The organism is Leptospira ryugenii (assembly GCF_003114855.1).
GTDB lineage: Bacteria > Spirochaetota > Leptospiria > Leptospirales > Leptospiraceae > Leptospira_A > Leptospira_A ryugenii.
The window spans coordinates 127,077-242,419 of sequence record NZ_BFBB01000003.1 but is presented as its reverse complement, the minus strand read 5'-3'; the positions used below and the strand labels follow the sequence as shown (position 1 = coordinate 242,419).

110 protein-coding genes, 2 tRNA genes and 1 pseudogene (1 of these 113 only partly in view) are annotated in these 115,343 nt (G+C 40.8%); 70 read left to right on the top strand and 43 right to left on the bottom strand.

Annotated features, from left to right (window positions below; genetic code table 11):
• From DI060_RS05495 to DI060_RS05465, 7 genes are all read left to right on the top strand, one after another.
• Nucleotides 1-700, top strand: partial view of a M16 family metallopeptidase gene (locus DI060_RS05495; protein ID WP_108974567.1) — the 3' portion only. It extends 848 nt beyond the left edge of the window; 700 of the gene's 1,548 nt are visible here — the last part of the coding sequence; its start codon lies off the left edge, out of view; it ends in the stop codon at nucleotides 698-700.
• Between the two features lies 1 nt (nucleotide 701).
• On the top strand, nucleotides 702-2,114 hold the full coding sequence (locus DI060_RS05490; RefSeq protein WP_108974565.1) for a M16 family metallopeptidase: 1,413 nt from the start codon (nucleotides 702-704) through the stop codon (nucleotides 2,112-2,114).
• A complete protein-coding gene (locus tag DI060_RS05485; RefSeq protein ID WP_108974563.1) occupies nucleotides 2,114-2,959 on the top strand; it encodes an MBL fold metallo-hydrolase in 846 nt (281 codons plus the stop codon). The genes DI060_RS05490 and DI060_RS05485 overlap by 1 nt, the downstream gene beginning before the upstream one ends.
• Nucleotides 2,956-3,609: an O-methyltransferase gene (locus DI060_RS05480; RefSeq protein ID WP_108974561.1), complete on the top strand. Its 654-nt coding sequence runs from the start codon at nucleotides 2,956-2,958 to the stop codon at nucleotides 3,607-3,609. Before DI060_RS05485 ends, DI060_RS05480 begins: the two co-directional genes overlap by 4 nt.
• A gap of 63 nt (nucleotides 3,610-3,672) precedes the next feature.
• The gene (locus DI060_RS05475) at nucleotides 3,673-4,431 is read left to right on the top strand and encodes a hypothetical protein (RefSeq protein ID WP_108974559.1); all 759 of its coding nucleotides are present in this window, start codon (nucleotides 3,673-3,675) and stop codon (nucleotides 4,429-4,431) included.
• A 35-nt stretch (nucleotides 4,432-4,466) separates the two neighbouring features.
• Nucleotides 4,467-5,792: an N-acetylmuramoyl-L-alanine amidase gene (locus DI060_RS05470; protein WP_108974557.1), complete on the top strand. Its 1,326-nt coding sequence runs from the start codon at nucleotides 4,467-4,469 to the stop codon at nucleotides 5,790-5,792.
• The gene (locus tag DI060_RS05465) at nucleotides 5,789-6,544 is read left to right on the top strand and encodes a hypothetical protein (protein ID WP_108974555.1); all 756 of its coding nucleotides are present in this window, start codon (nucleotides 5,789-5,791) and stop codon (nucleotides 6,542-6,544) included. Before DI060_RS05470 ends, DI060_RS05465 begins: the two co-directional genes overlap by 4 nt.
• A gap of 9 nt (nucleotides 6,545-6,553) precedes the next feature.
• Here DI060_RS05465 and DI060_RS05460 read toward each other — a convergent pair.
• Nucleotides 6,554-6,640, bottom strand: a tRNA-Leu gene (locus DI060_RS05460).
• An 8-nt stretch (nucleotides 6,641-6,648) separates the two neighbouring features.
• The gene (locus tag DI060_RS05455) at nucleotides 6,649-7,053 is read right to left on the bottom strand and encodes a PaaI family thioesterase (protein WP_108975650.1); all 405 of its coding nucleotides are present in this window, start codon (nucleotides 7,051-7,053) and stop codon (nucleotides 6,649-6,651) included.
• Between the two features lie 153 nt (nucleotides 7,054-7,206).
• On the opposite strand from DI060_RS05455, the gene DI060_RS05450 reads away from it, so the two are divergent.
• The 4 genes from DI060_RS05450 to sufB all read left to right on the top strand — a co-directional run bounded on the left by DI060_RS05450 (nucleotide 7,207) and on the right by sufB (nucleotide 13,006).
• A complete protein-coding gene (locus DI060_RS05450; RefSeq protein WP_108974553.1) occupies nucleotides 7,207-9,594 on the top strand; it encodes a hypothetical protein in 2,388 nt (795 codons plus the stop codon).
• Between the two features lie 29 nt (nucleotides 9,595-9,623).
• The gene (locus DI060_RS05445) at nucleotides 9,624-10,838 is read left to right on the top strand and encodes a Crp/Fnr family transcriptional regulator (RefSeq protein WP_108974551.1); all 1,215 of its coding nucleotides are present in this window, start codon (nucleotides 9,624-9,626) and stop codon (nucleotides 10,836-10,838) included.
• A gap of 149 nt (nucleotides 10,839-10,987) precedes the next feature.
• Nucleotides 10,988-11,581 (top strand): peroxiredoxin, encoded by a 594-nt coding sequence (locus DI060_RS05440; protein ID WP_108974549.1) that lies wholly within the window; start codon nucleotides 10,988-10,990, stop codon nucleotides 11,579-11,581.
• A gap of 18 nt (nucleotides 11,582-11,599) precedes the next feature.
• Nucleotides 11,600-13,006: a Fe-S cluster assembly protein SufB gene (gene sufB / locus DI060_RS05435; RefSeq protein ID WP_108974547.1), complete on the top strand. Its 1,407-nt coding sequence runs from the start codon at nucleotides 11,600-11,602 to the stop codon at nucleotides 13,004-13,006.
• Here sufB and DI060_RS05430 read toward each other — a convergent pair.
• Nucleotides 12,997-13,305, bottom strand: coding sequence for a transmembrane 220 family protein (locus DI060_RS05430; RefSeq protein WP_108974545.1), 309 nt, complete (start codon nucleotides 13,303-13,305; stop codon nucleotides 12,997-12,999). The genes sufB and DI060_RS05430 overlap by 10 nt on opposite strands.
• Nucleotides 13,306-13,442: 137 nt before the next feature.
• On the opposite strand from DI060_RS05430, the gene DI060_RS05425 reads away from it, so the two are divergent.
• Both DI060_RS05425 and DI060_RS05420 read left to right on the top strand, forming a co-directional pair.
• A complete protein-coding gene (locus DI060_RS05425) occupies nucleotides 13,443-14,693 on the top strand; it encodes a PQQ-dependent sugar dehydrogenase (RefSeq protein ID WP_108974543.1) in 1,251 nt (416 codons plus the stop codon).
• 1 nt (nucleotide 14,694) lies between these two features.
• Complete coding sequence (locus DI060_RS05420) at nucleotides 14,695-16,689, top strand: LTA synthase family protein (RefSeq protein WP_244594293.1); 1,995 nt, start codon at nucleotides 14,695-14,697, stop codon at nucleotides 16,687-16,689.
• Here the strand turns inward: DI060_RS05420 and DI060_RS05415 are convergent.
• Entirely contained in the window at nucleotides 16,686-17,990 is a 1,305-nt protein-coding gene (locus DI060_RS05415) for a sterol desaturase family protein (protein ID WP_108974541.1), read from the bottom strand. The genes DI060_RS05420 and DI060_RS05415 overlap by 4 nt on opposite strands.
• Before the next feature lie 194 nt (nucleotides 17,991-18,184).
• Here DI060_RS05415 and rlmN point away from each other — a divergent pair, with 194 nt between their 5' ends.
• From rlmN to DI060_RS05360, 11 genes and pseudogenes are all read left to right on the top strand, one after another.
• Nucleotides 18,185-19,243: a dual-specificity RNA methyltransferase RlmN gene (gene rlmN / locus DI060_RS05410; protein ID WP_108975646.1), complete on the top strand. Its 1,059-nt coding sequence runs from the start codon at nucleotides 18,185-18,187 to the stop codon at nucleotides 19,241-19,243.
• A complete protein-coding gene (locus DI060_RS05405) occupies nucleotides 19,227-19,511 on the top strand; it encodes a Cys-rich protein (RefSeq protein WP_108974539.1) in 285 nt (94 codons plus the stop codon). Before rlmN ends, DI060_RS05405 begins: the two co-directional genes overlap by 17 nt.
• Nucleotides 19,508-21,193 (top strand): ArnT family glycosyltransferase, encoded by a 1,686-nt coding sequence (locus DI060_RS05400; protein ID WP_108974537.1) that lies wholly within the window; start codon nucleotides 19,508-19,510, stop codon nucleotides 21,191-21,193. Before DI060_RS05405 ends, DI060_RS05400 begins: the two co-directional genes overlap by 4 nt.
• Nucleotides 21,194-21,331: 138 nt before the next feature.
• A complete protein-coding gene (locus DI060_RS05395) occupies nucleotides 21,332-23,329 on the top strand; it encodes a methyl-accepting chemotaxis protein (protein ID WP_108974535.1) in 1,998 nt (665 codons plus the stop codon).
• Nucleotides 23,330-23,552: 223 nt separating this feature from the next.
• Nucleotides 23,553-24,068: a cytochrome c3 family protein gene (locus DI060_RS05390; RefSeq protein WP_108974533.1), complete on the top strand. Its 516-nt coding sequence runs from the start codon at nucleotides 23,553-23,555 to the stop codon at nucleotides 24,066-24,068.
• A gap of 24 nt (nucleotides 24,069-24,092) precedes the next feature.
• Nucleotides 24,093-27,215 (top strand): Fe-S-cluster-containing hydrogenase, encoded by a 3,123-nt coding sequence (locus tag DI060_RS05385; protein ID WP_209452003.1) that lies wholly within the window; start codon nucleotides 24,093-24,095, stop codon nucleotides 27,213-27,215.
• A 16-nt stretch (nucleotides 27,216-27,231) separates the two neighbouring features.
• Nucleotides 27,232-28,605, top strand: coding sequence for an NrfD/PsrC family molybdoenzyme membrane anchor subunit (gene nrfD / locus DI060_RS05380; RefSeq protein WP_108974528.1), 1,374 nt, complete (start codon nucleotides 27,232-27,234; stop codon nucleotides 28,603-28,605).
• Nucleotide 28,606: 1 nt separating this feature from the next.
• Nucleotides 28,607-29,173, top strand: a complete 567-nt coding sequence (locus DI060_RS05375) for a DUF3341 domain-containing protein (RefSeq protein ID WP_108974526.1) — start codon at nucleotides 28,607-28,609, stop codon at nucleotides 29,171-29,173.
• A pseudogene (locus DI060_RS05370) lies at nucleotides 29,170-29,824 on the top strand (c-type cytochrome). Before DI060_RS05375 ends, DI060_RS05370 begins: the two are co-directional and overlap by 4 nt.
• Nucleotides 29,775-31,025: a hypothetical protein gene (locus DI060_RS05365; RefSeq protein ID WP_108974522.1), complete on the top strand. Its 1,251-nt coding sequence runs from the start codon at nucleotides 29,775-29,777 to the stop codon at nucleotides 31,023-31,025. The pseudogene DI060_RS05370 and the gene DI060_RS05365 overlap by 50 nt, the downstream one beginning before the upstream one ends.
• A gap of 13 nt (nucleotides 31,026-31,038) precedes the next feature.
• Entirely contained in the window at nucleotides 31,039-31,554 is a 516-nt protein-coding gene (locus DI060_RS05360) for an Lsa16 family lipoprotein adhesin (protein WP_108974520.1), read from the top strand.
• 76 nt (nucleotides 31,555-31,630) lie between these two features.
• On the opposite strand, the gene DI060_RS05355 is transcribed toward DI060_RS05360, so the two are convergent.
• Complete coding sequence (locus DI060_RS05355) at nucleotides 31,631-32,029, bottom strand: hypothetical protein (RefSeq protein WP_244594292.1); 399 nt, start codon at nucleotides 32,027-32,029, stop codon at nucleotides 31,631-31,633.
• Nucleotides 32,030-32,225: 196 nt separating this feature from the next.
• Here DI060_RS05355 and DI060_RS05350 point away from each other — a divergent pair, with 196 nt between their 5' ends.
• Nucleotides 32,226-32,879: an adenylate/guanylate cyclase domain-containing protein gene (locus DI060_RS05350; RefSeq protein ID WP_108974518.1), complete on the top strand. Its 654-nt coding sequence runs from the start codon at nucleotides 32,226-32,228 to the stop codon at nucleotides 32,877-32,879.
• Here the strand turns inward: DI060_RS05350 and DI060_RS05345 are convergent, their stop codons facing one another.
• On the bottom strand, nucleotides 32,880-34,706 hold the full coding sequence (locus tag DI060_RS05345) for an AAA domain-containing protein (protein ID WP_108974516.1): 1,827 nt from the start codon (nucleotides 34,704-34,706) through the stop codon (nucleotides 32,880-32,882).
• Nucleotides 34,691-35,551, bottom strand: coding sequence for a tetratricopeptide repeat protein (locus DI060_RS05340; protein ID WP_108974514.1), 861 nt, complete (start codon nucleotides 35,549-35,551; stop codon nucleotides 34,691-34,693). The genes DI060_RS05345 and DI060_RS05340 overlap by 16 nt, the downstream gene beginning before the upstream one ends.
• A 71-nt stretch (nucleotides 35,552-35,622) precedes the next feature.
• Here DI060_RS05340 and DI060_RS18925 point away from each other — a divergent pair, with 71 nt between their 5' ends.
• On the top strand, nucleotides 35,623-35,781 hold the full coding sequence (locus tag DI060_RS18925; RefSeq protein WP_167836911.1) for a hypothetical protein: 159 nt from the start codon (nucleotides 35,623-35,625) through the stop codon (nucleotides 35,779-35,781).
• Between the two features lie 5 nt (nucleotides 35,782-35,786).
• Here the strand turns inward: DI060_RS18925 and DI060_RS05335 are convergent, their stop codons facing one another.
• The gene (locus DI060_RS05335; protein ID WP_108975642.1) at nucleotides 35,787-36,614 is read right to left on the bottom strand and encodes a crotonase/enoyl-CoA hydratase family protein; all 828 of its coding nucleotides are present in this window, start codon (nucleotides 36,612-36,614) and stop codon (nucleotides 35,787-35,789) included.
• Nucleotides 36,611-37,537: a prolipoprotein diacylglyceryl transferase gene (locus DI060_RS05330; RefSeq protein ID WP_108974512.1), complete on the bottom strand. Its 927-nt coding sequence runs from the start codon at nucleotides 37,535-37,537 to the stop codon at nucleotides 36,611-36,613. Before DI060_RS05330 ends, DI060_RS05335 begins: the two co-directional genes overlap by 4 nt.
• Before the next feature lie 148 nt (nucleotides 37,538-37,685).
• Between DI060_RS05330 and DI060_RS05325 the strand changes: the two genes are divergently transcribed.
• Both DI060_RS05325 and DI060_RS05320 read left to right on the top strand, forming a co-directional pair.
• Nucleotides 37,686-38,138: a DoxX family protein gene (locus tag DI060_RS05325; protein ID WP_108974510.1), complete on the top strand. Its 453-nt coding sequence runs from the start codon at nucleotides 37,686-37,688 to the stop codon at nucleotides 38,136-38,138.
• 89 nt (nucleotides 38,139-38,227) lie between these two features.
• Nucleotides 38,228-40,705, top strand: coding sequence for a SpoIIE family protein phosphatase (locus tag DI060_RS05320; protein WP_108974508.1), 2,478 nt, complete (start codon nucleotides 38,228-38,230; stop codon nucleotides 40,703-40,705).
• On the opposite strand, the gene DI060_RS05315 is transcribed toward DI060_RS05320, so the two are convergent.
• Nucleotides 40,692-41,696: a M23 family metallopeptidase gene (locus DI060_RS05315; RefSeq protein WP_108974506.1), complete on the bottom strand. Its 1,005-nt coding sequence runs from the start codon at nucleotides 41,694-41,696 to the stop codon at nucleotides 40,692-40,694. The genes DI060_RS05320 and DI060_RS05315 overlap by 14 nt on opposite strands.
• Nucleotides 41,697-41,760: 64 nt before the next feature.
• Between DI060_RS05315 and pcnB the strand changes: the two genes are divergently transcribed.
• On the top strand, nucleotides 41,761-43,287 hold the full coding sequence (gene pcnB / locus DI060_RS05310) for a polynucleotide adenylyltransferase PcnB (protein ID WP_108974504.1): 1,527 nt from the start codon (nucleotides 41,761-41,763) through the stop codon (nucleotides 43,285-43,287).
• Nucleotides 43,288-43,416: 129 nt separating this feature from the next.
• On the opposite strand, the gene thiL is transcribed toward pcnB, so the two are convergent.
• The gene (gene thiL, locus DI060_RS05305; protein WP_108974502.1) at nucleotides 43,417-44,334 is read right to left on the bottom strand and encodes a thiamine-phosphate kinase; all 918 of its coding nucleotides are present in this window, start codon (nucleotides 44,332-44,334) and stop codon (nucleotides 43,417-43,419) included.
• Nucleotides 44,335-44,407: 73 nt separating this feature from the next.
• Between thiL and rplM the strand changes: the two genes are divergently transcribed.
• The 17 genes from rplM to DI060_RS05220 all read left to right on the top strand — a co-directional run bounded on the left by rplM (nucleotide 44,408) and on the right by DI060_RS05220 (nucleotide 63,358).
• The gene (rplM, locus tag DI060_RS05300; RefSeq protein WP_108975640.1) at nucleotides 44,408-44,860 is read left to right on the top strand and encodes a 50S ribosomal protein L13; all 453 of its coding nucleotides are present in this window, start codon (nucleotides 44,408-44,410) and stop codon (nucleotides 44,858-44,860) included.
• Nucleotides 44,861-45,256 (top strand): 30S ribosomal protein S9, encoded by a 396-nt coding sequence (gene rpsI, locus DI060_RS05295; RefSeq protein WP_108974500.1) that lies wholly within the window; start codon nucleotides 44,861-44,863, stop codon nucleotides 45,254-45,256.
• A gap of 68 nt (nucleotides 45,257-45,324) precedes the next feature.
• Entirely contained in the window at nucleotides 45,325-46,494 is a 1,170-nt protein-coding gene (locus DI060_RS05290) for an MFS transporter (RefSeq protein WP_108974498.1), read from the top strand.
• Between the two features lie 47 nt (nucleotides 46,495-46,541).
• The gene (gene alaS / locus DI060_RS05285; protein ID WP_108974496.1) at nucleotides 46,542-49,307 is read left to right on the top strand and encodes an alanine--tRNA ligase; all 2,766 of its coding nucleotides are present in this window, start codon (nucleotides 46,542-46,544) and stop codon (nucleotides 49,305-49,307) included.
• Between the two features lies 1 nt (nucleotide 49,308).
• The gene (locus DI060_RS05280; RefSeq protein ID WP_108974494.1) at nucleotides 49,309-49,806 is read left to right on the top strand and encodes a YajQ family cyclic di-GMP-binding protein; all 498 of its coding nucleotides are present in this window, start codon (nucleotides 49,309-49,311) and stop codon (nucleotides 49,804-49,806) included.
• A 74-nt stretch (nucleotides 49,807-49,880) separates the two neighbouring features.
• Complete coding sequence (locus DI060_RS05275; protein WP_108974492.1) at nucleotides 49,881-52,688, top strand: DNA translocase FtsK; 2,808 nt, start codon at nucleotides 49,881-49,883, stop codon at nucleotides 52,686-52,688.
• Between the two features lie 41 nt (nucleotides 52,689-52,729).
• On the top strand, nucleotides 52,730-53,443 hold the full coding sequence (locus DI060_RS05270) for a LolA family protein (protein ID WP_108974490.1): 714 nt from the start codon (nucleotides 52,730-52,732) through the stop codon (nucleotides 53,441-53,443).
• Between the two features lie 20 nt (nucleotides 53,444-53,463).
• A complete protein-coding gene (locus tag DI060_RS05265) occupies nucleotides 53,464-54,555 on the top strand; it encodes a helix-turn-helix domain-containing protein (RefSeq protein WP_108974488.1) in 1,092 nt (363 codons plus the stop codon).
• A complete protein-coding gene (rimO, locus tag DI060_RS05260) occupies nucleotides 54,555-55,895 on the top strand; it encodes a 30S ribosomal protein S12 methylthiotransferase RimO (RefSeq protein ID WP_108974486.1) in 1,341 nt (446 codons plus the stop codon). The genes DI060_RS05265 and rimO overlap by 1 nt, the downstream gene beginning before the upstream one ends.
• Nucleotides 55,896-56,642, top strand: a complete 747-nt coding sequence (gene pgsA / locus DI060_RS05255; RefSeq protein WP_108974484.1) for a CDP-diacylglycerol--glycerol-3-phosphate 3-phosphatidyltransferase — start codon at nucleotides 55,896-55,898, stop codon at nucleotides 56,640-56,642.
• Nucleotides 56,623-57,645, top strand: a complete 1,023-nt coding sequence (gene trpD, locus DI060_RS05250; protein ID WP_108974482.1) for an anthranilate phosphoribosyltransferase — start codon at nucleotides 56,623-56,625, stop codon at nucleotides 57,643-57,645. Before pgsA ends, trpD begins: the two co-directional genes overlap by 20 nt.
• A 39-nt stretch (nucleotides 57,646-57,684) precedes the next feature.
• Nucleotides 57,685-58,008, top strand: coding sequence for a preprotein translocase subunit YajC (yajC, locus tag DI060_RS05245; RefSeq protein WP_209451989.1), 324 nt, complete (start codon nucleotides 57,685-57,687; stop codon nucleotides 58,006-58,008).
• 3 nt (nucleotides 58,009-58,011) lie between these two features.
• A complete protein-coding gene (locus DI060_RS05240; RefSeq protein WP_108974478.1) occupies nucleotides 58,012-58,623 on the top strand; it encodes an SRP-less Sec system protein in 612 nt (203 codons plus the stop codon).
• A 20-nt stretch (nucleotides 58,624-58,643) separates the two neighbouring features.
• The gene (gene secD, locus DI060_RS05235; RefSeq protein WP_108974476.1) at nucleotides 58,644-60,578 is read left to right on the top strand and encodes a protein translocase subunit SecD; all 1,935 of its coding nucleotides are present in this window, start codon (nucleotides 58,644-58,646) and stop codon (nucleotides 60,576-60,578) included.
• Nucleotides 60,571-61,515, top strand: a complete 945-nt coding sequence (gene secF, locus DI060_RS05230) for a protein translocase subunit SecF (RefSeq protein ID WP_108974474.1) — start codon at nucleotides 60,571-60,573, stop codon at nucleotides 61,513-61,515. Before secD ends, secF begins: the two co-directional genes overlap by 8 nt.
• Before the next feature lie 70 nt (nucleotides 61,516-61,585).
• Nucleotides 61,586-62,743, top strand: a complete 1,158-nt coding sequence (locus tag DI060_RS05225) for a bifunctional diaminohydroxyphosphoribosylaminopyrimidine deaminase/5-amino-6-(5-phosphoribosylamino)uracil reductase (RefSeq protein ID WP_167836926.1) — start codon at nucleotides 61,586-61,588, stop codon at nucleotides 62,741-62,743.
• A gap of 3 nt (nucleotides 62,744-62,746) precedes the next feature.
• Entirely contained in the window at nucleotides 62,747-63,358 is a 612-nt protein-coding gene (locus DI060_RS05220) for a riboflavin synthase (RefSeq protein WP_108974470.1), read from the top strand.
• Here the strand turns inward: DI060_RS05220 and DI060_RS05215 are convergent.
• Nucleotides 63,338-63,718 carry an STAS domain-containing protein gene (locus DI060_RS05215; protein WP_108974468.1) on the bottom strand — a complete coding sequence of 127 codons (381 nt, stop codon included), beginning with the start codon at nucleotides 63,716-63,718 and terminating at the stop codon, nucleotides 63,338-63,340. The two genes, DI060_RS05220 and DI060_RS05215, sit on opposite strands and share 21 nt — an antisense overlap.
• Nucleotides 63,719-63,835: 117 nt before the next feature.
• Here DI060_RS05215 and DI060_RS05210 point away from each other — a divergent pair, with 117 nt between their 5' ends.
• Nucleotides 63,836-65,047 (top strand): bifunctional 3,4-dihydroxy-2-butanone-4-phosphate synthase/GTP cyclohydrolase II, encoded by a 1,212-nt coding sequence (locus tag DI060_RS05210; RefSeq protein WP_108975638.1) that lies wholly within the window; start codon nucleotides 63,836-63,838, stop codon nucleotides 65,045-65,047.
• Here DI060_RS05210 and pdxH read toward each other — a convergent pair whose 3' ends face one another.
• The 3 genes from pdxH to DI060_RS05195 are packed head-to-tail and all read right to left on the bottom strand — an operon-like array spanning nucleotide 65,048 to nucleotide 67,595.
• Nucleotides 65,048-65,689, bottom strand: a complete 642-nt coding sequence (gene pdxH, locus DI060_RS05205; RefSeq protein ID WP_209451988.1) for a pyridoxamine 5'-phosphate oxidase — start codon at nucleotides 65,687-65,689, stop codon at nucleotides 65,048-65,050. It abuts the gene before it with no gap.
• Nucleotides 65,679-66,500 (bottom strand): prepilin peptidase, encoded by an 822-nt coding sequence (locus tag DI060_RS05200; RefSeq protein ID WP_108974466.1) that lies wholly within the window; start codon nucleotides 66,498-66,500, stop codon nucleotides 65,679-65,681. The genes pdxH and DI060_RS05200 overlap by 11 nt, the downstream gene beginning before the upstream one ends.
• Nucleotides 66,501-67,595, bottom strand: a complete 1,095-nt coding sequence (locus tag DI060_RS05195; protein ID WP_209451987.1) for a pyridoxal phosphate-dependent aminotransferase — start codon at nucleotides 67,593-67,595, stop codon at nucleotides 66,501-66,503.
• 81 nt (nucleotides 67,596-67,676) lie between these two features.
• Here DI060_RS05195 and DI060_RS05190 point away from each other — a divergent pair, with 81 nt between their 5' ends.
• The 5 genes from DI060_RS05190 to DI060_RS05170 are packed head-to-tail and all read left to right on the top strand — an operon-like array spanning nucleotide 67,677 to nucleotide 73,771.
• A complete protein-coding gene (locus DI060_RS05190) occupies nucleotides 67,677-70,691 on the top strand; it encodes an AAA family ATPase (RefSeq protein WP_108974462.1) in 3,015 nt (1,004 codons plus the stop codon).
• Nucleotides 70,692-70,695: 4 nt separating this feature from the next.
• Entirely contained in the window at nucleotides 70,696-71,184 is a 489-nt protein-coding gene (gene smpB / locus DI060_RS05185; RefSeq protein ID WP_108974460.1) for an SsrA-binding protein, read from the top strand.
• Nucleotides 71,181-72,527: a ribosome biogenesis GTPase Der gene (der, locus tag DI060_RS05180; RefSeq protein WP_108974458.1), complete on the top strand. Its 1,347-nt coding sequence runs from the start codon at nucleotides 71,181-71,183 to the stop codon at nucleotides 72,525-72,527. Before smpB ends, der begins: the two co-directional genes overlap by 4 nt.
• A 1-nt stretch (nucleotide 72,528) precedes the next feature.
• Nucleotides 72,529-73,152, top strand: a complete 624-nt coding sequence (plsY, locus tag DI060_RS05175) for a glycerol-3-phosphate 1-O-acyltransferase PlsY (protein WP_108974456.1) — start codon at nucleotides 72,529-72,531, stop codon at nucleotides 73,150-73,152.
• Nucleotides 73,142-73,771, top strand: coding sequence for a hypothetical protein (locus DI060_RS05170; RefSeq protein ID WP_108974454.1), 630 nt, complete (start codon nucleotides 73,142-73,144; stop codon nucleotides 73,769-73,771). Before plsY ends, DI060_RS05170 begins: the two co-directional genes overlap by 11 nt.
• Here DI060_RS05170 and DI060_RS05165 read toward each other — a convergent pair.
• Nucleotides 73,747-75,585, bottom strand: a complete 1,839-nt coding sequence (locus DI060_RS05165; protein WP_108974452.1) for a motility associated factor glycosyltransferase family protein — start codon at nucleotides 75,583-75,585, stop codon at nucleotides 73,747-73,749. The genes DI060_RS05170 and DI060_RS05165 overlap by 25 nt on opposite strands.
• Before the next feature lie 70 nt (nucleotides 75,586-75,655).
• Here DI060_RS05165 and DI060_RS05160 point away from each other — a divergent pair, with 70 nt between their 5' ends.
• Entirely contained in the window at nucleotides 75,656-78,433 is a 2,778-nt protein-coding gene (locus DI060_RS05160; protein ID WP_108974450.1) for a chromosome segregation SMC family protein, read from the top strand.
• Nucleotides 78,434-78,444: 11 nt separating this feature from the next.
• Here DI060_RS05160 and DI060_RS05155 read toward each other — a convergent pair whose 3' ends face one another.
• The 3 genes from DI060_RS05155 to glnA form a co-directional block, all read right to left on the bottom strand.
• Nucleotides 78,445-78,732: a Cys-rich protein gene (locus DI060_RS05155; protein ID WP_108974448.1), complete on the bottom strand. Its 288-nt coding sequence runs from the start codon at nucleotides 78,730-78,732 to the stop codon at nucleotides 78,445-78,447.
• 21 nt (nucleotides 78,733-78,753) lie between these two features.
• Nucleotides 78,754-78,830 (bottom strand) — tRNA-Met (locus DI060_RS05150).
• 146 nt (nucleotides 78,831-78,976) lie between these two features.
• Nucleotides 78,977-80,437 (bottom strand): type I glutamate--ammonia ligase, encoded by a 1,461-nt coding sequence (glnA, locus tag DI060_RS05145; protein WP_108974446.1) that lies wholly within the window; start codon nucleotides 80,435-80,437, stop codon nucleotides 78,977-78,979.
• Between the two features lie 319 nt (nucleotides 80,438-80,756).
• On the opposite strand from glnA, the gene DI060_RS05140 reads away from it, so the two are divergent.
• Entirely contained in the window at nucleotides 80,757-82,502 is a 1,746-nt protein-coding gene (locus tag DI060_RS05140) for a GAF domain-containing SpoIIE family protein phosphatase (RefSeq protein WP_108974444.1), read from the top strand.
• Nucleotides 82,503-82,504: 2 nt separating this feature from the next.
• On the opposite strand, the gene DI060_RS05135 is transcribed toward DI060_RS05140, so the two are convergent.
• Genes DI060_RS05135 through DI060_RS05125 form a run of 3 tightly spaced genes read right to left on the bottom strand, consistent with a single transcriptional unit; the run spans nucleotide 82,505 to nucleotide 84,808 of the window.
• A complete protein-coding gene (locus DI060_RS05135) occupies nucleotides 82,505-83,230 on the bottom strand; it encodes a hypothetical protein (RefSeq protein WP_108974442.1) in 726 nt (241 codons plus the stop codon).
• A 43-nt stretch (nucleotides 83,231-83,273) separates the two neighbouring features.
• Entirely contained in the window at nucleotides 83,274-83,954 is a 681-nt protein-coding gene (locus DI060_RS05130; protein WP_108974440.1) for a response regulator transcription factor, read from the bottom strand.
• Complete coding sequence (locus tag DI060_RS05125; RefSeq protein ID WP_108975634.1) at nucleotides 83,951-84,808, bottom strand: sensor histidine kinase; 858 nt, start codon at nucleotides 84,806-84,808, stop codon at nucleotides 83,951-83,953. The genes DI060_RS05130 and DI060_RS05125 overlap by 4 nt, the downstream gene beginning before the upstream one ends.
• A 178-nt stretch (nucleotides 84,809-84,986) precedes the next feature.
• Between DI060_RS05125 and DI060_RS05120 the strand changes: the two genes are divergently transcribed.
• From DI060_RS05120 to DI060_RS05110, 3 genes are all read left to right on the top strand, one after another.
• A complete protein-coding gene (locus DI060_RS05120) occupies nucleotides 84,987-86,051 on the top strand; it encodes a class I fructose-bisphosphate aldolase (protein WP_108975632.1) in 1,065 nt (354 codons plus the stop codon).
• Between the two features lie 8 nt (nucleotides 86,052-86,059).
• On the top strand, nucleotides 86,060-87,778 hold the full coding sequence (locus DI060_RS05115; protein ID WP_108974438.1) for a 4-alpha-glucanotransferase: 1,719 nt from the start codon (nucleotides 86,060-86,062) through the stop codon (nucleotides 87,776-87,778).
• An 82-nt stretch (nucleotides 87,779-87,860) separates the two neighbouring features.
• Nucleotides 87,861-88,409, top strand: coding sequence for an Mpo1 family 2-hydroxy fatty acid dioxygenase (locus DI060_RS05110; RefSeq protein WP_108974436.1), 549 nt, complete (start codon nucleotides 87,861-87,863; stop codon nucleotides 88,407-88,409).
• On the opposite strand, the gene DI060_RS05105 is transcribed toward DI060_RS05110, so the two are convergent.
• From DI060_RS05105 to DI060_RS05080, 6 genes are read right to left on the bottom strand one after another with little or no spacing between them, the layout of a single operon-like run.
• Nucleotides 88,410-89,189, bottom strand: coding sequence for an AraC family transcriptional regulator (locus DI060_RS05105; protein WP_244594290.1), 780 nt, complete (start codon nucleotides 89,187-89,189; stop codon nucleotides 88,410-88,412).
• Between the two features lie 28 nt (nucleotides 89,190-89,217).
• A complete protein-coding gene (locus tag DI060_RS05100) occupies nucleotides 89,218-90,300 on the bottom strand; it encodes an alpha/beta hydrolase (protein WP_108974432.1) in 1,083 nt (360 codons plus the stop codon).
• The gene (locus DI060_RS05095; RefSeq protein WP_108974430.1) at nucleotides 90,297-91,421 is read right to left on the bottom strand and encodes a M23 family metallopeptidase; all 1,125 of its coding nucleotides are present in this window, start codon (nucleotides 91,419-91,421) and stop codon (nucleotides 90,297-90,299) included. The genes DI060_RS05100 and DI060_RS05095 overlap by 4 nt, the downstream gene beginning before the upstream one ends.
• Before the next feature lie 14 nt (nucleotides 91,422-91,435).
• Nucleotides 91,436-91,840: a bactofilin family protein gene (locus DI060_RS05090; protein ID WP_108974428.1), complete on the bottom strand. Its 405-nt coding sequence runs from the start codon at nucleotides 91,838-91,840 to the stop codon at nucleotides 91,436-91,438.
• Nucleotides 91,841-91,899: 59 nt separating this feature from the next.
• Nucleotides 91,900-94,455, bottom strand: coding sequence for a penicillin-binding protein 1A (locus DI060_RS05085; RefSeq protein WP_108974426.1), 2,556 nt, complete (start codon nucleotides 94,453-94,455; stop codon nucleotides 91,900-91,902).
• A gap of 22 nt (nucleotides 94,456-94,477) precedes the next feature.
• Nucleotides 94,478-95,545: a zinc dependent phospholipase C family protein gene (locus tag DI060_RS05080; RefSeq protein ID WP_108974424.1), complete on the bottom strand. Its 1,068-nt coding sequence runs from the start codon at nucleotides 95,543-95,545 to the stop codon at nucleotides 94,478-94,480.
• 57 nt (nucleotides 95,546-95,602) lie between these two features.
• Here DI060_RS05080 and DI060_RS05075 point away from each other — a divergent pair, with 57 nt between their 5' ends.
• Together DI060_RS05075 and DI060_RS05070 are read left to right on the top strand one after the other, a co-directional pair.
• Nucleotides 95,603-96,868: a diaminopimelate decarboxylase gene (locus tag DI060_RS05075; RefSeq protein WP_108974422.1), complete on the top strand. Its 1,266-nt coding sequence runs from the start codon at nucleotides 95,603-95,605 to the stop codon at nucleotides 96,866-96,868.
• A 1-nt stretch (nucleotide 96,869) separates the two neighbouring features.
• On the top strand, nucleotides 96,870-97,568 hold the full coding sequence (locus DI060_RS05070; RefSeq protein ID WP_108974420.1) for an IspD/TarI family cytidylyltransferase: 699 nt from the start codon (nucleotides 96,870-96,872) through the stop codon (nucleotides 97,566-97,568).
• Here the strand turns inward: DI060_RS05070 and DI060_RS05065 are convergent.
• The 3 genes from DI060_RS05065 to DI060_RS05055 are packed head-to-tail and all read right to left on the bottom strand — an operon-like array spanning nucleotide 97,546 to nucleotide 99,660.
• Entirely contained in the window at nucleotides 97,546-98,640 is a 1,095-nt protein-coding gene (locus DI060_RS05065; RefSeq protein ID WP_108975630.1) for a PilZ domain-containing protein, read from the bottom strand. The two genes, DI060_RS05070 and DI060_RS05065, sit on opposite strands and share 23 nt — an antisense overlap.
• 31 nt (nucleotides 98,641-98,671) lie before the next feature.
• Nucleotides 98,672-99,244, bottom strand: coding sequence for a Crp/Fnr family transcriptional regulator (locus DI060_RS05060; protein ID WP_108974418.1), 573 nt, complete (start codon nucleotides 99,242-99,244; stop codon nucleotides 98,672-98,674).
• A 2-nt stretch (nucleotides 99,245-99,246) separates the two neighbouring features.
• Nucleotides 99,247-99,660: a cyclic nucleotide-binding domain-containing protein gene (locus tag DI060_RS05055; protein ID WP_108974416.1), complete on the bottom strand. Its 414-nt coding sequence runs from the start codon at nucleotides 99,658-99,660 to the stop codon at nucleotides 99,247-99,249.
• Nucleotides 99,661-99,774: 114 nt separating this feature from the next.
• Between DI060_RS05055 and DI060_RS05050 the strand changes: the two genes are divergently transcribed.
• The 3 genes from DI060_RS05050 (at nucleotide 99,775) to DI060_RS05045 (ending at nucleotide 101,622) form a co-directional block, all read left to right on the top strand.
• The gene (locus tag DI060_RS05050; protein WP_108974414.1) at nucleotides 99,775-100,197 is read left to right on the top strand and encodes a hypothetical protein; all 423 of its coding nucleotides are present in this window, start codon (nucleotides 99,775-99,777) and stop codon (nucleotides 100,195-100,197) included.
• Nucleotides 100,198-100,240: 43 nt separating this feature from the next.
• Nucleotides 100,241-100,408, top strand: a complete 168-nt coding sequence (locus DI060_RS18920; RefSeq protein ID WP_167836925.1) for a hypothetical protein — start codon at nucleotides 100,241-100,243, stop codon at nucleotides 100,406-100,408.
• Between the two features lie 110 nt (nucleotides 100,409-100,518).
• A complete protein-coding gene (locus DI060_RS05045) occupies nucleotides 100,519-101,622 on the top strand; it encodes a DJ-1/PfpI family protein (protein WP_209451986.1) in 1,104 nt (367 codons plus the stop codon).
• Between the two features lies 1 nt (nucleotide 101,623).
• Here DI060_RS05045 and DI060_RS05040 read toward each other — a convergent pair whose 3' ends face one another.
• From DI060_RS05040 to DI060_RS05020, 6 genes are all read right to left on the bottom strand, one after another.
• The gene (locus DI060_RS05040; protein WP_135355000.1) at nucleotides 101,624-102,010 is read right to left on the bottom strand and encodes a phosphopantetheine adenylyltransferase; all 387 of its coding nucleotides are present in this window, start codon (nucleotides 102,008-102,010) and stop codon (nucleotides 101,624-101,626) included.
• 143 nt (nucleotides 102,011-102,153) lie between these two features.
• Complete coding sequence (locus DI060_RS05035; RefSeq protein ID WP_108974408.1) at nucleotides 102,154-102,954, bottom strand: helix-turn-helix transcriptional regulator; 801 nt, start codon at nucleotides 102,952-102,954, stop codon at nucleotides 102,154-102,156.
• 63 nt (nucleotides 102,955-103,017) lie between these two features.
• Nucleotides 103,018-103,953 carry an alpha/beta hydrolase gene (locus tag DI060_RS05030; RefSeq protein WP_108974406.1) on the bottom strand — a complete coding sequence of 312 codons (936 nt, stop codon included), beginning with the start codon at nucleotides 103,951-103,953 and terminating at the stop codon, nucleotides 103,018-103,020.
• 43 nt (nucleotides 103,954-103,996) lie between these two features.
• Nucleotides 103,997-104,968 (bottom strand): FAD-dependent monooxygenase, encoded by a 972-nt coding sequence (locus tag DI060_RS05025; protein ID WP_108974404.1) that lies wholly within the window; start codon nucleotides 104,966-104,968, stop codon nucleotides 103,997-103,999.
• 66 nt (nucleotides 104,969-105,034) lie between these two features.
• The gene (locus DI060_RS19300; RefSeq protein WP_369689612.1) at nucleotides 105,035-105,124 is read right to left on the bottom strand and encodes an NAD(P)-binding protein; all 90 of its coding nucleotides are present in this window, start codon (nucleotides 105,122-105,124) and stop codon (nucleotides 105,035-105,037) included.
• Entirely contained in the window at nucleotides 105,121-105,711 is a 591-nt protein-coding gene (locus tag DI060_RS05020) for an HD domain-containing protein (RefSeq protein WP_135354999.1), read from the bottom strand. Before DI060_RS05020 ends, DI060_RS19300 begins: the two co-directional genes overlap by 4 nt.
• A 160-nt stretch (nucleotides 105,712-105,871) precedes the next feature.
• On the opposite strand from DI060_RS05020, the gene DI060_RS05015 reads away from it, so the two are divergent.
• Nucleotides 105,872-106,273: a DUF4345 family protein gene (locus DI060_RS05015; RefSeq protein WP_108974400.1), complete on the top strand. Its 402-nt coding sequence runs from the start codon at nucleotides 105,872-105,874 to the stop codon at nucleotides 106,271-106,273.
• A 5-nt stretch (nucleotides 106,274-106,278) separates the two neighbouring features.
• Here the strand turns inward: DI060_RS05015 and DI060_RS05010 are convergent, their stop codons facing one another.
• From DI060_RS05010 to DI060_RS19245, 3 genes are all read right to left on the bottom strand, one after another.
• Nucleotides 106,279-107,025: a DUF6498-containing protein gene (locus tag DI060_RS05010; RefSeq protein ID WP_108974398.1), complete on the bottom strand. Its 747-nt coding sequence runs from the start codon at nucleotides 107,023-107,025 to the stop codon at nucleotides 106,279-106,281.
• A gap of 101 nt (nucleotides 107,026-107,126) precedes the next feature.
• Nucleotides 107,127-107,798, bottom strand: coding sequence for a tudor domain-containing protein (locus tag DI060_RS05005; RefSeq protein WP_108974396.1), 672 nt, complete (start codon nucleotides 107,796-107,798; stop codon nucleotides 107,127-107,129).
• Nucleotides 107,799-108,094: 296 nt separating this feature from the next.
• Nucleotides 108,095-108,217 carry a hypothetical protein gene (locus DI060_RS19245; RefSeq protein ID WP_282097135.1) on the bottom strand — a complete coding sequence of 41 codons (123 nt, stop codon included), beginning with the start codon at nucleotides 108,215-108,217 and terminating at the stop codon, nucleotides 108,095-108,097.
• 697 nt (nucleotides 108,218-108,914) lie between these two features.
• Here DI060_RS19245 and DI060_RS04995 point away from each other — a divergent pair.
• The gene (locus DI060_RS04995) at nucleotides 108,915-109,544 is read left to right on the top strand and encodes a hypothetical protein (protein ID WP_108974392.1); all 630 of its coding nucleotides are present in this window, start codon (nucleotides 108,915-108,917) and stop codon (nucleotides 109,542-109,544) included.
• A 335-nt stretch (nucleotides 109,545-109,879) separates the two neighbouring features.
• Here the strand turns inward: DI060_RS04995 and DI060_RS04990 are convergent, their stop codons facing one another.
• A complete protein-coding gene (locus DI060_RS04990) occupies nucleotides 109,880-110,341 on the bottom strand; it encodes a VOC family protein (RefSeq protein ID WP_244594289.1) in 462 nt (153 codons plus the stop codon).
• Nucleotides 110,342-110,523: 182 nt separating this feature from the next.
• On the opposite strand from DI060_RS04990, the gene DI060_RS19295 reads away from it, so the two are divergent.
• Nucleotides 110,524-110,871, top strand: coding sequence for a MarR family transcriptional regulator (locus DI060_RS19295; protein WP_108974390.1), 348 nt, complete (start codon nucleotides 110,524-110,526; stop codon nucleotides 110,869-110,871).
• Between the two features lie 170 nt (nucleotides 110,872-111,041).
• Here the strand turns inward: DI060_RS19295 and DI060_RS04980 are convergent, their stop codons facing one another.
• Nucleotides 111,042-111,440 (bottom strand): ArsR/SmtB family transcription factor, encoded by a 399-nt coding sequence (locus DI060_RS04980; RefSeq protein ID WP_108974388.1) that lies wholly within the window; start codon nucleotides 111,438-111,440, stop codon nucleotides 111,042-111,044.
• Nucleotides 111,441-111,560: 120 nt separating this feature from the next.
• On the opposite strand from DI060_RS04980, the gene DI060_RS04975 reads away from it, so the two are divergent.
• The 3 genes from DI060_RS04975 to DI060_RS04965 all read left to right on the top strand — a co-directional run bounded on the left by DI060_RS04975 (nucleotide 111,561) and on the right by DI060_RS04965 (nucleotide 113,249).
• A complete protein-coding gene (locus DI060_RS04975; RefSeq protein ID WP_108974386.1) occupies nucleotides 111,561-112,106 on the top strand; it encodes a hypothetical protein in 546 nt (181 codons plus the stop codon).
• Between the two features lie 101 nt (nucleotides 112,107-112,207).
• Nucleotides 112,208-113,050, top strand: a complete 843-nt coding sequence (locus tag DI060_RS04970) for a sterol desaturase family protein (RefSeq protein ID WP_209451985.1) — start codon at nucleotides 112,208-112,210, stop codon at nucleotides 113,048-113,050.
• 19 nt (nucleotides 113,051-113,069) lie between these two features.
• A complete protein-coding gene (locus DI060_RS04965; protein WP_108974384.1) occupies nucleotides 113,070-113,249 on the top strand; it encodes a rubredoxin in 180 nt (59 codons plus the stop codon).
• Between the two features lie 115 nt (nucleotides 113,250-113,364).
• Here the strand turns inward: DI060_RS04965 and DI060_RS19290 are convergent, their stop codons facing one another.
• Nucleotides 113,365-113,550, bottom strand: a complete 186-nt coding sequence (locus DI060_RS19290; RefSeq protein ID WP_167836922.1) for a toxin-antitoxin system YwqK family antitoxin — start codon at nucleotides 113,548-113,550, stop codon at nucleotides 113,365-113,367.
• Between the two features lie 290 nt (nucleotides 113,551-113,840).
• Here DI060_RS19290 and DI060_RS04955 point away from each other — a divergent pair, with 290 nt between their 5' ends.
• Both DI060_RS04955 and DI060_RS18915 read left to right on the top strand, forming a co-directional pair.
• Nucleotides 113,841-114,875 carry a transposase gene (locus tag DI060_RS04955; RefSeq protein ID WP_244594288.1) on the top strand — a complete coding sequence of 345 codons (1,035 nt, stop codon included), beginning with the start codon at nucleotides 113,841-113,843 and terminating at the stop codon, nucleotides 114,873-114,875.
• Between the two features lie 137 nt (nucleotides 114,876-115,012).
• Nucleotides 115,013-115,343 (top strand): transposase (locus DI060_RS18915; RefSeq protein ID WP_439956885.1); only part of this gene is annotated, 331 nt, incomplete at its 3' end.

Below are 115,343 nucleotides of genomic sequence, written 5' to 3'. Positions count from 1 at the left end.
GGTGATTTCGATTGTCGGAGATGTAGATTTTGTGGAAACAGAATCCATCATCAAAAAATACTTTTCAGATCTTCCGAAAGGGAAAGAGAGTTCTCCTTTAAAAGTAGAAGAAAAACAATACTTAGGTGAAAAACGGTTCACAGTCATCCATCCTTCAAGTGAACAAATGATGATTGCTTGGCTGAAGCCGCCTTACCCGCATCCAGACAATGCAAGTTTTGAGGTTTTGTCTAACCTACTCAGCCAAGGTGCAGGCTCTCGCTTACAAAAGAGATTGGTTTTGGAAGAGAAGTTAGTAAACTCGATTGGGGCGGCCAATGGTTACCCAGGTGAAAGGTTTCAAAATCTTTTTGCAATTTTCATCAAACCCCAGTCAGGTGCAGACCTCACAAAAATAGAATCGATTATTTGGGAAGAATTGCGTAAGATCCAAGAGGAAGGCGCCAAGGAAGAAGAACTCAAAAAAATAAAAAATCAAATGATCTCTGATTTCATTCGAACGATGGATGACAATGGCACCATTGCTGATCTATTGTCTTATTACGAGCTATTGTATGGGAACTGGAAACATATCTTCCAACAGTATGAAGAAATCCAAAAAGTAAAATCAGCAGATCTCTCTAAGATATGTAAAGACTATTTAACGAAAGATCGAGTTACCATAGGCAGTCTGGTTGATTCCAGAAAGAAGGCAAAATAATATGAAACGATTTTTACTCATAACTCTTCTGTCCATTGTTTCGCTTTCTGCCTATTCTATGGGGGATTTTGTCAAAGATATCGAATTGAAAGCACTCCAGGTAAAGGTGCCTGAAATCCTGAAATTCTCACAAGGAGATGGCACAGAACTTTGGGCTCTCCCTGACCAAGATTTTCCCATCGTATATGCAGAAATCTACATAGACTTTGGAAAGAAAAATTTGGGCAACCGAAACCCGGAAATCATTCGCCTTTTGGAAGATAGTTGGCATTATTCTGGTTCAAAATCCTATCCCAAAGAAAAACTTTTGGAGGAGTTTGAAGCTTTAGGAGCAAATTTCGGTTTTTCCATCGACTACGAAAAAACTGTCATATCACTTTCCTATCTAAAAAAAGACCACTCTCAGGTAATGAAACTTCTCCAATCCTTTTGGAATGAACCTCTCTTAGATCCAGAGATCATCCAAACTATGAGAAATCGCATAGCAGATGAAATCCGAAGGCGCAATGACAATCCAACAAGCCTTGGGCAAAGAAAGTTAAGAGAGAGGGTCTATAAAAATACGCTTCTCGGACGCAGTATGGATATTCAAAAGCTGAATGCGGTCAGCATGGAAGATTTGCAAACCTTGCAAAAAGAGATTTTATCAACGAAAGAAAGAAAAGTCCTTCTTTCAGGGGATGTAAAGCTTGAAGAATGGAAGTCTCTCTCAAATACCTTACAGATATCCAATGCCTCTATCCAAACAGGAGAGGAGCTCAATTCGGAACTCATAGCAAAAAATATTAAGGCTACCTTAAAAACCCCTATATTGATCGAGAAGGATGTCAGCCAATCGTTTGTGGCCTTGATGGGTGTCCTCCCAAAACACAATGATAAAGATTTTTATGCAATTCAAGTCCTGAATTACATCATAGGTGGTGGTGGATTTAATTCTTATTACATGAGAGAGATTAGAAACAATAGAGGACTTGCTTATTCTGCAGGCTCTACTACCGACTTTCAAAAAAGCTTTGGAACAATCCAATTCTATGCAATGACAAAAACAGAATCTGTTCCCGAAGTACTGTCGCTTATGAAGGACTTGATCCGTAAAGAAGCAATTGAGTCTCTCCGAGAAGATGAGTTGCAAAGAGCAAAAAACGCAATTATCAACCAGTTTGTTTTCCTATTTGATGATTCAAAAAAGGTTTTGCGAAATGAGCTTAGATTTCGCGACCATGAAATGCCAACTGATTATTTACCTGAATTTCGTGACCGCATTAATGATGTCAGTTTAGCGGATATTAGACGAGTTGGTGAACTTTACTTCAATCCAGAACGATTGACAACTCTTGTCGTCGGGCCCAAGGACCTAAAAAAGTCATTGGGAGAGTCTTTCCAAACCTTCCAAGCAGAGGATATTTTGCCATAATGGCAAATAGTGTTTTTGAACATAAAAACCTGCGCTTTGAAGGGATCTCGGAAGGTGGAATCCGTACTTCGGTCTGCCTTCCCAGTTTGGACTTGCTTTTTGATTTTGGAACCCTCAATCCTGATAAGATCCATATCAGCCAAATTTTACTCACCCACGCCCATTTAGACCATTCGGCTGGAATCCCATACTATGTGTCGCAACGATCCTTACGCAATCTCCCACCGCCAAAGATTTACGTTCCCAAGGCAATCGAAGAACAGCTGTTACAAATTTTAAAACTCTATGCTCAGATGGAAGATTTTGACTACCAATACTCTGTCATTGGTTTAGAACACAATGCATCGATTCCTTTGAAACCAGGGTATTTTTTTAAAGCTCTTCCTTCTTTCCATAGAGTTTCGTCCCAAGGATATACTGTATTCGAAACCAAAAGAAAACTGAAACAAGAGTTTTCTCACATTGATTCTCAAGAAATTCGCAAGATGAAAGAACTTGGAAAGGATCCAACAGAGGAAGTAAACTTTCCCCTGGTTTCCTTTTCGGGAGATACAAAAATTGAATATGTTCTCGAGAATGAAGACGTAAGGAAAAGCCAAATTTTATTTTTAGAATGTACTTATTACTGTGAAAAGCGCGGAGTCGAACGAGCAAGGGAGTGGGGGCATACTCATCTGGATGAAATTGTGGCACATGCAGACTTATTCGAAAATGAAGCACTTGTTTTGATTCATCCCTCCAAACGATATAGTTTTAAGGAATTGAATGATTGGTTGGTAAAAAAAATGCCGCCTAAACTTCTAGAGCGAACACATTTGTTTTTACCAAAGTCAGGCAATCGATGAAGACAAGAGATTCTATCTTCATCCCTCATTTAGAAGAAAAAATACATACTGATTTTGTCCATAGACCTCATCCTATTTTTTTTGAATTAGAGGACTACGCTCGTGAAAAGAATGTGCCTATCATAAGTCCTGCTAGTGGAGCTGTTTTACAGAATCTTTTATCTTTAGTCCAACCAAAACATGTCTGGGAACTAGGGACTGGAATCGGTTATTCGACCCTTTGGATGATGTTTGGATCCATCGGATCGAAGTATACAAGTTTAGATCGAAATGAGAAACAAGCTTCCGTCTTAGATGAGAGCATTCAATCCGCTTTCGGAGAGAGCGCACCTTCTTTGCACCGTATTGATGCTTGGGCTTTGGACTATATGTATGGCAATGTCCAAACTTGGAAGGAAGCTGATTTCTTTTTCATTGATTGTGATAAGGTTACCTACCCGGAGCTATGGGATTTAATCTTCTTCCATGTCCCAAAAGGCACTCGCATTTTATTTGATAATATGCTCTGGCATGGAAGAGTTTTAGATCCAAATTCAGATAAACCTTCTGACAAGGCCGTACTTGCGACTTGGAAAAGGGTGAAAGAATCGGGAGCATCCTTTACTCTCTTTCCAGTAGGAGATGGTATTTTGTTAACGCAAAAAAACTAAAAAATAGTAGTCAACGAATTCAAATGACCCACTTATAGATCGAAAGTTCGAGGAGCATCAAACATGAGAGCATGGTACCTTTCCATTTTAATCTTGGCTATTTCCCTACCATTACTTGCGCAAGAAGCGACAAATGCGACGGCTGGCAAGGAAAACACCGAGGAGATCGAGAAGTTAGACCAAGGCACAAATCTCGAACGGAAACAATACAAAGATATTTCGGAACGATACAAGGATAGGATTGCAAACGGCATAAAGTTATTAACCATTATCTCTTCCAATTTCGGAGAAGATGTTCCGGATGCAAAGGCTGGTTTGGAGAATATCCGAAAAGAATACCAGAATGCCTTACGTTTCTACTATAGACACGCATATATCGCTTCGGGAAAGGCAATTCAGAAAGTAGATAAAGATGTGAATGGCTTGTTAGGTAAATTTGCGAAAGTATATGATACCAAAACCCAGGCACTTTTAGTGGAATGTGCCGATGCCATCACTAGCGTGGAACAATCGCAGATCATGGCAGAGTCGCAAGACAGTGCCAACAAATCCTTTCCCAATACCTATATTGACGTTTCTGAATCTACACATAAATTGAAAATCGCCTATTACCAGTTATCTCTTGCACTGTCCATGGCTAGAGAGGATCGTTACTATGAATCTATCGTGCATTACCGCATAGCAAAGGATTTTGGGATCAAAATCCTAAGCGATCTTAAAGAAGCCGAGGCTGACAAAAAAGCGATCACAGATAAGTACAGCAAGGACCTTAGCGACAACAAAAACCAGATTTTTTCAAATCCTCAGGCTACAGGTAAATAAGGAAAATAGGCTGAGAGATAACCTCAGCCTACGTTATGAAACTTTTTTTATTTTCGATTTTTCTTTCACTCAGTTCATCCGCCTTTGCAAATCCAGTGTATACAGTCGTTGTGGACGCAGGTCACGGCGGGGTCGCAAAAGAGCCTATTTCAGAACATGGAGATAAGTATGACTCCATTTCTCAAACCTATTTAGAAAAATACAAACAAGGCACAGAGAACGACAAAGAAACGGAACGTGGCATTATGTTACCACTTGCTTTGGAGTTGGACCAGATTTTACGTTTGACCGAGACAGAGGAAGGTTGGAAACAATTTGAAACCTACCTCTCCCATTTTTCTAAATCAAAAAAATGGAAACGTATCATCATCAAATCCAATCTCACTAGGAAATCCAATTATGAGGACGATCCAAATTCCTCAGATCCAAATGCCGCCTATCGTTTGTATGATTATCCTGATAAAAAGACTGGTGAAAGAAAAAAAGGAAGGATATCGCTTATCAATGAAAAAAAGCCTCATTTAGTAGTCTCCTTGCATATGAATCCCGCAAGTAAGGGACAGGAAGGTGGCATGGCGGCCGTTCTAACCCCTGGTTATAATACCTTTGTTTTGTTAAAGGAAATTTCGGAGGGAAAGAAAAAAGCATCTAAATTCAATTCTTTGCCTTGGTCGGATTGGTTGGTATTTGCTTCCGGCCATAGTAAACTGGAGAACGCAGTCATTGATGCATGGATTTACTTTCACGGTTATTGGACAGATCGTTCAGGCAAAAAAACTCTCCTCGATCAGTTTGAAGGATACCGCCAAAACATGATTAGTTGGTCCTATGCGGATGAAAAAGGATGGGAAAAAATTGCAGCCTCCAATGGCAAAGGCCCTTATGCCAAGTCACATGCACTTTTTCAACCAGAAGGAAAATTTTGGGAAAGAGAAAAAGGCAAACAGGAATCATGGCGTAGAGAAGGTGGTCGGGAAGGATTTGGTGGAGACAATCATTTCGCTTCCAAAGAATTGATGCGCTTTGTGCAATATGGTCTAAGGGAGCAGATCCAGAAACGGACTGGGGCATTCCCTGATGTAGGGCCCATCCAAAAGCCGTATATTTCTACCTACAGTTTGCCTACCTATACCAATGCGATTTGTGCCTTTCTAGAGATCGGATATATCAATCGAAAAAGAGATGTTTCCCATTTGACCAAAAACCGAAAAGAAGTAGCCATTTCTTTGGCTGTAGGCATCTATTCTTTGTTTGCTGGATTAGAGATCAAAAAAAATAAAAGTATCCCTATCCATCCCAAAGGACTTAGGATCAATTGGGAACGATACCAAAATTATTTCCAGGAAGTAGTAAAAGATTGAGCCAAAACAATACCCTTCAAAATCCAAATTTTCCTAAATTGATCGAAGTTTACCAAAAGGCACTTATCTTTCGTTATTCGGAAGATCGTTTGCAAAGATACCCACAATTCCAAAAGATCCCCCGTAAAACAATTGATTCTTTGATACAATTTTTCTTGGACTATCTCTACCCTGAATACGAAGAAAGAAAACGATTGGATGCTGCCTTTCAATCCTTAGCAAGTTTTGTACACAGCCCTAGTAAACTATGGGGAATACTTGGCAATCTAGCTTCTTCTATATTTCAGTTCGGGAAACACTTCCCAAAGGCACTGAAGGCTGGTATCTCCGCCTTACAAGCATATGTGACAGCACACCACTTTGAAGAAATTTTACTCAAGGCCACAGACGAAGAAGCAAAGTTTGGTGATCCTTTGGAATCTGAAGATGGATTCCAAAGAATTCTAAGTAGAATTCCTGAAAAAGATGCGGATGATTTTCGAGAAGACATCACAAGCTTATTTCAGATATTCACTGACCAAACATTGGTAGAGAAGATTATCTTGATAATGAAAAACGTCTTAGAACGGATGAAAGGCAAACCGCAGATATATTCCGAGGACGATTGCCAGGCCATTCGCCTGGGAATCGGCATCCTGGAAGAAGGGAAAAAACTTTTTGAGAGTTTGCGTTTGGAGGAGATGCATCTGATCATACGAGCCATAGACCAGATTGAAAAAGACTTCTTTATTGAGGCAAAGAGAAGAGTTTAGCGATTAAGTTGGTACCGATGGCCGGAATCGAACCGGCATGATGTTGCCATCGGTGGATTTTGAATCCACTGCGTCTACCAATTCCACCACATCGGCTTATTGGCTTAGTCTTCAGCTTCTATATATTTACCTTTTCCGCGAGCCACTATTTTGCCGATCTCATTTTCGATTTCAGCACGATTCTCTATGATTTTTTTGTTTTTCTTTACGAACCAACCGCGCAAGTGGAGGGGTTCATTGACCTTGGCAGGTTGTAGGAACCGAATGGTGAGCTCCCCTGTGGTGGTCTCGAAATTCATTGCTTCATTGATTTTCATCATGATCTCATCTAGGATCGTGGAAATGATCCCTGGATGGATTTGGTCCGGCAAACCTTGGTACTTGTCCGGGCAGGTGTAGTCCCCGAACGCAGTTTTTGTATCCTCGTCAAAGGTGATCTTCAACTGCAAACCATCTCCGTTGTCTGGGCTGGAGGCGAAGCTTAGATTTTTTTTGGCTACGGATTTCATGCCACCATAACAGAAAAAAAAATTGCCCCTGTCAAGCACAAAATGGACTGATGGTCAGTTCAGCCCTTTTTTCCTAAGAAAGGATTGGATTTCTCAAGAAACCAACTCAATTCTAGGGTCTAGATCCTCGAAAATAAGATAGGCCCTAATGATATGATCACAACACTAATGATGTTACTTGGCCTTTCGGGTGCAGGAGCCGGGCTCTATAATGTGATCAAAAATCCAGCATCCGAGGGTCCCGAAGAAGAGACCAGTGCTCGCTCTCGTAGACGTAACCAAAGAAAATCCGAGAGCCCAAAAAGCCCCTCAAGCCCAGAGCCTTCCCGTGGGAAAAGTCCTTTAGGGGGCAGGGGAGCGGAAGTTCCCTTCCAAACAAGTCCGGACAAAGCAAAGAAACAAGGCCTAGGAGAAGCAAAGGCCCTATCTCCTGATTCCCCATCCCTTCAAGATTGGTTGGAGGATGGTGCAAAAGAGGAAGAGGAAAGTCCATCCGCTCGTAGGCGCAGGAACCGAAAGGAAGAAAAGAGCAAACCTTCTCTCGAAGAACTCCCTTTAGGCGAGTATGGGGAAGAACCAAAAACCCAGACTAAACAGAGTCCACCCAAAGATAGCCCTGATATCTCCTTCCCTGTAGATGACATCATCTCTAAGAACTCAAAGTATTCCTTTCATAGACGTCCTTTGATGAATGCGGAGGCTCTTGCAGAAAGAAATTTCATAGACGACGCAATTGAGATCTACCAAAGAACAGGTGATCGTATCCCAGATGAGGATATTAAAAACAAAATCCAACAGAATATCTCGGATTTAGAAGACTTTCTTGATAGCCAACCAAGCCCGCCTCCTAAAAAAAAGGGAAAGGACAAAACGCCTGTTCAACGTGAAGAGGCACCGAAATCTGAATCAGGCCTCTCTGATTTTGTGGGTGCCATGCGAGAAGTGGCGGAGGTGTTTGCTGACTCCATAGCCAAAGCCATACAGTTTGCCCAGAGCTCTTCTCCAGGGCAAACACAGCAGAGTGCCGCAAACCCACCCATTTCGCTGCCAAATTCAGGAGCTGCAGGGAGTGCTACTAGCCCAGAATTTCTGCACCCAGTAATCTATCAGTTTTTAAAAGAAGCACCACCTATTTCTGATTATCCTGGTGGAGACCCGAGCCAAGAAAAGAAAAACTATGAAAGTTTGCTGAAATCATTAAACAGAGGTTTGATGAGTCCAGAAGGTGCTACCCTTCCATCGGGAGTACCGGGTGCTATGCCAGGTGTTGTTGGCCCTCTTTTTCTACCTGGGTCCCAAGCAGTACCAAACCAAAATTTGGGACTTCCTGACCTTGAAAATAAAGAAGCAGAAGAAAAGAAACGCCGTGAGGAATTAGCAAAGCAATTAGAACAAGCCAAACAAGATCTTCCGAATAAAGAAATCTCCGACTTAGAACTTCCTGAAGACACCTTCTTTTCTGATGAGTGGAAGGAATTCAGAGGACTTCCCTTAGTCGACCGAAGGATAGGAGGAGAGAGGAGAAAAAACCCTGATCGACGGGAGAACAAGGCGGGACGTAAAGACCGTCGTTCTGGTGAAGATAGACGAAAGGTAGACCTTTTCAAAAAGAGAGAAGAATATCTCAAAGAAAAAGCATTAGAAAAGTTAAATGAAAAAGCAAAGGCATTGGAGGATTTTCCAAGTCCCTCTCTCAATGATATGCTTTCTCCCTTCTTCCCACCAACTCCGCCTAAGTTGAATTTGCCGGAAAGTGCTGTTGAAGAAGAGCCAAAAAAAGAAGATGAATGGATTGAAAAAGAAGATGATTGGTTTGACAAAACCACGGAAGCACTTCGAAAAGAATTAGATTTACCAGATCCCGTACAAGCAGAAATTCCTCCCGATCCAAACGCTCCTCTGATAGGCCTTCCCGATGCCATAGATCCCAAAAAAGCGAAAGCGGAAACTGTCATTGAAACAGATGAACCCATTCAGGTTGAGTTAACAGGAAGTGGTGCCAGACCTCAAGAAGAGGCCCTCAAGATTGGTTTGCCAGAACCTGAAGAATTGTACCGCGAGAGAGGAGTTAAAAAAACAGAGGAAGCGGAAGAGGAATTTGATCCTGATGCAGAACCTCCCGAAATTGAACTCGTAGATGGTGAATTAGGTGAGATTTCCGAGCCAAAGGAATCTTCGGACGAAATGTCCAAAAAACTGGAAGAAGAGCCTGAAAAGGTCATCCATGGGGTTCTCGAATTAAAGCCGCCAGAAGCAGATGATGCACCTTTTTTGACCCTTACTTATGATTTTAGTAAGATACCCCATGCATTTAGGCTCTCAAAAAATTACTCTATCATGGAGTACTCATATTATAAATACAAACCTATGCTCATGAAGGCTCAAGAATTTGCTAGAAGGAAGATGCTGAAAAACGCACTCAATTATTATCGAGTTATCAAGTCCCAAAATATTCCACCAGAACTTAGAAAGATGATCAATCGAAACATCCGAGACATCACCGAATTTATGGAGAAGTTCTTGATGGCTAAAGGTGGTTAGAATTCTATTCAAATAGGATAGCGAAGTTCATGAACGATACAATTAAAATCAATCAGTACCCTAAGGGAGCGGCCATCGTCGTTCAGAACGCAGTGAACCCTGGTTTGTTTTTCATTGTGAAGAACGGCCGAGTTTCTGTTGATTCGGAGCATATCCAGATCGACCACGATCTCCGCTATTACGAACCTGGCGATAGTTTTGGCCTAGTTTCGGCTCTTACAGAGCATCGATACTTGGTTACCTTGTTTGCTGATACCGAAGTTGAATTATTACAAATCCCCATACGTATGTTAGGTTCTTATTTAAAAGAACACAAGGACCTTGCGCTAAAGATTTTAAAATTATATTCCCAAGAGTTAAGAGCACTACAAAAAAATCTTTCCAAAGCAAATTTACCTGCTGATCGATCCAACCATCCAGAGAAATTGATTCAAAATGCGAAAATCTATTTAGAATGGCAAAAACCAAAGCTTGCTTCGCATTCTTTATTTCGATTTTTGGATTGGGCAAAACAAAACCCCCAACCATCCTTCCAGAAGGAAGCAGAGGATTTACTGAAAACCATCCCCAATCCAGAGCGACCACTGCGATGGACTAGCCAGAAAATGGACCTTGCCCAGGGAGAGGTGATCTTCTTACAAGATGAAATGGACCAAGACATCTTTGTGGTCTTAAAAGGGAACGTGAAGTTGTTTAGCATCGTACGTGGCATCGAATACGTAATCGATTCTCTATCGGCTGGGGAAATTTTTGGCGAGATGTCTCTCATCGAGAGTGCTCCCCGTATGGCTTCCGCGATCACGGATACAGACTGTACCATCCTACGTGTCACGCCCGAAACCATTTTTGAATCCGTCGGAGAGTCGCTTCTGCAAAAGATCTTTGAAAGCATTGCTCGTAGGATTTGGTTCTCCCACCAAAGATTGATCATTTTAAGAATGGAATCTCCTACCATTCGACTCTATGCAATGGTCTTTAAAATGATCCGAGACCAAGAAATCCGTAAAGGTTTGAACTCCCTGACAAATGCAGAGGCTTCGTTTACCATTCCTCTCTCTTTGAAGGAGTTATGCAACATGTGTGGTTTATTGAAGATTAAGTCTGAAACGATTCGCGAGTTTCTTTCTGATACAAATCTAAAAATTGAAGCAAACCAAATCACGGTAAAACATAAAAAAAGAATCGAAGAGAAATTAGGCGCGCATAAATCCAGGAGTGGGAATCTAATCGCCAAAATCATTTAGTCACAAGGATTTTTGCCTGGTAGATTGGCTTTTAGCAGCCGATTTGCCTTCCCACTCTAAAAATTTTCCCAAGAAACCAAATTCCTTTGCCAAAAAACCTCTAGACAGAATCTAAATAGAGAATTTAGACTAATTCTAAGGAGAGACACATGCCACAAGTGACATCGCAAGCACCCGATTTTAAGGCGGTAGCCGTCATCGGAGATACTTTTAAGGAAATCAAACTATCTGATTATAAAGGAAAGTGGGTGGTCCTATTCTTTTATCCACTCGATTTCACATTCGTTTGCCCAACGGAAATCATTGAATACGATTCAAAATTGGAAGACTTCAAAAAACTCGGCGCAGAAGTGCTAGGAGTTTCCATTGATAGTGAATTTTCACACCTTGCTTGGAAGAAGACAGCAAGAAAAGAGGGTGGCATTGGAGAAATCAAATACCCACTCATCGCTGACAAAACCAAAGAAATCGCAAAATCATTTGGAGTATTAGTAGAATCTGGCCCTGACGCTGGCGTTGCCCTACGAGGAACCTTTCTCATTGATCCAAATGGAGTGATCCGCCAAGCTACGGTCAATGACCTTCCTGTGGGACGAAATATTGACGAAGCACTTCGTCTGATCAAAGCTTTCCAATTTGTGGAAAAACATGGTGAAGTTTGCCCTGCCAACTGGGACGAAGGTAAAAAGACCATGAAAGCGGATCCTACTGGATCAAAAGCTTATTTTGCGTCTGTGAACTAAACAGGAGAGACTGGAATCATGCCCACAACCGAAGCAATACAAGATACACAGCCAGAGTTCTACGCCGCTGATTCCTTTCCCAAAGGCCTCACCAGACGAGTGGTTGAGTCCATTTCACACATAAAAAATGAACCTGGTTGGCTCACTGAGTTTCGTCTCAATGCCTTCCAGGTATACCTAGAAAAACCAATGCCGACTTGGGGTTTCATCCCCCAATTCCATATCAACCTAGATGACTATGTACACTACGTAGGCTCCCACCAAAAAAAGAAAAAATCTTGGGATGAAGTTGACCCTGAGATATTGAGAAGTTTTGAAAAATTGGGAATCCCTGAGCATGAACGAAAGTACCTAGCGGGCATCGAAACGATGAACGACTCCGAGACGATCTATGCCAATGTAAAAAAAGAGTTAACTGATCTCGGAATCATATTCTGCGACATTGATACTGCAGTGAAAGAATACCCCGAGCTTGTGCGCCAATACCTTGGCACTGTGGTTACTATTGGTGACAATAAATTTTCTGCACTCAATTCCTGTGTTTTTAGTGGTGGTTCCTTTGCCTACATCCCCAAAGGCATAAAAACCCCTATGCCTTTACAAGCATACTTTAAAGTAACAGCTGCTAGTTCCGGACAATACGAACGAACGTTACTCATCGCAGATGAGGGTGCACATTTGGAATACAGCGAAGGATGTACATCCGTTCAAGATAAAGGTACCAATTTCCATACAGCCGTAGTTGAGTTAGTTGCCAAAAAAGAATCCAAGATTTTTTATACGACCATCCAAAATTGGAAGAAAAATATGTACAACTGGACAGTGAAACGTGGTCTCTGTGAAGAGAGAGCCCATATCACCTGGACAGATTGTAACATTGGTGCAAACACCATTAAATACCCAGGTATTATTTTAGAAGGAGATGGTTCCACAGGTGATGTTCTTTCTCTTGCATTTGCAGGGGCTGGCCAAATCCAAGATACAGGTGCACGAATCATCCACGTTGGAAAGAATACCCGATCCAATATATTAGCGAAAGGTGTTGCTCTCGACGGAGGCATCAATTCTTACAGAGGTCTTGTCAAATTTGAACCTTCTAGCAAAGGTTCGTATAGCCACATCAAATGTGACGGGCTCATGATGGACAATAAGTCGCAATCCCATGCTTACCCATACAATGATGTATCAGGTGAGGATGGAACGCTAAATTATGAGGCCACCGTTTCCAAAATAGATGAGGACCAGCTATTTTATCTACAGTCAAGAGGTTTAGGCGAAGACGATGCCAAACTCCTTATCATCAATGGTTTTTGTGAAGGCGTTACAAAACATTTGGACGTTGAATACTCTGTTGAGATGACAAAGCTGATACGCATGATTTTGGAAGATGGCCATGTAATTAGTGACCAGAACTCTCAGTCCTGAGAGCGCTTTCCCAGAACAAGTAAAACAGCAGCCGAGATCAACAATCCCAATCCCTCTCTATATTCCTCGACTTCGATGGCATAGTAGGGAGCGATGATTAGGTGGTAAATGGCAAAACCGGAATAGGCAAACACAATTGGAAAAAGAACCTTTTTAGGTATGGTTCGTTTCAGCCGATACGCTGCCATCCCGGCAACAAACAAATAGATTGGAAACCATAAATAGGGATCTGGGTCGTTTAACTGCCAATATGCAAACAAAAGAAAAATAGGAATCACTACATAAGAAAAAATCTTCACAGGTGTCGCCTCTCATAGACCATATGAGTGGCCAATCTCTTTATGACAAAGAAAAAAATCAGGAAGAGAAAAGCTTAGACTCACATTGAATTTTCATTGCATTCCGTTTCGCTACCAAAATAATTTTAGTAAATACAATGAAGCTTTCTACAATCTATCTCCGAGTCCTAGGTTTCTTTTTCTTACCCCTTCTATTGCAATGTGAAGAGATCGGTAGCAAGATGATAAAGGTTTTCGCTAAGAAATACGAGACCGAAAACCCCATCTTTAGTTCCTCTCCTGTTTTTTTAGCAGAGGACCTTAACCGAGAGAAAATTGAGATTTCCTTATCAGAAGTTACGAGCGTAAAGGAACCAACTGATATTCAATTTTATCCAACAAACTCACGTTATATGTTCTTGCTTGAAAAGAAAGGCAATTTGATCGTCTTTGATCGAGAGGAAAAAAAACAAAGAACACTTTTAAGTTTGAAAGTGGTTTCGGAAAGTGAGTTGGGCCTACTAGGATTATGCTTTCATCCAGACTTCCCTAAGGTGCCCAATGCCTACTTGAATTATACAAAAGATGAAAATGGAAAGGACACAAGCATCATTTCAGAATGGACAATCCGTAACCCTGATGAATTCGAAAAGATGTCATGGGATAAGGAAAGAATACTCCTCAAAGTGAGCCAACCATATCCAAATCACAATGCGGGTCAGATTGCCTTCGGAAGAGATAAAATGCTCTACATTGGTTGGGGAGATGGTGGATTGCGTGGCGACCCACAAGGCAACGGACAAAATACGAAAACGATGCTAGGATCTATCTTGAGAATCAATCCGAAAGCCGATACAGCAAAAAACACTGCGTATACAATCCCTTCTGATAATCCCTTCGTAGGCAAAGCAGATGTGTTACCCGAGATCTATGCATATGGACTTAGAAACCCATGGAGATATTCCTTTTCCTCCGCAGGATCATTGGTTTTAGCAGATGTGGGGCAGGATGCTTATGAAGAGATAGATATCATTGAATCTGGAAAAAACTACGGATGGTCACAAACAGAGGGGAATCATTGTTACCAATCCAATTGTAACCAAAGCGAGTTTGCAAGCCCCATCTATGAATACGGAAGAGGGGATGGTCAATCCATTACGGGAGGTTACGAATACCTAGCCAAAGACATAGCTAACTTACGAGGCAAGTATGTCTTTGGAGATTTTATCTCTGGAAAAATTTGGGCCTTTGATCTCCCCAAAGATGCAAAAACAAAAGTAGAAAAGGTATATACTCTAGGTAAGTGGAATGTTCTGATTTCAACCTTTGGGCAAGATCCGAACGGTGATTTATTTTTAGCTGACTACCAATCAGGTAAAATCATGAAATTCGTTCCTCTCAAGAAATAAAATGATAAAAAAAACATTCACTCGACTTCCATTTTATATTCGATTCCACTTGCTACTTGCTGCATTTGGGATGCTATCTTTGACAATATATAGATTTGCATTCTATGCTATGTATTCATATAGGATTCAGAATTGGGATTTGTTTTTAATCCTGAAAGCGTTTTTGTATGGAATACGCTTTGATATCTCGGTCATTTGCATTTTTATAGGAGTCAGTCTTTTATACTCCTCCATTCATTTTCTAAATACAAAAAAAGCGTTTCGATTCGTCTGGAGAGTCGTTCCCGTTTTTTTTCTTATCATACTCATCCTCCTTCTCGGTGCCGATTTAGTTTATTACGAAAATGGAAACAAACATCTGGGTTATGAAGCCTTTGCCTATCTAGGTTTCGAAATGTTACCATTGATCGGTTCGGCATTTTCCCAGAACCCTTTTCTATTTCTAGCTTCTCTATTGGGCATAGGACTCATCATTTATGGAATTTATCTAGTCCAACGAAGGTTTCCGTATGAACATACTCCGTTTAACTACAAGATTGCGACTCTACAGTTTCTAATCATCTTGGTATTTTTGGTTTTAGGCATTAGAGGTGGGGTGCAAACTAGTCCCTTGAGAACAAGTGATGCCATCATATCCAAAGAAACTATGGTGAATGATTTGATACTAAACCCAGGTTTCACTGCGATTACTGACCTCAAAATGACTGAAGTTGACAAACGCCACTTTATGCCATTAGAAGAATCCACTCAAATTGTTCAAAATGCAATTGCTTATCCAGATACTACATTCGTTTCAAAGGACTATCCTTTGCTTCGAAAGAAAGCCGCACTTGGGAAGGAGCCACTTCCTCACATTGTTGTCGTTGTTCTGGAAGGTTGGACGGGAAAATTTATAGATCTAATCGGAAATCCCAAAGTCAAGGGCAAAGAAGTCACTCCTTATTTTAACCAACTCATCCGCAAAGGTATGTTTTTTAACCATTTCTTTGCGAGCGGCGGGCGTACAACAAATGGACTCATGGCCTTAATAGGTGGCATACCAGATCGTCCAGGGTTAACAGCTGTCAGGACACCTCAGATATTAAATCGTTTTTCTGGCTTGGGTTCCCTATCAAAAGGCATAGGCTACCAAACTGTATTTGTCACAGGCACCGATCTTAGTTTCAATAACAAAGGGAGTATCATGTTCCACTGGGGTTTTGATGATCTCATTGGTAAAGTCCAACTAGAAAAAAATCCCAATTACAAAACGGGGCCTTGGAGTTTCTGGGATGAAGCTTCTTTAGATATGTTGCACCTGGAATTAAAAACCCGGGACCAAAACGAGAAGCCAATAATGGCAGTTATTCATACAGGAACTACACATTACCCTTATGTTGTGCCAGATGAAACATATAGACTCTTTGATAAAACAGTTGAAGATAGTGAGTATCTAAATGTACTTCACTATGCTGATTGGGCTCTCCATGAATTTGTAGAAAAAGCAAAAAAAGAGCCTTACTTTCAAAAATCAATTTTCTTCTTTGTCTCTGATCATTCTCACCATAGATATTTAAATTACTATGAAGATAGAAACGTTCCATTTTTGATCTATGCTCCTGGTAAGATAAAGCCGGAGCTAAGGACAGATATCACATCTCAATTGGATGTACTGCCGACAATATTGGGATTTATGGACCGAGAGTTGTATTTTAGCAGTATGGGTAGGGACCTACGAAAAACAAAAGGTGATTCTGCATACTTTGCCTACGGCAATATCTTTGGCTGGATACAGAATGAAATGTTGTACTTTCAATCTGTGGCAGGTGGCATTGGTGAAACCAAAACAATCAAACCACCTTATGTTGATACAAATATCTGTAAGGTGGATATCAGTCAGTGTAAAAACCACAGTGACCATACAAAGGCATTTTTAAACTTGAGTCAGGATTTGCTTAAGGCGAACAAACTCTTTCCAAGCGAGAAAGAGTTGGCCACCATCAAATCAAAAAATTAGTCATGATCGAGAGAGACATCAAAAAATGTCTTTCTCTTTATGAGCACCCAGAAAAGCGAAGCAAGTGACAACACGATCAAAGGCACAGTGAAATAGGTAATAAAAGGAACCTTTATGTAAAACAATGTCGCAACAAATAAACCCGAGAAGAGAAAGTTTCGGATGACCTCAGTTCGTTTCGACCACTTTTTCATTTCCATGATTCTATTGATCGAAAGAAGACTAAAGGTCAATAGAAATGCAACGGCAATCAAAGTCCACGCATCGCTTAAATCAAGTTTAGCTACTTTCCAAACTATCAATCCAACAGACAAAAGCACAAGCGATTGTAAGACTACATAGACCATAACACTTGTTGGTGGGTTTGGATCATACTTTTCTGTATAAGCTGGTTCTTTAAACTCATCTTCGGGAGTTCGTAGATATTCAGGTTTCCAGCCAGGTTCTTTGAAAAGAATCCCAAGAATGTCAGCGAAACTTCTGGCTTTTCGAATGTTTCTGATGATATCCACATAGACATGAATGTTTACAGTGATTGGATTGAAAGAGTTAACAGGTTTTGTTAAACCATAGATCGGTTCATCTGTCTCTTCTGCGAAACTACCGAACATTTTGTCCCAAATTATAAAGATGCCACCATGGTTTCTGTCCAGGTACTTTCTTTGCGTGCCATGGCGTACTCTATGGTTGGAAGGGGTGACCATAAAGGTTTCCAAGAAACCGAGTTTTCCGACAAATCTTGTATGTACGAGAAACTGGTAAACCTTTAAAATCCGGTGGCTTAGAAAGAACATTTCCCAAGGGATACCTAGAACAGCTAAAGGAAGAAAATACGCATACTCAAAAATCCTTTGGAATGCATTGCCCCTGAAGGCAACCGACAGGTTCATTTCTTGGGTAGAGTGGTGGGTTACATGGCAGGCCCAAAGTATCGCAATCGTATGTGTATGTCTATGGAACCAATAGTAGAGGAAGTCCACGAGTACGAGGGAAACGGTCCATGAGAGGAGGGAGTGCCAGTGGATCGCAAAAGGTGAAAGTTGGATAGGGCTTGTGAGAGGGAACCATTCGTAGCCCAAGCGACGTATGGATAGATTGGATTCTACGAGATCGTAAAAATAAAGCGCCACCACAACGATTCCTACGCCAGCGACAGCAAACAAAACTCCATTGCTGACATCGGCTAAGAAAACGTTTAGACGGTAATAGTGCTTTTTTTTGATATAAGAAACAAAGGCCTCAATTCCTATCAGGGCTAACATCACCCCGAAGGCATACTCCATAAAAACATCACTGTTCATAAAAAAATGTTTCCACTCCTCTGCCTAATAGACAAAAAGATTCAGGTTTTCCCTAAAAAAATTGGCAAAAACTGAACTCTGTTTCCAGGATTTGCCCCTTTTTTTTGCTGTCAATGTCCATTTCCCTTGGTTTGGCTCTGGGGTTTCCGCAATCTAGGCTTTCCAGACGGAGAAAGGAGCAAAACATTGGTCGTATGAAGGAAGAAAAGCCGGTTCTAAAAGGCAAATCCCTGACAGATCTCACCGAAATTTGTCGCCACCTCGGCCTGGAAGCTTACCGAGCCAAACAAATCTATGTGGGGATCTATAAATCAAGATACACAAGCATAGACCAATTTTCTAGCCTCTCCAAAGAAACTAGAGAGCTCCTAAAAGAAAAGACTGTATTTCCTGAAATTCAATTGGGTAGGGAGCTCATTTCTAAAGACGGGACAAGGAAGTTTACTTTCGACGTAGAGCCAGGCAAGGAAGTGGAAACCGTTTGGATCCCGAGCGCCGACGGAGAGCGGAAGACGATTTGTATCTCTTCGCAGATCGGCTGCACTTTAAATTGCGCATTCTGCGCCACAGGTCTACTGGAATACAAGGGCAATCTGCATTCCTGGCAGATCATAGACCAGATCCTTCAAGTGGAAAAAATAGTACAAGATCGCGCAACTAACATTGTTTTTATGGGAATGGGTGAGCCCATGCACAATTATTTTTCGGTAATGAAGGCCGCTCATATTTTACATGATAAAGAAGGTATGGGCCTAGGTGCAAGGAGGATCACCATTTCGACCGCCGGGGTTGTTCCGGGAATACATAGATTCATTGATAATAAAGAACCATTTAACTTTGCCATTTCACTCAACCATCCGAACCCCAATGCACGTTCCTCCGTTATGGATATCAATGTTAAACACCCTCTTGAAAAGTTATTGGACGCTGCCAGACGGTTTACCCAAGAACTTGATCGAATGATCACCTTTGAGTATGTGATGATACCTGATGTAAATATGGGGAAAGAGAATTTGGATCGTTTGGTAAAAATAGCAAGATCTGTGAATAAATGCAAAATCAATGTGATTCCTCTGAATACGGATTTTACAGGTTGGAGACGACCAACAGAAGATGAAGTGAGAGATTTTGTAAGTTATTTAAGGCAGAAAGCAGGAGTGCCGATTCTCAATCGACAAAGTCCTGGCCGGGATATCAATGGAGCTTGTGGAATGTTAGCCCTCAAAGGAGTTAGAAATGAAAACATTCATTAAGATCAGTATTTCAATACTTCTTTTATTCTTTTTATCATGCCAGGATATCGTTGAGCAAAAATGTACATTAGCCTGCAACCAATTTGTTTCCTGTACAGAAAAGACCTTAAAAATGGAATTATCTCCCGAAGCAAAGAGATCAGGGCACATTTCCTGTATGGACGGATGCACCACACACAATAGCGATATTTTACAATGTTACGACCAAGAGCCAACATCTTGCCAAGGGTTTGGAAATTGTGTATTACAAATTGGGACTTTAGAATGAATTCATATAGCAATGACCAAAAACTTTTTTTGAGACTGTTGGTATTATTTTCTTCTCTGGCATTGTTGTTCACATTGCCACTAGATGTCATTGATATCGACTCAAGCCAATACGCTGAAATTGCAAGGCAGATGTACCACTCTGGGGACTTTTTCACTCTTATCGACAATGGTCGTCGTTACTTAGATAAACCCATTTTCACATTTTGGACGATTGCTACCTCTTTTCAGATTTTTGGATTAAACCAAATCGCATACCGCATTCCTGCATTGTTGTTATCCTTCTTATCTGCGTATTCTTTGTTCCAGATCACCTTGCTCATCTGGAAGAATGAAAGACAAGCTTATTTAGCAACTATCTTTTATCTGATTACCCCTGGATTTTATGCCATGGTGGTCGATCCAAAGATTGATGTGTATCTGGTTTCTTATCTGATCTTTACCCATCATTTTTATTATCTGGGAAGAAAGAAAAATCCTAACTTTTTTTATTTGATGTATTTAAGTATGTCGATCGGATTTGTTACAAAGGGTCCGATATCAGTGGTCATACCATGTATCTCCATAGGAGCGGATATTTTATTTCGTAGAGATTGGAAACTGCTCTGGTCCATGAAATTGATACCAGGTTTTTTTATTTTGGCATCTCTTCCTGCTTTCTGGTGTGCCTTGTTATATAAAAGTTTTAATTCTTACGGACCTGTTTACTTTCTTTGGATACAATCGTTTGGTAGATTCTACAAAGAAATGTACAACATAAAATTTGACCCATTTTATTTTTACAAAAACTTTCTTTGGGCTTTTTTTAGTGGAGTGCTTCCGCTTATCATCTACATCTTATTTCGTGCGATTAAATATTATAAGTCCATCGGTGCAAAAGAGTTCTTTCGTAAGATTAAAAATAATGAATACGCACATCTTGATTTCGTTGTACCGTTTTGGGTATTTTTGTTTTTATTTTTGATTTCGTTTTCGCGCTACCCCCTTCCGCAGTATATCTATTGGATTTTACCTGGAGCAGCACTTTATTTTGGAAGAATCGCAGAAGAGAGTCTTTTTTCCTCTGCTGCCAAGAGAATCAGGCCTTCTTTCATGGTTGCAGGGATTGTTTATTTGGTAGGATACCTCTTGCTTCCGAGTTTGGTCGCGGATGCTGGTGTCATTTATTATGTCTTTTTCTTTGTTGCCATTCTCTTTGTGTTTTTACTCGCACAAAAGTTGCCTATCGAACTCTTACTTACGGTAGTAGGAGCCTGTCTATTTTTTGGTTCCATCAGTTTGGTTTACTATCCTCTCTTAACTTCCTACCAACCATCTCGAGAAATGGGTGCAAAGATAAAGGAACTGGAGCCAGACGAGCCCGTTTTGTATACCTATCGGCTATCCAATTCCAAACGATCCTATGCCTTTTATGCAGATCGCAATTTTAGAAATATCTATGACCCAGAAAAATTAAAGACACTTTGGTCAGATCACCCCCAGAGGCTACTTGTTCTACCTTCTGAATTTTTGGGGCAATTGAAAGAGCAGGCAGGGCCTGGTTATGAAATAGAGATCGTTATGGAGAAAGATTCTTACAAAATAGCAACTCCAACGGTTTCTTTTCTAAAAAAAGAGACAAGAGCCTTGGTTCTTAAGAAAATTTCTCTAGTTTGGCTAAGAAAAGTTTCAGGGAAATCGTAATTCTTACGAGATATAAACTAGGCTAATTGTGTAAGTCTGGTTTTTAGGGCCCGTAGATGTGTCTACCAGGGCCATTTTTTTTTCTTTTGTCATTTTTTTTCTTTTCTCCTCTTTAAATGTGCATACTGTTCTTATTGTATGAAAAGCCTTAAACAGACTTTAGGAATTTACACATTTTTATCTATATTGCTATTATCTATCTCAGTTTCCGCTCTTATCTTTCTTTTGGGATGGAATCTTTTAACAAACGTTTATAAATCAGCGATGCACAATGCAGGCAAGAGTGCAAGTTCTGACTTCGAAAATTTTTACGATTTCCAGATGAAGTATTTGAAGTTGGTCTCCGAACAAGATGAACTATTGGATGCATTTACTCCAACTAGGTCCCAATTCGCAACCCAATATCTGGAAAAAATAATGGAGGAGACCAAGGGTGATTATGAGAATATCTTTGTTTCACTTCCGATACAAAATGCGCCTGTTCTATCAGCAGGTATCCCACGCTCCATTGGTTATATTTTAAAAGAAAGTGAAGTGGGCGAACATGTCAAAATTGCTCTCCAAAAAAAAGTCCATATTGGCAAAGTAGTCGAATCACCCATTACTCACTTACCTGTAAATCTAATCTCTCTTCCCATTCTCCAACGAGAAAATCTTGTGGGGATTTTATGGGTAGCTCTCAATTTGGATTTGGTGTCTAGCCGGATGTCTGAGGGTATTCAAGTTGGAAAGACCGGTTATGTAACTGCCTTTACCACAGAGGGTCTAGTGTTTGCAGACCCAGACAAGTCCAAAATTTTAAAAATTGACCTAAGCAAAATACCTGAAGCAAAACCAGTATTAGCTGCTAGTGATGGCTCATACTTTGAATATGAAGAAGGAGGAAAAGGTTTTTCCCTACTCATCAAACGTTTGGATCGTTTGCACTCAATCATCGGAGTCATATTGCCCAAATCAGACATTACTGAGGTGTTTTTGGAAATGATTCTATGGTCCCTGTTATTGGTTGCTGTCATCACGAGCATTGTAATCTATTTGATCCTTCGTTTTCTCAACATCCGCTTGAGACCCTTAGAACAGTCGGTCGCCATATTGGATCGTATGGCAGAAGGTGATCTGCGCGAATCTTTTCCTGAAGCAGGAGATGATGAGATCGGTCGTATGAACCGAGCCTTGTCTTCCTTTGTGTTCAGTATACGCAATGCAATGAAAGATATACAATCGGTTGCAACAGAGGTCTCTCGTGCCTCTGAAGAAATGCACTCTTCCGCAGAACGTTTTTCGGAAATGGCACAAGGAACAGCTGCATCCTCGGAAGAGATTTCTGCCACGACTGAGGAAGTGGTCGCTAGCTTAGACCAAACAGTAAACTCTACTGTCAACCAACACCAAAACATTCTCCAATTCAACCAAAAGATCCAAGAATTGACAAAGCATGCGATCGAGATCGAAAAAGAGACTCAGATTGCCATGCAAAGTACAGAGCGCATTACAGACCAAGCGAGAAAGGGTGGGCAGTCTTTAGCTCAAATGAAAGACGTTATCCATGTCATATTGGAATCTTCCAAAGAAATGAGAGAAGTCATAGGTATCATCGATGAAATTTCCGACCAAACCAGTCTCCTTGCTCTAAATGCTGCCATTGAGGCTGCACGTGCAGGCGAAGCAGGGAGAGGCTTTGCCATTGTAGCGGAAGAGATTTCAAAGCTTTCTGAAAAGACGGCTCGTTCGATCCAATCGATTGAAGATATGATTGGGAACAATAGCCAAGAACTAGAAGCCGGTGCTACGGGCATACGTTCCTCTCTCGATCTTTTCAACCATATCATAGTGGAGATTACAGAAGTTGCTTCTGTTATGCAAAAATTGTCCCATGCCACAGCAAACCAGCTCACCTACAATGAGGAGGCCAACCTCCAATCAGATGCAGTGGGTAAGGAATCACTGTCCATACAAAGTGCAGTAGGGGAGCAAAAGAGGGCGGTTGAACAGATTTCCATCTCTGTACTAGGGATCAATGAAGAAACTATGAGCATAGCTCAGGGCTCCGAAACTGTGGCCAACTCTTCTCGGAGTTTAAAACATGCAGCCGAAACATTGAGGCGTGTGAGTGGAGGCTTCAAACTTACTCAGTAGGATGCCAATCTCAGAGATTTTGCTCAGAGCCACCTAATAAATCTTAAATGGAACCCATTTATAATTTTGAGACTTAGTTTCAATTAAAGGGACTGGGGGCATTTTTTGACTTATGTCACTTACTGTGATTTTTCTAAGCTAAATTCCCATACATACTTGCTTTTTTTCTGATTTTATCCTTTCTTGTCAGAAGACAGTGAAATCGGGTTCAGGAATTCAAGGAATGAATATAAAAATACTAAAAATCTCAGTGCCAATCGTTGCTGTGGCTGCTTTGGCATATCTGATTTTCTCACCCAGCCGTTATGTGGGTTATGCTCCCAACCAACCCATCCCCTTTAACCACAAGATACATGCAGGCGATAACAAAATCGATTGTAAGTATTGTCATACAACCGTGGAGACTTCAGCACACGCAACTGTGCCACCATCTTCTACCTGTATGAATTGTCACAAAGGTGGCGGAAACGTAGCCGGTAACCAAGAGCATGTTAAGTGGTTGGTGCAACAGTATGATAACAATGTTCCTGTTGCTTGGGTCAAGGTACATGACCAGCCAGATTTTGTTTATTTCAATCACTCTCGCCACGTTCAGCGAGGAGTCGATTGTTCACAGTGCCATGGCAATATGGCCGAGATGGTGAAAGTAAGACAATCTAAGTCGTTAAACATGGGATTCTGCGTGGACTGCCACCGAGAGAATAATGCTCCTAACGATTGTTCGACGTGTCACAGGTAATCCGGAGGAATCACAAATAACATGATGAAAGACGATAGCTTCCAAAAAGAAAAAAAAGCGCATTGGCAGTCTTATGAATTGAGAGGCACCTCAAAAGAAGGTGAGCTTCAAAAACAAGAGTTTTATACTTCTCCAGATCCATTGATTTCTCGGATCAAAAAAGGAGATTTTGATAGAAAGACCTTCCTAAAGTTTATGGGGGCCTCTGTGGTGATGACCACTGTTGGTTGTATCCCAAAACCCGCAGAGAAGATCATTCCTTATGTAAGCCTTACATTTAAAAACGAAAAGGACGAAGTCGAACAGTATGATTTCGTAAAACATGGACACTCTTACCACTATGCGAGTGTTTGTGGTGGTTGCTCCGTTGGTTGCGGTGTTGTTGTCAAGGCACGCGATGGTAGACCACTGAAGCTGGAAGGAAATGAAAACCACCCGCTCTCCAAAGGTGCACTCTGTGCGTCTGGACAGGCATCCATTTTTGATTTATACGATGCTGACCGTGCCAAAGAACCTCAACAAATCGTGGAAGGTAGTCCAAAAGCTAGCGACTGGTTTGTTTTAGACAAAGACGTAAAAGAGAAATTACAAGCAAACAAAGGTAAAACGGTCATTGTTACCAAACCTTTAAGTTCTCCTTCCGAGAAGGAACTTATCAATGAATTCTTAAAAGCGACGGGCGGCGGAAAACACCTAGAAATCGCATTTGGATCTTCTGATGACTCCTTAAGCCTTGCCCAAGAGAAATCTTATGGAAAGGCACTGATTCCAAACTACCACTTCGACAGAGCAAAGGTGATCCTTTCCGTTGACAGTGATTTTCTCGAAGATGTGCCATTTCACAATGCCTTTAGCAAAAGAAGGGACCTAACAGCTGGCCAAAAGACAGTGAATACCTTCATTGCTGCAGAAACCCATCCAACGATGACAGGATCCAATGCGGACCAAAGGATTCCTCTCAAACCTGGTGACCAAAGAAAATTTGTTTTAACAATCGCAAAGGCACTCTCTGATTTGGGACTCTCTGGCATTTCTGGCACTTCTGGTATCGACCTAGAAAAAACCACTGCAGAGCTCGGAATCAGCAAGGAAGTTGTCCAAAAGACAGCAAAAGCCTTGTTATCCGCCAAAGGCGAATCTCTAGTCATTGCTTCAGGTTCCCAATCGGAGACAGATGATGCAGTAGATTTACAGATTGCTGTGAACATGCTAAACAGTGCACTCGGCAATGATGGAAAGACTGTTGATGCTGGCAACCCTCGTAAAGAAGGGCGGGCTGATTACCAAAGCAATATTGTTAGTCTTGAAAAAGCACTGAAAGAAAGAACCGTTGGAGTTTTAGTTCTATACGGATTCAACCCAGTGTATGAGGCACCAAACGGACTCGAGTGGAAAAAACTTCTGCATGAAGCAGCCCAAGTTGTAACTGTTTCAGATCGAGTGGACGAGACTGCACTTGCTTCCAATTGGTTAGCTCCACTTTCACATTTCTTAGAGTCATGGGGAGATTCAGAGGCTGTATCCGGTGTTCTAAGCATACAGCAGCCTACCATTCGACCTATCTTCAGTTCTCGTTCCTTTTCGGACAGCCTCATCGCTTGGGCAGGTGGAACGCTTGCAGGTGCTAAATCGTATTACGATTATCTCAAATCAAAGTACAGCAAAAAAACAAACTGGGAAGATTTGCTTCGAACAGGTGTTCTCGTACAAGGGAACCCTTTCTCAGAAAAAGGTGCCCGTGGGTTTAAAGGTAGCATTGCTCCTTTAAAATCCAGCCCAACTGGTTTACGACTATCTCTCTACACAAATACGGGAATAGGAAACGGAGAGAGAGCCAACAACTCTCAATTACAAGAACTTCCAGATCCTGTATCTAAAGTCACTTGGGACAACTACGTTGCGATCAGCCCGCAATACTCTCGTTCGTCGGGCATCAAATTAAACGACGTTGTGACCATCAAAGTCGGCAACGAATCCTTTGATCTACCAGCTCTTGTCCAGCCAGGTTTGCATCCAGAAGCTGTGGGCATCGCTCTCGGTTATGGAAGGACGTCTGTCGGAGGCATCGGGAATGGTGTAGGAAAGAATGCAAACGTCCTCGCGGCGCTTGTGAATGGAAGATTTGTCTATTCTGGACTTCCCATATCCATAGTGCCAACAGGTAAAAAATACAAATTGGCGACCACCCAGGACCACCACATGATGAGCCCTGGTTTGATGATGGGACTTAATTGGAAAGAGAGACCTTTGATTCTTTCTGCTAAAATCCAAGAGTATGCAAAGAACCCGGGCGCAGGGATTCCTGAACCAGAAATCCCTAAGATTCTTGTGGATGGCAAATTGCAAAGAGCCCAAGGTGCGAATGCGCCAGCAGACCAACCTGGCTCGCAGTTCCAATACCCAGGTTACAAATGGGGTATGGCTGTCGATTTGACTCAATGCACCGGATGTGGTGCTTGTGTAGTCGCTTGTAATATAGAAAACAACGTGCCGATGGTAGGGCGAGATGAAGTGCGTATGGGCCGAGAGATGCATTGGCTACGCATTGACCGTTACTACATCGGAGACCCTGAAAAACCAGAGTCTTTGGAAATCGCACACCAACCTGTGATGTGCCAACATTGTGACAATGCTCCTTGTGAGACAGTTTGTCCTGTGGCCGCAACCATCCACAGTTCAGAAGGAACCAATGACATGGTCTACAACCGATGTGTTGGAACAAGGTATTGTTCCAACAACTGTCCTTACAAAGTAAGGAGGTTCAATTGGTTAGAGCATTGGAATGAACACAATCTTTTAGGTGAAGGTACATACACCTTCCGTGCAACTCCTCCAAGAAACCTCGGATTGAATCCAGATGTAACAGTTCGGTCAAGAGGGGTTATGGAGAAGTGTAACTTCTGTGCCTCTAGAGTTGCTGAGAAAAAGATCCAAGCAAAGAACGAGGGTAGAACTTTGAAAGATGGAGAGGTTGTGTCGGCTTGCCAACAAACTTGTTCTTCTGATGCCATCGTGTTTGGCAATGTGAACGATCCAGAATCAAAAGTTGCAAAACTTCTCAAAGATCCAAGGTCTTATAAACTTTTGGAATACCTGAACATTGGACCCGCAGTGAGTTACCTCACTCGCGTAAGAAACGAAGTATAGTAGGGAGAACTGAAAAATGTCATTAGCTCAAGCAGTACGCGACAAACTAGACATTCCTGACCTAGTAACAGGGGGAAGAACCTTAAAGGATATCACTGTTGATATCGCGAAACCAAATGAAGATTTCCCCACTAAACTTTGGTGGAATACATTTCTTTTGGTTCTTTCGATTACATTGATCGATGTGGCCATCATTGGGTATTTGTTCTATGAAGGCCTCTATATACTCGGAATCAACAACCCTGTGGGTTGGGGATTCTTTGTTGTAAACTTCGTTTTTTGGATTGGTATCGGACATGCGGGAACTTTGATTTCTGCGGTTCTCTTCCTCTTCCGACAAGGCTGGAGAACTGGTATCAATAGAGCGGCGGAAGCAATGACCATCTTTGCGGTATTAGTTGCTGCTTCCAACTTGATCCTCCACGTAGGTCGTCCTTGGTTGGGATTTTGGCTCTTCCCGTATCCCAATGAACGAGGTCCTCTCTGGGTGAACTTTCGGTCACCATTGATTTGGGATACTTTTGCGGTATCAACCTACCTTTCGATTTCCTTAGTTTTCTGGTATTTGGGTTTAATCCCTGACTTGGCAACACTGAGAGACAGAGCCACGGAAACTTGGAGAAAGAATCTGTACAACGTCCTAGCATTTGGCTGGGTAGGATCGGCAAGAGCATGGTCACACTTAGAGATCGTGGCGATGATCCTTGCTGCCCTTTCCACTCCACTCGTTCTTTCCGTGCATACCATTGTATCCTTTGACTTTGCTGTATCTATCCTACCAGGTTGGCATACAACGATTTTCCCACCTTACTTCGTAGCGGGTGCGATCTTTTCTGGTTTCGCAATGGTAGTTACACTCATGGTCATTGCAAGAGAGGTATTTAACCTCCAAAACTATATTACTATGAAGCATTTGGACAACATGAATAAGATCATGATGACCACTGGTTTGATCGTAGGTCTAGCCTATGCTACAGAATTTTTCATCGCTTGGTATTCTGGAAATGAGTACGAAGGCTTTGCTTTCTGGAACCGCGCCTTTGGACCTTACGGTTGGGCATATTTCATCATGATATCTTGTAACGTATTATCGCCTCAGGTTTTCTGGTTCCGAAAATTGCGTTACAATATCCCTGTAATGTTTGTAGCCTCTATCGTTGTAAACATCGGGATGTGGTTCGAGCGCTTTGTGATCATGATGACATTGAACCGTGACTTTTTGCCCTCAAGTTGGGCAATGTATACGCCCACCTTATTTGACTACGCAATGCTCATCGGTACCTTTGGTATCTTCTTCACTCTTTTCCTCTTATGGTGTCGCATCATGCCTGTCATTGCCATTGCCGAAGTAAAAACAGTTATGCCAGCAAAAGAAGGAGCTCATCACTAATATGTATCTTCCAAAACTTGAACAGTTTCATAAGTACAAAGAAGCTGATGAAGGAGTTTTTGGAGTATTTGAAACTCCAGAAGCCATCCTTCATGCGGCAGAAAAAACGAAAGAAAAGAACTATGAAGGCTTTGATTGCCTTCTTCCATACCCCGTGCATGGTATCGATGAAGCAATGGGAACTCCTAGATCAGGACTTCCTTGGGTCACATTTTTTGCGGGACTCTTTGGCTGTACAATCGGTATCCTTTTCCAATACCTCACACATGCAGTGGATTGGCCCATGAACATTGCTGGTAAATCTTTGAATGCGTGGTTTGCCTATGTGCCTATTATTTTTGAACTTACAGTCTTCAGTGCAGGCATTTACACAGTGGCTACGCTAGCCTATCTGTGTGGGATTCCTAAGGCAAGTAGACGTATCCTTCATAAGGACTTTACCTCACACAAATTTGGACTTTGGATTCCTAAAACAGCGAAAGGTTACAACGAATCAGAAGTTGTTTCTTTCATCAAAGGTTTGGGTGGACAAGAAGTAACTGTCGTTAAACCGGAGAACGCTCAATGAAACAGTTTTTTTTGAATAGTTTGGCTCTTTTCACTCTAACTTTCCTTGTGAATTGTGATTACTCTAGCCCGGTTTGGGAATACTTTCCCAATATGTATGACTCTCCTGCTAGAGAAGCACAAGAGGATGATCAATTTTCTAAAAATGGAGCAGCTGTTAGGATTCCTCCGCAAGGGGCGATTCCAGTTGGCTACTATCCATATCCGTATGCTAACATATTGACCCAAGACCAGTTGCCTGGTGCCGAGAAAGGCTTAAAAAATCCGATCGCAAAAGCAAGCTTAGGTGATTTGATGATTGGTGAGAAGCGCTACCAAACCTATTGCACTCCTTGCCATGGGGTGCGTGGTGCTGGAAACGGAACTGTAGTTGGTCCAGCGCCTAGATTTGCACAATCTCCACCAGCACTTGCCGGTAAAGGTGTCAATTCCAATGGGTATACAGACGGCCAAATCTACCACATCATTACGATGGGACGCGGTTCAATGGGAAGCTATGCTTACCAAATTGAGCCACAAGATCGTTGGCGAGTGATTGCTTACATACGTAAGTTACAAGAATTCGACGCGAAGAACCAAAACCAGACCAATTAGGAATCTATATGAGCGCGACAAAAGCAGCAAAGTTAGACCAAAATCTCCTTTCCTTTAAACTCCCAGCGAGCATCCGCAACGTGTTGTTTGCGATGGTTGGCTTGGGAATCGTCAGCCTGGCAGTTTCCTTTCTAGGCTTTGGCCACGAGTCATCCAGACATATGGATGAAGCGGGGCATTTCCACCACACAAACTTGGGTTTCCATGTTCTCCTGGTAGCATCCTACTTTGTTTTGGGCCTTTCCATTACAGGCATTTTCTTTACAGCTGTGCAGCACATCACGGGATCGCATTGGTCTGTTACGGTTCGTAGAATCTTTGAAACGTACGGATTGTTCGCTCCCGTATTGTTGCTCTTATTTGCGGGTGTATTCTTTGGAATGCATGATCTGTATGAGTGGGCTGATGAGACAGTGCGTGAAAACGATCATTTGATCCACCATAAAAGTGGATACTTAAACCCGACATTTTTTGTCGTAAGGACAGTGCTCTTCATTGTCATCTGGTCAGTCTTTGCTTATATCTTTCATTCCAAGTCTGTTTCCCAAGACAAGGACAAGGTGGTAGATACAACCAAGACACTTGCGAAGTTTGCGGGTGGTTTCATCCTTTTCTTTGCATTGTCCTGGTGTTTTGCGGCCTTTGATATTCTAATGTCTTTGTCCCCACACTGGTTCTCCACTATGTTTGGTGTGTATGCCTTTGCAGGTGCTTTCCAAACAAGCATTGCTTCTTATTTGATAGTAATCTATCTGCTAAAGAAAAATAATTTCTTGGGTGAAGCAGTGAATGAAAATCACTTTCATGATATCGCTAAGTTTTTACTGGGGATGACAACTTTCTGGGCATATGTAGGTTTCTCTCAATTTATGCTCATTTGGTATGCGAATATCCCAGAGGAGACCTTTTTCTATGAGATGAGAATGACTGGTGGTTGGGGCTATGCTACATTGGCACTTCCTTTCATTAAATTTATCATTCCATTCCTTCTCTTACTGAATCGACCAAACAAACGTAATCTTGGTTTTCTAGCGAAATTAGCAACTTGGATCCTACTCGTTCAGTTCTTTGAATTGTTCTGGCTTGTTTTCCCAGCTAGTTTTGAAAAACTTTCTATCCTTCATTTGTTACTTGCGTTAGGTGGAACGATTGGGACCTTGGGACTTTTTGGGCTGTTCGTATTCAAAAAACTTGAGAAGCATAGCCTTGTTCCTGTGGGTGACCCTAGGCTAGATGAATGTTTACACCACCACCAATAAAGGAAGATTAAGTATGAAAAAAACGATTATATTGATTTCGGTTTCCCTTTTTGGATTTGTGGGATGTGCTAAAAATGCGGAAGTTACTTGGCACAAACTCTGTGATGACAAAACAAACAAAGCAAGTTTAGATTTTACAGTGCCCCTATATTCTGAACCAAATGTTAAGTCGGCAGTTCTTGAGTATGTTCCTGTAGGCACTGTTGTCAAAGTATCAGGACATAGAAACCACAATGTTTGGGATCCAAAGTACTTCATCAAGGTACAAACCCTGACTCAAAATGGATACATGAGCCCGAAATGTTTGGTGGTCAACCAGGACCCAGAACAGAGTGTGTGGAGATATTCAAAAAATTTAGTGAAAGATTACGTATACTTCTACTCTCCTGAGGATAAAGAACACTATCCGAGGGGCTATGAGTATGGATCACTTAAATCTTTACCTAAAGATAAGATTCCTTTGTCAGAATTGAGCAAAGGATTGGAAGAGGCTCCATTTATACACAAAACACCATTGAAACAAAACTAGATTTTATCCTCATTCGGTGGCAAATCGCTACCTAAAGAGTATTCAGGAAAGCCGTCTCTAGGGACGGCTTTTTTTTTTAATTTGGACTTCGATACACCTTCCATTCCCAAACAATAATCCCTAGGATCGTAAATTTTTCAGAAATAAAATACAGCTCACCCAAAGTCGTAAGCGAATCCCATCTTGTGACTAGATAGTAAAAAGAGAGGAGACAGTAGCTCAAATTGCCAAAGACCACGACCAAGAGAAAGGCTCTCCATTGTTTTGGTTTGATAAGCAAACAGGAAGAGGAATATAAAAATAGAAGGAAGGCTAAAATCGCTAAGTGATAGAGAACTTCACTTGGCATACCAAAGAAAGTTTGGAGCGGGATAAGTATCGCAAGAAGAATTGTCAGTGATACAGAGGCACCGAAGGCATCGATCAAAAAGACAGAATGGGGTTGTTGGGATTGGTAAAGTTTTTTTAGAATCATATATCTCCTCATGAAAACAATCAAAACGATTCGTAATTTCTAAACCTCATGTCTACGAGAACCTAGATTTACTCACCGTCCCCCGAATCAGAATTCTGTAATGTTAAATTTGTGGAGTGGAAATTTTCCCTATTGATTTAGATCAGCTGCTTTTCCTTCCTTGACAAAGAAAAATCTTTACGGTAGTTTTTTTTCTATGGGACAAAAAAGATCGATCGCTACTTCGGCTTCGGAAGAAAGACTCGAAAAACTCTTAGAAGAACGGATCAAACCAGGAGCCAATCAAGAGATCATTGACCAAAGGATTTGGGATCTATTTGGTGAAACATGGTGTGTCATGTTTACCGACCTCTCTGGTTTTTCGCGTGGGGTGGCAAAATTTGGAATCATACATTTTTTACAAACTATCTTTGAATCCCATCGTATCTTGATTCCTGTTGTTGATGAATATGATGGCATTCTTTTAAAAGATGAGGGTGATAGTTTGATGGTATTATTTAGAAACACCAACAAAGCCCTGCAATGTGCAATCCATATGCAAAAAGCATGCAAAAAATATAATATTGACCGTCCGCCAGAAGAACAAATCCTTCTCTGTGTCGGATTGGGTTATGGAAAAGTGTTGAAAATTGGTGATACGGATGTGTTTGGAGCTGAGGTCAATGCAGCCTCAAAGTTAGGTGAAGATACAGCCGACGCATGGGAAATCCTCGTCACGCAAGCTGTGAAAGACCATGCGGAAGATACGACAGATTTTGATTTTGAACTTCTAAAGGAAGTGCCACCTGGTAGCGAAGGAGCCTATAAATTGGTCTACCATCTATCCGATGCCCAATGGGTTGTTTTATAGTCAAAGCGATAGATATTCATAGATTGATTTTATCTCTCCCAATTCCTTTACACTCTCATAAAGCCTTTCGAAGATAGGGTTTGTACAGAGTGTACTTGAATCGCCAATCAAAACCAGTGCAAACTTTGCCCGGGTCAGTGCGACATTAAGTCGTCTCTCATCAGCTAGAAATCCTAGGGAATTTTCATCATTGGTTCTCACAAATGAAATTACTACCATATCTGATTCCCTACCTTGGAAGGAATCAAATGTTTGAACAGGAATGGAATAGTTGGTCATCCTCTCAATGCGTTCTTTTTGTTCGGAATATGGAGTTAAAATCTGGCAAAGGTTTGGATTAAGGCCATTTTTGACGAAGTTCGTAACCAAATCGGCCTCACAAAGATTGAAGATACTACCGGTTGTTTTGTTTCTTTCTTCTTGATTGTCTGTTCCCGCCGTATCAATCCATAGGAGTGATTTATCAGAATAGAATAGTCGCAACATCTCGTTTTGGATGTTTTGATTATGTTTTACGTTAGGACTTGTTTGGACTTGATTTTCATAAAAATATTGGTTTGGAAACTTTACTATTTCAGGCAACATACGAAATTGAGTATTTAAAAATACAGTTCTCTCTCCTTGGTCCTCCAGGATTCCTTTTTCCAAAAAAGAAGGAATCTTTTGGTGTTCTGGAAGGAGGTATGTATATGGGAGTTGTTTGGGATCACCAAAATAAAAACAATGACTCCCGCACATCATTGCCATATAACATGCAACATCCGTTGCTTGTGTAGCTTCATCTACAAAGACATAGTCAAAAAGAATCCCTTTTTTAAGAAAGGGAAAATAGGAGGAGAAGGTTCCAACAATCATTTCTGCCTTGTCAAAAATTTTTTGCCGGACATTTTCTTCTTCTCTTTTGATAGTCTGCAACAGGTCTTTGGCTTCCTTTTTTAAACTTTGCCTTTCCTCTCGTTCTTCTTTTCCGAAATTTCGTTTCCAGGATCGATATTTTTTTTGGATTGATTTTAATTCATTTTGCCACTTCTGGATTTGTCTTTGGGCATGGTCTTTTTCAACCAAGGAATCTAAATGATAGGCTAAGGCGGTCTCTTTAATTTTCGTTGAATTTCCTAAGCGAATGACATTCCAATCTTTGGCAATCGCTCTTTCCACAATCATATCACAGGCATAATTATTTGGACAGAGAACAAGTAACTTTTGTTTCTTTGCGATTATAGCCTCGGCTGTATTCATCAATAAAAATGTTTTCCCCGTTCCTGGAGGACCAAATACAAATCCGTACTCATTTAAAGAAAGTAATTTCTCAATAGGGCTTACCTCTGCTTTTGGAGTGCTTGGTTTATCTCCCTTTGAATAAGAGAGTATCCATGAGAGTTTTTTTTTGGCCAATTGGAAGCGATCTTGCCCAAGTAGGTGAACGACTTCCTCATACATTTTGTATGTGGACTCTTGGAACCACGCAATAATTTCATATTCATCGGACTCCCATTCTTGTTCGCCAAGGGACTGGATTATGATTTTGGATTTATCAATGCTTACAATGTGTCCGTAGGTTGATTCAGATTCGCTTTGTATGAGAACAGATTGTCCTTTATGCCAATCATTGATCGAAGAAAAATTTGTATGAGAAAAGCTGACTTTCCAAGTATTCCCATACAAGAATTGGATCTCTTCCAATATACATTTTTTCAATTTCAATTGATTTTGATTTTTCTCTGTAAATTGTTCTCTTTCCTTTTCTCTCTCGAGTGCAAGACGTTTTGTTTGGAATTGTATTTCCTCTTCGAGCGAAGTAAATTGAGGCACTAGGATTCCTCCCATTCTACATTTTCCAATGTAGTGAAAAATCCATTGCGAAGCAATGGGGCAAAGTCATTCATCTCATGTCCTTTTAAAGTTAGGGAATCTTCATAAGAGTAGGCCTGGATTAAAAATTGTGCCGCCTCTTCAATCAAACCCAATCTACATTTTGCCCGTGCAAATAGAATGAGAATTTCAGGGTCAATTTCACCCGCATATTCTACCAAACTTTCTAAACTACGGATAGCACTTTCGGCATCTTCAAGTTCCAAATAACATAATGCCAAAAGTTCAAAGTGTAAAAAATCGGATTCCAAACCCATAGCCAGAGATTTGCGGAGGCAGACTAAGGCTGAGTTGTAATCTGCTCGGGCATAATATAATGAGCCAAGTTCAGCCCATATATCCTTTCGGTTGATTCCTTTCGCTTTGCTAAGATCCTCTCTGGAAAGAGCCTGTTTTAAGATTGCAATCGATTCTTCAGAGCGATCCATGTCTTTCAAAAGTGAGGCGAGGAGCAAATAAAACTCTAGGTAATGAGGGAAAGTAAATATCCCTTTATTCAAAATTGATTTTGCGGATTTGAATTTTTTGATTCGTATTAGAAACCTCGCATATACGTCTAAAGAGAGTGGGTGGTCTGCAAAATCGTCCATCACCTTCTGGAACTGTAGTTCCGTTTCTTTTGTATTTCCTAATACGTTCTGGCAAAGTGCCATTCGTGCCCTAATTTTGATTTTAGTTTGGGGGTTTGGGCTTAGGGATTCAGCTTCAGAGAAGATATTAAATGCTTTTGTGAATTCACGGTCTCTTTCTAGGCGGATTGCTTTCCGTAGTATGGAAAAAAAATCTCGGTTTTGCTGCATTTTCACTCAAGGAAAGAAGAGGATTTACCGAAGATCAGATTAGGGATGATAGAATCCAAAGGAGCCATACAATGATTCAATCTAGCTCAAATTTACATTCCATTTTAAACCTGCCAAAAGAAATCTTCCAGGCAAATCAAAACTTAAACCAGAAATTGATTGGGATAGCCGTGGAGGAAAAAGTAGCGGAGGCTACCTCTCCCCAGAGGCTTCTGGACGTTTATTGCTAAATCCATCATTGAGCGGTTTCTGAGTTAAAAATTGGACGCTTTTTTTCTCGGAAACCTTGTATTGCTTGTCTGAAGTCTTTCGTGTCCAACATACTCGCATTCCAAACGGCTACATAATTCAATGCATCTTTTAAATTGAAATGTGCTGATGCATTCATCACTTGCTTCACTCCTCGGATCACAATTGTTGGGTTTTCAGCAATTTCGTGAGCAGTCTTCAAACCGTAGGCGAACATTTCCTCCTCAGTATCAAAAACCTTTGTGACAAGACCCATGCGAAGCGCTTCATTTGCATCAATGTCTTTGCCCGTCAGTGCTAACTCTCTTGTATTTCCTTGGCCAATGATAGCTGGAAGTCTTTGTAAAGAGCCCATATCGGCAACGATACCGACTTTTGCTTCGCGCAAAGAGAAACTTGCATCCTTACTTGCATAGCGAACGTCACAAGCTGAGATAAGATCTAAACCACCACCAATGCAATGCCTTTGGATGAGAGCAATCGATGGTTTCTTTGAATCGTAAACTGCATTGATTCCTTTTTGCATATCCAAAATTAAGTGATATAGTTTTTCTCTATGGTCACCTAATTCACCTTGTACGATATGTTGGAATTCGGAAAAGAATTGCTCCAGATCCAATCCAGTAGAAAAAGACTTACCCCTCGCCGCGATTATGAAAGCATGAACCTTTGGATCCGCATCAATTGTCTGAATAACTTCCGGTAGGTCTCTCCAAAAGGGCCAGTTCATAGCATTTCGTTTGTCAGGTCGATTCAAGTAGAGAATGGCTACATTTCGGTCATAAACGATTTCAAAAAACGGGAACGATTTCATGCAGATGTTTCCTCCTTCTGCCATAACTTTCCTTTAAAAAACATGATCGCTCCCGCCAAAATCAAAGCAATGGAGATGTACTGGGATTGGGAAAATCCATGCCAATAGTAACCAGTTAAGAAGGCTGGGTTTCCACTTGAGTCAGGAATATTGACAAGTTGAGGAGGCTCTAAAAAAGGGATTACCGCTTTATTTACGCGTAAGAATTCGATCAGAAGTCTCGCTGTTCCATGTAACATTAGGAACTGTGCACCAAGGCTCCATTTTCTAAAATTTTGGAAGCGAGCATAGTATTGAAGGTAAGCAAAGTAGCCAAAGGCAATGATGGATTCCATAACAGGAGTATTCCATACAGGCACACCTGATGGGTGGGCACCGTGAAATTCAAATACCAGGATAGGGATTCTCGCATCTGTTGCGAATCCATAACATCCGTCTCCACTAACAAAACAACCCAATCTACCAATCGCATAACCCATACTCAATGCCGGAACTATAGCATCAAAATAACTTCCCATATCGAGTTTGTAATATTTGAAGTAAAGTGTAACAAATAACCAACCACAGAGGAGACCACCATAAAATACGAGCCCACCACCACTGAAAAGAGAGGACCACAAACCTGGTTGCCCAGGAAATCCTTCCCAATGCAAAAGAGGATAGGAATAACGACCGTCATATCCTGGCACCTGGATAAAGATCTGGTCCCAAATTTCAAAGATGAAGAACACTTTCGCACCAATGAGTGTACCCAAAATACCTAAAAAGATGAGCCAATCACTATGTGATGGTTCTAATTTTCTGCGTTCCAGTTCTTTAGGTAAGATATAAGAACCTACCAAAAATGCTAACATCATGAGCAAACTAAACGTGGATAGTCCGCCCCAGCCAAAGGGGTTCGGTATTGGAATTCGATCTAACATAAGGTGAGCCTAAATCTCTTGGTTTGGAGGGAAAGGAGTATTTTATCCAGGAATTCTTCGGATTTTTCGAGCCCAAAGGACTAAAAAAGACTTGTGTTTTTAGATTAAATAGCTTAATGTTGAACTAATTAATCTTAAGGAATTGAATATGTTAGAACTTCTTTTTTCGACCTCTGATAGCATTGTGCCCCTAGTGTTACGTCTGACCTTGGGGATTGTGATTTTCCCACATGGGGCTCAAAAACTCCTAGGTTGGTTTGGTGGTTACGGGTTTAAAGGGACTTATGGATACTTTACTGGCCAAGCGGGTCTTCCGGGTATCATAGCCTTTTTGGTCATCATCGGGGAATCATTGGGCTCAGTGGCCCTAGTTTTGGGTTTTCTCACAAAGTTTTCCGCCCTATCCATCGGTATCATTATGTTAGGTGCAGCTTTTCTTGTCCACCGTCCCAATGGTTTTTTCATCAATTGGTTTGGGGCACAAAAAGGGGAGGGCATGGAGTTTCACTTGTTAGCGATTGGTTTGTCCATTGCTCTTGTCATCACAGGCGGCGGGGCATTTTCTGTAGATTATTTTCTACAAAGTTTAATTACTAATTAATTTATGTTAGGTGAAAGGGGGCAAATTGCCCTTTTTTCACCTCTGATTTTGAATTGACAAGCCTTCACATTTCCTCCCAATCAAAGTAAGTGGATCTTGCAACTAGGTTTCTCGGTTTATTTATCTCCTTTTTCTTTTGTTCTTATCTATCCGCACAAAGTATTCTAGATCTAAGTTCCCTTCCTAACAAGTCCGAGGATAGACGTTGGTGGGCAAAAGATTCCTTTTCACTTCAGGATACAAAGCTTGCCTTTAGTCCAAATTCAAGGTATAAAGAGATCGACAAGTTTCCCATCTGGCTCGGTGAAGTATTTCCTTCCGATCGCAGCTATGCAGAATATACTTTGGCTACCTCCTTTGATCTCAGCCAAGAAATGCAGGAAAGAAATCAAAATCTTGCAATCTCTTTTGCTGAGATTGGAGAAGCGTTTGAAATCTTTGTGAATGGAAGATTGATCGCTAAGGAGGGACTCTATGATGGAAGCAATGTGCTTTTCCACCGAACTGTGCGAGGAGTTGTATATCCCATTCCAAAAGAGATCACCAAAGAAAAGGACAATCAACTCATCTTGCACATTGTGGGTGACCCAAGGTATGACCATACTGGTCTTTATCTATCTCGTGGTTATATGATTGGTGAGTATGAAAACTTACTGTACCAAAGACAAGATAGAGTATCTTTGGCTTTGATTTTAGTTTATTTGGTCGTCGGAATGTACCATTTCTTTCTTTTTTCAAAAAGACCGAAAGAGAGATACAATCTCTATTTCGGGATCTTTTCTTTTGGTGCGGGAGTTTATTTTTTTACCCGAAGCAATGAGATATTTGAGTTTGGGATTGATTCGGTCATAAGCCAAAAGCTTGAGCTCATTGTTCTTTATCTCTTTTTTTCAGCCTTTTTCCAATTCATCTCTTATTTTTATTTTGATAAGACAAGTAGATTCCAAAAGTATCTTTTCTATTTTCATCTCTTCATTGCCTTTGTTACTTTGTTTCTTCCCTTATTTCTCTGCGAGATGATCCTTCGCGTTTGGCAAGGCGTAGCATTTGCCTTCGCCTTACCAAATATCATCTTTAGCTTAGCGCTAGGCGTGCGCTTTCGAATCCACTATTCAAAAAATTTACTTTTAGGTACCATCCTACTCATTATCTCTGCAGTGTATGATATTCTAGATTCATTGGTTTTCAATTCTGGATATGCATTTTCAAAGTATACTTTCTTCATTTACATCGTTGGTATAGCCACTGTTTTGGCTGATAAATTCTCTGAGGTGCATAGGCAAACAGAATATCTAAACATTACCTTGGAAAGAAAGGTGAAAGAGCGAACCCTTGAGTTATCCAAAAGTTTAGAGAGTGTAAAGGAGTTAAAGAACCAACAAGATGGTGATTATTTTTTAACCTCTTTGTTGCTTAAACCATTGGGCTCCAATTCCTACAAAAGCCAAAATGTAAATGTTCAATTTCTTCTCAGGCAAAAGAAAAAGTTTCAATTCAAACAATGGCATGCTGAAATTGGAGGAGACTTGTGTGTGACAAATACTCTAGTTTTAAAGGGAAAAGAATACACTGTTTTTGTAAACGCAGATGCAATGGGCAAATCCATCCAAGGTGCGGGAGGTGTTTTGGTTTTAGGCTCTGTTTTTGCTGCGATTATTGAGCGTACAAAGATGAGTGAAGAGGCATCCGATATCTATCCAGAGCGTTGGCTCAAAAACTCCTTTCTTGAATTGCAAAAAGTCTTTGAAACCTTTGATGGGAGTATGCTCGTCTCGCTCGTTTTAGGGCTAGTTGAAGACAATACTGGAAATGTGTATTACATAAATGCGGAACATCCGAGTTTAGTCTTGTACCGAGATGGAATAGCCTTATTTTTAGATAGAGAGATCCAGCTTAGAAAGTTGGGGATCAAAATGCCAGAGGGAAGGCTAAGTGTACGTATCTTCCAGATGCAAAAACAGGATATCTTGATTTCGGGTTCGGATGGTCGAGATGATTTGCTTGTCCATTCACCTAACCAGGAGAAGAAGGTACTAAATGAAGATGAATCTAAATTTTTAACGTTTGTAGAGAAAGGTAGAGGAGACCTGCATCAAATAGCCGATGCCCTAGTGGATTTTGGTGATTTAACGGATGATCTCTCTCTCATGCGAATAGAGTATTTAAAAGAAGCATCGCCAAAAAAAAGCTTCGAGGAACTTTGGAAACAGGCAATCACAAGCTTCCGAAAAAGAGAATTCAAAAAAAGTTATGCGCTATGTGAATCTTTGATAGAAAACTATCCAAATCAAACAGAAAGTCATTTTTTAGCATCTATGAATAGTCGGCGATTGGAACAGTCCAAGGATGCGGCAGATATGGCTGAACGTGTCCGGTTAAGAGAAACGGACAATGTGAACGTACTTTTGAAATTGAGCTTTGCTCATATAAAGATAGGCAATTGGGAGCGAGCAGGGAATCTATTGCACGAACTCAAAGGAAAGTATCCAAATCACAAACGTGTCTTACAACTCACACGTTATCTCAAATCCATCCAAAACAAAAAAGAAAAAATCAGTCTAGGTTGATGTACTCTTCTGGGTCTAGAGGTGAGTCCAATCCAACATGGACTTCATAGTGAACGTGTGCACCTGTCGCCTTACCAGTTTGTCCTACTAGGGCAATTTTGTCTCCGCGTTTCACTCGGTCTCCAGGTGATACCAAGATCTGTGAGCAATGTCCGTATAATGTATAAAATCCGTTTTCATGATTGATGCGTACAGAACGTCCGAGTCCTCCTGCTGTTGAGTCTACGTTGGCTATCACTCCAGGTCCAGTTGCATAGATTGGCGTGCCTTCACCGGCAGCAAAATCGATGCCTGAGTGAAACTCTCCAATGGGTAAAATGCCAAAGGGATCACTTCTGTTTCCAAAGGTAGAGGTTACGACTCCAACACCCGGCTTCAAGGGCCTTCCCCTAGGCATGGAATAGAAAATGCTTTCTCTCATAGAAAGGTACTCAAAGGCATTCTGGAAGTTGGGAACCAAATTCCCGAGCCGCAATCCAAATTCGACGTAGGTATGTACGACTTGCTGGTAGAGGTTAAGGTTTGATTCCAATTCTTGGTCATCTCGGCTGTATTCTTCCTTTAGAAGGTAGTCCTGAGTGATCATCTCTTTTTCGGGGATTTGGTCCCAAGCCAATTGGTTTAGGGACTCAGTAGCCGATTCTAGGTCCTCGACCGAATCTTGCAGGTCTTGGGAAAGTAGGTCATAAAATAGGAAGGAGACTAGCTGGTTTTCAGCTCTTTTTTCCAGTGAGGTATTGCGTTCAAAAAAGAAGGAGAAGTAGATAAGAAACGAGAGGGAGAGCAGAACCAAACCCAAGGCCAGAAAAGACAAAAATAACAACATTCCGAAGGAAAGCTCTACCTGGAGGAGGGCCTTTTCGTTGTTTGGGATGAGGACAAAGCTCACTTTCCGTTTGCTTGCCTCCCATAATTGCAAAAATCGCTTCTTTTGGCGCAAATAGGCAATCCAAATGCGCTCCCAGGTTGTCGTTGCGTAAGTTTCTTCCAATGCTTTCGTATGCCAATTTTTACTTGCCCATGCCTTTTTTAGGGGGAAAGTGGACGAATCGAATATGTTTAAATTTCTCACTTCTCTTTTCCGAAAGAAAGCCGACTCTGTCGATTCCTTTTTGATGTACCCCGAGGGAAAGAGATACTACAGAGAAAGTCACTCCATCCGCCGTGCAAACATTGATGAAGATGCAATCAAGATCATCAATCGTCTGAACAAATTCCGCTACAAGGCTTACCTTGTCGGTGGTGGCGTCAGAGACCTTCTCATGGGTAAACGACCCAAAGATTTTGACATCGTTACGAGTGCAACTCCCAATCAGATCAAACGAGTTTTCAACAATTGCCGTATTATTGGCAAAAGATTTAAAATTGTACATATCATTTTTAAAGGAAAGATCATTGAAGTCTCCACATTTCGCTCATTGCCTGAGCATCGATTGGAAAAGCACAAAGCTGATAACGACTACTTAATCAAACGGGACAACTCCTTCGGAACAGCAAAAGAAGACGCAGCTAGACGCGACTTTACCATCAACTCTTTGTTCTATGACCCAAAGAACGATTCCATTCTAGATTATGTGGGTGGCTTTGATGACATCCAAAAGAAAATCGTTCGTGTCATAGGTGACCCAGATATCTCTTTTAAAGAAGATCCTGTTCGGATGCTTCGTGCCGTGAAGTTTTCAGTCTTACTAGGTTTAGACATCGAAAAGAAAACAAAACTCGCGATCAAAAAGAACCGATCCGAAATCGAAAAGTCATCTACTGCTCGTTTGTTGGAAGAATACAACAAAATCTTCCGAACTTGGAAAACATCTTTGATCTTCCAAGGTCTTGCAGAAAACCATCTGCTCGAAGTTTTGTTTAAAAATGTTGTCGATAAGATCAAAAAGAACAACGAAGAATGGCGTGAAAATTTCTTAGACACTCCTCTTGGTAAGCGATTGGCAGTTACTGACAAACTCCTCTCGGCGAGAGAAGAGATGACTCCGGCCATCTTTTATGCGCTTATTTTTTATGATTTAGTCAGTGATGTTTTGCACTCAGAGCAAGGTCATTTAGCACACAATGTCAAAGAAGCATTGAACCCAGCATTTGAAAAAATGGGCATTCCTAAACGGGAGCAGGAGAATCTCATCAAGGTTTTCATTAGCCAACCCAGGTTTCTTGTGACAGACGATGAAAAGGAAAGACAAAACTCTTTCTTTAAAAAGAAAGAATATTTCTACGATGCCTTTATGGTGTATAAGATTGTCTCCATTGCTGAGAACAATGATGCGGCTGTGCAATCTGCCTTTTTCTGGGAGATTTCACTCCGCCAAAGGCCGAAAGCGGATGCCCAAAACTTTGGACAACAGCAAACTAGAAAGAAAGAGAAAAAGCGCCCACCTCGGAAAAAACAAAGAGGCGGAAGGCAGCATTCCCAGCAGAGAGATGAGAGACAAAATGGCAACCGTTCCAGTGATGCGGAAGGCCAAGACTCGGCTCCTGAAGGCCGATCAGACGAAAGGCCAAATGAATCGCAGAGCCATCCTCGTGAAAGGCAAGAGCGAAAGCGAGATTCTGAGCCTTCTAACGAAGAGTAGGCTATGCTCTATCCCTCCACTCTGTTTGGGTGGGGGGCTTCTCTTTTCCGATTCTCATCCCTACCTTCCCAACAGAGAAAACATTTTTTATACAACTCTAAAGCAATCCAAAGACAACTAAGTTTCGGTTCAAGATGGAAAATGAGAAAAGCCGATTTGTTTGGGATGGTACACTTCACCACCTAATTGAAACTGAACCTTACCCTTGCCCAATGTATTTTTGTCGCGTACGAATCGTCCAATTTTTGTTACATTTTGTCCTGCAATTTTTTCGGGAAGATTTTCATTCGATAAAAACAATAGTTCCAATTCTTCTCCGGATCCAAGCACAGCATCCCAGCCGAGTGTTTCCAAAGCTAGCTTTGAGACCGGTAGAGCTTCTAAAAAAATCTCGAGAACACCGTGGCTTGCTTTTGCCAATCGTAAGCTATCTTGGATGAGGCCATCTGTGACATCCATACAAGCATGGATATTGAATGTTTGCAATGTGGGAACCAAGGAGGCCCGTGAGGTAGGACTTAGGTGCTTTTGGATTGCCTTTTGGAATCTATTTTGCTTTTCTTTTGTTTTTAAGCAATGTAAGCCGAGTTCAGAGTTCCCAATCTCTCCAGTAAGGTAGAGGTAATCTCCATCCTTTCCTCCGCTTCTTGACCATGGTTTCGCCGTTTTTCCCAGGATCGTTAAGGTCAAATGGGTGCTCCTGGAAAAAAAAGTATCTCCACCGGCGAGTGTGATTTTGTGTTTCTCTAAGCGTTTGCGAAATGCCTTTTGGAACTCCAGCACCCAAGGTTTTTTTTGGGAAAGAGCGGATAGACCTAGATTTAAAAAACAAAGCTCTGGCCTCCCACCGGAAGCGGCAATGTCAGAGAGGTTCACTTCAATCAATTTTTCTGCCAAATCCTTCGGGCTCGACCATTCATGCAAAAAATGGGTGCCCTCAGCCAAGGAATCTGTTGAAATGAGGAGGTCTGGGGCTAAAAAGAAGCAATCATCCTCTGGGAAGGAGTTTCGGGGGAAAAAGCCTCGGATGATCTCTGATTCGTCCAAACTAAGCCCAGTAAATTTATTTGACCTAGTAAGAAAACCGAAAATCCTGACAGAAAAGAGGAATTCTCACCCTATGGAACTATTGTCCAAACCACATAAGACTCCTTCCTTGAAAAAAGAGGAAGTTCAAAAACAGTGGTACATTGTCGATGCCAGCGATAAAACACTTGGTCGTTTGGCAAGCCAAGTGGCTTCCCGCCTGAGAGGGAAACACAAGGCAACCTTCACTGCTAACCAAGACTGTGGAGACAACATCATCATCATCAATGCTGCAAAAGTGAACGTTACCGGAAGGAAACGTGAACAGAAAATCTATTACCACCACTCTCGTTACCCAGGTGGTATGACAGCAGTTCCTTTTCATAAATTAGTATCTGAAAATCCTGAGCGTATTCTTTTAGAAGCTGTGAAGGGTATGTTACCCAAGTCCAAACTTGGAGCACAGATGTTGAGCAACTGCCGTGTGTTTGCTGGCGCAGAACACAATTTAGCTGCTCAAAAACCATTAAAGTTGGAGTTAAAGTAAATGGCGCAAAAAGCAGTTTGGGCAGTTGGCAGAAGAAAGACATCCGTAGCAAGAGCACGCATTGCTAGTGGTACAGGAAAGATTACCGTAAACCACAAAGATGTAACGGAATACATCAAAAATGGTGAGCATTTAGTGAGAAGAGCTCTTGAGCCTCTTTTCACTTTAGAAGCAAAAGACAAATATGATATTTTACTCAATGTAAGCGGTGGTGGTGTGATCGGCCAAGTAGGAGCGATCCGCCATGCCGTTGCTAGGGCTTTGGTTGCCTTCAATGATGCTTTGAAACCTACTTTGAAAAAAGAAGGATTTTTAACACGTGACAATCGTATGGTGGAACGTAAAAAATACGGTAAACACAAAGCTCGTAGAGGCACGCAGTTCTCAAAACGATAATTCGGGGAAAGAGTCCTCTGTCGAAAAGCCTCCCTTGGGAGGCTTTTTTTTTGTGGTAAGGATGGTTTATGTTTCAATTGGTATTGTACTACATCGCGTTCGCACTAGGAACATTTTCTGGGAGTTGTTTTCTTTACACGATTGTCATCTATAGCCAAAGTTTGGTGGAAAGGGAAGGATTTTCAGGCATTGTCTTTCTCTTTTTATACATTCCTTTTCCCATTTTGTTTATGTTTACCGGATTGCTTTTGGATCGTTTCTCACGAAAACTAGTACTAGCTTCCTTCCAAGGCATCGTTTTCCTCGCGAGTTTTCTCATCTTTTTTCTCTCCCATGAGCTTTTGCAAGAACCCTATCTTTTGTTAGGTCTAGCCTTTTTCCATGGAATTGGTATGACGGTGGTCCTACCTGGTAGGATGGCTTTGTTACGGGATGTGAGTGGGACTCATAAAATAGTATTCCACACCATCTTTGCCAATCTACTCCTCATTGTCTTATTTGGATTGAGCCCTCTTATGATAGGTGCCTTAAAAGAAATATTGAGTTTCGAAATGATCTTTTTGGCCATTGCTATCGGTCATTTCTTGAGCCTAAGCATCATCTTATTTTTACCAGTGGAAAGGCAGGCAAAACTCGAAAACCAGTCACAGAAATTATCGGCTGTCCTTTCCTACGTTAAGTCCGATCCCATCTTATGGCAGGTCTTAGTGGTCACCATCATCAGCATGATGTATTTGGGCCCACTGCAAGTTGTACTGCCAAAGTACATCCGCGAAGTCTTAGGATTAGGAGAATTGGGTAGGGGGACCGTACTCTTTGCGATGGGTCCTGGACTTTTGTTGGGTGGGCTATTAACCATTTTCTTTCACCATTGGAGACACCAAGGTCGATTTCTGCTATTCTTACTTTTTGTTTCTGGCCTTGCCTTTCTTACAATCATTTCGTTCCACCAAGCATCCGTTACATCAGGGGCACTCTTTTTTTTCGGCATCTTTGGAGGTATGAGTTCTAGTTTGTTACCTTCCATTTTGCAAAAAAAATCGGCAGAGGATATGAGAGGGAGACTTCTCTCCATTTATATGGTTTGTTTTCAATTTACTCCCGCCCTGTCTGGTTTTCTTTCCGCTTACTTTGCGGACCTTTGGGGCCTAGTTTTGGGGATGCAAATTCTTGGACTCTTGGCACTCTTTTTTAGTTTGGTAAGCCTTGTCTCGTTCCGTGAATTGCGTAAATTTTAAATGAATTTCCTTGCCCAGATAGGGAAATACGAAATTGCTGTAAGTGTATGAAACAGAAGACGGTCCAAGAAATCGCAAGTCTATACATTGAATACTTTCGCAAAAATGGCCATAGCATCGTGCCATCCTCTAGTTTGGTCCCAACAGGTGATCCTACTCTTTTATTTACAACTGCCGGGATGGTCCAATTCAAACCTCTTTTTACGGGAGCTGTGGAGCTTCCCTATACCCGAGCCGCCTCTGTTCAAAAATGTGTTCGAACAACAGACTTGGAAGTTGTTGGAAAGACGGAAAGGCATTGCACCTTTTTTGAAATGTTGGGCAATTTTTCTTTTGGTGATTATTTTAAGAAAGAAGCAATTGCCTATGCATTGGAATTTTCTTTACAACACCTAGAGATTCCCAAAGAGAAAATTTGGGTCACTATCTATCTTGATGATGACGAAGCAAAACAGATTTGGATGGATTTGGGAATCCCTGAAGAACGGATCGTACGCTTAGGGAAAAAGGATAACTTTTGGGGTCCTGCAGGAGATAGCGGGGCTTGCGGACCTTGTTCCGAGTTGTATCTAGACCGTGGCCCAGAGAAAGGCGGACCCAATTGCGGCAATAATCCCAATTGCAAACCTGGCTGTGATTGTGACCGCTATCTAGAATATTGGAATTTAGTTTTCAACCAGTTCAACCAAACAGTCACAGGTGAACTCCTCCCTCTCAAACAAACAGGTATTGATACAGGTTCTGGTTTGGAACGAGTGGCCATGTTACTCCAAGGTGTAGATTCTGTGTATGATACAGATGAACTCAAAAAAATCATACAAAAAATAGAATCACTTTCTGGCCAAACCTACAATGAAAGTACAAAGGTTTCCTTTCGAGTCATCACAGACCATTCGAGATCGGTTTTCTTTGCAATAGGCGACCGCATCATCCCCGACCGCACTGGCAGAGGTTATGTGATCCGAAGGCTCATACGGAGAGCTTCTTTATTTGCGCGAAAACTCGGCATCCATAAACCGTTCCTTTTCCAATTGGTGGAACCACTTGTCGCCATCTATAGTGAACGATATCCGGAGCTAAGCTCCAGAAAGGAAGAAATTAAGAATACAATTTTGAAAGAGGAAGAACTCTTCCTTAATACCTTAGAGATCGGTTTGGAAGAGTTGGAACGATTGCTCTCCGAATTAAAATCCCAAAACCAAACAGTAGTCTCAGGAAAAGAAAGTTTCCGCTTATATTCTACTTTTGGATTTCCAAAGGAGATGACTCGTGAACTTGTTTTGGAGAGAGGATTTTCTTTTCATGAAGAAGAGTTTGAAGAAGAACTAGAAAAAGACAGAGATCTATCGCGCGCTAGTTGGAAAGGGAAAAAAGTCTCGTACCTGACTGGACTCTCGAATGGAAGAGAATTAAAAACTGAATTTTTGGGTTATGAAGCTTCGAAAGCTGAAGCAAATATTTTGTATATATTCAAAGAGGGCAAACAGGTTCCTTCGGTTCGCCAAGGTGAGGAAGCCGTCATTGTCTTAGACCGAACTCCATTTTATGCTGAGGGGGGAGGCCAGTTAGGTGATACTGGCTATATCAAAGGGGGAGACTTTCAATTCCAGGTGCAGGATACACAAAAAGAGAATGATGCCTTCTTGCATATGGGACTTGTTTTAAAGGGAGAAATCAAAACAGGAGATCATGTATCCCTTGAGATTGATGGGGTACGGAGAAAGAATCTAGCAAACCACCACTCGGGCACTCACCTGCTCAATGGTGCCCTGAGGCGCATATTAGGTGACCATGTCTCGCAAAAAGGATCTGTGGTCTCACCGGATTATCTAAGGTTTGATTTTTCTCATGGAAAGGCTTTAAGCCAAGAAGAAATCACTCGGATTGAAGAAGATGTTAACCGTGCTATTGCCCAAGAGATACTTGTGAAGACAGAAGTCCTTCCCATTGAGGAGGCAAAAACTTCCGGTGCAGTTTCTATGTTTGATGAAAAATATGGAAACTTGGTGCGCGTTGTGAGTATGGGTGATGCCTCCAAGGAGTTTTGTGGTGGAACACATGTTTCGAATACTGCGGACATTTCGTACTTCGCTATCATAAAAGAAGGAAGCCCAGGAGCTGGGAATAGGCGGATAGAAGCAATTTGTGGATCAAATGTAGTTGCCTATTTCCAATCTATCTTCCAAGTTTTGGCAGAAAAAGTCCAAGAGCATAACCTTAAAGTCAAAGAGAGCTTTGGTGATCTGAAGGTTTTTGGAATCCACGAGAGAGTCCCCTCTCCAGAAGAAGTGCAAATTTCCTTTGAAAAAGATTCCACACAAGCCGTTGGAATTTTACGTTCTAAAAAGCAAACGGTTGAAAAGATTTTAGAAGAGAAATCAAATCAATATTTTAAAGAGAAGAAAAAGAAGGAAGCTATGTCCTTTCAATTGAATCCTGAGTTGGTAGAAAGTCTGTTAAAATCTGTCATTAAGATTGGGTCTCTTGTCGTCGTTAAACAAGTATTTGATGGAGTGGATTCCAAGTCTTTGAAAGATTTAGGTGATTCTCTAAAGTCGAGATCAGAGGATGTAATATGCCTCTTTGGTTCCAAAGAAGGAGAAAGTTCGACTCTGGTTTATATGTGCAACCAAAAGAATGTAGCAAAAGGAATTCATTGTGGAAACCTCTTAAAATCTGCATTAGAATTGTTAGGTGGCAAAGGAGGAGGGCGACCTGATATGGCACAAGGTGGGGGAAAAAATCCCGACTCGATCGAAAAAGCTCTCGATGTGACGATCCAAACACTGAAACAAGAATGGGAAGGAAAATGACATGGCACAAGATCCATCATTTGATATCATTTCAAAAGTCGATAGGCCAGAGCTGCAAAATGCAATCTCGCAAGCTCTAACGGAAATAAGCACTCGTTTTGACTTCAAAGGAAGCCAGTCGGACATCAAACTGAAAGATGACGAGTTGACCCTCACCTCCGAAAACGAAATCAAACTGAAGCAAGTCATCGATGTATTGACGACCAAGATGGCAAAACGAGGGATAGGGCTTCGGGCCTTTGATTTCGATTCAAAAGTGGAACCGGCAACGGGGCAGACTGTCCGACAAAAGGTAAAAATCCAAAACGGATTGGGACCCGACCAAACCAAAAAGATTACCACTCTCATCAAAGACTCCAAAATGAAAGTACAAGTGTCCATCCAAGGCGATTCCGTTCGTGTTGTTGGAAAGAAAAAGGATGATTTACAGGCGGTTATGAAGCTCATCCGCGACGCTGATTTTCCTTTCGACGCAAGCTTTACAAATTTCAAAGGATAATCCTTTCCTTTTCCTAAGTAAGAAAGACTGGTTTTTTTACCAGTCTATGTCCCGAAACGGCCGATATCTTGAGTATGGAAAAAGAAAGATCCATACCGACCTGGCACGCATTCAGACAAGATTTAAGCCCATACGCCTTTGTTTTCTTTGGTGTATTTTTACTTCTCTCCTTGTTCTCATTCACGGAGGGAGACGATGGATCCTTAGCCAATTGGTTTGGAAGGATAGGCTACTATGTGTCCTTTACCTTGCTCTATCTCTTTGGTAAGGCTGCCTTTTTCCTAGCAGGATTTGCTTTGGTTCTTGGTGTCATCTCCTTTAAGAACCCTGATTTTGATCGCCTGGGCAAGGCACTTTACTTTCCTCTGCTTCTAGTCGCAAGTTCTGTTTCTTTACAAATTTTGGAAACTCCCATGGGTAAGTTAGGCGATGGTGGCGGTATCATCGGGATGTTTTTTTCCTGGCTTTTGCAGTATCTATTTGGCGAGACAGGTAGGATCATTGTCGTATTCTTTTTGTACATCTATTCCGCAATTGTTTGGTTAGAAGATAGTGCTTGGGGCTTTACCGTTCAAAAACTCAATGGACTTTCCCAAGGATTGTTGGGAGTCTTTGGTGCAAAGCGGGACCTCTCCCATTTGCGGATTCCTAAGTTTCTTTCTGATCTCTTACCTCGGCCTTCGAATGTAGGAGTACATTCGGGACTAGAGTCTCCCCTTCGTTTCGAAACATCTTCAGAGAAAGGTTGGTTTGAAAAGAAAGTGATTGCAGAAGAGGCCCCCGAAGCCCCTGTCCTTACCCTTCCTAAGGTAGAGCGAAAAAAAAACAACATCCAATACAAAAATGCCAATCTCTATGATGGATTTTTTGAAGAAACTGGATTTGTCTATCGTATGGATGCAAATCGGAAAGAAAGAAATACCATCTCACAAACAAGTCCATTCTCGGCTCCTTTGTATCGTTTTGTAGACCTAAGGGAGGAGAGAAAAGAAGAGGTAGAGCAAAGAGTTGAAGATTCTAGCTGGAAACTTCCACTAACACCAGTTTCTGATCTTACCTCTCTCAAGAAAAAAACTCCCATTGTCGATTTTTCCGATTTAGAATTGTATGAAAGAGAGGGTGGTGATTGGGAAGAAGAGGATTTGATCCTAGATGAAGAGGAACCGATGATTTCCGAAGAGGAGTGGGAGGAGGAGGAAGAGCTTTTGGACTTGGATCTGGAAGCCAAAGAAGCCTCCGAGGCTCCGGATACGGAACATGAAGAAGACTCTGTAGAAGAGTCCGAAATAGAAGTGGATCATGCAGATGTAGAAGAACCCCTCAGTATCGAAACGATACCAGTTGCTGAAACAGAAATACTTCCGCCAAGTAACGTATATATGATGGAAGAAAAAAAGAAAAAGACAAAGGAAGTTCCACGTGAAGAGGAATTTCCTTTTGGATCCATGGTACCTTCTGTACGGTTGAAAAAGGGCAGATATTATATTTCCTCAAAGCTTCTTCTCGATCATAAACCAAGTCTTTTGCATACCTCTCGGAACGAATCAGAAGTGGAGACCGTTGTCAAAAAAATAGAAGAGATCCTTGGGCATTTTGGCATTGAGGTAAAAGTCATATCGAAAGAAAGAGGTCCCATCATCACACGCTATGAGTTAACGATACCCTATGGTGTTAAGCTGAGTAAGGTGACAACCTTAGTCGATGAAATCCGAGGCCATTTAGAAGTCACAAATGTAAGGATCGTTGCTCCAATCCCAGGAAAATCCACAATCGGAATCGAAGTACCTAACCAAATCCGAGAAGATGTGTATCTCTCTGAAATCCTAAAAGCGGAAGCATTACAAAGCAATAAAGCGAAAGGATTGAGCATTTCCATAGGAAAGGATATCTCTGGAAAAATTGTAAATATAGATTTAGCAAAATTGCCACACTTACTTGTCGCAGGGACAACTGGTTCAGGAAAATCCGTCAGTTTAAATGCAATGATCACAAGTCTGATCTGCACTCGGTCACCCGAAGAAGTACGGTTTATCATGATCGACCCTAAGATGGTGGAGATGACTTTGTATGAAGACATCCCCCACTTACTCGTGCCCGTGATCACAGATCCAAGAAAGGCAAGTAAGGCTTTGGCTTGGGCCATTGACGAAATGGAATCTAGATACCAAATTGTATCCAAACTTAAAAGTAGAGACTTTAAGAGTTACAATGAAAAGGTAGAACAGTTTGCCCATGCCCAAGGCTACCAAAAATTTCCCTATATCGTAATCTTCATCGATGAGTTAGCAGACCTCATGATGGTCTCAGGAAAGGAATTGGAAGAAAAGATCCAAAGGATTTCCCAAAAATCGAGAGCTGTGGGCATCCATTTGGTGATGGCGACCCAAAGGCCTTCCGTTGACGTCATCACTGGTCTTATCAAAGCGAACTGCCCCGCAAGAGTTGCATTTAAGGTTGCCCAAAAGACAGACTCACGTACAATCCTGGATTCCAATGGGGCAGAATCACTTCTGGGAAAAGGGGATTTTCTCTACCGTTCCCCAGAGGATAGCGATTTGATTCGTATCCAAGCTCCTTTTGTCGAAGAAAAAGAAATAGAAGCCATTGTGGAAGAGGCAAAGAAACAAGGCTCTCCTGCTTATATCGAAATCGATTGGGAGGACGAAGGAAGCGCAGAAGAAATAGAATCGGAGGACGAGGACCTTTTTCAGGAAGCTTGGAACATTGTGCTCACAGAAAAAAAAGCAAGTGCCAGTTATCTCCAGAGGCGCATGAGGATAGGCTACAACAAAGCGGCTCGCCTTATGGAACTGATGGAAGCAAGGGGCTACGTCTCGCCTCAAATTGGCGCAAAACCTCGCGAAATCTTACGGTCAGCGTAAATCATAGACAAAGTAGGCTTGGGAAAAAAAACTGTGAAACTATGAAGTTGCGCTTCCTTCTTTTGTTTTTCTTTTTTGGCTGGTCCGTTTCCATTTTTTCGCAAACGAACCCTGCCCACAACTGGCATTCGCCCTCTGAAGTTGTGAAGAAGATTAAAAACAAATTCTCCAAAATCGAAAGTTATTCGGCTGAATTTCAGATCAGAACCATTGAGAACAAAAAAGAAAAGTTCATGAAAGGGAAGTGTTTGTACAAAAGACCAGGAAAGATTCGGTATGATTTTTCAGAACCTGATGGCGACGAGATTGTCTCCGATGGGAAGACTCTTTATATTTTTATCAAACGGTTAGGGGCCGTTGGAAAACAAGACCTAACTCTCGACAAAAAGAATTCTTCTGGTCCTATTTTCAGTGCCAATAGTGCGGACGGTTTGTCCCGTTTATTTAGAAAGTACCATTATAAGTTTGATGCTATCGAGCAACCTAGGCTTGTCATTGATAAAGACCCAACCAAATACTTTGTCTTGGAACTTGACCAAAGAGAGAAGATAGGTGGTTTTGAAAAAATGAAGCTCTTTGTCGATTCCGAATCCTATTTGATACGCAGAGCCGTGGCAACCGATGGCCGTGGAAAAGAAACGACCATATCTTTTAGCAATATTAATTTTCAAGAGGACATACAGGATGGGGTGTTCAATTTTCACATGAGTGGAAATGCAAAGATTGTAAACAACCCTTTGGTGTCAGAAAACTAAGGGTTTTACGAGGGATTATTTTGAATACAAAACGAGTCGGTCAAATTTTAAAAGAATCTAGAGAGGAGAGAAAACTCTCTGTCAAGGATGTCGCAAAAGAAACCAATATCGCGGCAAAATATATCATAGCTTTAGAGACAGAGGATTACTCACAATTCCCAGCGGAAACGTTTGCCCTAGGATTTTTGAAAAATTATGCCAGTTATCTGAAACTCGACACAGCCATGTTACTCAATCTCTATCGTGGTGAGCAAATTGAAGAATCCCAAGCTCCTTTAGAAGAATTAACAAAACCGACCATGTCTAGTTTTTCCTTAGATCGCAATCGTTTTGTGACAATGCTTTCTATCGCTTTGGTAGCCGTTGCAGCATATATTTTGTACATTAGTTTTGAAGATTCTGGTGCCTCCCTTGAAGATGAGACTGCAAACGTTACAGAAACAGAAGATACATCCTCAACTGAAATCCCATCTGGTATCAATTTTGTATCCCAGAGTGTTCCTGAAAATGCTTCGGTTCCGTTTATCTTAACTGAAGACAGAGGGGTGTCCTTTAGCGTAAACAACCAACAATGTAAGATGTTTGTGCGAGGTGTGCAGAATGGCAAGGCTAACATAGGTTTTAATATCTTCCCCGAAAAGAATGTATATTTTTTTCAGACGGCTGAGGGAGAAGAGACATTACTCTCATACAGAATCCAAGAACTTTCTTCCCTGCGACGTGATATCCGTGTTGTGACCCAAGCAGTTACAGAAAAATCAGCCAAGGTTTTGGTTACCTTACGTGAAGAAAGAGAAGGTGTGGTTTCGAAACCAGTTGGTGATGTTCCCATACAAGTTACTTTATTCTTTTCCAAGCCAAGTTATGTTGAGTTTGTCATCGATGGCCAAATGGGTGAACGAGGTCTAGTTTCGGCAGGCGAGGTGAAACATTTGGAAGCACGAGACCGTCTGGAAATGAAAGTAGGAGATGGTGGTGCCGTTGAGATGGTGCAAAATGGCAAAGAGCGTGCCGTGCTGGGAAAACCAGGTAAACTTGTAAAGAAGATCTTTGTAAGAAAACAAAACCCATATGACTCCACTCAGTCCATCATTGGTGAGTTAGGTGAGTAATGCCCAAATCCGAATCAGCACCACTTCCCAAATCGTTTTATATCACTACTCTTGGTTGTCCCAAAAACACAGTGGACTCCATGAGTATGCACCAATCCCTTTTGAAGGAAGGCCTTCTCCCAGCAAACGGTCCTGAGGCGAGTGATTTTCATTTAGTAAATACCTGTACATTCATCCAAGAGGCAACGAAAGAAACCATCCAGACAATTTTGGATTCAATCGATGTCAAAAAAAAAAGAAAACAAAAGTTAGTTGTCGTTGGCTGCTTTGCAGAACGAGCAGGCAAAGAAATTTCCGAGGACCTGCCAGAGGTTGACCTTCATTTTGGCACCGGGAAATACGAGCAAGCGGGAGCCATCCTACGAAAAGCCTTCCCACTTGATTTCCAAGATGCCAAGGAGTTCAATGAGGATTTGATCGAGAGGTTACAGATCTCCACCCAAATCGAAAACTATTCCAAACCATATTCCTATGTAAAAATTTCGGATGGTTGCAACCGTGGATGTAGCTTTTGTATCATCCCGAACTTACGGGGCAGATACCGGGATGCGGAGGCATCTGACGTTATCCAAGAGACAAAAAAAGCCATACGAGCTGGTGCCAAAGAGATATGTTTGGTTTCTCAGGATACAGTTTTCTATGGAAAGGATACAGATCGTCTCCTAGACCTTGTACGTTCTGTAGCAAGTATCCAGGACCTAAGCTTGTTACGGCTATTGTATCTTTACCCCGACAAAAAAACGGAGAGACTATTGGATCTCTATGCAGAACTGCCCAATATTGCGCCGTACTTGGAATCTCCATTGCAGCATGTCTCAAGCTCAGTTTTAAAGTCTATGAACAGGTCGGGAGATTATTCCTATTTTAAACATCTATATGAAAAGGCACGTGCTCTCAAACCAGGCTTAGAGATCCGAACTTCCTTTATCTTAGGATTTCCTGGGGAAACCACTGCTGATGTCGAAGAAATCATTCGGTTCATCCAAGATGTAAAGCCTGAGAAGGTAAATTTATTTCCATACTCACCGCAAGAGGGAACAAAAGGGTTTGATTTACCTGGACAAATAAAAGACAAAGAGATCTCTAAACGTGTGAATCTCGTGCGAGAAGCTTACCTAGAAGTTTTAAAAGACATCCACCAACAGCGTATTGGTAAGGTATATGAGGCAATCGTGGATGATGTTACAGAAGAGGGGGCAACGGTTAGACGATTCCAAGATGCACCCGAGATCGATGAAGTCGTGTTTGTCGAAGACCAGTCCTTAAAAGTTGGACAGTTTGGGAAGGTGCAAATCGATAGCTTCTTTGAATTCGATATGAGCGGAACTTGGGTATCATAAATGGAGGATTGGAAAACCATTGCCAATTTTCCCAATTTCTTAACCGTACTACGCGTCCTCGCCCTCCCTTTCTTTGTGTATTCTCTCTTTCAAAAAGAAATCGAATACCAGATTTTTGCCTTTGTATTGTTTGCTCTTGCGTCTCTTACTGATTTAATTGATGGATACCTTGCACGCAAATGGAACCAACAAACAGAATTCGGAAAATTTTTAGATCCTTTAGCTGACAAATTCTTGGTCATTGGATGTTTCATTGCTTTTCTATTCATCCATGAACCGATCGAAGTTTGGATGGTCGTATTGATTGTTGGTAGAGACATGCTGATTACTTTTTTACGCTATATTGCCGTTAGATCAGGATCAAGTTTACGTACAACCATGATGGGAAAGGTGAAAACAGCCTTTCAGATGGGAGCTATTCTCTTAATTCTTGTTATCTTTATGTTAGTTTCTGGAAACAGAAAAAATCTCATCAATGAAATGTATACTCTTGGAAAAACAGCTGGTCTTTCTACATTTCAAATCGCAAGTGAGAATGCTAAAAGTTTCTTTGCCACTATCCAAAGAGATGATCTACCAGAAACAAATGATTTGATTACACTAGCGGCGGCTTTTGTTCCTTATTTTGGTATGTTGCTTACAACTATCATTACTGTCTTCTCTGGCCTTCGTTATCTTGTTACAAATTATTCCTTGCTCTCGTATCGAAACTTAAAACGGATTTTTTATGACCGCATCCAATCTTAAACCACTCCTCGAGTCAGTGATTGCTGGCAAAGATCTCTCGCGTGAAGAGGCACATAGCTTTTTAGATGAAGTGATGAAAGGCCATGTTTCCGAAATACTTCTCTCCTCTTTTCTAACAGCTTTGAAAATCAAAGGAGAAAAGGAAGATGAGATCACGGGCTTCGTCGAAGCGATGCGAAATCACGCAGTTGCCGTTAAGGAAACGTTTGACTTTGATTTCATAGATACCTGCGGTACCGGAGGTGATGGAAAAGGTTCACTAAACGTATCCACCCTTTCTGCTTTTGTATTGGCCTCCTTAGGTTTACCTGTTGCCAAACATGGAAATCGTTCGGTCTCATCTCTTTCGGGTTCCTCTGATGTATTAGAGTCTCTGGGCTATCCCCTGCAAATGAGCCATACCGACACCGTGGCCTACTTCTTAAAGCACCAATTTGTCTTTCTCTTTGCACCCAATTGGCACCCTGCAATGAAATATGCGGCTCCTGTGAGAAAGGAATTGGGGATCCGCACATTTTTTAATTTGATCGGACCTCTCTCCAATCCTTTCCGTCCGAAGATGCAGGTCATTGGTGTTTATGATGTGGGCCTCCTTCCCTTAGTCGCTGGGGTATTACACAAGCTCCAAACACGAAAGGCCATCGTTTGCCATTCGCGTGATGGTCTGGATGAATTTTCTATATTTTCTCCCACGGACTATATCCATTTGGAGGACGGGAAATGGGAGAAGGCTCTCTTTGACCCAAAAGAACTGAAAGGACTATCACCCCTTCGACCTGAGGAAGTATTCCAGAATACCAAAGAAGCCTCCCAGGCACTCTTTTTGGATGTGCTCCAAGGAAAGAACACTTCTGGTTCTGATATGGTGGCTTTGAATGCTGGTGCCGCCCTTTTTCTTGCCGGCAAGTCCAAAAGCATCTCTGAAGGCTATACTTTGGCCAAATCAACACTTTTAGAGAAAAAAGTTCTCAAATTTGTCAGGGAAACATTGAATTTAAGCTGAGCCGTTTCATCCTTGGATAAATAGATAAGTATGGTAACTATGTTAGAAGTTTCAAATCCCCTCATTCTCCTACTACAGGAAGCGGGCGCCGATGCAGGTCGCTCGTCGATTCAATCTCTTTTGATCATTCCCATTATGCTAGTGGCAATGTATTTTTTAGTCATCCTACCCAACAAAAGAGAAGACAAAAAGAGAAAGGAAATGATCGCAAACTTACAAAAGGGTGATACTGTCATTACCAATAGTGGATTGCACGGTAAGGTGGTAGAGTTCAAAGACAACAACGAAACTGTAGTTTTGAGTGTTAGCGCAAATACAAATGTTACATTTGAAACAAGCGCCATCTTAAAAAAGAAAACGTAAAAAATGAAACAAACTTGGCTCTCACTTCTCCTTATCCTTTTCTTTGTAGGGGAAGTATACTCACAGGATAATTTGGATTTTTTGGACAAAGTGAACGATAAACCAAAGACTGTCACAAAGTCCAAAGAGGAAACAATACAGACAAATCAAGTCCAATCAAAAGACAAAAAATCCGTGAGTTCTACTTCCAAAAAGAAAAAGAAGAAGAAAAACAAAGAGAACCAAACTCTTCCGAACACGGCATTAGTTGATAACGGGAGTAACCTTGTTCCAAGCGATTCCAAACCTATTCTCCCCAAGGTCGAGGAGACCAAAAAGGAAGAGGAAGTTGTGATGCAAGGCAAATGGATCAATCCGAAAATCCAAATAGAGCCCGAGGGATTGCCAGGTTTTGGTAAAGAAGTTACCTACGGAAAAGAAGCCGAGACAATCAAATCAACTGTAGATTCCTCTGCAGGAAACGCGGGTTCCCCTTCCAAGTCCTTGTTCAGTTTTAAAGATTTTTTTGATAAATATAAAAAAGCGATGTTGATCTTGGGAATCATCATTCTATTCGCATTCTACCGATTGCGAATGGCAAGGCCAAGTTCGAGCAGTCGTTCTTATAGACGATAAATAGATTCAGGAGCATTGATTTGCGTTCGTACAGTTTACTACTGATCCCTTTCTTCATCATTGGCATTGCGCTAACGATTTTGTATCCCAACTTTGCTGAGAGAACTCTGTCCTTGGCGATCCAGAAAGAAGTGTATTCACTTCCATTAGAAGAACAGAACAAAGTTGTCTCTGATTTTTTCTCTCGTTGGCAAAAAGATTACAATTCGAACGGTCAATGGAGCATTTCACCAAACCAAGGTTTACCAGGTATTGATCAGCCTTTTTATACAATCAAAGGAAGATTTATCACATCAGCTAAGATCAATCAGATTTCTCAAGAGAACCAATCATTGGTTTTAGAATCAAAAAATAAAGTTGAGCCTACGTTGATTGAAGATCTCATCCGAGGCGGAAAGTCACTCTCAATCAAATTAGGATTGGATTTACAAGGTGGTATGCGAGTCGTTTTAAAAGGTGATTTTGATGATTACACCTCAAAATTAAAAGATTTGTATGCGAAAGAGATCGCAGATCAAAATGCGATACTTGCTGACGGCAAAAAAAGTGAAGAAGACAAAAAGAAAGCATCCGATCGATTGAAAGAAATCCAATCCAATTTTGAGCTTTCTCCTATGAGAAAATTGGTAGAATTGGAAAAGGCAAAGATGATCATCGACAATCGTCTCACCAGCCAAAACCTAACAGAGCCACAAGTTCGGATCCAAAAAGAGCAGGACGCGATAGAAGTTTCTCTACCTGGAGTTACCAATTCTGCTGCAATCCTAGAAATCCTTCAAAATACCGAAACAGTAGAATACCGAATCGAAGAACCAAGTCCGTTTGCACTACGTTCTCGCATTGATGAGAATGAAAGACGGTTCATGGACCAAGGAAAGCGAGAGGAAACAGAAATTTTTAAATTCCAAGAGCTTGTCAAAAACAAAGCAAGTAAAAAGCAGCAAGATGAATTTTTGGAGTCTTTGGAAAGAAAATACAATATCCCTCCACAGTACAAATTGTTCGCATACTGGAGAAGAGGGGAATCTGCAAAATCTACCTTATTGCCTAGAAGTTTTGTCGTCCTTGAAAGAAAAATTTCTCTTTCGGGCAATGACATGACAAATGCACAGCCTTCCTATAACTCAAACAGTTATGGTTGGATGGTGAGTTTTACCTTGAGTCCGAACGGTGCTGAAAAGTTTTTTGACCTAACATCTGAAAATCGAGGGAGAAACCTAGCGATTGTTTGGGGGGATAAAGTTGTTTCCAATCCTGTGATCAATGACCCCATTGCTGGGGGCCGAGCAGAAATTTCCGGTAGCTTTACCCAAGATGAAGCCATAAGACTTGCAAATGTGATTTCAGAGGGAGCACTACCCATACCTCTTTCTGTACTAGAAATGCGTTTCATTGGTCCGACTCTTGGAATAGAATCCATAGAAGTAGGTGTCAAAGCTGTTGTGATAGGGTTCATTTTGGTCATGTTATATATGATCCTCTACTACCGCCTTGCTGGATTTTTGGCAGATATATCGCTTGTTGCCAATATCATCATCTTGGCTGCACTGCTTACCTTAATGGATTTCACATTAACATTGCCTGGATTTGCAGGGGTTATCCTGACCGTTGGTATGGCTGTTGATGCCAATGTGATCATTTATGAAAGGATCAGAGAAGAGATTGAAGCAGGAAGGCCACTGAGCATCGCCGTCACCCAAGGGTTTGAGAACGCATTTTGGACCATCATGGACTCAAACCTTACCACTTTGATTGCAGGTATATTGATGATACGTCTTGGAAATGGGCCGATCAAAGGCTTTGCAATCACTCTTTGTTGGGGGATTGTTACGACTCTATTCACTTCCTTATTTCTATCTCGATTGTTCATGGAGCTTTTGGTCAACAGAACACAAATTCGAAGCATCAACTTAAGACCTTTCTTCTTTGGAAAAACGGTGGCTAAACATGTTTAATTTAAATTATACAAAGTACAAATATTTCACCATTACACTTTCGTTCCTTCTAATCCTACTAGGATTTGTATTTACCTTTGTTCGTCATGGTGGTTTTGCACACTCTTTGGACTTCGATGGGGGTTTGCGAACAGTTGTAGAATTACCTACTGGCAAGTCTCGTTCTGATTTAGAGAGCTACTTTAAATCGTCTAACATTGAAGCGGTCATCATTCTACTTGAAAAAGAAAAGAATATGTACCAATTGGATATCGGATTAGGTTCCATCCCGATCATTGAAGATCTCTACTCAAAGATCCCCCAAGCGGAAAGAGAGTTGGGAACTTCTTCTATTGATCGTTTTGTGATATTACTTCGAAAAGAGTTTCAACTCGAGAAAAAGAATATTCTATCAGCCGACCAAGTGGGCGCTGTTGTTGGGGGTGAGTTAACCTCAACTGGGATAACCTTAATGCTGACAACTTTGGCCATTATCCTTCTGTATTTGAGCTACCGCTCCCAATTTAAATTTGCTTTGGCCTCATCCATTGCCCTCATCCATGATATTCTCTTTACTCTCGCGATGATTGGCTTTTTCCAAATCAAACCATCGGTTCCTATGATTGCCGCTCTATTAACCCTTTTAGGCTACTCAATCAATGATAAAATCGTTGTCTTTGATCGAATCCGAGAGAATTCCCACGGTAAGGACAATCTATCCCTTTCGAATATTATCAATGTTTCCATCTCACAAACATTAGGTCGGACAATCAATACTTCCTTCACGACTCTGATTTCTGTGGTAGCAATTTTAGTGGGTGGTGCTGTGGAACTTTATGACTTTGCCATTATCTTAATTTTTGGTGTGGTAGTTGGAACTTATTCCTCGATTTTCATCGCAGCGCCTATTTCAGAAATTTATGATCTGATTCGGAGAAAGAGAAAACTCGCTGCCTAAAGAAGTGGAGAGTTCTGCCCTCAAAAACATCCTCCTCCAAATTAGAAAACTTTCGTTTTTAGCCATGGGTATGAGTTCTCCAAACCCACCCGTGGCCTGTGTCCTTGCAAACCCAAATGGGGAGATTCTTTCTCAGGCACACACACAAACCACTGGCAAAAACCATGCAGAAAGAGAGGCTTATGAAAATTGGTCTCAGAATGTCGGAGATCATATAGCAATTGTTAGCTTAGAGCCTTGTACACATTTTGGGAGAACTCCTCCATGCCGAGACCTAATTTTGGAAGCTCGGCCCAAGGAGCTTTGGATTGGTTGGAAAGATCCGAATCCACTCATTGAATCGGGAAACTGGGATACATATAAAAGTCTTGGGATACAAGCCAAACTAAATCCAATATTGGCTAAAGTTTCGTATCCCTATTTGTTTGGCTTCATCCAACGCATCCAGAGGAAAAGGCCATGGATTTGGATTAAATCTGCCCTTACAACATCCTTCCACTATGCCCCAACTGATTCACGTCAGGTGGCGATAAGTTCCGAGGCAAGTCGACCGTATCTTCAAATGCTACGGGCAAAATTTGATGCCGTTCTTGTGGGTCCGAACACCGTTAGTGTGGATGAGCCTAGTTTGAACTTTAGGTTAGAAGAAAGTGTATCTGCTTATCCCGCAAAGCAGATGTTTTATGAAATAAAAGACAGTTTTTTTTCAGCCGGTCGGGGTTTACTCGATGATTTGTTTCAATTTTGTTCAGAAGAGATCTTGCAAGAGCATAGCTCCAATCATAAGAAATACCAACCATTTCGGATTTTTTGTATTTCCGAAAACCAAACACTCTCAGACTCTTTTTTGCGAAAACAAAAAAGTCTAAATGAGGAGTATACGTCCCAAAAAGTTATTTTTATATTTTTAGGGAAAGATGCAAATTTACATCCACAGTATGCTCAAATGGCAGAGTTAACTGAGTTTCCTATACCAAATTTTTCACGAAGAGAAGGCTCGGTTTGTTTAGAATGGCTTGCTGAATTAGGTATCAATACCTTGTTATGTGAGGCTGGTTCTTTCGTTTGGGAATTTTTTCATGAGAACCTCATGCCAGGAGATTGCATTTTGACCATACAAGGTAAAATAGAATTTGAAAGCGGAAAGGTTTTTGCCGGTATGGAGGCAGGTCGAGAAGTCAGTGAATACCAAGTGCAAGAGGACATTTGGAGATTAAGGGAGATATAGTTTATGTTTACGGGTCTTGTAGAAACTTTGGGAAAGGTAATTGAGATCAAACCGATCTCTTCTGGCATTCAATTTGTTATTGCGACTGAATGGGAAAATCCAGATATAAAGGAAGGAGATAGCATTTCCATAAACGGAGCTTGTATGACCGTAACTGAGTTCCAGGAAGAGGGGAATCTATTTCAATTTTATGCTTCATTTAAATCCTTAGAATTGACCAATCTCTCTCGACTCAATCTCGGAAGCACTGTAAATCTGGAGAGAGCGATGTCCATAGGGTTTCGTTTCGGCGGACATATGGTACAGGGCCATGTAGATGGTATGGGACAGATCACATCCAAAAAGATTATTGAATCCGATGAAGTGGAAGAGTATTGGATTGAGATACCCAAAGACTTAATTCAGTATTTTGTTAAAAAAGGAAGTGTGACCATTGATGGCATAAGCTTAACGGTTGTGGATGTTAAAGACAATCAAATCCAACTCATTTTGATTCCGGAAACATTACAAAAAACGAATGCTAGCTTTTGGCAAGAAAAACAATTTGTCAATATAGAGGTGGATATTTTAGCGAAGTATGTAGAAAACTTTTTGTCACTTCGTTTTCCTAAGTAGATCATCAATATCTGAGTCGTCGTCATCTCCTGAAAAACGTGTTTGGAAATCACTTGGGTTCATAATTTCAAAGAACATATCCAACTTCGCAAGCTTAAACACGTTTTGGATCATTGGTTTCATCCCAACTAAAATCAATTTCCCCTTTTTGCTCTTCAGCAGATTTAAACTCTTTATGAGAGAGCCAATGCCAGAGGAATCAATATAGTCCAAACGACTCATCTCGATGGCCACAACCGTAGGATTTGGCTCAATGACTTTGGCAAAAATAGACTCAAATTCTTCCGTAGACTCAATATCAAATTTCCCTGAGATTTCAATCGTCTTTATCTTTCCGGCAGTGTTTAACTTGAGTTCCATTTTACCTCTTGATTTTAGAAAATTAGACAGATTCCTCTCTAAAAATCAATGAATTTCTTTGAGATTCTACTTTTAATCCCATGCATGTTTCCAGTCTTAGTAGATAGAGGGAAAAAAATGATTCGTCCGATAGAAGAAGCCATCGAAGAAATCAAAAAAGGCAGGATGATCATTCTTGTCGATTCTGAGGACCGTGAGAACGAGGGTGATTTGCTCTGTGCCTCCCAATTCGCCGATGCCGAAAAAATCAATTTTATGGCAACCTATGGCCGTGGCTTGATTTGTGTTCCTATGGAAAGACAAAGGCTCTCGGAGCTTGGTCTCGGGCGTATGGTGGATGACATTAGCGTCGGAGATAAACACGGTACTGCCTTTACAGTTTCCGTTGATGCTAAGGAAGGTGCGACCACAGGGATCTCTGCACACGACCGAGCACGTACGGTGCAAGTTCTCTTAGATCCCAAGACGAGCCCGCAAGACCTGGCTCGCCCGGGACATATGTTTCCTTTGCAGGCTGTAGCAGGAGGTGTGCTCCGAAGGGCTGGACATACCGAAGCCGCTGTCGACTTAGCAAAGTTAGCAGGTTTATACCCGAGTGGGGTTATCTGTGAAATTTTAAATAATGACGGAACAATGGCGCGGCTTGGAGACTTAGAAAAATTCGCAGAAATTCATAAATTAAATATATATACCATAGAAGATTTAATCCGCTACCGACAGAAAAAAGAGCAACTGATCCGTTTGGAAGCAGAAGCAAATCTTCCTACTGAGTATGGAAATTTCAAAATCAAGGCATACTCTACTTTGATAGATGATAAGATCCACATAGCTCTCGTCAAAGGAGAAATCGCTTCCGAGAAAGCAGTGATGGTACGTGTTCACAGCGAATGTCTGACTGGTGATGTGTTTTTCTCGCAAAGATGTGATTGTGGATCACAGTTACACAGTGCACTCAAGATGATTGAAAAAGAAGGGTCCGGAATTCTCTTGTACATGCGCCAAGAAGGCCGTGGGATTGGTATCATAAATAAATTAAAGGCCTATACCTTGCAAGAATCTGGACTCGATACAGTAGAAGCCAATGAAAAGTTAGGTTTTCCTCCAGACTTAAGAGATTACGGAATTGGTGCGCAAATTTTACGTGATATAGGTGTGAAACAAATGAAACTTATCACAAATAATCCGCGTAAAATTGTTGGCTTAGAAGGGTACGATCTGCACGTAACGGAAAGGATTCCGATTGAAATCGAACCGATAGAAGGCAATGCCCGGTATCTTTTTACAAAAAAAAGTAAACTAGGCCATATGTTAAATTTAAATTTACACTGATTATGGACTTAGGCGGCATCTTTCCCAGATGCCGTTGTTTTTTGTGTATAGGAGACGGTCATGTAGCCGTCCTTGTCTACCTTGCCAAAACTCTAAACGATGCGGATAAACGATATAGGCACCCCAATCTTCTGGCATCGGTATTTCTTTACCCTCGTAAAGGGTTTCGAGTCGTTCAAACTCAGTTTCCAAAAATGTGCGGTCCGGGACAACTTCACTTTGTTTTGAACTTAATGCACCCAATTGTGAGACGCGCGGTCTTTTAGCAAAGTAATTTCTGGCATAGCTTTCGTCCTTTTTTCCAGCAGTTCCTTCAATACGGATTTGTCTCTCTTGGCTGTGCCAGAAAAAGGTAAGTGCTACCTTTTGATTGTGTTGGATGTCTTTTCCCTTCCGCGACTGGTAATTGGTAAAAAACACAAAGCCACCCTCTCGAATTTCTTTCAGTAAAACAACTCTTCCTGAGGGTTGTCCCTCTGTATCTACTGTAGCAAGAAACATAGCATTTGGCTCCTCGATGCCTTCTTCCTCGGCAAGTGCAAACCAGGCATGAAATAATTCTAACGGATCAGCACTCGCTTCTGATTCGAGTAAGCTATACTTCTCATATGATTTTCTCATATCCTTTAAATCACGATTCATCTGGCACCTCCACAAAGTTGTCCAAACCATAAATGTAGAATAGTATTTTTGCAATAAATGTAAAGAAGAGAGCTATTGAAAAATAAACTCCCATCGGAATTGGTTTTTTCTTGAGAGTTTCTCCTCGTTTCCGAGTGATAAATGTCACTGCGAGAGCTAACATATAAGCCGCGTTTAGAAAAAATAACCAGAATGGATGGCCAGCCAAAAATGCAAAGCAAGGTGCAAACAATACATCACCGAGTCCCATACCTTGCTTAACTAGGAAGTAGAGAAGGAGATAAAATACCAAAAATCCCAGAAAAACATAGAAGTCCTCCGAGGTTGGCCATGTATCAGTCATTCCGTAATTACATAAGATGCCAGCAATTGCGATGAAAGGTAAGTTCTCATAATCCAAAGAAAAAAAATTCGCATCGGTATAAATAGAGATGAGCAGATGTCCTAGTAAAATGGGAAAAAAAATCGTAAATAGTATAGAGTTTGTTAGAGCAAAAGCAAGCGGAGTTGTTAGTCCAAATAACAGTTCTGATGTGGGATAAAGCCAAGAGATTTGCTTTTTGCAGAAGGTGCACTTCCCCTTTTGGAAGATATAACCTAGGATGGGAAGTAAGGAATATGATTTTAATGTTTTGCCACAATGATTGCAATGGCTTGGTTCAGTAAAGAGCAATAAAAACCGATTTAGAGTTGAGCCTTCTTTTCTCCTCCTTCCATAAAAAAAGAGAAGAACACGTTCTGCGGTCGTGATATAAAAACTACCCAAGGACGCACCAAAGAAGAATAGAAGTAAGTAGAAAGATTCTGTCATCTATTCACTGGCTAGTTCAACAAGAGCCTTCATTCCTCTTTTTAAGTTATCCCAATCTGTAGCAAAAGAAAGCCGCATATGGTGTTTGCTAGGAGAAAAAATATAACCTGGCACAAGGATTAATTTCTTTTTGACAGCTTTTTGTAAGAACTCTTCATCTGTGTCTTTGACCTTAAAAAAGAAATAAAAAGCTCCACCAGATTTTTGGATTTCGTAATGAGCCTTTAAGGAATCATATACAAAATCTCTTTTTTCTCGGTAGTCTTGTATATAAGAACTCATATCTGTTTTTAAGGCCTCTATGCCCGCCCATTGTGTAATCGATGGTGCGCAAACTACGGTATATTGTTGTAATGTAGTCAAAGTTTTAATAACCACTTCATCTGCTAAAATGGTAGCCAATCGTAAACCAGTCATGTTGTAAGTTTTAGAAAAACCCGTTAAGGTGATTGTTTTTTCATATTCTTTTCCTATGCTATAGAATTGTTTATCATAATCAAACAACTCATAGATCTCATCGCTTATAAGATAAGCACCTGTCTTTTCTGCAAGATTGGCTAGCCCTCTTAGTTGTTCTTTTGAAAGTACTTTGCCAGTAGGGTTTGACGGATTTGAGTAGATGATGAGTTTCAATTTTTTGGAACTAAAAACAGAAAGCTCTTCTGATGTAAAAGATTCATCAACTGTGAGTAGATTTGCTCCATAAAATTTTAACATGGAGGGATACATTAAAAAGTAAGGCGAAACCACTAAACAGTCGTCACCTGGATTTACCAGAGCATTAAACAGAAGAAAGAGAGCAGAGGAAATTCCAGAGGTTACAAGGATTCTATCTGGTTTTGCATATTCGATTCCGTTTTGGATCTGGTATTTTTCAGCCATTGCCTCTTTTAACTCCGGTATGCCAGCAGTCAGTGTATATGCTGTTTTACCATCGATTGCTGCTCGGTTCATCGCCTCAATTATGTTTGGTGGGCAGGGGAAATGTGGTTGTCCAATCGACAAATTGATTGGATTTTCAATGGTTCTAGCTAATTCAAAGGCCTTTCGGATCGGAGATGAATCCATCCCATTCATTCTAGTTGCAAATTCCATACTTTGAATTGAATTTTAGAGGGAATTTGGGTCAATAGAATTTGGTTTACAGCATAGAAAAGCCCAAAAAGCTGAAGCAATATGGAATTTGTAACGATTGCTTCCGTCAAAGTTCCTGTTCTTCCGAACAAGTCCTCTTTTCCGGTGTTTCCTTCTAAGTTAGTAGAAACGGACTCAGTCCTTTCCACCTTGCAAAAGATTCTCTACCCAATGCTGGAAGGCATCCCGGTCATTCTAGTCGGGGATGCCGGTGTAGGGAAAAATGCTCTTATTTACTATATCAATTCCAAAAGAAACCATCCTACACTTCGGTTCAGTTTTAATGAAGATACCTTACCTGAAGACCTAATTGGCTCCTATCGCATTCTCTTGGACGGCAAGGGATTTACTTGGTCAAATGGGCCCCTTTCTTTGGCTCTGTCAGAGGGTTTGAGTTTTGTCGCGGATGAGATGAATCTCTGTGCACCCAATATCATCAAACGATTTTCAAGTGTTTATGAAAACCAATACCTAGATCTTTTGGAAGGCAGTGGAGAGCGTATCGCTGCAAAGACTGGCTTTTGGTTTGTGGGAACTCAAAATCCAAGCGAAGGATTTGAAGGAAGAAAGCCACTCCCTCATGACATCACCAAACACTTTGCTATTGTTTATGTAGACCCATATTCTGCGGATGAGATGTTTTTTATTCTTAAGCGTCTTTACGTAGAATTGCCTGAGGAGGCATTGAGAAAAATCATCAAAGTTACTCTTGAATCAGAAAATCGCATCAAACGTGGCGAGATTGGAAAAGGGGACTTAGAAAAATACCATTTCAATTTAAGAACTTTACAAAAATATTGCAATCGACTGCGTTTGTTTGGTGGCAATGAGCAATCAATCCAAATAAGAGAAGCAATGCACCTCTTCCAAGAACCCTTCCGTAAAAAGGAAGATAGAATCTTACAAAAAGATTTAATTGAGTCAGAGTTTGGACTCCCTTATAAAGTCTTCCCGGCTAAAGGATACGTGCAAGGATCCAAAATCTTTTGGAATGATAAAGAAATTCCAACCTGGGAAGAAAAGAAAACGATGCAACTATTTGCAGAGTATCCTAGCCCAGAGCCTATTTTGCATTTTTTAGACCAGGTGTTTACAGCGATCCAAGCAAAAGAAAACATCCTCATTGAATATAGAGAAGACCAAGACCCGCAGGAGTTCCTTCCACTCATCACAGAGATTACTGGCATTCCTGTAGAGTCTGTCATGTTGTCGAAGGGGATGCACACATCCGATGTGGTAGGTGCACTCAAACCTCTGCATGAAAACGGTGAATCAACTGTAAATTGGGTGGATGGTCCCTTAACGCGTGCTATAAGATCCGGGCGAGTGATTTTGATTTCTGGTTTGGAGTCTGCAGGAGCAGAGCTCGTAGAAAAAATGAATATGCTTACTGACGATGCGCGTTCCTTAGCTCTTCCTCCTGAGGCTGGGGAAACACTTCCGATTTCTTTACGAGATACATCCATCGTATTCGGAATGAAGACATTTCGAAATTCTAAGAGTACGACTACCATCTCGCGTGCCTTTCGAAATCGCTTTACACCAATTTTGTTTCCGGAATTGGAAGATCCTAAGGTCATTGAAGAGATTATCTCTTTTTACCTTCCCTCTGGCGTATTACCATCAGCGATTGCGAAATTTCATACAAAGATCAAAGATTTGTCGGAGAAACGTACCATTGGTTCTGCAAACTTGCAGGCTTATCGATTTGGCCTCTCAAACCTAATCAAATGGAAAAATCATATCTATCGATACAATGAAAAAGATGTAAAGTCTGTCGCTCTCCGCGGTGGAAAGATATATTATTCCAACCAGATTAGCGATCCAAAAGAGAGAGCAGAAGTAGAACGACTATTAGAAGGGATGCTCTCTGGAATCGAGTTAGTTTCAGAACTCTTCGAAGAAATCGAAGAGAAAAAAAAAACTTTTACGGTAGAAACTAGCCTAGAGAAAAAAAAATGGTGGGATCCCGAAATGCACAAAAGGGATCCACTCACCGGCGAAGCAAAAAAACTCAATTCAGGTTCTGAAGTAAAACGCGGTATTGAAATCGATACACCGGAGACAGGTGGTAGAACCAAGGAAGGACCTGACGCTTGGTATGGACAAGACACCCAAGGAAATATGGGGCAAGGGGAGCCTGGGGCCGGAGGTGGCGCTTGGGGATACCGCACGGAAGAACTCTACAAACAGTTTCTGAAGAAAAGACGCTTACTTTGGGATTATTCAATATTAGTCGGCTTGGATGAATTCAAACAAGTATTTGGAAAGGAATTAGAAGAAGTAGAACTCAATTTAGAACAGCTATTTGATCCAGAAGTGGATATACAGAGAATGTACAAGAATGAGGGCTCAAGAGTTGATGCAAGAAAATACATTTCGTACAGAAGTGGAAAAGGAGATAGTAAAATATTTGATAAGACTATCATCCAAAAAAATGAAGAGAAACTCAAAGGCGTTGAGGTTACTTTTTTACTGAGCAAGTGTAGAAGGATTTTTAATTTTGAATACTCGATTGCTATGTTAAGTGCACTTCTAGTTAGCCTTGATGTTTTAGAAGGACATGATATTTCAACCAATGTCTTTACATTTTGCGATATCAAAAATTCGAAAGATACAATTGATTTATTTAATTTGAAACGAGCAGATGAAGAATATTCTTCTGCAAAAGAAGAAGAAATCTTTAGTCTTCTTTGCAAGAATTGGCATGGAGATTCTGTTCCTGAATACCAACTTCTGTCAAATTGTGAGAATTATTTTTCTCCAGATGCCCAAACTAGGATTTTGGTTCTGCTTTCTGACTTTAGAGGACAGAGAGCAAAGGAAAAGATTGAAAATGAAATTGCTTCCTTTGAAAATCGGAAGCTAAAAGAAGCTGTACTTAAAAACCAAGAAAAAAACTATGTGATTCTAGGTGTAGGATTAGGCTCACGTTACATTGCAGAGCACCTCTTTACTGACTCTCTGCAGATTACAGCCGACAATTTTTATTCTATGCCAAATTTGATCGGAACTGAAATCGCTAGGTTGATCCAGATCCATCATAGTTTACGTTAAAAGTATGGCAAAATCAGCGAAGGACCCTAAAAAAAGTGCACCAGATGCCCTCATCAATAAAAAAGCAAAGTTTAATTTTGAGCTGAGCGAGTTCTTTGAGGCAGGCATTGTTTTAACTGGTTCAGAGGTAAAATCCTTACGCGATAAAAAGGGAAACCTGACAGATTGTTTTGCTAAGGTCAGAAATGGAGAAATTTTTTTAGAGAACTTTCAGATTCCTCCATACGTAAATGGTGGTTATGCGAACCATCCAGAGATTCGTCCTAGAAAATTACTCTTGAATCGGAAGGAAATCCAAAGGATTGACCGAGCCATCCGCGAAAAAGGTTTAGTTCTCATTGCAACCAAAAGTTATTTTAAGAACCAAAAATTGGTGAAAGTTGAAGTAGCGCTCGGAAAACCTAAAAAGTTATTTGATAAGCGGGATGATATCCAAAAACGAGAATCCAAAATTGAAGTAGAGCGTGCATTAAAGGAAAGACAAAGAAAATGAAAGGTTTTCCAGTAGTAACCATTGTTGGGCGGCAAAATGTTGGAAAATCAACTTTGTTCAATTCCATTGTAAGGGCACAAAGTGCGATTACAGAAAATATACCGGGAGTGACTCGAGATGTTCTGCAAAAGCTTGTAGAAAGAGAAGAGTTTCATTCTCCTTTTGTCCTTTGTGATACTCCTGGATTAGACATTGAAAGTCTAGATGAGATCAATACTGAAATCTTAGAAATAGCTTTTGAACATTTGCGAAGCTCCCAGTTGGTTTTACACGTAATGGACCACAAAGATCTCAGAGCCTATGACCATAAATTGATTTCTCTCTTCAAAAAAGACGAGATACTTTCCAAAATCCCAGTCTTATCGATTGTCAATAAGGTTGATTCGGAAGCCGATGAGTTTGACTTAGAACTCTTTTACCAGGCAGGACTCAATGAAGTATTGCCAATTAGTGCTCTTTCGAAGCGTAACTTTCCTCTGCTTATCCAAAAGATTAATTTTCTACTTCCTAAAACAAACAAAGGGATACAAAGCCCAGATTGTAAGATTGCCATCATCGGCAAACCTAATTCTGGTAAGTCGAGCCTATTAAATACATTTTTGGGTTTTAAAAGAGCAGTTGTGAGCGAAGTCCCAGGAACTACGCGTGATTCTGTGAGTAGCCAGTTTCAGTTCCAAGGAAAAAAGATTGAGATTATCGATACCGCCGGTATCCGAAGGCAGTCCAAATCCAGCGAAAAATTAGAATTCTACTCTTACAAACGCACTCTATTTGCCATCCAAGAAGCGGATGTTGTGATCCTTCTCATTGATGCCACCAAAGGCTTTGGCGAATTTGACAAAAAAATATTTGGTGAAATCCAAGATTTGGGTAAACCGATGGTGCTCGCAGTCAATAAATGGGACCGAATTGCGGACAAAGAAACCAATTCTTGGAAGTTGTACCAGGAGCGTCTAGAAGCACGTCTACCCATCCTCAAAGAGCGGCCTATGCTTTCCCTATCTGCGGTTGAGAAGCTTCGAACCCACAAATTACTGGAAATGACCTGGGCCCTGTATGAAAAATCCCAAAAAAAACTCAGCACGCGTATGCTAAATGACTGGTTAGGCAAATGGGGGGGAAAAAATAGGGTTCAGAAGGCTTCTGGGCGCGCTCCCAAGGTCTTTTACGCGACCCAGGTCTCCCAAGTGCCTTTTCGTGTGTTATTTTTTGTCAATGATAAAGAGCTCTTTCCGTCGAATGTTCTATCATTTTACCGAAAGAATTTAGTGAAGGAGTTTGATTTGAACGGATTGAGCGTTGAAATTGAGCTTCGGAATCGAAATGAAGGAAAGGAGGGATGAAATGGTACTTCTCCCCGTCGTTTTACTTTCTTATCTTTTAGGTGGTCTGCCTGTTGGCTTTCTCGTTGCAAAGTATGTAAAGGGCATCGACCTCCGTGAGCTTGGTAGCAAAAATATCGGAGCAACGAACGTGGGCCGAGTGATCGGATGGAAGTATGGAATTCCAGTTCTCTGTATTGACGCATTGAAAGGAGCATTGCCTGTCCTTTTGGCAGGTTACATAGACTCACCTTATTCACTCATTAGCACTCAGATCCTCCTTGGTACGGTTGCCATTTTGGGCCATACATACACTCCCTTTTTATCCTTTCGTGGCGGCAAAGGTGTTGCTACTGCGCTAGGGGTCTACCTGACTTTAATCCCGTTTGTGACACTTTGTGCGGTTGCGATTTTCTTTGTGGTCTATAAGGTGAGTGGTTTTGTTTCTCTTGGATCTATCTTAGGCACACTCTCTATGCCTCTTTGGTACTTTGGCATGCATCAATTCCTTCCGAACGTGGAGTATTCTCCTATCTTATTATCTGTTTTGGTAGCTACATTTTTTTTGATTACATTTACGCATAGGGAAAACATTAAGCGTATGTTATACGGAAAAGAATTGAGAGCTGTCAACAATGCAAATTGAACGTGAATCAATCCTTTCTCAGAAAGAAAAACTGTTTCTGATCACAAAATTTACCGAGGAACACCCTGAGGCTTCCATACAAGATTATTATAAGTGGCTGTATTTTGGAGAATTTGGCGAAGAAGAATTTAATACTCTGCTTACCGGAAAGAAACAAATCCCAGAGCTTCATGTCATCCTTTCAGAGATCAAACAAGAGGCAACCTTAGACCATTCCCAAGCTCGCCTCTGGGAACCTTTAGGGGTTGCTGCAAGGTTCGTAAAAGTTTATGTATCCCCTTATTATTTAAGAGACTGTCCTATCAAAAGACTTGTCAATTTAATTGAGCGTTCACCTGCCTTCCGTGGTTCCCGTATGACATTCAAATTGGATTGGAATACTGTCAAAGATTTGGTCTCGGAATTAAGACCCGATCTTGGCCGACGTGACTTTATCAATTTTGAAGAAAGAATCAACTTTCATCAATTGCCTGAGTTGAGTTTTACAGATAAGTTTGTGGCAAACAATCCTCTCCACTATCGAATTGTATCACAAAAATTATTCTTTGATTATTTTCCAGAATATATGGATAATTCTGTTTTTCATCCTTTTGATCATAACAATTCTTTGATTGGGTAGATGCTTCTTTTCAAATAGTGGATTTCTTTTTTTAAAGATTGGATAAGGATACTGTTCTTTCGTGCCTGGTCTAGGTCTCTATGCCTTTGTAAGTAGATTTCTGATTTGCGGACAGTCCGTCTCAAGTAGGTTTGTTCTTGTAACCAAAGCCACAATTCAGATGACTGCAAATCTATTTGGTTGAGATCAAAGCTCTCCCATTCTTTTATTTTTTTCTCTGTAAACAAAAGATCTGTTTGGATCTTGTGAAATAAGCCTTCCGATTTTTTTTGCAGGGAATTATTTTCCTTTGGCTTGGAGGTTAAGGCCTTCCATGGATCGTATTGGTGCCAAGGGTAATCATGTTTTCGTTCTTCCTTGAGAATCTCAGTTACTTCTTTGGGATTTACATTTTGAAATCCTTGTATATAGGCACCCTCTTCATTTAGATTGATGAGTGGAATGTTTACAGTTTTAGCAGATTCTTCAAACCAATGCCGATAGAGCTCCAAAACATAGTCGGTAAGTACCGTTTGTCCATTACAAGCTGGAACTTTTTTGGTCTCTCTCTTTCGAATGATGACTTCATTGATACTTTCTAAGCTTTGCTTTCGATTTACTAGTCCTAACCATTTTTCGTTATGGTGAGTACCCGTGGAATGGATCTCTCTGCCGGAGTAGGCAAGGTCTTGGCCAATGAAGAAGACTTGTTTAAATCCCATCACCCTTAACATATCAAAGGCAGTTGTCGCTACACTCCCTCCCGATTGAATATCCCCTAGGTCTTGGAATATATCTCCTGCCAATTCACCACCTGCTGTAACCTCGCGGACCAAAGTTCCTTCTGCATCCACCTGGAATTTTGCGGTCACAGAATGTACCACAGAACGAAAAATCGGTTCTCGAAGTAAAGTAGGTGAACTGACCAAATCCGCAAATAGTGGAATCTTTTCCAAACTTTCTCCCATAAAATGAAAAAAAGAGTTTGTCTGTGCATCCAAAGTCACTACTGCATCGGGAATGATGCTAGCTTTTAGCAAAACCTTTAAGGAAGTGTCACAGGAAAGGATGAAAACTTTATCTCTGATTTCTTGGATTAAGGACAAATTTTTTCGTAAGCTCGGGCCAGCTGACACAAGCAAGGCGCTTAGCCCTGAAAAACTTTCTCTCAATCCAGAGATAGGGAAACGGTAGGGAGGAGTTTGCGAAACCTGCAACAAGTTCCAAATCGAATTTTTGATCCAAAGTCTTTCAAATTCAAATTTTGTGAGAAGATCACTCATCTTAGCTGAGAACACTTGCTGTATCCTCTGTTCAGCATCTGAGAAAAAGTGTGTGCGTTGGAGATCAGCTTGGTTGCGAATGACTTTTAATCCACTTACTCGTTCGATGGGGAGAGATTCTAGGTAATTCAAACCCAAAGGAAAAAATGCCTCACCTGAAAATAGATGCCTACCTGGAACATCTAAAATTTTTGCTAAAACAGGCTCCCAAATTTTTGGTACCAAACTAGGATCATCACCTAACATTACAATGATTTGGCCAGGAGCTACCCGTTCATTGACTTGTTTCAAAAGCTCAGGATTCCCAAGTCCAAGTAGAAGTACCACATCCGTACTCTTGATGTTATGTGATTCCAAGAGCCTCTTTGCTTGGACTTCGGGTGAATATGTAGAGGCGAGTGCCTGTCCATTTAATGTGACATAATGCGCCTGACCAGACTTGGTTGAAATTATGTCCCATTTATTTTCCGAAGGAAAGCTTTGGAAATAATTTCGGAGGTAGGGCTTTCTTTCGAAAATTTTACTGGAAAGGGAATCGTTCATTTGGGACATAATACTATCTAAAGTTTTTTCTTATGTCTCTCATGGAAGTCAACTGGTAAAAGAAAGAACGGAATCATCTATGCACCTAAAAAGTTTACATATCATCGGATTCAAGACCTTTGCGGACGAAACGGAAATACCTTTCGACCCTGGGTTCACGGCAGTAGTGGGTCCCAATGGCTGCGGGAAGTCCAATATCGTCGACTCAGTGAAATGGGTCTTCGGAGAAAAGAGTGCAAAAGGCCTTCGCGGCGAAAAGATGGATGATGTCATTTTCCATGGAACAGAGAGTAGGCGAGCATCTGGATTTGCGGAAGTATCCATTTTATTCGACAACGCGGACCATTTCTTCCATATTGACTATCCCTCTGTTAAAATCACTCGTCGTTTGTACCCAGATGGTGAAAACGAATACTATTTAAATGATATTCGGTCGACAAGAAAGGACATTGAAAAAACCCTTTTAGACACGGGGATAGGTAAGTCTAGTTACTCCATTCTTGAGCAAGGGCGTGTAGACCAAATCCTAAATTCCAAACCAGAAGAAAGGCGCGCCATCTTTGAGGAGGCGGCCGGTGTATCTCGCTTCAAATTAGACCGAAAAGATGCGATGAAGAAGTTAGATGACACCAAGCAAAACCTCCTTCGGATTCAGGATATCATGGGTTCCATGTCCAAAGAAATGGAACTCAAAGAAAAACAAGCAGAGAAAGCAGAAGCATACTTTAAACTCAAACTAGAGCTGGATGAGTCCGACAAAAACCTTCGCTATTTGAAACTGAGCGACTACAAACGAAGGATGAAAAAGTCAGATGAGGAGCTCCAAGAAATCAGAGACAAGAATAAAAATCTACTCTCCATGATCCAAACAGAGACAGCCCAGATTTCTGAAAGAGAATCTCAAAAAGAGAGTAAAGAAAGAGAGATTGCTGACATAGATAAAAAATTGTTAGATCACTTGAGTCGGACCCAAATCCAAAAAGAGAAGATTGCTAAAAATAAAACCTTCATAGCGGAATATGATATCCGCATGAGTGAAATCCAAAAACTCATTGAAGAGGAATCTCTTGTCTCTTTGCGCTTTGAGCAAGATCGAAAAAATCTCGAAGCAGAAATCGAACACCTAAGGGATGTTCAAAGACAAGTTGGCAATGAAATCGAAAAACAGGTAAACCAAAAGAAAGACCTGGAATCCAAAATCAAATGGGAAGAAGAAGAAATTGCAAAAAATGAGATCAGCATCCAAGAAAATGAAAGAAGGCATATTTCACTCCGGGAATCTCAAAAGCAGGTCATACAAGATTTAATCGAGGAACTCGAAAGTAAAAAGAAAGAATTACAAGTGGATGAGGTAAGGAGGCAGTCTGAGAAGAGTTTACTCATGGACTCCTTGGCCCATATGCAAACTACAAGGGAGCGAGCTATCCTACACCTTCTTGAGGGAAGAGCCCATGAGGCGCTTCCATTGCTACAGGAAATGAATGTAAACAGCTTTAAACAGAGTTTGGAGAGTTTCCTTGTAGGCGAAGATCGTTTTCGTGATTTACTCTTTGATAAAGACGGTGTGATGGCAAAAAAAGAAGCATTAGACCAAGAGATTGAAGACTTACTTTTAACAAATGAAAACCTAACTCGTGCAGTACGAGATTCCCAAGCAAATATTGTAAAAATGCGGGGAATATGGGAAGAGACGAGAAACCAAATGGTAGAGCTAGAGAAAAGAATGCTCGAAACCCAATCCCAGGTTGAAAATTTCACACAAAGAACCACTGATCTACAAAATCGAATAGATGAAGTGAAAAAAAGAATTTCTTCCTCAAGGGACCAAGAAATTGGAATCCGCAATAAACGGGAGAACCTAGAAAGAGAAGTTTTATCCTTGGAAAAGGAAATTGAAGATTCTTACCAAGAATTTCTCTCCATGAGCAAATTATTGGAATCAGAAAAACTAAGTTTACAAAGCTTATTGGAAGAGATCCAAACCCTCAAGAGTAACATCTCGAAAAACCAAGAAGTTTTCCAAACTCTCTTACCTTTGCTCTCTGAGAAGGAACGACTTTCTTCAGGATTGAAAGTGCAGATCGATAGCGTAATTGAGGAACTATACAATGATTATTCGATCACCGATGTTGAATTGGAATCTGAAAAAAAAGAGATGACTCTCGACCAAAAAGCGGAAGAGAGAAAACTTCGAAATGCCAAAGCCGAAATACAAATGTTAGGTTCCATAAACCCTCTCGCAATTGAAGAATACCGCAACATTAAAGAAATTTTTGAACACAACCAAAAACAAAAAGAGGACATTGAAAGTTCAAAAAGAGATATCGAAGAAGTCTTAAAAAAAATCAATGAAGAGTCGGAAAAATTATTCCAAGAGACCTTTGAGAAAATCAAAGAAAACTTCCAAGAAACATTTTCAACCCTTTTCAATGGGGGCAGGGCGACTCTGGAGTTAACCGAAAAAGAGGACTCTTTAAATTCTGGCGTAGAGATTATGGCAGAACCACCTGGGAAACATGTTCAAAACCTGCGTCTTTTATCGGGTGGTGAGAAGTCACTGACTGCCATAGCCTTATTATTTGCGATTTATATGGTGAAGCCGAGTCCCTTCTGTTTTCTAGATGAAATCGACGCCGCTCTAGACGAGGCAAATAAACTTAGGTTCTGTCAAATCCTTGATCGCTTCAAGGATAAGACCCAGTTCATCGTGGTCTCGCATGCACAATCTACGATTTCACGAGCCAATGCAATTTTTGGGGTAACAAACGAAGAGGCAGGGATTTCGAAAATTGTCTCCTTAAGGCTCGACGATGCCAAGAACTTCAGCAAACAACTTCCGAAAACCGGAACAGAGTAAAGAAAAGAAACTTACTTGGCTTGCATTTCTTTTATGATGCAGGAGCTAAATGCTTTGCAGTCGCTTCCTTGGCTTAAACATCCAGCGATTTTGTTGTAGTACTTAGGACGGTTGCAGTTAAAATCGCAGCCCTTTCGAACCATGGATTTTTGTTCCTCGGTAGCATTAGGGTTTGCAGACAAAGTACAGCTGTAGTATTTATCGCATGCTTCTTTGCATTTTGGGAAATCAGCTGCAGAGAGTGGAAGAACAGATAGTGCTAGGAGGAGTCCTAGACTTGCGGTGATTGTTTGTTTCATAGTAACATCCTCTCGATCCATTGGTAGCGAAGACGGGAGTCGAACCCGTGACCTCAGGGTTATGAATCCTGTGCTCTAACCATCTGAGCTACCTCGCCCTAACCGTTAGATCGTTTGGTTCGGCTAAAACATTAGCCTTTCTGTCATTTTTTTCAAAGATAGCTGTCGGTAAAGTAAAATTAAAACAGGAGAGAAGAGGGAAAATGGGGAACCCTCGCCAGAAATTCTGACGAGGGGATAAGCCTTAGCAGGAATAAGTTGTTAAGAATTCGTATGGGTGAGGGCGACCTTCCCATGGCCAAATTTCTGTTTCAAACTTGTAGTGCTGGTATGTTTGAAGGAAAGTTTCTGTGAACACTTCGCCTTGTTTGAATATCTCTCTTTGAGAAAGCATCTCTTCCACTGCCTCACGGAGTGTGTGTGGCATTTGGCGGATTCCCTTTTCACGGATCTCATCCAAAGACAATTCAAACAAATCTTCCTCTCTAGCTGGACCTGGATCCACTTTTTCTTTAATTCCAGAAAGACCTGCCATTAGCATAGAAGCAAACGCAAGGTATGGGTTCGCAGTAGAGTCTGGGAATCGGAACTCAACTCGTTTTGCTTTTTCTCCTTGGACGTACGGGATACGGCAAGACGCAGATCGGTTCTGTGCGGAATAGGCAAGGATTGATGGTGCTTCGAAACCAGGAATCAATCGTTTGTAAGAGTTTGTGGATGCATTTGTAAAAGCAGCACAGGCTCTCGCATACTTCAACACACCACCAACGTAGTTGAGTGCTAATTCGGAAAGACCTTGGTATTTGTCTCCAGCAAAGAGGTTTTTGCCACCCTTCCAAAGAGATTGGTGAACGTGCATACCGTTTCCATTATCACCAAACAGTGGTTTTGGCATGAAGGTAGCTGTCTTTCCATGTTTGTGAGCAACCATCTTTACGATGTACTTCAATTTTTGTACATTGTCAGCAGCTTCAATCAAAGTTCCAAATTTAACTCCGATTTCCCCTTGTGCTTGTGCCACTTCGTGGTGAACAACAAATGTTTCCATTCCGATGGACTCAAGAGTTTTTACAATTTCTGCTCTGAGGTCAACTTGTGAGTCAATAGGCGCAACTGGGAAGTATCCACCTTTTGTTCCAGGTCTGTGGCCAGAGTTAAAATTGATACGACCAGTGTTGCTATTGCCTGGGATTTCTGAATGAGTGTTCCAGATCCCTTCATTTGAATCTAACTCGTAGTATTGGCAGTTGATTTCATCTCGAACTTTTAAACTATCAAAAATGAAAAATTCATTTTCAGGGCCAAAATAAGCTGTATCGGCAATGCCTGTATCAGACATGTATTTGAGGGCTTTTTTCGCGATAGATCTTGGGCATTTTTCGTAGTAGCTGTTTTTGTAAATGTCCCAAACGTCGCAGAACATAACGATTGTTTTGTCAGCGGTGAATGGATCCAAAAATGCTGTCGAAATTTCTGGGTGAAGTTGCATATCAGAGGCATTGATTGGTTGCCAACGAGCGATGGATGATCCGTCAAATGGGATCCCTTTGAAAGTGTCTTCGCTAACGGAATTCACATAATACGATACGTGGTGCCAGATTCCTTTGATGTCCGTGAAGCGGAAATCGAAGAAAACGACTCCATTTTTTTTGGCATACTCAACCACTTCTTTTCCAGAAGTAAATTTCGGGGTTGCGAACTGCATTGGTTTCTCCTTCGTTCAGAGTAGGTCTGATTGTTGTTTTCGTCTGATGCCGATTTAATTGCAAGATTTATACCAAGGCAAAACGGCGGAAATTTAAGGGTTTCGTGGAGTTTCTAAGCAAACTGCCAGAAACTAGTCGCCTAAAAAAATGCCAAATTGTCTGAAATGGGAAAAAATTGATTAAAAAATAAGCAAATATAATTCTAGTTGGCGGCTGGCTTCTTTTTCCCTCGAGGAGGTTCTTGGAAAGTGTATCATAATTTTGACATAAATACGTTTTTTTGATGTCCTGGTAGATTCCCTAGGATAGAATGCAATCATGTCTGAAAAGATTTTGCCTCTGTCTCCTAAGGAAAGTTTGGAGCGTTATCTCTCTCTTTCCCTGGACCCTGTTTGGTGCTTTGAATGTAAACCTCCGATTCCCAAATCTCTTCCGAAGGAAAAGCTGAGAGAATGCCTGTTAGGCCAAACCAGACTGTGGCAAGCCAATGAGAGTATGCTCCGCCAGTACGGATTTTCCTCACTCCAAGACATTTTAGGCAAACCTCTGCAAAACCTACCGATAGGTAGTGACCCCCATTTCCTAGAGGCCCTCATCGAATCCAAGTACCAACTCCAGGAATTTGAATCTGATTTTCAAGCAGTGGGGGAGACCAGCAAAACACGACTGTTAAACGTACAAGGAGAGGGAGACGATCGGTATCTGTACCGAATTTGGGGATTCGAAAGAGATATCACTGCCTTTAAACATTCTCGAGATAAGCTAAACCAAATGTTAGAATCAGCCCGAATCCTGAATGACATTTCCAGAGCATTTGTCTCACAGTCTCCTCAAAAATTGGATGACATTATTCAATACGCATTAGGTGAAGTTGGTAAATTTCTAGAAGTGGATGCAATTACGATTAGCGAAATATCTCATGATAAGATGTATTTATCCGTCACCTACGAATGGTTAAAAGATGGTATGCACCCTGTAAAACATTTCTACCAGAATGTGCCTTTGTCAGGGAACCAACCAATTACTTTAGCAAATTTGGTCAACCATGGCCATGTGATTATCTCTGATACCAATACCTATGATGAAGATGAGTCTGCAAAAAATTCTCTAGAAAAGGCTGGAATTCGCTCTGCAATTTTATTTGGTTTGAAAAAGAATGGTGAGTTATTTGGAATCTTTGGACCAGGGAATAAGGCAAGGTCGAGAGATTGGAACTTGGCAGAAAAGAATTTTCTATCTCTTGTTGTAGATATCATAGCACAAGGCATTGTAAAAGCACGAGATGAAATCCGCCTAAAGCAAAAGGAAACAATCTTAAAAAATTATTACGAAGACATCAAATTCGATCTGCAAATTGCAAAGCTCACCCAAGACGCATGGATTACAAAACAATTCCCTCCTTATGAAAACATCCAGTTTTCTTCTTTCTTTTTGCCTGTAGGAGATATTGGGGGAGATTTGATCTTGTACCATGTACCTGAACCCAATACCATAGATATTTTGTTTGGTGATATCTCGGGTCATGGGATTTCTTCCGCCTTGATTTCCGGCATCATCACAATGTCATTTCGCCGTTTGTCAGAAAAGTTCCTCAGTCCCAAAGAGATTCTGGTTGGAATGCAAAGTGATCTTAAGGAAGCCATCCAGAGAAATCACTTGAGTTGTTGCCTCTTCCGCTTGAACACAGCCACAAAAGAGGCTACGTTTTGTTTTGCGGGGCACCCTCCTGTTCTAAAATGGAACCGAGAGATTCCGGAATCGATCGAAACTATCCTAACTGCCAATTACCCATTATTCCTGGTACCAGATTGGACAGGAGAAGAGATATGCATTTCCTTCCAAACGGGCGATCGTTTGCTCCTTTTTTCCGACGGGATTTATGAAATTGAGAAGGAAGACATTGGTTTCTTGGGTCTGGATGCTTTTTTGTTATCCCTCCGCACCAAAATCTCTAAAGAGCCAAGAGGGGACAAACTCATAGCAAATTTGATTCAGGAAGCATTGGATGCCAGAACCGTGAAAGTCTATGATGATATTGCGGTTTTACTTTTGGAATTCTTGTAAAATTAAGGATCAGCTAAATCGAGTACAGGTTTGTCTGCTTCTGGATACTTTTTTAGGTACTCTGCGACTAACTTTTGTTTGCCTTCAAGTTTACTAAGGTGGTTTTGTATAATATATCCAAAATCAAGTTTGCCTTGGACAATTTCATATCGTTCTGTTTCGATGGTACCTAGATCAAGATCGATTGGAACTTCATTTGCTTTGTCTGCATAATCTTGGGCTTTTTTCCAGTATGGGATCGCTTCCTTATAGAATGCTTCTGCGATTTGGAAGGAATTTTTGAGCTCATGTGCATAGTCGAGATTGTAAAAGTACAGATGCCGCTTATCATATTGAGATGCAATCCTCATATAGGATCTCATGATTCCCAAATGAATTTGCATGAACATGAGATTTCGGTATTTATAGTATGCTTCCTCGGATTTGGTCTCACAGAGCGCATGTTTGGGATGGCGAAATCGTTTTGTAAGGGCAATTTTTAGAAAATATATGTTCTTTCTCAGTTCATTTTCTTGGTAGTGTTGTTTTAAATTGTAGAGCTCGTAAAAATCTTCGAGGTACTTAGGTTCCCATTTATGTAAGTGGTAAGGGACCCAATCTGAGAATTTTGTGTAGGGACCATTCTTCTCATATTCGTAATTATAATCGATATCTGTCTCCCAAGAAAAAAGAAAGGAAGGAAACAAAAGGCATATAACAATAGCCCACCTGAGAAAACAAACACCCATATTAGGAACATCGGCAGATTCAAAAAAAGGGTAAAGTGCTTGTTTAAAATCTCTCCAGAGGTGCCACCCACTGGTAACCGACTCCTCTCACGTTGCGGATCGAGCTCTCACCGAGAAGTTCGCGCAAGCGGACGATGGCATTGTCGATGGTCCTCTGGGTTGGAAACGAATCTTCGCCCACAATTTTGTCCAAAATCTCGTCTCGGCTGAATACATGGCTAGGATCAGAAAGAAGCAATGCCAAGAGCGAATTGTCGCGTTTGGAAAGGTAAACTGTCTCACCTGAATCCGTTTTGATTGCATAAGAATCCAGTAGAATTTCGGTTTTGCCCAGACGCCAGTTTTTGCCGAAGTCAGGCATACTCATTTGTATGACTCGTTTTAAGCGGATCAAAAATTCTTTTAAATGAAAAGGTTTGGGAATGAATTCATGGGCTCCTAATTCAAAACCCTTCAATCGTTCCTGGGCACCTGCTTGCGCCGTCAAAAATAAAAATGGTATCTTTCTATTTTCTTTTAGAAGAAACTCGGCTACCTTAAAACCGCTTTCATCGGGAAGCCGAAGGTCAAGGACTGCGATATCTACCAATGTATTTTGGAAAAGCTGTTTTGCCTCGCTGCTTGATTTTGCCCAATGGACTTTGTATTTTTCCTTTTCTAAAATCTCTTTTAGAGTTTCACCGAGTGCTTCATCATCTTCTACTAACAGAATATTAGGATTCATGAGAGTTTAAAACCGAGTGTTAACGAAAACCCAGGATGTGTCTCATGGATTTTCAAAAAACCGGACATTTTGTCCATAAGTTTCTTTGCAATGTACAAGCCAATACCAGTACCACTTGTAGTAGAATGTCGTTTGAAGGGAACTGTTAGGCTAGCCTTATTCCCGGAAAAGCCTATTCCATCATCTTGGATTTTTATTAACATTTCCTCTTGGTCTGTCTTTTCTATTTGGATGATGATTTGACTTGCTTTGCCATGGCGAAGGGAATTTTCAAAAAGATTTAAAAAAATAGACTCAACAGCTTTTCGATCGGCTTTAACAAGCTCGTCAATAAAAGGTTCTTGGATCTTGAGCGGAAATTCAGTTTTTAAAGAATCCAAAATGGAGAGTATTGATACAGATTCAATGAAAAGACCTTCACCTTGCATCAAACTTGCGAGATAGAACGCTTTGTCCATTCTTGATTCGATCCGTCGATTTTCCTTTAAAATTTTCTGTAACTTTTTGGAAACTTCGGGAGCTGGCTCCTCATTTAATAGACCTTCCACTTGCAACTGTAAAGTGGCGATAGGAGTTTTCATTTCATGTGTGACTGTACTAAAAAAGTCAGTAATGAGGAGAGCTCGCTTATAATCCCTATAAGAAAGTATGGCCAAGGTTACTCCACCCATTCCCAGGAGAATGAGGAAAAAGGTGCCTTCCATTTTTAGCATCCTGGAAACTCGCGTCACATCTTGCACCTGCGCATCTGAAGTTGCGAATTGGGAAATGGTTTTGGCCTGCCGCAAACCCAATATCATCCACCAACTCCCTAGGGAAACCGTGAGGCAAAGCCAGAGGATGGAAAAGAGCATTCGAAATTTTGCAGAGCCTTTCACAATAAAGTTATCTCCTAGAATGACTTAGTGAATGACAGAGTCAATCTAGGCAAATCCAATCTGACTTCCCATTGGGAAATTCAAGATTTTGCTACAGAAAAAGAGGTTGTCATCACTTCCTCGCATCATAGCCTATCGGGAAAGGAGTAATACATTGAACTTCGAACAAATTTCGAAACAACTCGGAAAGAATGCAGAATATCTTTTAGGTTTTGATAAACCAAAAATCTCCAAAGACCACCTCCACCTACCAGGTGGTGATTTTGTGGACCGTATCTTTTCTCCCACTGACAGACCTGTACCTGTGCTTAGAAGCATTGAAGCCCTTCTCAATCATGGAAGACTTGCAAAAACTGGCTACCTATCTATCCTACCAGTTGACCAAGGGATTGAACACTCAGCAGGAGCTTCCTTTGCAAAGAACCCTATCTATTTTGATGGCGAAAATATTATTAAGTTAGCCATTGAAGGTGGTTGCAACGGTGTAGCGACTACCTTGGGTGTGTTAGGTTCTGTAGCAAGAAAGTATGCACATAAAATTCCTTTTATCCTTAAAATCAATCACAACGAACTTTTGACCTACCCAAACAAAAGTGAGCAAATTTTATTTGCGACTGTGAAACAAGCATTTGACCAAGGTTGTGTCGCGATTGGTGCAACGATCTATTTTGGATCAGATGATTCTGGAAGAGAGATCGTAGAAATTTCTAAAGTTTTTGACATGGCCCACCAATTGGGTATGGCGACTATCCTCTGGTGCTACGTTCGAAATTCTGCTTTCAAAAAAGATAAAGACTACCATGTTTCTGCGGACTTAACAGGCCAAGCGAACCACCTAGGAGTAACCATCCAAGCAGATATCATCAAACAAAAGTTACCTGAAAATAATGGTGGCTACAATGTTTTAAACCAAGAGTCTAGCTACGGAAAAACCGACAAGAGGATTTATTCTGACCTCACTTCGGACCATCCTATTGACCTCACTCGATACCAAGTCGCAAATTGTTATATGGGAAGAGCTGGTCTCATCAACTCTGGTGGAGCTTCTGGTGAAAATGATTTGGTAGATGCACTGACAACTGCCGTCATCAACAAAAGAGCTGGTGGTATGGGTCTGATTTCGGGAAGAAAGGCATTCCAAAAACCAATGAAGGAGGGCGTTGAACTTTTAAATGCCATCCAAGATGTGTATTTAGCAAAAGAGATCACAGTCGCTTAACAAAGGCCTTGTCTCAAATCGATACCATATTAAAACGAAGGGCGGGAGTGTTCATCTCCCTCTCTTCGGTCCTTACCAAACATTCGTTTGAATGTGGGGATATTTCCTCTCTTATACCGATGGCCGAATGGGCTAAATCCTGTGGATTCTCTTTACTACAAATCCTACCTTTGAATGACACAGGAAATGGAAACTCTCCTTACAGTTCTATCTCTGCATATGCGATTGACCCTATTTATATTTCTCTTCACGATCTTGGATTAGAGACGAGCTCCAGGCGCGAAAGGATCGGAAGCCACAAAATCCATCCCCAAAGAATTCGCGAGATCAAACTCAAATGTCTTAGGGATTATTTTACAAAACGGGAGAGTGCTAAAGACGAAGCGAGCAAATTTTTAGATCGGTTTCCCTGGGCATATTCCTATGTTGCGTTCCGCGTTTTGTACGATTTGTACGAAGGAAAAGATTGGACTGAATGGAAAGAAGAACATCGCAATTTTCAAGCAGGTAAAGATTTTGTCTTCGCAAAGGAAAGAGAAACCGCTTTCTTTTATGCATTTGTCCAATCGCTAGCGTTTCAGCAGTTAAGCACCGTCAAGTCGAAGTTAGAGGAGATGTCTGTCTTTTTAAAAGGAGATATGCCTATCTTAACATCTCGTAATTCAGCGGATGTTTGGGAATCTCCAGAATGCTTTCAACTAGATTTAAAGGCGGGTGCACCTCCAGATGCTTTTTCCGAAGAGGGGCAAAATTGGGGATTTCCCATCCTGAACTGGGAATATCTGAGAAAGACCGATTATCTTTGGTGGAGGAACCGAGTAGAGTATTTGGAACATTTTTTCCATCTCTTTCGCATCGACCATGTGATTGGAATGTATAGAATATGGGCGATTCCCGCCGAGGAGAGTTCTGCTCGGAAGGGTTGGTTTTCTCCTCAAATGGGTGCTTCAAAAGAGGAGTTTGCAAGCGTCGGTTTAGATCCTGAAGAGTTCGTTCAGAGAGGACTCATCCGAAAGATCTTTGGAGATCGTTATATTTTTTATTGGGACTTCTGGAAAGAGGCCACCTATCAGAATTTAGATGAAAGTGTGAAGTCACGATTATTTCCTCTCAGCGAAATCCACCTAAAGGAAGATGAAGCTCATTGGAGAGAGGCGGGCGAGGACATTCTGTCCGCACTTGATCGTTTCACCCAAATGGTGCCCTGTGCAGAGGATTTGGGAGCAGTACCTGGCTTTATCCGCGATTCATTGCAAAAACGGGAAACCCTTGGCATTGATGTGGTACGGTGGACAAGGTCTTTGGAAAATGGAACGTATATCCAAGCAAAAGACTACAGGAGAAATGCGATTAGTGTCCTTTCTACACATGACACAAGCCTCTCTATGGATTGGTGGGATTCGCTAACCTTGGGAGAAAAGGAGTATGCCCATGAGTTTTTCTTTGGAAATTCTTTACCTGAGACATCCGAAGAAATCCAGCTGGGTCTTCTCAAATTTGCTCTATCCACAAATAGTCTTTTCTCTATCCAGATGCTCCAAGACCTTTTGTATCCGAGTCGGTATGGGATCCAAGAAGACCCAAAAGCCCACCGGATCAATGTGCCGGGAACGGAAAATGAAAGCAATTGGACCTATCGATTTTCTTTTCACCTCGAAGATTTACAAAGAGATTTTGAATTATCCCAAACCTTGCGAAAACTAATTTTAGAATCAGAACGTTTATAATTTTTTTTCCTAGGTAGCAGAATCATACAAGCCACATTCCTTGCCTTAGGCTACACTAATGGATAGGAGATTGAACAAGTTTATGAGATTTGCAAAAGAAATGGCCTTTTATTCAGCTTACCACCAAGAGAAACGAAATGTTTGGATTCATGTATTGGGTGTGCCTACGATTACCTTTACATTATTTTTAGTGTTAAGTCGCTTCAATTTGGGAACCTTCGGAGATGTGAGCATTTCTGCATCGGTCCCATTTGTTGTTGGCGTTTTGTTGTATTATTTTACCTTAGATGTTTTCTTTGCCTTCACTGCCTCCCTTTTATTTGGCGGGCTTTTTCTACTTGCGGAGTATCTAACTCGGTCCATGGAACCAAGTATGGCATGGACTTTGTTTGGAATTGGACAGATAGTAGGTTGGGGCTCTCAATTCTACGGACACTTTGTATTTGAAAAAGGTAGGCCCGCACTGTTTGATAATCTATTCCAAGCCTTGGTCTCTGCACCATTGTTTGTTGTTGCTGACGTGTATTTTGAATTGGGCTTTCGCAAAGAGCTAAAAGAGGCAGTCGAAAACGAATTAAAAACAAAAGGTGTTTGGAAGGATTTTACAAAACTTAAAGAAGCAACCAACTGATCATAGTTGGTCTAAACAAAAGCATACCTTAAATTGGTTCGGTTGTCCTAAAAATCTAGATGGTGGGACACCGAACATCTTACGAAACGTTTTGCTTAGATGGGATTGGTCGGAAAAGCCTGCAGCATGTGCGGCTGTTGTAAGACTCTCTCCCTGTTGCAGGTGATTAGCCGCTATATGCAATCTCCTCCAAAGCAGGTACTGGCGTAAAGGCAAACCAAATTCATCTTTAAACCAATGCATAAAGCGATCTTCTGATATACCTATTTCGTCTGATAGGGTTTTTAAGGAGATGGATTCTGGCAGAGTTTCTTGGATTCTTTCCAGTACTCGAATCATTCTTTTGTCATTTGGATTCTTCTGTTTCGGTTTCCCACCTAAGGAAAGTAAAATGCTTTCATAGAGAAAAAAGGCTTCCTTACAATTCAAACTTCCATTCAATAGATGAGCACAATTGCCAAACAAAGGAGAGATGGATTCAATGGCTATTTCCGTAGGTTGCTTTGTGTTTTTGAATTGAAGAAGACTTGCATACTCATAACTTTTGGGGTCAAACTGCAAAACGATCATCTCAGAACTTTCCGCTTGTAAAGTATGAAAAAAATTAGGTGGTATCAAAACAGCTCTATATTTTGCGGTTTCATTCCTTGCATCTACCAACTGAAATTCGCCTTTCAAGGAAAAAAGCAGAGATATTGCATAATGGGAGTGTGGGTCTGTTTGGATACCCCTTGCACCTAGGAGTAAACTTTCGCCAAAGTAATACAGACTACCAAACACTTTGATTCATCATCCAACAACGGAATCTCTATCTTCTGAGCACCCAGTTTTCTCCGTTGTTTTGGCCCGACTTCCTGATGAACAAACGTTTGTTTACGTCAACACCTAGGATCACCTGGTAAATGTCAGATAGTATGGGTCTAGAAGAATAATATCCGTGGCCTAATCCACCAATGCCAAGCACAGGACTATCCACTTCATTTACATTGATGACATCTATACCCTCGAATTTAAAACACATGCCAGCTCTATTGCCACCGTTTACTTTTTGTGATGCAATGAGTGCATTATCACCAGGTGAGCAATATAATGTGACTCTTTCCGAAACAGTACGTAACTTAGAACTGATTTTTGAAAAATCCTCTTTGTCAAAATCGGGAGCGTTTAAAATTAATTCTGCTATGATTTTTGATTTGCCTTCGTCTGCTTGTTTGGCTAAGGAAGGGAGCACAACTTGGTGTCCCATGCTATGGACGATGAGGTGGACTCTCTTTTTTATGCCCTGCAATTGATTTAAAAAGCGATTGAAATGCTCTCTATTGAGTTTTGCCTCTTGAAAATTGGACTCATAGGTAGATTTCATCATCAGGGTATTGATGACACCTGCCTCCGCCCCTGCAGGCCAAGAGTAGACCACAACTTCACCTAGGAATTTGAGATCATAGCGGATTTGGCCAGCTCGGATGACGGCTTCATCGAAATTGACATTGAATCCATGGACAAAGAGTAAAAGTTCTTCGGAAGAACTCGCTTTTAGTTGTTGGAAGAACTCATCTTCTTGTTTATCTTTTTTACCCAAAAGTTGGAAGTAAAGATTTCGGTCGGCGGTATTGTTCCAAGTTATATCTCCTACCGAATGCTTTGCGGGGATATTGATTGTACAATCTCCGTAGTGAGGGTTGATATCGGTTAAAAATCCAAAATAATTTGAATCACAAGCTGGTGCGGAATTTGCGATCACCCTTCTTGTGGTGACAAAGTTTACGATGAGATTTTTGGTATCATCGAATGGTTCTTTTGTTCTTTGGTTGATGATTTCACCTGCCGTTTGGCGGCACTGGGAAAGGATGAGGATAAAAACAAAAAGAGTGAGCCATTTGATTTGTTTCATTTGTAAGAAAATCCTTTGATGATTTTGGTAGGGTTGATATTCTTTCCATCTTTGATGATTTCGAAATGAAGGTGTGGACCAAAACAATAACCAGAGCAGCCTGATTTGGATATCACATTTCCTGCGGATACGTAGTCTCCCGCTTTGACAAAGAGACGACTATTGTGAGCATATAAGGATTGGTAGGATTCATCATGTTTTATGATGACGACGTTTCCATAGCCACCCATCCATCCCGAATACACAACTCGGCCCTTTCTTGCTGCGTAAACTGATTCGTAATTGGCTCGCAGATCGATGGCCATATGAAATTTGTATTGAGGGTAAGACCTGACACCCCAACCTGAGGTAATCACCTTTGATGCAACAGGGAAACGCCAAAGTGGACCAGCCTCAGGAATCACTGCGCCAGGTAAGAAGACTTTCTGTCCGGTTTTTAATAAGTCAAAATCATCAACACTATTTTCAGAATAGATGTCTTCCATTTTGACTTTGTAGAAGTCGGCTACTTTTGCTAGGGTATCTCCTTTTTTAAGTTTATAAACTAATCCTTGTTTGTTGGGGATATTTAGGATTTGCCCAGCTGTCAGGATTGCATCGGCTTGAATGCTTGAGGAGCCTGCAATTGATTCAACTGATACTTTAAACTTGGAAGCTATCTCACCTAATGTTTCATTTTTTTTGACTTTGTATTGTATGACTTTTAGTTTTTTTGCTTTATCATCTTTGGGAAGGTCAAGTTCAGCAGAGCGAAGGATAGCAAACTTTTTTTCCTCTGTTTCCAATAGATACTTTTCATCGGCTGATTTTGCCTCTTTGTCTTTTTGGTCATTTTCTTGGACTTCTTCCACATTGGTAAGGCCATCTGTCGCTAGGTGGAAGTCATTGTTGACTGGTCTGTCTAGAACCAGACTACACATAAAGGCAATCAAACCTGAATAGAAGAATAAAGGAAAAACTCGGTATCTCTTCCGATTGAGATCGAGTGTTCCATGTATGACTGTAGATTGAAATTGAAAGTTGTAGAAGAAATTGCCAGGGGACATCTGGATTACATTCAGATTCCCCCAACGGAACACATGTTTGCCGATCGTCGACTTTTCTGGAGATCGAAGCAACATGGATTAGGAGTAGTTTATTCCTTGGTGTCTAGTGACTTGATCCCACCAAAGGACTCTTCTACGATCTTTCGAACATCTTTTTTCTGTCCGCCCGTGATCGTGATATTGCCTTTTGCCACAACACCCTTCTGGAGTTCTAAATAAGGAGCAGTGATGTCACCTAACATTCTACCTGTTCCTTCTAACTTTACTTCATTTTCTGCTTTAATATTCCCGATGAGAGTTCCTGAGATCACAACTTCTTTGGCGCTGATATTGGTTTTTACTTTTCCTGTTTCCCCGATCACAAGGGCATCTTCCGTTTTGATATCTCCTTCGAATTTTCCGTCGATCCGAAGTGAACCGGCTATGTAAAATTTACCTTCGAAGATGGAGCCAGGTCCAATTACGCTATTTATGGAGTCTTTGTTGATCGCCATTTATGTTCCTTTTGTTCTTCTGTGAGATTCAAAAAAATTGGTCGGATTGACAAGCCTTTTTAGTAATCTATGTCCTCGTCACCACTAAAGACACTCTTCTTCTTTTTCTTTTTTTTGGGCTCAAGCTGAGTGTCGGTCTTGGCCTTTTGGATCGGGTTTTGGTCCAATTTTGGTTTGGGTTCTGGGTTTGTGCGTTTAGGCTCGTCTGGGAGGTTCCATTGGCCCCCATGTTCATTGCAGATCTCTTTTGGGACTGTGCTTGTGATGAAGGATTCTTCTTGGATTTCCCGGCACTGCGGGCCTGGAAGCTTGCCAGACATCAAACAAATCGAACGTTTGCTCAAATTGAGGTCCTTTGCCCAGGGAAAATCAGCCCTCGGTTCGCGGTCTAGGGACCTAGCCATGAACCTACCCCAAATGGGAGCGGAAACCCGACCACCCGTGACCCCTCTGCCCAAGGATATCGTTCCCACATCGTAGCCGATCCAAACAGAGGCAACGAGTTCCGGAGTGTAGCCGACAAACCAGGCGTCCCTGAAATTATTCGTGGTACCCGTCTTTCCGTAAGCCTTGCGGTTCAGTCCATAGGCCAGGGCAGATTTTCCTGTTCCCGATTGGATTACGTCAGCCATCATATCGGTAATGAGAAAAGCAGCTTCTGGTGAGATGACTTGTTTGCGGTCCGATTCCGAAAATTCAGTTCGGAAGTCTTTGAGAATGCTACCATCCTGTGACTCTACATACAATACGCTAAGGGGATTTACGGTCTTTCCTCCTGAGGCAAGCGCCGCATATGCCCTTGTCAGTTCATAGGGTGTGAGTTCAAAGCTACCCAAAGAGACACTGAAATTGTATGGGATATCCCTTCCATTCAATTGGAGAAGCCCTCTCAGAGTATCCATGATGTGGGAGAGTCCGATTTGTTCTAATACGCGAACGGCCACAGAATTTTTGGATTGTTCAAGGGCCTTCCGTAGCAAGACAAAACCAGAGTATTCGGAGCTATAATTTTCGGGGGCCCATTCATCGCCATCATCCATTAAATATTGGAGTGGCGAATCGGCAAAGAGTGTAGCGGGTGTTACATTTTTCTCTGGGTCAGGGTTTTTTCCAGAATAATCGAGAGCCGCTGCATACAAAATTGGTTTAAATGAAGAACCGGGTTGGCGGAAAGCTTGGAAGGATCTAATCTGTTGGTTGTCGGATCGAAATCCTGAACCACCAACAATGGCAGTAATATAACCGGTATTAGGTCTCATTGCTATCAGTGAACCTTCAACTGGGAGTAGGTGGTCTTGCGTTGTTTGGTTGCTGTAATTTTTGTCTATAAAGTCTGCTATTACATCATCTCCCACAAGAAGATTTAAACTAGAAAATACATCTCGTAATTCTTCTTGGTAGCTGGACTGGAAGGTCCGTTCGCTGCGTGAGATATGAAATTTGAAATCTGGTAGGTCGAATAGATCACTGATAATGGCATAACTTGAACCAAACTGGTCATCAAAGGCATCAATATTTCGAAAAGCTCTTTGGTTAGATTCTAGGGTTTGTTGTTGTAGGGCAATTTTTAGAGCTTTTTCGGCTTCCTCTTGGTGCCGGATTTGGATAGTGGAATAAATCTTCAATCCGCCATTGTACAATTTGTCCTTACCAATGTTGCGGATCAAATTCTTACGGATGTACTCGGTGACATAGGGGAAACGGTTGATTCGATCTGAGAAGGCAGAATCATTGGGAGAGCGGTTTAGATTCTGGTAGTACTCCATAAGATGGGCGTATTCTTTTTCAGCTTCTTCTACTGTTAGTCGACCGTTCTCTACAAGTTTACGGAAGACCACTCTCACTTTGCCTATGCTGCTAATGGGGTTTGTCAATGGGCTGAACTGAGTAGGCCTCGTCGTCAAACTTGCAAGGATAGCAGCCTCTCCCCAAGTGACTTCTTGGATCTCTTTGCGAAAGTAGAAACGAGAAGCAGCACCAACACCAATGGTTCCATGCCCAAGAGGGATTTCATTCAAATACACTTCCAGGATTTGGTCTTTGGTAAAGGCAAGTTCCAGTAAACCGGCAAGCCAGGCCTCTCTCGCCTTTCTCCCGATTGAGCGTTCCGTAGAAAGGTATTTCAAACGGGCAACCTGTTGTGTGATGGTTGAGGCTCCTTCCTTCACCCGCCCCGCGAGGATATTGACTACGAAGGCACGTGCAATGCCTTTTAGGTCAATCCCACTGTGGCTATAGAATTGGTTATCCTCCGTGGATAAAAAACATTGGATGACCTTGTTTTTATGGTCTTTGGCATTTGGGTTGTTTTCTTCGGGTAGGGCCGAAAGCAGGACTGGTATGCGTGAAAATTTATAATATTCAGCAATGGGTTCGTACTTTCCATCCTCTCCAATTGCATATAGGATCGAAGGGATGTCATAATTGAGAGCATTCTTCAATCGAAAGAAATCCTTAACTGAGGCTGTGAGTAGAAAGATATTTAGAAACAAAAATGCAATTACGGCAAGGGCAGTGCGCTTCAAACCATTGGGATGTTCCCAAATCCAAGAACAAAGGTTTCTAAACCAAACGATAAATAGTTTCTCAAAGATTCCAATAGCTTCTTGTTTCATTTCTTTGTCAGATCCACTGGCATCAAAGTGGCGAAAACTCCTTCATAGTGTCTATGCCCTGGTACCTAAGACCAGTGTCCAAATTGTAGCCTCCATATACATCCAAAATCTTTGCTCGGCTTTCGGGTGAAAAACTATATTCGTAGGCTCTGGTTAGAATTTCCTTACAGGCAGCACTTGCTTGGTTGAGCAGTTCAATGAAGGAATCATGAAACACTCGTTTGGGATCAGCAGGATAATTCCAAGGGCGTTTTTCTTCGTTCATAATTTTTGGGTTCACTGTCTCTAGTGTAGGCAACATTAAAACACCCGCTTGGTATCTATGAAAAGTAAGGCTATCTACCAAACTCACCAATCCGCGCATCCATGGGGAACGGGAATCAAGAGTGGATGTAAATCGATAAAAACCCATATAGGATTCATTTAAGATATCGCCTGGAATGATCTTCTTTTCCGATCCAAAGTACTTTGATAAAAATTCTCTAGGAAAGGTTTCTTTTAATGCGGCTAGCCAGAATTGCCAGAGGACAGGGTCCATTTTATTTTTGATCCCGACTGTTCTCTGACGGATGTCAATGTATTGGGGAAAGTCATATTCTCGAGCACTCATCCCCCAACGGTAGTGTAGAAGTAAGGTATCCAAACCAAACTCAACCTTCATGTGATTGATTTGAGCTTGGTAAGATACTTTTTTATCATCGCTATAATAATCACCCGAGATGTAGAAGATATAAGGATGGGTTTGGATATCCACGACACAATGGCAAATATATCCTAAAGTAAAGGCCAAAAAGCGATCCCGGTAGAGACCCATCTCTGTGTCATGCACTGCATCTAAAAAATTTAATATCAGTTCTACGACTCTATGGTGGTGAGCAAGGTCTCCCCAGTAGGCAGCCTTCTTTGTTCTTTGCGGTTGGAGAACATGGTAAAAATAAAAGATATCGGGAGCGACCGCACCTAAGTTAGCGTAGGCAGCGGTATCGGGCCGGTTGAGTAAAGTCGCAATTTTTCTTTGCGTGGCGTTTCCATGCTCTAAGTGTTTTTTCACTTGAGAAAGTGCCTCAATGTGTGTGATCTTTCCTGCCATATTTGCGATTTTTGACTTTTAAGAATGGAAGCTTTTTAAAGGATTATCTTAATTCCTATGACATCAATCGAAAAACTAAAGTTTTTAAACGAAGAACAGGTTCGGTCAATTGCAGAAACCTTCGGAACCCCCGTTTTTGTATACTCCCAAAAGGAAATCGAACGTCGTTGTGAGGAGGCTCTCTCCTTTCCAAATGCCTTTGGACTCCAGGTTCGATATGCCATGAAGGCAAATCCAAATACCAATATTTTAAAGATTATGAAACAGAAGGGCATACTGATAGATGCTTCTTCTGAATATGAAGTGAGTCGTGCTCTTGCGAGCGGATTCCCAGCAGAGTCCATAATGCTCACTTCCCAACAATTCCCAAAAGACCTAAAGAAAATTATAGAATTGGGTGTATCCTTTAATGCCTGTTCATTGAAACAATTAGAAGCCTATGGTAAATTATTTCCTGGTGGAAAGGTATCGATTCGTTTCAATCCTGGTCTAGGTTCTGGACACACAAAAAAAACAGACGTGGGAGGAGTTGCTTCCGCATTTGGGATTTGGCATGAAAAACTCTCTGAGGTGCGTTCCCTTGTCAAACAGTACAATCTGAATGTAGAAAAGGTGCATACACACATTGGTTCTGGAAGTGACCCAGAGGTGTGGAAGGCGGTGGCCAAATATACACTTGAGTATGCAGAGGCGTTTGAGACTGTAAAAGTCGTCAGTTTGGGTGGAGGATATAAAGTAGGCCGAATGGCTGATGAGAAATCCACGGACCTCCAAAAGATCGGAGAGCCCGTAAAACAGCAGTTTATTGATTTTGCAACTCAACACAACAGAAAATTGATCTTAGAGATTGAGCCTGGAACCTACTTGATAGCACTTTGTGGAGCCTTAGTCACCCGAGTGGATGATAAGGTAGATACAGGCACAAAAGGATTTACTTTCTTAAAACTTGATACAGGGATGGATGCCAATACAAGGCCTTCTCTGTATGGAGCTAGGCATCCACTTGTAACCGTTACAAAACATCCCGACACGGAAAGGCCTATCGAAGAGTATGTTGTTGTTGGGCATTGTTGTGAATCGGGTGATCTATTCACTCAGAAGGAGGGAGGGGAAGCTGTGACTCGTCCTATGGCTAGAGCCGAGATCGATGACTATGTCGTGATGGAAGCGGTTGGTGCCTATTGTTCAAGTATGTCTACAAAGAATTACAATAGCTTTCCTGAGACAGGAGAAGTCATTCTCCTATCCTCTGGCGAAACCAAATGGATCCGAAAGCCACAATCCCTAGAGGAGATTTACAAAAACGAAATTTCTGTGATTTGAGATGCGAAATCTGTACGCAATTATCCTAGCTGGGGGAGAAGGGAAGAGATTTGGGAGCCCAGTTCCCAAACAGTTTCTGTCCCTAGCTGGGGAGCCTCTCTTTCTCCATTCCTTAAAGACATTTTCATCTTGGCCATTTTTAAAATCTCTGAGCTTAGTTTGCCATAGAGATTGGATTTCGGAGCTAGAGAAGTATGCTTCGCCTTACTTAAACTCAAACGACAGGATCGTAGAAGGTGGAAATACCCGTCACGCCTCTACTTTGTTAGGTTTGCAATCCATCCCCTGGGACGAAGAAGACCTTATTTTTATACATGATGCTGCTCGTCCTTTTTTTAGCCACCAGGACTTAGATTTACTCGTTCAATCTGCGGTGAAATGGGGGGCAAGTACCATTGTGTCCGCATGCCACGAAACGGTCGTTCAACGAGGCGATAGGGAAGGCTTTATAGAAAAAACTCTAGATCGGAATCAACTTTTGTTTGTGAAAACACCACAGATAATTTCTGGCAAAACACTTAAAAAAGCCCAAACTATGGATGTGCCATTGCCAGTAGAACCCACAGATCTTTGTTCTTGGATGGAGGCCTATGGAGAAAAGACTGGCATAGTCATCACAACAGAAACCAATCTAAAAATCACAGAACCTACTGACCTTTTGGTAGCAGAGGCTCTTCTCAACGCTCGTGGAAAATCCTAAACCTGTGTTTCCATACCCAAAAGCGAAACCTTGTTGGATTTTCTACTTCTTCTATTTGTAAGCCATATCCCTTTGGTTTGCCATAGCGTCCATTCGGATTGGACCATCTAACAAGAGCTTTCAAACTAATTGGCCCAGACCGAGTGTCAATTTTGATAAAAAGACGATCGTTCAAATCGTAAACAATATCAGATTTAATGTACATACCTTCTGTGGAAATGTTGACTAACTCACCGGACGATTCGTTCGCTTCCTTTTTTCCTGCATGGATTTTGTTCTGAACAGGAAACCGAGGTGCAAAAACTCGTTTTAGAAATCGTAGAAATTCTGCTTCCTCATCTTTTTGTGCTGCTTGGAAATCAAATCGAACCCCGGCCAATTCTGTGCCTTCTTCATCCTGGTCCAAACGAACAACTTCACCTTTTACAGAAATGGGAACGATTTCTCTTTTTTCATTCTCAAGCTTTAGGTGTAAGTTGATCTCGGAACCTATTTTAAGAAAGTGGTGTTCCACCAATGGGATCAAGGCTCCTGAGCCGGAGATGTTTATTGTAAAACCATCACCCTCTCTTTCCCCATCGGAGTTGGTCCAGTGGAAAGGAACTGGGTGTGTTTCACGGTAACCCCCTCTCCAACCTCGGTTTAGGGAACTTAAATACGGTGCCGAGACCTCTCGCTTAAGAAAATAAAAGATCATGGCTAAAGCTACAAATGTCATCACTGCATTTACTATGATCTCTGGGCCTTGCAAGCGGACACCTGCCAAAAACAATTTTTTGCCGAGGCTGATCCAAGCTATCATCCAAACATTATAAGATGCTAAAATGCTTGCGAACAAAAGAAAGAGATAATATCCAAATTTCTTTTTTGCTAGCAAACCATATGCGATAACAAGGCTTAGGATAGAAAGTACGTACTGCAATGGCTGGATGCGAGAAAATACCTGCTTTGATTGTAAACTAGAAAGATCGTAAAGTGCAGCGGTAAAAAAGTAGTTTAGGAGTGGGATGACAACGAAAAGAAGAGATACAACTAAAATTGGGTAGGGGTAACGGAAGAGTCGCAAAGCCATGGGCAATCATCGTTCAGGTTGTAAGGCCAAGTCAAGATTTTTTTGTTTCATCAGCCATCAAGGAAGGATCAATAGGGATAGGTAATTCTTGGTCTTCTGAACTTTGCTGTTCGGAAGGTGATTCCGCCTCCACTGCTTCCGTGCCTGGAATAGACCCACTAACAGCTTGGGGAGGAATCTTTCCGGCATTGATAAGCTCATGCAATTCTTGTCGTCTCTCTACGACCTTATCCTCTACCTCTGTTAAACGACGGATGACACTATTGAGTAACATTGATAAAAAACCAGGGCTCTCATGACCCATGGCGAGGAAGATATCTTTAGTAATCATACCAACCTTTGTGTCTTCCGAAATGGCAATGACATTGGCAGCGCGTGGTGAGTGTTGGATCAAAGCCAGCTCTCCAAAAAATTCACCCGGACCGATTTGGCGAAGGATCAAATCATCTCCCATTCCTGAACGTTTCGTAACCATGAGTTTTCCGGAGAAAACAAAGTACATCACACCATTTGATTCCTCGCCTTCACTGAATACTTTTGTATCTTTTGGGAAATGTTGGACTTTTACAGCTGAGATATATTTTTTTAGACTTTCTGCGCTCATACTTACCCTGTTTGTAATTCTCCGATCATCTTTTCGATTTCTGTGAGCCTTGCTTCTGCTCTATGCAATTTATCCACAGAACTTTTAAGTAAATGGAATAGGAAATTTGCATTGATACGAGCAAGCTTCTCAAATTGGTCATCGCGTAAGATGCCAAGTCGTGCTTGAGCGGAAACCACACTTACGGTCATGGAACGAGGTTTTCGCGTGATTAGGGCAAGCTCCCCAAAAAAATCTCCAGGACCTAAACCTCGGATCACTTCCTGAAGACCATCAGGGGTCCGTTTGGTGACAGCAAACATCCCTTGCATGATACAATACATACTTCCATCATGAGGGTCACCTTCATTGAAAATGATATCACCCCGTTTGTATGCCTGCGTGGATATATTTTGCATGTATTCTAAAATGTTCATATTGGCCTCTTTAGAATAACACTTAGCTTAAAAACTGTCATGCTAATTTTAAAAAAACAAGATTGATTCGTGAATTCTCTTGCCAAATTAAAAATGAAATCCTAACATAACGCCATGGTTCAAAACGTATTGTATGGCATTGGCTCCGTTTTATTAGGATTGATACTAGGAAGTGTTCTCAATATCACCGTTCTCAATCTAGGAACGATCCTCATCCCAGCACCTGAAGGTGCGGATGTTTCTACTATGGAGGGATTGAGGGATTCTATGCATCTCTTTCTCCCCAAGAACTTCCTCTTCCCTTTTCTTGCGCATGCATCCGGAACATTTTTAGGGAGTTTAATCGCTGCTATGTTGCGTAAAGAACATGCATCGATTTGTGCCTATGCGATTGGGTTTTTATTTTTTCTTGGTGGGCTTATCAATGTGATCTATTTACCGAGTCCTCTCTGGTTTACACTCGTAGATCTCATTTTTGCTTACCTGCCTATGTCGTATTGCGCTTTGGTCTTGGTCTCACGCATTCGCTCTAAATGAGAAAGCACTTGACAAATACATACTAATCATATGATTAGTATGTATGGATTCTTCGTTCTACCGCAACCGCGCGTCCTTACATCCACAGGTGAAGCCCCTAAGTTTTGAGTCAAAGATCGCGAAACTCAAGGAAAGAGAGGGCTTTGAAGATTTGATCCACCAGCTCTTCGTCATCTCGGAGATAGAAGGTCGTTTGCCAAAGGTGATCTGATGGGGTATTGATAAGCTTCTTTCTTTTTTTGCTCTCCCTTTTTTACTGAGCGAATGAACCGATATACCACTTTCTTTCTGCTATGCTTTTTGGGATTTTTTCTTTGGAAGTTGAAACCCATCTTTGATTTTTCGACATGGCATACTATAGAGGGAGACCTACCAGATTTACAAAGCAGAGTAGAAGATGTAGTTGGTAGGAAAAACATTGTCTTGGTCGCGGATACCCAAGGCACAGAGATATTTGATTTGCTCGCTCCCTATTCTCTATTCCAAGAAACAAAACAGGCCAATGTGTACATTGTGGCACAGGAAAAGAAGCCTATCCCACTTTTCAAAGGTCTATCGGTGATGCCACATTATTCCGTCGCGGAATTTGACAGTTTGCGAAAGAAAGTCGATGTTCTGATTATACCCAATTTATCTGCGATGGTTCCGTCTGATCATAACCAAACATTGATTCAATGGATCCAAAAACAAAAAAGGGATGATCCGTATCTACTTTCGATCTGTGATGGCTCTCTCACCGCTGCAGAAACTGGCATGTTTGATGGTGTTCCACTTACCACTCATTCTCTGGACTTGGAACGCTTTCAAACTTACTATGATAAACCACTTTGGGTAAATGGGGTTAGTATGACAGCCAAAGGAAAGAAGGTGAGCACAGCAGGTGTCAGCAATGCAGTAGACGGTACATTATACATAATCAAAGATTTATATGGTGATGGTGTCTATGAAAAAACTAAAGCAAAGATAAAGTATCCGCATATGGATTTAGTTAGAAGAGGAGCAAATGCTTCTTTGGATTTTGATGCCTATTTCGAAATTTTTAAAAAAGTTTTTCTGAGGGATAATAAAAGAATTGGTGTTTTTTTGGAGGATGGAATCGATGAATTTATGTTAGCTGCAATATTGGATTCGAATGCTAGAACCTTTCCTGAATCAATAGATACCTTTACACAGCAAAAATCCTATGTTCTATCTAAAGGAGGGCTTGTATTTTTCCCTACAAAGCTCGACTCTTCCTTTCCGTTTGACGAGATCCATAGCCTTAATGGCAAGCCTGATTGGGCAAACAAATCTACAAATGCGAATTGGATTCTTTATACTAAGGAGGAGGCATCTTACATCTTTTCGATTTGCCTTTCCGAAATCCAAAAAAAGGAAGGAAAAGACTTCGAGAAAATAGTGCGAGCCCTCCTGGACTATCGCTAGTTCATCCTTTGAATGGGATTACAGCAAAGACGTTTCCAACAACTAAACTCAAGAGAGCCACAATGTCCATTGCAAAGACACGTTGGATTTTCTCGTTTGTCCCATTGGATTGCCATACCATCCAGAGAAAGGATAGGACACTTATATACCCAATCAAAAATCCTAAATTTCTGTAATTAGGCTCAAAAGCGGCAAGGAAACATACACAAGATACAATTCCGAATAATATGGCGCGGTGCCTAAGTAAAATCAAAAGATTAGGATCTTGGATTGGTAAGCCATAGAGTTTTTCTAGAGCCTGGTTCCCAATTGCGCCGTAGACTGGCAGTGCATGGATAATCCCTGTGATGATAAAGGAGAGGGAAATCAAAATATCTTTTGGTATCATCGTTTCATAATAATCCATTCGCTACAAAAAAAATTGTATAAATCTGCTACCGGAAACACGGATCGTGTTTTCGATACGATTTCTGTATAAAAATCAGATTCTACTCGAAATATCCTGAAGTATCTTTCCATTGGCTCGTGGACCTAAATCCAATGTACGAGAGAATTTAAGAATACATTCTTAGGATTGATTCCAAAGTATTGTTTGAAGACTCGATGCAAATGAGAGGAATCAAAAAATCCAGAGGAATGTGCAGCAAATGTAAGTTTCGGATTTTTTTTCAATGCATCTGCTAAATTCCGAATCCGTATCCAGACCCTATACGATGAAATTGGGATTCCCATTTGTTCTTTGAAGAGATGGCTCAATCGTGATTCGGAAAGCCCAACGGAGGAGGCTAGTTCCACAAGGGATATCTGTGTTTCTAAATCCTTTTGGACTAGGAGTTTTTGGACCAAAAGAATACGATCATCCAATATTGATTTTCTTTGGATAGGGATATGCAAATTATCTAATATAAAAGTAAGATTATGTTTTGCTTTATCTTTCTGTTGCATCAATTCGGTAAGTGCTTCTTTCAAGGGTAAAAGTTCTCTTTCATCGAGATTTATAATTTTAGAACCTTCGGATATCACTGGAGCGTACGGAGAGTACTTCTCGAAAAAAACAAATGCGAGATACGAGCCGTATCCTTCTATTTGGTGGTCCACTTTAGGAGGAATCAGGAAAGCTTTTTTCGTTTTGTAAGTTTCATCTTTTGATTGGTATCTAATTTCGCCTTGCAAGGGCAAACACAGTGTCCAAGTAATATGAGAGTGGACGGAAAGAGACAATATCTTTCCCATGTAGAGGAGCTCTTGTTTGCCAAGGTAGATGTATTTTTCGTTCATTGGACCATTGGAAATCATGGAATCTTTCTGTTTCATAAAAAGTAGATCTTGCATAAAAATGAATTTCCAACTTGAATTTGAATATCCCACCTGACATAGACTAGTTTTAAAAATACTTTATGTATATCGAACTAAAAAATCCTGAATGGCAGTTTGCAAGGTTTGGATTCCTGGTTCTTCTAACGGTGCATGTCCACAGTTCTCTAAATCTACAAAATATTTTGTGGAGGGTATTCTATCAAAGAGTTTAAGGCTCAGGTGGGTTGGAGTCCAGAGGTCCTTGGAAGGGTGGGCAAGTAAAATAGGTATTTTGAATCTTTCTGGCTCTAACGCAGGTTTTATGGAGAAAATACTTTGAAGGAAGGAGATATAGACAGAGTTTCCTCCGCTGAAAGGGTCCCTCATAAAGACTTTCGAAAACTCCTGATTGTTCGAAATTAGATTTACCTTAGCAAAGTTTTTGATTTTGATCTTTTTGATTCGAAGAAAGTTTTTCAAAAAAGAAAGTCCGAAGGCGCCATATTTTGCGATCCATTTATTTTTGAATCCGTACAACCTAACTTCTGGATCACTCAAGCTAATCAGAGTTGTAACGATGATTCCTCGGATTTTTGTATTTAAGGCCGCCACATCGTAGCTTACAATGCCTCCCAAGCTAAATCCAAAAAGAAATATTGGTTTTGCATTTTGTTTAGAAGCCCAATCCACAACATGATTGATGCAGCTCAACCACAAAGGATAATTAATTTCCGTGGAGGATGATATTTCAGAGAGTCCGTAGCCAGGCAAGTCAGGTGATAGAACACGATATCCCAAATCAGATAGGAATCTAGATGCATGAGAAAGGATGCGACCGTTACTGGCAACTCCATGTACAAAGATGATTGTCCCTTTGTATTCGGAAGGAGTCCGACTGTCGATATGGATTCTGTTTTCGTTCCAAGGTAGATAAAACTCTTCCGGTGGATCACGATCGTCTATCTTCATGTTATCGGGAAACATCGGGTTGAATTTTTTCCAATAGGTTAATTCAGAATAAAATCTATTTTTCATAAAACCGTCCTGTAAAGGATTCTTGTCCTTTTGATTTGTAATTTTAAATTTTTTTGAGATAACATAAATCTACAATAGACTGGTGTTGTTTTAGAAAGTAGGAATCTGGCAGGACTTGCAATACAAATTTTGTGAAGTATTCCAATAGTATGTTCTTCGGGTGTGAAAACTTTCCATACTTCCATGATTGTTTGACAATCTGGAAAACCTTAGCTTTCCGTAATTCCAAGTACAGTTCAAATGCTTCTCTTGCGATTCCCACTTTCGAAATGATCTTTGCAAGTGTATACGCATCTTCGATCGCTTGGCAACCTCCTTGCGCCAAATTGGGAGTTGTTGCATGTATGGCATCACCAAGGAAAACAATTTGACCTGAATGCCATGGAAACGTATGCGGCAATATATCATACATATCATTTCGCTGAATGTTTAGGGAGTTTTCGATAACTCTTTTGATGCTCGGATGAAAATCACCGAACAGAATACTTAAGTCTTGTTTTATAGATAATTGATTATCAACTTCTCCTTCTTTTGATTCCTTTACTGCATACCAATAATACGATTCTTCAGAGATAGGAATAGTAGCAAATCTTAGGTTGTCTCCCCAAAATTCAATATAACTGCTTTTAAATACCAGATCCAGATTTACTTTGGAAATCCCTCGCCAAATAGTTTGACCAGAATAACGTTTTTGGATTTGAGGAAAAAGTTTCGTTCGTACCTGTGAATTGATGCCATCACAGGCAATTACACATTTTGTTTTTATGGTGTTACCATTCGCAAAATAAAGGTTATAATGGTCGCGGTCCTTTTCCCAAGAATGGAGTTTCTGCTCTAAAAAGATATTTTTTGGATTTATGTTTTTGTGCAGAATATTTATTAAGTTCATTCTATGTATACATACGCCCGCATTCTCAATGGGTAAAACTCGAATCGTTTTTCCCTTCTTGTCTGTTCTTCTCGCAGTTTGAATGGAAAAGCCATTTTTTACAATATCCGTTTTTAGATTTAGCATTTCCAATATCGCTAAGGCATTTTCGCCTAGACCAATCCCTGCGCCAACATCTGTAAATGCACTTGCCTACTCATATAATTTAAAGTCTATACCGAATGATTGGAGGGCATTTGCTAAGCTAAGACCACCAATTCCTCCGCCTATAATCGATATCATGCGAGATTCTCTGCTTTTAGATAGTGGTTGTCATCACAACATTTTTCTGGAGAGAAGAGTCCAATGACACTGTTCACGCTGGTAAATGACTTTATCAAACAAAGATTAAACTCGAGGAAGAATCTTTTTTTGGGATAATGGTTTACTATGCGTTTCCGATCCACACGAGGTATGCTAGAGGAGTTACGTCCTAATACGTCCATATGAGCCGCCGTTTGTAAGAGTCCTGCAAGTTCTCCTTTTTCCCAACGAGGTTTCAGTAGAAAATGGAAATCAATGGCTTCCATCATGGCATTGATCCTTGTTATTGGCAGTTTGGTTTCGGATTTTAAATACTCCCTTAGTGTGGAAGAAGATCCGATTTGGAAAGATTTTCCTTTTTGTCTATACTGCTCATTCAATCCAATATCATGAAACAAAGAAACCAGACAGAGCTCTTCCAAATCAAAGGGGATTTGTTTTATTTTTCCATACAATAAACCAAGTTGATAAACTCTCATTGAGTGGTTATATATATTTTCATTAAGTGCGTGTTTAACGATACTGTGGGCTTCCTTGACAATTTTTGAGTCTGGTATAGTTTCCAAATAGATTCCTCTCTGTTTGAATTGGATTAAAAGATTTTAATCCCCTTGCAAAAGAATACTTGTAAAAATCTGCTATTTGAAGAATTATTTTTGCCGATGTAAAATTGACTCGTAGCAGATACATACAATTTTCTTTTGAGCCTTGGTATAAAGTGTAAGTATGGAATGGAACTCTTTAAAAATTATTATCTCTAGTCATCCTCTCGGAAGTGATACTTTTTTGCTTTTTGTGAGTTTTTTGTTCGCTGGTATGGGAATATCTGCATTTCCGAATCCAGTTTGGATCACAAAGCAGTTCGGGATTTCAGAGCTAACGGCCTCCGGAAAAAATGAAGTGCGCGCCGTGTATGGAGGATTTGGTTTGTGTATGTCGCTAGCATTGATCCTTGCCTATTGTATACCAGAGATTCGGAATGGAGTCTGCATAACTGTCGCACTCGCTTTGTTTGGAATGTCTTTGGGAAGGATGGTCAGTGCAGCGATGGATCGTTCCATCGCCAAATTACCAGCGTTTTATGGAGCTATCGAACTCATTGCGTCCATAATTCTTGTTTTTTCTTAGTTACATCATACTTGTGATTTCTCTTTGTGGAATCGATTATAAAGATAAATGAGATCAATGAATAATTTGAATAATACCCAAAGAGAGCAAAGAACAGGAGCCAAACTTTTTGGAAATAACCAAAGGGCAAAAAGTAATATGGGAAGTGAAAACAGTAAAGTGCCTTGCGCAAAGCCAATTCGGAGTACCATTTGGTCAACAAAGTGCTCATGGTTGAACGTCAGAAACTCCTTGGTTTTGAAAAAAAGAAATAAGGATTCTCCTTGAGAAATTATGGATAAAAACATATTCAATAGAAAAGAATTCAGGAAGAGAATCTCAAATGATAGACTCTGCTCAATCGGTATACTCAAGAGTTCGGTTTTAAAGAACGCATAATAACTGTCATACCCATTTCCTCCGAGAAGCGCATGAATCAATGGCAATAAAAGTGCTAGATGCGCTCCTAAAAAAGCAAACATGGCAATCCCCATGAGAGCTGTACTTTCAAATTCCTTGCTTCCAAGATTTTGTTCCCATTTCTTTTTCGGAAACTTTAGTTTTGCGGTCAAAATTTTAGGTAAACCAAAAAGGACAAGGATGATACTTTCTATTGTGTAAGCGTAGAGGATTTTGATGATCGACCATTTTAAAAAAAGTACACCTAGGAGTGGGACCGAGTTGGAAAGTAATACTAAAAGAAATGAAAGGTAAAAATTGTCTTTCGTGAAGAAGTGTGCAAAACGAAAAAGAAGCGAAACAGGGATCTTCATAGGCAAGGTCTCGTCCTTACTAAATTTGATATATTCGATGACTTGGTCGCATACTCATCGATCCCAAAAGTAAATTATGTAGTTCGGTCTAGTTATGAGTATTAGTATCCTCTGTAGGAACAGCCAGATCGGTCATTCCATGCACATGGATCTAAACTTCTCATACAATCCATCCTCGTCCGGAATTTAGAACAAGAAACCTCATACTTTGCCGCATTGGCTTCCTTGGCTCTTTGATTGGCTGCTTTTTCGGCTGCCGTCAATTCTCTGTCACCAATCAAGTCTGCCGTCAGTCCGTGTCCCTTTCTCGGCTTAACGCTATCCACCCACATCTCTCCCGAGTTATCTTCCCAGCGAACAAGGATCAGTTTGCCCTTTGTTTCTAATTCGAAAGCTTTGTAATAAAGACCATTTAGATATTTTGCATAAATTGCTTTTCCGGCTTTTAAACTCGAAATTGGCAATACTTCCCAAAGTGTAATTGCATTTGGATCTTTAGGGCCTTCATCGGTAATATCCCAATCGCCGATTTGCGATCGGTCCAAGCCATGGTTTTTCCTGGGTTTGATTTCGTTAGGTGATAGAATCGTTGGAGAAGATCCATCTTGCCATTGGACTTCGTAATTTTCTCCTTCCTTTCGGATTATCGTAGCTTTGTAATGAGCGCCACCTTGCCACTGAGCATAAACAGGATCACCCTTCTGGAAATTGGTTTGAGAAAGGAGCAAACCAAAACTGAACAGAAAAACCAAGAAGAAAATAATTTGCCTCATAGAATATCCCCCTTACTGGATCGAGAAAGTAGAAACGAAAGCTCTCATTTTTTTTTGACTTCAGATTTTGAAACGTATTAAACCTAATGATTTTTTCGTTGGTTGCAAGTTTTTTACCACAAAAATCAAAAAATTTTTAAAGTTATTTTTGTCTCACTTTAAGTGAGGATTCTACAATATTTTTGATTCAAAAAAAAGATTGCCTACGATTTTTTTGATCTTCCATTGTGGTAGATTATGCGAAGACTATCAGTCATTCTATCTTTATTTACATTTGTCTTTATTCTCATACATTTTCAGATCGGATGGTAGACGAAAGAAATCAATTCCTCTGAAGATAGACCTTTTCGTTTATCACATCCAATTTCATCAAACTCTTCTAAACCAAAGTTTTGTTTGGTTGCAAAAATGCGGTACAAAGCTCCTCGCCATAAAGTATTTAACTATCGAATAGATCCAATTCAAGAAGTTTATGAAATGGGAAAAGTAATGATTGAGGAGCCAAGTTGCATCGGGCTCGAACTTGAATTTCTTAATTTTTTACAGAGTCGTTTGAAATCAAAATACCAGATTCAACTTAAAAAAGTAATATATGATATTCCTGAATCCTTTCGGCAAAATAAAGTTTTGGATTCATTAAAATCAAATAGAAGTTTTGTGCGATCCTCGGAAATAAAAAAAAATGGAAAAACAACATAGTATTAGCGGAAGTGTTGAAAACCTATGCTGATATAATTGATAGCCAGACGGAATTTTTTTACGGCACTGATAATCCTGTCCAACATGACCTTGGAGATTGTGACGAAACATTGTATTTCGCTGAGGTTCAAAAAGAATCAAAAGACAACAGGTTCTATATTACTTTAGCGAGAATTACTTTTTAGATTTTTCCTGAATACAACCAAGAATCCCACCATTACACCTTTATTCGAAGAAATAAATTAGAGAAAAAGCAAGAACCTTTCAGTTTTCTATAGGTTACGAAAAATGAATCTCGGTTTTCTTTTTACCTACATTCAATTTATTTGCAAACGTTTCGGATTTCCATATGGAATATCGATTCTCCGAGGAATCGGAAGAAATGTTTTTAGATGCTTTGACAGGGGAGCTTTATAAATGAATACAATTCAAATGAGAATCTTAATTCATTTATGTTATATACTTTTAAATTGTCAGACGTTTGAAATTTATCGCAACGTTGATTTAGAACATGGTGATATTGAAGGTAATTTGTATGAATCACCTTTTGAAAAATTTGCTTGTTTCGTACCTATTGACGTAAGGTATGCAGTGATGGAAGATCAAAAAAATGGAGCCACTTTTTATCAAGAAGAATTTGGACTTTTTAAAATCCAAGCACTGCCAGTAAAAACAGAGTTTACTTTAAAAGTAGCCGAAAAGGGAAAGGAAAAAGCTTTATCTGATTTTGTTACCAATGATATATTAGAGAAATTGAATAAAGATTCCATGAAAGCGAATTTAATCCTTTCACAATACAGTCCTGAATTTAGAAATGGAACAGTTTATTTTCTGACAACAGTAAAAAATCCTAAAAACGATTCCCTTGTTATTCCTCCTTTTAACTCTTATGCAATGATGGTATTTCTAGTGAATGACTTCATTTATTTTCTTACAAGAAATGCCAATCTCCCAATCACTTCAGATCCACTTGAATTACAAAAAGAAATTGAATTGGCAATTGACAAGTTGATAAATTTTCATTCTCTCCCAATCGATTTAAATTGAGATCCTTTAAAATAAATTCAAATCGTTTCAAAATGAGTGGTCGAACTAAAGTAAGGGCTGGGCGATTCAAAATGAAAAGTTCTTTCAAATCTAGGCGAGTTAAGTTTTAATTATTCGATTTTAATGTTTTTCCATCCGTAATACTTTTTTCTCTGTTGCCTTTTTTAAAGAAGATGGTCTGTACGAACTTAGTTTGTCGTACATGAGAAGGTAAGAAACCAATGAGACTGTGTTAGTCTGGATGATCCAGCACCAAGTGGAGAAACAGAATTTCACAATTGATGCGGGATGTTTTGATACGTTTGATCTTCACACATCTAATTTCAATAGATGCACTATTTCATTGAATTTAATCCTATCAAATTTCCTTCAGAATCTTCTAAGATAGTCACAAATCCAAATTTGCCTATGGAAAATTTGGGACGAATCAGTTTTCCTCCAAATTGATTTACTTTCGATTCGCTTATATTGGAATCCTCGACACTAAAATAAATCAATGTTCCCCCTCTACCTGGTTTCGAGTACTTTGACTTTACCAATGCGCCAGAAGATCCGTAAGCATTCATTTCACCTACAAACACCTTCATAATCGTTTCGCCCGTGGGATCTTTTAAATCCTGTAGTTTTTGGTTACAAATCTTTTCATAAAATATGGACGCTCTGTCTATATCTTCAACATAGATATCAAACCAACCTACGGCATTCGGCTTCCTTCCGTTAGATGTACTTTCAATTTTATTTTCATTACAAAATAAAATGAAAAATAATAATATAAAGAGACAATATACTTTATTCATCAAATTTATTCTCCTAAATCAAGTATTTGATAAAATAACTCTACTTGAAAGAAGAGAACTCGTATTGTAAAAATCAGACATCCTAATCCAATTGTTCACATTGGAATAAAAATTAATCTAAAAAATGTAATTTGCAGTCAGAAGGAGTTTGATTTTTTTAATCATGTGGATAGGGAAGTCTGATGGAGTCAAAATTTACATTTGATCAATCCTATGGGAAAGTTTTGGGACAGACTTATATGTCCATTTTCGAAAGGCTTTCCAAATTGATGAAGGATGCAAATCTCCCGATTACTCCCGATCAATTTAGAGTTCTTACCCGTCTTTGGCAAAATGATGGATGTCCACAACAAGAGCTTGCGAACAGTTCCAACAGGGATCGAGCCAATGTTACTAGGATACTAGACATTCTAGAAAGAGAAGGTATCGTAACGCGGAAAAATCAGCGGAGGACAAAAAGACTGGATTTCGGTGGGTGGATATCTTCTATTCGTAGTACGAGGGTTAGGTTGGTAATCAATGGCATCTAGTCCCACGTAGAGAAACGATTCGTACTACTAATGCCCGGACTGTATCGAATAATAATTATGAAATCCATGCCTATTCCCAAAGTATATCAAAGGGAATGATTTCAAAGAACCCTTAATTTAAAAAATAAGACTCCTCATATCGGGGTCATTTCTTTCTTCTGATGTAATGTTTAGTTTCCGTTTGGTCTTTTCGAATGGATCTGGTTTGGTTCCAAAGGTGGGCAACAGATTGCCACCAATTCTTCTAAGTGGTTTAAAATCATCTTGAATTTCTGCACTGCGCGGCCTGGATCCAATTGATACAGCACATGTTTTCCTTGTTTCTCCCGAATGAGAATCCCCGCTTCTTGTAAGATTCCTAAATGCCTTGATATTACGGAGCGATCTAAGCTCATACCCTCACTTAGCTCAGAGATATCGGCCTTTCCATGGCGAATGACTTGTTTCAATACCTCAATCCGACTTGGTTCTGCTAGAGCCGTCAAAAATTTTGAATCCAAGACTTGATTTAAGGCATCTATCGCTAGATCTTTTCTTTTTTCAGAATTGGACTTTGATCGAGAAGTCATCTAAGTTGAGCTTGGTGTCCAAATTCTGCAAGTCCACCTTTTTTCGGTTTTTAATTTGACATTAATTCCTAAGCAAATAAATGTGCTCATAAGTGCATATATGCACTTATGAGGTTTGGAATGACACTTGTAAATTTGAGTTTAGTATTTCTCATTTTGTTCTCAGGCTTGGCTTTCATTGATGGAATCTATTTGCATCTGTGGAAGTATAAATTGTACAAATATAAAGAAACAATCTTTGAACATAAATTGCATACAATACGGGCCGTTTTTTTCCCGTTCCAATTGGTCGGACTTTTTCTGCTTGGTATTGAAGGTTGGCTATTCGGTTTAGTCCTTTTTCTTGCGATGGTTGATCTGTTTGTTCAAATCCTTGATATGTGGGAAGAAAAGGGCGCCCGTGCTCGCTTTGGAGGATTAAGTTCGGCTGAATATATTTTGCATGTTACCCTTACATCTTTACATTCCTCTATGCTTCTTGTGTATTTGATTAGCAAACCTAATGCATCAAATTTCCTTGGAAAAACGCAGATTGTCTATTCACAGAGTTGGCATTCTATCGTTGCAAGTAATCTTTTACCTGGAGCTATTCTTGTAGCCCTACTCCATTTAATTTTGTGCCACCCATACTTTCGAGATCAGGAAGAAAAATATTCCTATAACTAGGTGAGAGAAGACTTCCAGGAAGGATAAAAAACTTCGGAATAAGAAAAATTACTTGAAAAAATGTGCATATAAATACATGTATGCACATATGGAGGCGCTCAATGATAGCACACTTAGACACAATCTCTGTTACTGCGATTTTCGTATTGTTAGGAGTTATTGAAATTTTAGCTGGATTTTACCAAAAATGGAATCGCAAGGATTTGGCAGTTGATCTGATCAGTATAGCCCAGCTAGCATTGGTTATTAAACCTGGGATCATCTTTATGGGAGGTCTCATTATAAGTTCGTTATTTCCAAATTTGGTAATGCAGTTTGCTTCCACACCTCTATTGATAGGAGTATTTCTAGTCTTAGTGCCCGGAGACTTTATGCACTACTGGTATCATAGGAAGGGTCATGAATGGCAATGGCTTTGGCGGATGCATCGCACCCACCATACCTCCTCGACAATGTCAGTAATGATTTCTTTTCGCGAAAATTGGCAATGGTATGTATGTATGCCTGAACTTTGGTATGGGGCATTTATGACATCCATGGGAATGGGGGAAGCTGTTGTAATTAGTACCTTGGTCACAGGAGTAGGAAATGTCTTAAATCACACATCTGTTTCCTGGGATAAGATTTTGTATCGAATTCCAATTCTTCGCTATATTCTCGAAAGGTTGATTCAATTGCCCTCTACGCATAGAGCTCATCATGCGGTCTTTGGTCCTGATGGAAAGATTCCCATGGAAAACTTTGGTCAATTTTTCTTTATTTGGGATACGATATTTGGCACAGCTCGTTTTCCTCGGGGGAATGATCCCATTGAGTATGGAATTCCAAATCAACCGAAGGACAATATAGCTTCTCAACTATGGTGGCCATTTTTTCTTTCCAAGGACAAGAATAGCATCTACGCAAAGAGAAGTTATAAAAGCGATAGCAGTTCAACATTTTAAAAATAGAGTTTAATTGAGTATGGAAGAAAAAAAATTTAGAATTCTAAAATGTATGATATGTGGATGGATATATGATGAACAAAAAGGTGATCCCTCCGAAAACATTGCTCCCGGTACTTTATGGGAGGATGTGCCAGAGGATTGGGTTTGTCCAGATTGTGGAACGTCAAAAGATGATTTCGAAATGATGGAAGTCTAGGATATTTGCTATTTTATTTTCCTTTATTTTCGTCAATCTGAGATTTTCTTCCATCATTCGTGTATATAATTCCCTTTATCAATTCATCCCTCGCGAAAATTCCTTCTAAATGTAACTATCCGTTTTCGTGGTAAACTTTCCCTTTACCACTTAATTCTTCATGTGCGTAAGTGCCTTCAGATTTTAGATTCCCACTTTCATAATAAGTTTTACCTTTCCCATTTAATTTACCATCTTTGTAGAATCCTTCAGATTCCAGTATTCCGCTATTTGCGAAGTATCTTTTGCCTAGTCCATGCAAACTACCATTCTGAAAAATCCCCCAGCTAATAGTTTTTCGTTCTGATAATAAAATTTACCTCTCGCCGTTCTCATTCACTCCCACCCTCATCTCTCTTATCCAAGTTCCTTCCTAACACCTATAGACCATACCCTAAGCATATCAACATCCTAGATACTCCTATCATCAGAAAGGAATACACTCTTAGAACACTCCATATCCTCCAAACTCTTTTCCCCAAACAATGTGATTGTAAAGAATCCAGAAAAGACCCCAGGCTCAGTTACTTTAAGGTAAAGGGAAGGGAATCCATGGCACGCTGTTCTTATTGCCATAAACAAATCAGCCTAACAGCCAATACTCCCTTCCATAATACCAAACTACCTCTATCCTATATATCCTTCATCTTACCGGATCAAATCCTCCAATACCCTAAGGTAGTGACCTCCCAAGAGATAGCAAGAAAGCTAAACCTTCCCTACAATACTGGCTATTTTTTAAAGAAGCGAATCCAGGTATTCCTCTCACTTCTAAATGTAAGCCTGAAGAAACAACTCTACCAAGAACTAGAGGAAGCAAGTAAAGAGGTAAGGTTACCCTTAGAAGGAGACCTCAAAAAATCCCTTATGAATCAGCCTGTTGAGGTTGCGGATAGTGTAGTGCTCTATAGTTCCAGCCTAAGAGCCAACAAACACCGAAGTAGGAGGTATAAGACTGGCACTTCATCTATCTACTTAAGTAACTCACTTGGAGGGGAACAAAAGGGAGTATTAGTTCACACTGTGGGGATAAACCATGGGATGACTTTTTATAAGAGTATACCCTTAAACCATGAGAGGTATCTCGCAAAAGACTTAGATGACAAGATACCAAAGAACACCATACTTTTCACAGATGAAGGCTACACATGTATCTGGGATAGAAAGAACCATAGGATGGTGAATCATAGTAAGAAGAGTAATGATCCTAGGTATAACCTAAGTAGAGAAAGGTGGGTGACGAAAGAAGGAGTATCCTCAAATGGAGCGGAAGCAAGGAATAATATCTTAAAGCAGTCCTTTAGAAGTTACCACTATATAAGTCCTAAGTGGAGCCAGCTATACTTAGACGAGATGAGCTTTCTAGGGAACGTAAGGTATGCAGAAGGTCTGAGGAGTCTTCTTCTAGGGAGTCGAGAGGAAGGAGAGTTTGTGTGGGATGTTAATGAGAACTGCGGGCGGGAACCTCCCCAAGAAGCCACACAAAATTTACCTCTCGCCGTTCTCATTCACTCCCACCCTCATCTCTCTTATCCAAGTTCCTTCCTAACACCTATAGACCATACCCTAAGCATATCAACATCCTAGATACTCCTATCATCAGAAAGGAATACACTCTTAGAACACTCCATATCCTCCAAACTCTTTTCCCCAAACAATGTGATTGTAAAGAATCCAGAAAAGACCCCAGGCTCAGTTACCTTAAGGTAAAGGGAAGGGAATCCGTGGCACGCTGTTCTCATTGCCATAAACAAATCAGCCTAACAGCCAATACGCCCTTCCAGAATACCAAACTACCTCTATCCTATATATCGTTCATCTTGCAGGATCAAATCCTCCAATACCCTAAGGTAGTGACCTCCCAAGAGATAGCAAGAAAGCTAAACCTTCCCTACAATACTGCCTATTTTTTAAAGAAGCGAATCCAGGTATTCCTCTCTCTACTTAACCTAAGCCTGAAGAAACAACTCTACCAAGAACTAGAGGAAGCAAGTAAAGAGGTAAGGTTACCCTTAGAAGGAGACCTCAAAAAAAACCTTATGAATCAGCCTGTTG

Bases quoted from the DNA above. Each gene is read 5' to 3' on its own strand.
- DI060_RS05490 (WP_108974565.1), top strand. From the start codon at position 702: ATGAAACGATTTTTACTCATAACTCTTCTGTCCATTGTTTCGCTTTCT.
- DI060_RS05485 (WP_108974563.1), top strand. From the start codon at position 2,114: ATGGCAAATAGTGTTTTTGAACATAAAAACCTGCGCTTTGAAGGGATC.
- DI060_RS05480 (WP_108974561.1), top strand. From the start codon at position 2,956: ATGAAGACAAGAGATTCTATCTTCATCCCTCATTTAGAAGAAAAAATA.
- DI060_RS05475 (WP_108974559.1), top strand. From the start codon at position 3,673: ATGAGAGCATGGTACCTTTCCATTTTAATCTTGGCTATTTCCCTACCA.
- DI060_RS05470 (WP_108974557.1), top strand. From the start codon at position 4,467: ATGAAACTTTTTTTATTTTCGATTTTTCTTTCACTCAGTTCATCCGCC.
- DI060_RS05455 (WP_108975650.1), bottom strand. From the start codon at position 7,053: ATGAAATCCGTAGCCAAAAAAAATCTAAGCTTCGCCTCCAGCCCAGAC.
- DI060_RS05450 (WP_108974553.1), top strand. From the start codon at position 7,207: ATGATCACAACACTAATGATGTTACTTGGCCTTTCGGGTGCAGGAGCC.
- DI060_RS05445 (WP_108974551.1), top strand. From the start codon at position 9,624: ATGAACGATACAATTAAAATCAATCAGTACCCTAAGGGAGCGGCCATC.
- DI060_RS05440 (WP_108974549.1), top strand. From the start codon at position 10,988: ATGCCACAAGTGACATCGCAAGCACCCGATTTTAAGGCGGTAGCCGTC.
- sufB (WP_108974547.1), top strand. From the start codon at position 11,600: ATGCCCACAACCGAAGCAATACAAGATACACAGCCAGAGTTCTACGCC.
- DI060_RS05425 (WP_108974543.1), top strand. From the start codon at position 13,443: ATGAAGCTTTCTACAATCTATCTCCGAGTCCTAGGTTTCTTTTTCTTA.
- DI060_RS05420 (WP_244594293.1), top strand. From the start codon at position 14,695: ATGATAAAAAAAACATTCACTCGACTTCCATTTTATATTCGATTCCAC.
- DI060_RS05415 (WP_108974541.1), bottom strand. From the start codon at position 17,990: ATGAACAGTGATGTTTTTATGGAGTATGCCTTCGGGGTGATGTTAGCC.
- rlmN (WP_108975646.1), top strand. From the start codon at position 18,185: ATGAAGGAAGAAAAGCCGGTTCTAAAAGGCAAATCCCTGACAGATCTC.
- DI060_RS05405 (WP_108974539.1), top strand. From the start codon at position 19,227: ATGAAAACATTCATTAAGATCAGTATTTCAATACTTCTTTTATTCTTT.
- DI060_RS05400 (WP_108974537.1), top strand. From the start codon at position 19,508: ATGAATTCATATAGCAATGACCAAAAACTTTTTTTGAGACTGTTGGTA.
- DI060_RS05395 (WP_108974535.1), top strand. From the start codon at position 21,332: ATGAAAAGCCTTAAACAGACTTTAGGAATTTACACATTTTTATCTATA.
- DI060_RS05390 (WP_108974533.1), top strand. From the start codon at position 23,553: ATGAATATAAAAATACTAAAAATCTCAGTGCCAATCGTTGCTGTGGCT.
- DI060_RS05385 (WP_209452003.1), top strand. From the start codon at position 24,093: ATGAAAGACGATAGCTTCCAAAAAGAAAAAAAAGCGCATTGGCAGTCT.
- nrfD (WP_108974528.1), top strand. From the start codon at position 27,232: ATGTCATTAGCTCAAGCAGTACGCGACAAACTAGACATTCCTGACCTA.
- DI060_RS05375 (WP_108974526.1), top strand. From the start codon at position 28,607: ATGTATCTTCCAAAACTTGAACAGTTTCATAAGTACAAAGAAGCTGAT.
- DI060_RS05365 (WP_108974522.1), top strand. From the start codon at position 29,775: ATGAGCGCGACAAAAGCAGCAAAGTTAGACCAAAATCTCCTTTCCTTT.
- DI060_RS05360 (WP_108974520.1), top strand. From the start codon at position 31,039: ATGAAAAAAACGATTATATTGATTTCGGTTTCCCTTTTTGGATTTGTG.
- DI060_RS05355 (WP_244594292.1), bottom strand. From the start codon at position 32,029: ATGATTCTAAAAAAACTTTACCAATCCCAACAACCCCATTCTGTCTTT.
- DI060_RS05350 (WP_108974518.1), top strand. From the start codon at position 32,226: ATGGGACAAAAAAGATCGATCGCTACTTCGGCTTCGGAAGAAAGACTC.
- DI060_RS05345 (WP_108974516.1), bottom strand. From the start codon at position 34,706: ATGGGAGGAATCCTAGTGCCTCAATTTACTTCGCTCGAAGAGGAAATA.
- DI060_RS05340 (WP_108974514.1), bottom strand. From the start codon at position 35,551: ATGCAGCAAAACCGAGATTTTTTTTCCATACTACGGAAAGCAATCCGC.
- DI060_RS18925 (WP_167836911.1), top strand. From the start codon at position 35,623: ATGATTCAATCTAGCTCAAATTTACATTCCATTTTAAACCTGCCAAAA.
- DI060_RS05335 (WP_108975642.1), bottom strand. From the start codon at position 36,614: ATGAAATCGTTCCCGTTTTTTGAAATCGTTTATGACCGAAATGTAGCC.
- DI060_RS05330 (WP_108974512.1), bottom strand. From the start codon at position 37,537: ATGTTAGATCGAATTCCAATACCGAACCCCTTTGGCTGGGGCGGACTA.
- DI060_RS05325 (WP_108974510.1), top strand. From the start codon at position 37,686: ATGTTAGAACTTCTTTTTTCGACCTCTGATAGCATTGTGCCCCTAGTG.
- pcnB (WP_108974504.1), top strand. From the start codon at position 41,761: ATGTTTAAATTTCTCACTTCTCTTTTCCGAAAGAAAGCCGACTCTGTC.
- rplM (WP_108975640.1), top strand. From the start codon at position 44,408: ATGGAACTATTGTCCAAACCACATAAGACTCCTTCCTTGAAAAAAGAG.
- rpsI (WP_108974500.1), top strand. From the start codon at position 44,861: ATGGCGCAAAAAGCAGTTTGGGCAGTTGGCAGAAGAAAGACATCCGTA.
- DI060_RS05290 (WP_108974498.1), top strand. From the start codon at position 45,325: ATGTTTCAATTGGTATTGTACTACATCGCGTTCGCACTAGGAACATTT.
- alaS (WP_108974496.1), top strand. From the start codon at position 46,542: ATGAAACAGAAGACGGTCCAAGAAATCGCAAGTCTATACATTGAATAC.
- DI060_RS05280 (WP_108974494.1), top strand. From the start codon at position 49,309: ATGGCACAAGATCCATCATTTGATATCATTTCAAAAGTCGATAGGCCA.
- DI060_RS05275 (WP_108974492.1), top strand. From the start codon at position 49,881: ATGGAAAAAGAAAGATCCATACCGACCTGGCACGCATTCAGACAAGAT.
- DI060_RS05270 (WP_108974490.1), top strand. From the start codon at position 52,730: ATGAAGTTGCGCTTCCTTCTTTTGTTTTTCTTTTTTGGCTGGTCCGTT.
- rimO (WP_108974486.1), top strand. From the start codon at position 54,555: ATGCCCAAATCCGAATCAGCACCACTTCCCAAATCGTTTTATATCACT.
- pgsA (WP_108974484.1), top strand. From the start codon at position 55,896: ATGGAGGATTGGAAAACCATTGCCAATTTTCCCAATTTCTTAACCGTA.
- trpD (WP_108974482.1), top strand. From the start codon at position 56,623: ATGACCGCATCCAATCTTAAACCACTCCTCGAGTCAGTGATTGCTGGC.
- yajC (WP_209451989.1), top strand. From the start codon at position 57,685: ATGTTAGAAGTTTCAAATCCCCTCATTCTCCTACTACAGGAAGCGGGC.
- DI060_RS05240 (WP_108974478.1), top strand. From the start codon at position 58,012: ATGAAACAAACTTGGCTCTCACTTCTCCTTATCCTTTTCTTTGTAGGG.
- secF (WP_108974474.1), top strand. From the start codon at position 60,571: ATGTTTAATTTAAATTATACAAAGTACAAATATTTCACCATTACACTT.
- DI060_RS05225 (WP_167836926.1), top strand. From the start codon at position 61,586: ATGAGTTCTCCAAACCCACCCGTGGCCTGTGTCCTTGCAAACCCAAAT.
- DI060_RS05220 (WP_108974470.1), top strand. From the start codon at position 62,747: ATGTTTACGGGTCTTGTAGAAACTTTGGGAAAGGTAATTGAGATCAAA.
- DI060_RS05215 (WP_108974468.1), bottom strand. From the start codon at position 63,718: ATGGAACTCAAGTTAAACACTGCCGGAAAGATAAAGACGATTGAAATC.
- DI060_RS05210 (WP_108975638.1), top strand. From the start codon at position 63,836: ATGATTCGTCCGATAGAAGAAGCCATCGAAGAAATCAAAAAAGGCAGG.
- pdxH (WP_209451988.1), bottom strand. From the start codon at position 65,689: ATGAATCGTGATTTAAAGGATATGAGAAAATCATATGAGAAGTATAGC.
- DI060_RS05200 (WP_108974466.1), bottom strand. From the start codon at position 66,500: ATGACAGAATCTTTCTACTTACTTCTATTCTTCTTTGGTGCGTCCTTG.
- DI060_RS05195 (WP_209451987.1), bottom strand. From the start codon at position 67,595: ATGGAATTTGCAACTAGAATGAATGGGATGGATTCATCTCCGATCCGA.
- DI060_RS05190 (WP_108974462.1), top strand. From the start codon at position 67,677: ATGGAATTTGTAACGATTGCTTCCGTCAAAGTTCCTGTTCTTCCGAAC.
- smpB (WP_108974460.1), top strand. From the start codon at position 70,696: ATGGCAAAATCAGCGAAGGACCCTAAAAAAAGTGCACCAGATGCCCTC.
- der (WP_108974458.1), top strand. From the start codon at position 71,181: ATGAAAGGTTTTCCAGTAGTAACCATTGTTGGGCGGCAAAATGTTGGA.
- plsY (WP_108974456.1), top strand. From the start codon at position 72,529: ATGGTACTTCTCCCCGTCGTTTTACTTTCTTATCTTTTAGGTGGTCTG.
- DI060_RS05170 (WP_108974454.1), top strand. From the start codon at position 73,142: ATGCAAATTGAACGTGAATCAATCCTTTCTCAGAAAGAAAAACTGTTT.
- DI060_RS05165 (WP_108974452.1), bottom strand. From the start codon at position 75,585: ATGTCCCAAATGAACGATTCCCTTTCCAGTAAAATTTTCGAAAGAAAG.
- DI060_RS05160 (WP_108974450.1), top strand. From the start codon at position 75,656: ATGCACCTAAAAAGTTTACATATCATCGGATTCAAGACCTTTGCGGAC.
- DI060_RS05155 (WP_108974448.1), bottom strand. From the start codon at position 78,732: ATGAAACAAACAATCACCGCAAGTCTAGGACTCCTCCTAGCACTATCT.
- glnA (WP_108974446.1), bottom strand. From the start codon at position 80,437: ATGCAGTTCGCAACCCCGAAATTTACTTCTGGAAAAGAAGTGGTTGAG.
- DI060_RS05140 (WP_108974444.1), top strand. From the start codon at position 80,757: ATGTCTGAAAAGATTTTGCCTCTGTCTCCTAAGGAAAGTTTGGAGCGT.
- DI060_RS05135 (WP_108974442.1), bottom strand. From the start codon at position 83,230: ATGGGTGTTTGTTTTCTCAGGTGGGCTATTGTTATATGCCTTTTGTTT.
- DI060_RS05130 (WP_108974440.1), bottom strand. From the start codon at position 83,954: ATGAATCCTAATATTCTGTTAGTAGAAGATGATGAAGCACTCGGTGAA.
- DI060_RS05125 (WP_108975634.1), bottom strand. From the start codon at position 84,808: ATGCTCTTTTCCATCCTCTGGCTTTGCCTCACGGTTTCCCTAGGGAGT.
- DI060_RS05110 (WP_108974436.1), top strand. From the start codon at position 87,861: ATGAGATTTGCAAAAGAAATGGCCTTTTATTCAGCTTACCACCAAGAG.
- DI060_RS05100 (WP_108974432.1), bottom strand. From the start codon at position 90,300: ATGAAACAAATCAAATGGCTCACTCTTTTTGTTTTTATCCTCATCCTT.
- DI060_RS05095 (WP_108974430.1), bottom strand. From the start codon at position 91,421: ATGTTGCTTCGATCTCCAGAAAAGTCGACGATCGGCAAACATGTGTTC.
- DI060_RS05090 (WP_108974428.1), bottom strand. From the start codon at position 91,840: ATGGCGATCAACAAAGACTCCATAAATAGCGTAATTGGACCTGGCTCC.
- DI060_RS05085 (WP_108974426.1), bottom strand. From the start codon at position 94,455: ATGAAACAAGAAGCTATTGGAATCTTTGAGAAACTATTTATCGTTTGG.
- DI060_RS05080 (WP_108974424.1), bottom strand. From the start codon at position 95,545: ATGGCAGGAAAGATCACACACATTGAGGCACTTTCTCAAGTGAAAAAA.
- DI060_RS05075 (WP_108974422.1), top strand. From the start codon at position 95,603: ATGACATCAATCGAAAAACTAAAGTTTTTAAACGAAGAACAGGTTCGG.
- DI060_RS05070 (WP_108974420.1), top strand. From the start codon at position 96,870: ATGCGAAATCTGTACGCAATTATCCTAGCTGGGGGAGAAGGGAAGAGA.
- DI060_RS05065 (WP_108975630.1), bottom strand. From the start codon at position 98,640: ATGGCTTTGCGACTCTTCCGTTACCCCTACCCAATTTTAGTTGTATCT.
- DI060_RS05060 (WP_108974418.1), bottom strand. From the start codon at position 99,244: ATGAGCGCAGAAAGTCTAAAAAAATATATCTCAGCTGTAAAAGTCCAA.
- DI060_RS05055 (WP_108974416.1), bottom strand. From the start codon at position 99,660: ATGAACATTTTAGAATACATGCAAAATATATCCACGCAGGCATACAAA.
- DI060_RS05050 (WP_108974414.1), top strand. From the start codon at position 99,775: ATGGTTCAAAACGTATTGTATGGCATTGGCTCCGTTTTATTAGGATTG.
- DI060_RS18920 (WP_167836925.1), top strand. From the start codon at position 100,241: ATGGATTCTTCGTTCTACCGCAACCGCGCGTCCTTACATCCACAGGTG.
- DI060_RS05040 (WP_135355000.1), bottom strand. From the start codon at position 102,010: ATGATACCAAAAGATATTTTGATTTCCCTCTCCTTTATCATCACAGGG.
- DI060_RS05035 (WP_108974408.1), bottom strand. From the start codon at position 102,954: ATGCAAGATCTACTTTTTATGAAACAGAAAGATTCCATGATTTCCAAT.
- DI060_RS05030 (WP_108974406.1), bottom strand. From the start codon at position 103,953: ATGAAAAATAGATTTTATTCTGAATTAACCTATTGGAAAAAATTCAAC.
- DI060_RS05025 (WP_108974404.1), bottom strand. From the start codon at position 104,968: ATGCTAAATCTAAAAACGGATATTGTAAAAAATGGCTTTTCCATTCAA.
- DI060_RS19300 (WP_369689612.1), bottom strand. From the start codon at position 105,124: ATGATATCGATTATAGGCGGAGGAATTGGTGGTCTTAGCTTAGCAAAT.
- DI060_RS05015 (WP_108974400.1), top strand. From the start codon at position 105,872: ATGGAATGGAACTCTTTAAAAATTATTATCTCTAGTCATCCTCTCGGA.
- DI060_RS05010 (WP_108974398.1), bottom strand. From the start codon at position 107,025: ATGAAGATCCCTGTTTCGCTTCTTTTTCGTTTTGCACACTTCTTCACG.
- DI060_RS05005 (WP_108974396.1), bottom strand. From the start codon at position 107,798: ATGAGGCAAATTATTTTCTTCTTGGTTTTTCTGTTCAGTTTTGGTTTG.
- DI060_RS04995 (WP_108974392.1), top strand. From the start codon at position 108,915: ATGAATACAATTCAAATGAGAATCTTAATTCATTTATGTTATATACTT.
- DI060_RS04990 (WP_244594289.1), bottom strand. From the start codon at position 110,341: ATGAATAAAGTATATTGTCTCTTTATATTATTATTTTTCATTTTATTT.
- DI060_RS19295 (WP_108974390.1), top strand. From the start codon at position 110,524: ATGGAGTCAAAATTTACATTTGATCAATCCTATGGGAAAGTTTTGGGA.
- DI060_RS04980 (WP_108974388.1), bottom strand. From the start codon at position 111,440: ATGACTTCTCGATCAAAGTCCAATTCTGAAAAAAGAAAAGATCTAGCG.
- DI060_RS04975 (WP_108974386.1), top strand. From the start codon at position 111,561: ATGACACTTGTAAATTTGAGTTTAGTATTTCTCATTTTGTTCTCAGGC.
- DI060_RS04970 (WP_209451985.1), top strand. From the start codon at position 112,208: ATGATAGCACACTTAGACACAATCTCTGTTACTGCGATTTTCGTATTG.
- DI060_RS04965 (WP_108974384.1), top strand. From the start codon at position 113,070: ATGGAAGAAAAAAAATTTAGAATTCTAAAATGTATGATATGTGGATGG.
- DI060_RS04955 (WP_244594288.1), top strand. From the start codon at position 113,841: ATGGCACGCTGTTCTTATTGCCATAAACAAATCAGCCTAACAGCCAAT.